Genomic DNA, 101,950 nt, shown 5'->3' with positions numbered 1-101,950 from the left:
YCACCGCATAGGGCAGCAGCTTTTCGAAATGCTGCGGCGACATGGTGGGTGCGCCGGCGGTGTTCATGCGGTCCTTTTCGGCGAGCGTCAGGTAGATGCGCAGGCCCTCGATACCGTCCATCAGCTTGCGGCCGAGCGGCGTCGGGGCGCCCATCAGGAAGAAGAAAATGACGTTGGCGAGCACGATGCCGCCGACCGAGACCATGATTGGCCAGTGCTCGTCGCCGGTCATTTCCGACATGATCCCCACCACGACCGCCGAGCCGATCGACAGGGCCACCAAGCCGATAAAACCGAGGATAACGACCGAGACGATTTTCGAAATCAACGACGAACCGCGGCGCAGGCCCTTGCCGAAGGCGGCGGCGAGCACGCCGAAGACCACGGCAAAAAAGGCCGGGATGATCAGCGTCGCGATCATATCCGGTTCGAGATTGCCGAAAACGACCAGAGAGACGATGGAAAGCACGCTCAGCACGACGCCGCCGATCACGTAACCCTTGTTGCCGTTGTAATATTTGCCGCGGTGTTCCTTCTCGATTGCCTGGCGGAAGCTTGCGCCGATCGACTGGACGGAGGTGCCGTGCGCCTCGTCGATGATCAGTTCCTGCCCCTTGGCGTCGATGGAGCCGAGGATGGAGGCCTGGCCGATCGGCACCTCCCTCGGCGCGGCCTTGCCGGTGCGCCGGATAATGATCTTTTCCGCGAGATCCTCCAGCGTCACGTAACCCTTGACCGCGAGGTCAAGCGCGCTTGCTGCAAACGCGGTCCAGCCGCCACCGGAAAAACCCTTGTTGTCTATGTAGTTGACCAAAGCCGGCGACAGCCCCTCCGGCGCATCCCAGCGGGGTACCACGACGCCGCGATCCGGGTCACGACCGACGCGGACCCAGAAAAGCGCGTAATAACCGACGACGAGGACGAGGCCAACGATCGAGATGATCGTCCCGATATTGTCGCGCCACCACCAGGCGCTTTGCTGATCTTTCGAAGGCGGAGCGACAATGCCCTTCGGAAAGCCCGCGACGATCGTCAGGCCCTCCTGCATGCCGAGCGGCCGAGTGGTCGAAAAGACCGCCTGATTGCCGTTCGCCTGCATGCGGGCATTGCGGGCGGTGGATCCGAGCGGGCCGGTATAGGCGGCGGTCTGGGTTATCCGCGCGGCGGCCGGCAGGGTCACCCGCGCCGAGGCCTGGGCGATGCGGAATTCCCAGCCATTGCCGGTCGCGTTCCAATAAAGCTCGTCATGGTCGTCGAAATAGCGGATCTGCCGGTCGGTCTTGTAGGTGAAGACGAAGGTGTGCTCGCCATTCCGAAGGAAGACATCCTCGTCGCCGGAATAGATGCGGATGCCGCCGGTAACACTTTCCGTATGGAAGGGTTCGGCCTGACCGTCCCGGGTGACGGAAACGACCTCGAAGCCGACCCGCACGGTGCGGCCGCCGGCGTCCTGCATGGTCAGCGGGAAGTCGCGAAACAGGCCGCGCTTGATCCTGTCGCCTTCGGAATTGGCGACGATCGTTTCGGTGACCGTCAGGTCGCCATTGTCGGCGACCTGGATGTCGGAATGATAGGAGCGGATATATTCTTCCGCCGCGGCGGGCAGCGCCGCCGACAGCGAGAAAAGCAGAGCCAGGCAAAAGCCGGAGAACCACCGCATCACGACATTCCTCCTCTTCGGCGGGTTTTCCGCTTAAACTATGTCCGTATATTCGACGCCGAGCGAGGCCAGCACGTCCCAATAGCTGGGGAAGGTCTTGGCGACGCAATCCGGATCGAGAATGGTGATGCCGCCGATCATCAGCCCGGCCAGCGCAAAGCTCATGGCGATACGATGGTCGGCGAAGGTGTTGATCTGCGCCGGCAGGGTCTGGCCGGCAAGCGACGGGTCGGAGGCGATGATCAGGTCGTCGCCCTCTTCCGTTGCAAGGCCTTCGCGGATGGCGTTGAGGCCGAGCGAGAGCGCCCTCACCCGGTCGCATTCCTTGACGCGCAGGTTGGCGATGCCGGTGAAACGCACGGGCGTTTCGTTGAAGGCTGCGAGCACGGCAAGCGTCGGCACCGCATCCTGCATCTGCGAGCCGTCGATTTCGGCCGGCAAATGCGGGAATTGTGCGATCACCTCATAAGCCTTGGCATCCGGCTGGGTAAAGGCGGTGGCCGCCACGCCGAGATCGATGGCACCGCCGGTCAGCACCTCGGCAGCCCAGAGATAGGTGGCGGCCGACGCGTCCGGTTCAATCACGAAATCCGCCGCGCTATATCCGGTTGGTTCGACCTTCCAGGTCGCAGCATCGATCTGCTCCACCTTGGCGCCAAAGGCCTGCATGGCGGCGAGCGTCAGGTCCACATAGCCCCTTGCACCGATTTCCGCGCCGGCCAGTGCAACCGTCAACGGGGCGTTGGCGCCCTGGCTGACAAGCGGCCCCGCCATCAGCAGCGCCGAGACGTATTGGCTGGAGAGACCGGCGTCGATCTCGACGCGGCCGGAGGCGAAATGACCGTTGCCGCGTACCGTCACCGGCGGGCAGCCGGTCGACGCCTCGGCATCGATGCCGAGCGACTTCAGGGCGGCGACCAGCGGGCCGATCGGCCGCTTGCGCATGTGTTCGTCGCCATCAACGACGACGGTGCCATCGACCGAAGCGACGGCTGCGGTCAGGAAACGGGTCGCGGTGCCGGCATTGCCGAGGAACAGCGGGGCGGACGGCGGCAGGAGCTTGCCACTGCCCGTCACAACGAAGGTGGTCTCGTCCGGCTCGTCGACCGAAACACCCATGGCCCGCAAAGCGTCGGCCATGTAGCGCGTATCGTCGCTCCGTAGCGCACCGGTCAACCGGCTGGTGCCGCTGGCAAGGCCCGCCAGAAGCAGCGCGCGGTTGGTGATCGACTTGGAACCCGGCGGCATGGCACGCCCGGAAAGCGGCTTGCCCGGCGGCAGGATGGTGAGTTTGGCTCTACCCATGATATTCGTCTCTTAACGCCAATGGAATGCCGCAACGAGCGGCCGACCGCGCTCTTAAACCGTTGCGGCGCGAAGGTCCAATGACGGATTTCAGAACTTGACGGTCGGGACCGCCCGATCGGCCGCGTTCTCGATCTCGAAATATTCGCGCTTCGAGAAACCGAACTGGCCGGCGACCAGGTTGTTGGGGAAGCTCTCGACCTTGACGTTCAGGTCGCGGGCCGCACCATTGTAATACCGCCGCGACATCTGGATCTCGCTCTCGATGGTTTCGAGCGACGCCTGCAACTCGGAGAAGTTCTGGTTTGCCTTCAGGTCCGGATAGGCTTCGGCGAGCGCGATGATCTTGCCGAGCGCCTGGCCGAGCAAGCCTTCCGCCTGGGCGCGGCCGGCGACATCGCCTGCCGGCACCGCCTGCGCCTGGTTGCGCAGCTTGACGACTTCCTCGAACGTGCCCTTTTCGTGCGCGGCGTATCCCTTCACCGTCTCGATCAGGTTCGGGATCAGGTCGGCGCGACGCTTCAACTGAACGTCGATGCCGGACCACGCCTCCTCCGCCATCTGGCGGGCTTTGACGAGGCCGTTGTAGATCATAACAACGTAGAGTGCGACGAGAACAATTATGCCGATCAAAATGTACATCTGAGTCTCCCGACTTGGCCTTGCGATGGGACAGTAGAGGCGTGGTATAAAAAAGTGGTTGAAGTCATCGATTATTTTTCGCGGTCAATTTTTTGACTTACCGCAAAGTTCCGATCGCCCGGATGCCCTAGATTCTCTTACAGAAAACGGGCGATTCCAAAGATTCGGCCCTACCTCAAAACAATCTGGATGGAATTGCCATGGCGTGCCTAGCGCGAACCGCCAATGTGCTGGCGTTTGCCCTGCTGTTTTTTCAGTACGGGGTCATGATGAAGCCCCCGGCACCGGCCGGCACACGCCGGTTTCTGCAGATCTATGCCGGGCAGCTTCCGACCGGCGCCTATCCGACCATCAAACCCGTCTGGCAGCTGGGCACGCAATGGGCTGGAACCGTTTGAACGGTTCACCGCACACGGCCAGACCCAAACTCAGGCAGCCTTGCCGAAATTCACACCACCGGCATCGGTCATCAGGAAGGCCTCGCCGCAGGCTTTCGCCAGCGTGCGGACGCGCAGGATATAGCTCTGGCGTTCGGTGACCGAGATCACCCCGCGGGCATCCAGCAAATTGAAGACGTGGGACGCCTTGATGCATTGGTCATAGGCCGGGAAGACGCATTTGTGCAGCGTCTGGTTGGCGTTCGCTCCCGGAGCGCCGGCCGCGAGCAGCGCCTGGCATTCCTTCTCGGCATCGACGAAGTGCCGGTGCAGCATGGCGGTATCGGCGAATTCGAAGTTATGGCGGGAATATTCCTGCTCGGCCTGCAGGAAGACGTCGCCATAGGAGATCGTTTCCTCGCCCTCGCGGCCGTTGAAATTGAGCTCGTAGATGCTGTCGACGCCCTGCAGATAGGTGGCGAGGCGTTCGAGACCGTAGGTCAGCTCACCCGCAACCGGCGCGCATTCGATGCCGCAGACCTGCTGGAAGTAGGTGAACTGCGAGACTTCCATGCCGTCGCACCAGCATTCCCAGCCGAGGCCCCAGGCACCGAGCGTCGGGCTTTCCCAGTCGTCCTCGACGAAACGCACATCGTGCAGCAGCGGATCAAGGCCGATTGCCGCAAGCGAGCCGAGATAGAGTTCCTGCAGGTTTGGCGGGTTCGGCTTCAGGATGACCTGGAACTGATAATAGTGCTGCAGGCGGTTGGGGTTTTCGCCGTAACGGCCGTCGGACGGGCGACGCGACGGCTGCACATAGGCGGCCTTCCACGGCTTCGGCCCGAGCGCACGCAATGTCGTTGCCGGATGGAAGGTACCGGCACCGACTTCCATGTCGTAGGGCTGCAGGATCGCGCAGCCCTTGTCGGCCCAGTAATTCTGGAGCGCGAGGATCAGCCCCTGGAAGGAGCGGGTCGGAGACATGTGGTCGGGCAGCTCGGTCATGGCCATATCTGTGTCGGTTCGAGGATGCGGACGAGTGCCACGCATCAGGGGCGCGGGTCAAGGATTTATGCGTTTGGAGCGGCTGCGCGCCGGGCTCATAGAGGCGGGCATGAACTTCAAGAACACCGTGACATGGTCAGATCGCTATCTGCGTTGTGCCGAGGGAATTGTGAAGACGGCCGGTTTCCTTCCCTTGAAAAGATGATCGAAGCTGGCATCGACAGCCGGGCGGACGGGGTTCCCGCCGGTCCGGACGATCCGCTACTTGTCACGAAGGATGAAATCCGCAGGCGGATGGGAACTCCGCTTGATCAGTTTCTTAACTGGGATGGCAAGGCTATGGCTGGCAGGATCAGGACGAAGCTCAAATCTAAAGGAATGGATTTATAACTGTCAGACTGCCATCAACCAAAAGTCCGTGCTGAAGGTCCTCCGAATAATATCGGCTACAATTGGCGTTTAAAGCAGTTGCCAGCATCAAAGCATCATAGAAAGCCAAATTATATCGTTGGACCAATTTTAAAGCGGCCATGGTCGCCTGTTTGTCCAACACAATGATGGCTGAAGCTGTTGCGGATATATCATCGATTGCTTCTTCAATGCGCTTCCAGCTCAACTTGAGTTTCTTCCGCCCGACATTTGCAAATTCGTTGAGCGCCTGCACACTGACTATAAAAGGCTCGATCATTATCGATTGGGCGACTTCAGCTTTCGGTTCTTCGCTTAAGGCATAGACCAGGATGTTAGTGTCCAGAAAATTCGCGATCGACGGCATCAACGCGAATTCGCTTCATCGCGGTCGAACTTCCAATCAGGCGGCAGCTTCAGCTTAAATGCCTTGATCCGCTCAAGCGCCTTCTGCCGAGTATCATTTCGCTCAACCTCAAATGCAGGACCTTCCGCCACACGAACAGCGATATCGTCACCCTCTTTGAGATTTAACGCATCCGCCACAGACGCGGGGATACGAATTGCCAGGCTGTTGCCCCATTTCGCGACCTGCATAAGCGCCTCCTATGATATACTTTTCCTATGTATATCACACAGTCTCCTTCGATTGAACTCCAATCCTATTCCTCATCCCGCTTCACCCTGTATTCTCCCGTCGCCGGGTCTCTTTCCAGGGTGCCGATCGCGCCGGTCTGGCGTTCCTTTTCTTCGCGGCGGGTGCGCGATGACAGTCTTTCGGCGTCCTTGATGAACTTCTTGTAGAGCATCCAGCCGCCGCCGATGACGATGATCAGAAATAAAAGCTGCGCCATTTCCCCTCTCGCGCTATCCTGACGACCTCAAAGGCCGTAGCGGCTCCACATTGCCTTTTCTTCCAGGCTTGCCGCAAGTCCCGTGACTGCACCTGCGGCGATTTCTCCGGCCTTACCCTCCCCGAAAACGACGCCGGGCACGCGTCGGCCGAACAGGGTGCGGGCGCTGCCGATCAGTTCCAGCCTGGTATCCTTGCCGTAACGGCGCTTGAGGACTTCGCGCATGTCGCCGAGGCTGTCGATCAGGCCGAGTTCGAGGCCACGCAACCCGCTCCAGAACAGGCCGGAAAAGATCGTCGCATCGTCCGCCAGCCGCTCTCCACGGCGCATCTTGACCATCTCGATGAAGACCTTGTGGATTTCGAGCTGCAGCGCCTTCAGGTATTCGATGTCGCCTTCCTTTTCCGGCTGGAAGGGATCGAGGATCACCTTGTTCTCGCCGGCGGTATAGACGCGGCGCTCGATGCCGATCTTGCGCAGCAGTTCCGGAAAGCCGAACCCGCCGGAAACGACACCGATCGAGCCGACGATGGAGGTCGGATCGGCAAAGATCTCGTCGCCCGCAAGCGCGATCATGTAGCCGCCCGAGGCCGCGACATCCTCGACGAAGACCAGCACCTTCTTGTCCTTTTCTTCCGCCAGCGAGCGGATGCGCTGGAAGATCAGGCGCGATTGCACCGGAGACCCGCCCGGCGAATTGATCGAGATCGCAACGACCGGGGCATCTTTCTTCGAGAAGGCCTTGTCGAGCATCGGCGCCACGCCGGCCAGGTTGAGGCTCTGCTTGAACTGGCCGCCGCCGGCCATGATCGCTCCGTGAAGCCGGACGACGGGAATCGTCAGCCCCTTCTTACGGAACCGTTTCGGCATCAACCTCTTCAAAAACCCGGCCATTTCTTTTCCTTCTGTCGCGTTCGGCTCTGCCAGAGCATGTATGTGACGGAATTTCAAACACAATGGCTGCGCCCCTGAAAGCAGGATTTTGATTTTCTAGTTGCGAATGACTTGCATTATCATTCCAATAAGGCATTATCTCCCCCACGAACGGAGATAGGGTGAAGATGGACGTCTTAAGTTCAAAGCAGGACAGCGGCTGGCGGAACAAACGGGGGGAAGCATCGCTTTCCGACGTCTATCGAAGCGTCAACATCTCGCGCTCCGGATCTCGGTGGCGACGGATGGCTGCCTTCGCCGGCCCGGGTTACCTGGTTGCAGTCGGCTACATGGACCCCGGCAACTGGGCGACCTCGCTCGCCGGCGGTTCGAAATTCGGTTATGCGCTGCTGGCGGTCGCGCTGCTGTCCAACGTGATGGCGATCGTGCTGCAGTCGCTCTGTGCCCGTCTTGCCATCGCTTCGGGCCGAGATCTGGCGCAAGCCTGCCGCGACGCGTTTCCGAAATGGGTTTCCATTCCGCTCTGGGCGCTGGCCGAAATCGCCATCATCGCCACCGACATCGCCGAGGTGATCGGCACCGCGATCGGTCTCAACCTGATCTTCGGTATCCCACTGGAGCTCGGCGTACTGATCACGGCGCTCGACGTCTTCATCATCCTTTATCTGCAGAAGATGGGTTTCCGCTGGGTCGAGGCCTTCATCATCACCCTGCTCGGCGTCATCGCCGTGTGCTTCGCGGTCCAGATCTTCCTCGCCGATCCGCAATGGGGCGGCGTCATCCGCGGCTTCTTCCCGACAACCGAGATCGTCACCAATCCGGAAATGCTCTATCTGGCACTCGGCATTCTCGGCGCGACCGTCATGCCGCATAACCTCTACCTGCATTCCGGCATCGTGCAGACCCGCAACTATGGCCATACCCTGCCTGAAAAGAAGGAAGCGCTGACCTTTGCGACGATCGACTCCACCGTCGCACTCTGCTTCGCCCTCTTGATCAATGCCTCGATCCTGATCCTCGCGGCAGCCGCCTTCAACAGCACCGGCCGGACGGAGGTAGCCGAGCTCGGCGAAGCCCATTCGCTGCTGGCTCCGCTGCTCGGCCTTGCCATCGCGCCGACGCTATTTGGTATCGCTCTGCTCTGCTGCGGCCTGAATTCGACGGTGACGGCGACGCTTGCCGGTCAGATCGTCATGGAAGGCTTCCTCAAGATGAAGCTGCAGCCGTGGATCCGCCGGCTGATCACCCGGGGGATAGCCATCATCCCGGCCGCGTTCGTGACCATCTGGTATGGCGATGCGGGCACGGCCGAGCTGCTGATCCTCACCCAGGTCGTGCTCAGCCTGCAGCTTTCCTTCGCGGTTTTTCCGCTCGTCATGTTCACCGCCAGCAAGGCCAAGATGGGCGAACTCGTGGCGCCGATCTGGCTCTCCGGCCTTGCCTGGCTGATCGCCGTCGTGATCGCCGTCCTCAACGTCAAGCTGCTCGTGGATTTCGTTTCGGGCTGAGGCGGGCATAGGCGGCCCGGCCATTATTCAGGTCGTCCACAAAAGCCGAGAAAGCATGGCCATCCGGGCCATGCACGAAAAGCGGCGCCCGGAATGTCAGCCGGGCGCGCGATCCCTTGACGGCGGTGACGAGGACGCGCGTGGCGCTTTCGTCCGGCCGGGGATGAAGGGCGGTGATTTCCAGCCCGCCGAAACGCCTGCCGCAGGCCGCGATGATCTCGGCGATCGATTGCGGCCGGGCGATCAGCGACAACTGCCCGCCGGGCTTCATGATCGCGCCGGCGGTGCGGATCCAGGCTTCGAACAGGTCTTCCGTCATCGCATGCGCCTCGGCCTTCAGGGCATCGGGCGTCTTGCGGTCACTGGCATCGTTGAAGGGCGGGTTCATGATGACGTGGTCATGGATCTCGTCGACGAGACCGGCGGCGAGCCGCGGCTTGCCGGTCAGCGTCACGTCGGCTTCCAGCACTTCGACGCGATCGGCAAGGAAGGCATTCTCCGGAAGCTCCAGGGTCTTGCGAGCGTAATCGGCCATCAGCGGCGATTTCTCGATCAGCAGAACATTTGCCCGTTCCAGCCGCGAGGCGACCGCAAGGCCCGCAGCGCCGGCGCCGGAGCCGAGATCGGCAACATTAACCGGCTTGTCGGCGGCGACCAGCGAGGCAAGCAGCATCGCATCGACGCCGGACCGATGCCCGCCCCCCTTCGGCTGCATGACGTGGAAACGGCCGCGATGGAAGGCGTCGATGGTATGGGTTGGCGGGGTCATCCTTCGCGACACCATTGAGCGCTGGTAGTCGGTAGCCCCCCTCTGCCCTGCCGGGCATCTCCCCCACAGGTGGGGAGATCACAAGCGGCGTGATCATCGCCCTTCCAAATACGGCGTGCCGGAAGAGAGGCCAGATAAAAATGCGCGAGAAGATACGCCGCACGTTGGTGCGCAGAATGAGACGTCAAATTTGAAGCGGCGAGCGTGCGCCCAGCCGATCTCCCCACCTGAGGGGGAGATGCCCGGCAGGGCAGAGGGGGGCGATCCGCGAGAACGCTCAATGCTAAAGCTCCGGAAAAACTGAAGACCGAGGATCCACAGGCATCAAGGCCGCAGCTCCGCTTCTAGCCCCGCATCCTTCAATATCCGCCGCGCTTCGTCGGCCCGTTCGCTATCCACCATCAGCCGGCGTGCCAAAAGCCCCAGCGAGCCTTCGAGCACGCTCATCGACTGGTCGGCGACCATGAAATGGATGCCCGCATCCTTCATCAGACTCTGGGCCAGCGACAGGATCACGATGTCGTTGGTGCGGATGATCTCCAGCATGGCTTGTTTGTTACCCCATTATATCCGGCGGGATGCGATTTGCGCTTGCCGCACTATCAGCCTCTTTCTATTGTCGTTTGAAAGATTTCGATAGGGAGGCCTGACATTGGGCGTCGTCATACCGCTTGAAGAAGGCAAAAACAAACTGGCATCCGTCAAACCGCTGGTGGATCTGACCAAGGCGGACATGGATCGGGTCAATCATTTGATCCTGTCCAAGGCCGGCTCCGACGTGCAGATGATCCCGGAAGTCGCCAATCACCTGATCTCGTCGGGCGGCAAGCGGCTGCGGCCGATGCTGACGCTCGCCTCTGCGGCGCTGTTCGGCTACCAGGGTGAAGGCCATGTGAAGCTCGCGACCAGCGTCGAGTTCATGCACACCGCAACGCTGCTCCACGACGACGTGGTGGACGAAAGCGATCTGCGCCGCGGGCGCTCGACCGCCCGGATGATCTGGGGAAACCAGGCCAGCGTGCTCGTCGGCGACTTCCTGCTCGGCCAGGCGTTCCGGATGATGGTGGATGTCGGCTCGCTCGAAGCGCTCGACGTGCTGTCTGCCGCAGCCTCTGTGATCGCCGAGGGCGAAGTGCTGCAGCTTTCCGTCGCCAAGAACATGGAGACGACCGAGGACGACTATCTTTCGGTCATCCGCGCCAAGACGGCGGCCCTGTTTGCCGCTGCCGCCGAAGTCGGCCCGATCATCGCCAATGCCGACAAGGCCGGCCGGGGCGCACTGAAATCCTACGGCATGAACCTCGGTCTTGCCTTCCAGCTCGTCGACGACGCGCTCGATTATGGCGGCAAGGCGGCCGATCTCGGCAAGAATGTCGGCGACGATTTCCGCGAGGGCAAGATCACGCTGCCCGTCATCCTCTCCTATCGCCGCGGCACCGAAGCCGAGCGCGCCTTCTGGCGCCAGGCGATCGAGAAGGGCGAAAGCAGCGACGAGAACCTCGAAAAGGCGCTCGGATTGATCAACAAATACGGTGCCCTGAACGACACGATTGGCCGCGCCCTGCATTACGGCACGATCGCCCGCGATGCGCTGGCGCCGCTTCCCGCCTCGCCGCTCAAGGCCGCTCTTCTCGAAGTCATCGACTTCTCGATCCAGCGCGTCAACTGACATACGGCGTCCGTTGACGAAGGTGTGACCGGCGCCGCCCCCGTGTGGCGCTGGGGATTTCCTTGCGGACCTGCTTCAAAAAAGCCATTCTATCGTGAATCAATAGGGCGGAATTGGCGGCGGTATCTCACCGAATCGCCATGCTCTTACGAAAGGCATCTTTATGCGGCGGAAATCCAGCCTTCTTCTGCTCTCCAGCGCGGCGCTCGCAACCGTCCTCATGTTCGGAACGGTGGCCAATGCGGCGACGGCGGAAGCGAAGCCAGCGGTGAAAGACACGGTGACGTTCGGTCCCGGCAACGTGAAGACGTTTTCCGGCGCCTTTCTGGCGGCCCGCACCGCCGACGTCGACCACGACTACGACACCGCGATCGCGCTTTACCGCAAGGCGCTGGCTTTCGATCCCGCCAACCTGGAAATCCGCGAGAGGCTGATGATCTCGCTGCTGCTCAACGGCGATTTCGACCAGGGTCTCGCCGAGGCCAATGCGTTGAAGGATGACAATGCCGTCGAGCGGATCACCAAGATCGTCCGCGGGCTCGATGCCCTGCGTGACAAGAAGTTCGACACCGCCAAGAAAGTGCTTGCCTATGAGGGGCCGAACGATCTCGACCGGCTGACCCACCAGCTCCTTTCCGCCTGGGCGGATGTCGGCGCCGGCAAGGGCAAGCAGGCGATGGCCGGCATCAACAACCTCAAGGGACCGCCCTGGTACAAGGTATTCACCGACTACCATCTCGGCGCCATGGCGCTGGTGACCGGAGATATCGGCACCGCTCGGCAGCATCTCAACACCGCCGTCACCAACAAGGAAGCCGTCGCCACCGCGCCGGACACGTTTATGCGCGCCGTCATGGCGCTTGCGCGTCTTGAAGCGGCTGCCGGTAACAAGCAGAAGGCGCTCGATGCGATCTCCGTCGGTGACGGCATGGTCTCCAATTATGCGCCGCTGAAGGCGCTGCGCCAGAGCATCGAAAAGGGCGAGAAGCCCCAGCAGCAGGTGAGCAATGCTGCCGAAGGTGCAGCCGGCGTGCTGTTTTCGATCGGCGGCGCGCTGAACCGCCAGGGCGCCGAAGACATGGTCTCGCTCTACCTGCAGATCTCCCACGCGCTCGACGCCAAGAGCGCCGACACGCTGATCCTGCTCGGTGGCATCGCCGAGAAGCTCAAGCAGCCCGATCGTGCCATCAAATTCTATGCGAGCGTTCCGGCCGATTCGCCGATGCGCCGCATTTCCGAACTGCAGCTCGGCGTGACGCTTTCCGACACCGGCAAGGTGAATGAGGCCAAGCAGCACCTGAAATCGCTGATCGAATCCGATCCGTCGGACATCCGCAGCTATATCGCCTACGGCAGCGTGCTTTCCGACGCCAAGGACTACAAGACCATGGCCGAGACGTACGACAAGGCGGCCGAGGTCATCGGGCCGGTGCCGAAGCCGGGCGACTGGACCATCTTCTTCCAGCGCGGCATCGCCTACGAGCGGCTGAAGAACTGGGAGAAGGCCGAGCCGAGCTTCCGCAAGTCGCTGGAGCTCAATCCGGAACAGCCGCAGGTGCTCAACTATCTCGGATATTCGCTGGTCGACATGAACAAGAACCTCGACGAGGGTCTCGGCATGATCAAGCGGGCCGTCGATGCGCGGCCGGATGACGGCTATATCGTCGACTCGCTCGGCTGGGCCTATTTCCGCATGGGCAAGTTCGACGATGCGGTGACCGAGCTCGAACGTGCCGTGCAGCTGCGCGCCGGCGATTCGACGATCAACGATCATCTGGGCGATTCCTACTGGCGTGTCGGGCGCAAGCTCGAAGCCGTCTACCAATGGAACCGGGCGCTGATCTCGGAAGGCGAGGATATCAACCGCGAGCAGATCAAGGAGAAGATCGAGAAGGGCCTGCCCCCGCTCGATCCGAACGCGACGACTGCCGACCGCAGCCCGTCCGAACCCGTGGCGCCCGCTCCGCCGGCGCCGGCCAATCCTGACAAGAAATCCTGACGCCCATGTTTCTGGGCAATTTGTCATCCGACAGCCGGTTCGCCGACGAGGCGAACCTTTTCGAACTCGCGCCCGCCAAGATCAATCTTGCCCTGCACGTGACCGGCCAGCGGGCCGACGGTTATCACCTGCTCGAAAGTATCGTGACCTTTGCCGACACGGGGGATCGGCTCAGCTTCAGCGATGCTGACGCAGACGGCCTTTCCTTTTCCGGCCGGTTCGCTTCGTTGCTGCCGACATCCGTCGAGGGCAAGCATGGCAATCTCGTGCTGAAAGCCCGCGATCTCTTGCGCAAGGCGCTGCAGAATAAAGGCGTTTCGGCGCCGCCGGTTGCCATTCATCTTGAAAAGAACCTGCCGGTTGCAGCCGGTATCGGTGGCGGTTCGGCGGATGCGGCGGCAACGCTGCGCGGCCTGATGCGCTTCTGGAACGCCCGGCTGCCGGCGGAGGAACTGGCAGTGCTTGGTCTTTCGCTCGGCGCCGATGTGCCGATGTGCCTGAAGGGCGAACCGCTGATGGCCAGGGGGATAGGCGAAGAGCTGACTGCCCTTCCCGACATGCCCTCGTTGTCGCTGGTGCTTGGCAATCCGCTGGTCGGGGTCTCGACGCCGGGTATCTTCCGCCGCCTGACCCAGAAGGACAATTCGCCGATCGGCGCGCTCGACGGCGACTGGATCAGCTTTCTGAAGATGCTGCGCAACGACCTTGAGCCGCCGGCGCGCTCGCTGGTGCGTGAGATCGACCAGATTTCCAGCCTGATCGGCGCGGAAGGCACCATGCTGACGCGGATGTCCGGTTCGGGCGCCACCTGTTTCGGGATATTTCCTTCCTTCGAAGCGGCGGAGAAAGCGATGGAGAACCTTAACGGCCAGAAGCCGGAATGGTATTTTCAGGCGGTGAGAACCGTTGGCCAAAGCCCTGAGAAAACCCCATGAACCGGATCGACGACAGCCGTTCCTTCATCCCCGTCGGTATCGCCGTGCTGACCGTCTCCGACACGCGCACGGCGGCCGACGACAAGTCCGGCGATACGCTGGTGGCGCGGATCGCGGAAGCCGGCCATGAACTGAAGGCGCGCGCGATCGTGCCCGACGACAAGGACCGCATTGCCGGCCAGGTGCGGGAATGGACGCTCGATCCCGATATCGACGTGGTGATCACCACAGGCGGCACGGGCTTTACCGGCCGGGACGTGACGCCGGAGGCGCTGGAGCCGCTGTTCGAAAAGCGCATGGACGGTTTTTCGGAAGTGTTCCACCGGATTTCCTACGACAAGATCGGCACGTCGACGATCCAATCGCGGGCGACCGGCGGGGTCGCGAACGCCACCTTCATCTTCGTGCTGCCGGGTTCGCCCGGCGCCTGCAAGGACGCCTGGGACGGCATTCTGAAGGCGCAGCTCGACTACCGCCACATGCCCTGCAATTTTATCGAGATCATGCCGCGGCTCGACGAGCACCTGAAGCGCGGCGGCAAATAGGCGCTACCTGACCGCAGCCGCCACCCAGGCCGGGATCATCTCGCTCGAAAGCTTCGACACCTTCTGGCCGCGCGCCAGCGTTTCCAGGTTCATTCCCGATTTTGCCAGCGCGATCGCCTRCCGCTTCGGCAGCAGCATGCCGTATTCCAGCGGCGGCGCGGCACGACCGATGCGCTTGAAGAACGGCCGCCGGTAATTGCGGGCCGGCGCGAAGCGGGCCGGCTGCTTGTTGAGCGCGATATATTCCATCACCTCATCGATCCAGCCGCCCTGCGGCCGGGAGCCGGGCTCGACCAGCAACAACCATTCTCCCCGGGCGCCGCGCAAAATATCCTTGATATCCCAATGGCCATAAAAACGGCAGCCGGCCGCATCGGCAACGCGGGAGGAACCATCCCGCGAACCGTGATCGAGCACCACGACATCGCTCACAAGCCCCTCTACCGCAGCGGGAACGAGCACCGAGAGCGTCTGCGCCAGCTCGGATTCCTGATCGCGGCATTCCATGATGACAGTCAGCATTCCTGACATGTAACGCATCGCAACACGGAACGCCAGAAACGCGGGCCGCGAATTTTGTTCTTGCAATGTTCTCATTTCAGCGCTAGGAATTTAATCATCAGGAACGGGGATTTCCCCTTCAGGAGCTAACCCATGAACGAGCTGCATCAATTGCGGCAGGACGCTTTCGCGCCTGCTCATACGGCCGATATTGCCGATGCGTTGGTCCAATCCTCCGGTCTTCGGGTGGAGATCGACCGGCGTCGCGGACGCGGCGCGGGGCTCAATCCGAGCGGCCGTTTCGAGGAGGAGCGCCGCGAGGCCTTCGACGACGGCTGGCAGACGCTGGAGGATCTCGAACCGTTCAGGACCGAGGTGCAGGTGGAAAAGCCGCGCACCGCGATCACCCGCAACGAATCGCCGGACCTTTCGTTCGACCGCTCGATCAATCCCTATCGCGGCTGCGAGCATGGCTGCATCTACTGCTTTGCCCGGCCGACGCACAGTTTCATGGGGCTTTCCCCGGGCCTTGATTTCGAATCGAAGCTGTTCGCCAAGCCTGACGTGCCAAAACTGCTCGAACGGGAGTTGAGCCGCCCGGACTACAAGGTGCGGGCGATCGCGATCGGCACCAATACCGACCCCTATCAGCCGATCGAGCGGGAATGGCGGATCATGCGGCAGATCCTCGAAGTGCTGCAGAAGGCCAATCATCCCGTCGCGATCGTCACCAAGTCGGCGCTGATCACCCGCGACATCGACATTCTTGCCGACATGGCATCCAAGGGGCTCGCGAAGGTCGGGATTTCGGTGACCACCCTCGACCGCAAGCTTGCCCGCACCATGGAGCCGCGCGCCTCGACCCCTCCCAAGCGCCTCACTGCCATCAAGGCGTTGACCGATGCCGGCATTCCGACCGCGGTCATGGTGGCACCCGTCATTCCGGCGCTCAACGATCATGAGATCGAGCGTATCCTGGACGCCGGCCATGCGGCCGGGGCGACGGAGGCAAGCTACGTGCTTTTGCGCCTGCCGCTGGAAGTGAGCCCCCTCTTCCGCGACTGGCTGCTGCAGAACTACCCGGACCGCTACCGGCATGTGATGTCTCTTGTCCGCTCGATGCGCGGCGGCAAGGATTACGACGCCGAATGGGGCAAGCGGATGAAGGGCGCCGGTCCCTATGCCTGGCAGATCGGCCGCCGTTTCGAGATGGCGACCAAACGGCTCGGCATGGTCCGGCGCGGTCTGCCGCTGCGCGACGACATCTTCCTGCGCCCAGACGGCGGCGGCATCCAGCTCTCGCTGCTCTGACCGGACCTTATTCCGGTTCGATTGCAGATTCCGATTTCCGACGCGACCCGCCCTGTCCCCGCGTCGGAAAAATACCCCGGGTTCCACCGCCGCCCCTCGGTGGATAGCGACGCCGCAATCGCTTGGCCGGGGGTTGCAGGAGGTCGGGACGACGTGCGAGGTTGCCGCCATGTTACCTCGCACGTCGCCCGATTCTCCGATGCTTTTCGAAGACATTCCGCTGGTTCCGGATTTCAGTCTGGAACTCGTGGCACGCCAGGCCGGCCACTGGCCGGTCGCTGGCACCGACGAGGCGGGACGCGGGCCGCTGGCAGGCCCGGTCGTTGCCGCCGCAGTCATCCTCGATCCCGACAATATTCCCGACGGCCTCAACGATTCCAAGCAGCTGACTCTTAATCAGCGGGAAGTTCTATTCGAGGCGATCATGGCGACCGCCGAAGTTTCGATCGCCGCCTCCAGCCCACGCCATATCGACGAACGCAACATCCTGCGCGCCAGCCTCGATGCCATGCGCCGCGCCGTGKCCGGCCTTGCCGTCACCCCAGCCTATGTGCTCGCCGATGGCCGTGACGTGCCGCAGGGCCTCTGCTGCCCCGGCAAGGCGGTCATCAAGGGTGATGCCCGCTCCGTGTCGATCGCCGCTGCCTCGATCATCGCAAAAGTCACCCGCGACCGGATGATGACCCGCGCCCACCTGGTTTTCCCGGCTTACGGGTTTGCCAATCACGTCGGTTACGGGACGGCACAGCACCGCGCCGGCATAGAGGCGCACGGCCCCTGCTCGCTGCACCGGATGAGCTTTCGGCCGCTGAAGAAGGATGAGCTGCCGGAGACTTGATGCGCGGCAGGCCCTTCGTTCATTCTCCAAACAAAAAAAGGCCGGGTTTTTCGCCCGGCCTTTTGGAAGTCTTGTGTGACTGAAATCAGTTCAATCGCGACTGCACCTTGCCAACGGCGTCCTTGAAGAGCGTGTCCTGGGTGGAGGCGTCGGCCTTGCGGGCGATAACGCTCTGGGCAGCGGCGATGGCGAGGTCGACTGCGGCAGCGCGTACGGCGCCGATCGCTTCGGCTTCCGCCTGCTTGATCTTCTGTTCGGAAAGCGCGTTGCGGCGAGTGACGAATTCGTCGGTCTTCTGGCGAGCTTCCTCGGTCAGGGCCGCTGCTTCACGCTCGGCGACAGCCACGATCTGTGCGGCTTCCGCTTCGGCTTCCTTGCGCTTGCGCTGGTATTCGGCGAGCAGGGTTTGCGCTTCCTCGCGCAGACGTTTGGCTTCGTCGAGTTCCTTGCTGATGTTGGCGGCGCGCTCGTCGAGCGACTTCGCCATCATGCCCGGCACTTTCAGGTAAACGACCAGGGCCAGGAAGAGAACGAGGCCGACCAGGGCGAAAAATGTTGCATCGAATGCCATCGAGTCAGGCCTCCGTCTTCGCGGCTGCGACTGCAGCCTTGATGTCGTCGCCGCTCGCCTTGGCGCCGATCAGCTGATCGACGATGGCGGTGGCGGTGTCTTCGGCAATCTGGCCGACTTCGGCAAAAGCTTTTGCCTTGATTTCGCCGATGCGGGTTTCGGCAGCAGCGAGCTTGCCGGCAAGTTCTGCTTCGATTGCGGTGCGATCGGCGGCTGCCTTGGTCTTGGCGGCCTCGCGAGCGGTTTCGGCAATCTTGTGTCCCTTGGAACGGGCAGCCGCCAGCTCCTTTTCATAGGTCTCGACGGCAGCGTCCGCTTCCGCCTTGAGGCGGGCGGCTTCGTCGAGGTCCTGGGCGATCCGGTCGTGGCGGTGTTCGAGAATGCCGCCGACGCGAGGAACTATGACCTTCTTCATCAGGAGATAAAAGAGGCCGAAGGTGATGACGAGCCAAAGCAGCTGCGACGAAAAATGGGTCGCGTCGAACGGCGGAAAGACGCCGCCGCCATGGGCAGCGCCAGTTTCGGTATGCGCTTCGCCAGCAGGCGCGGCATGCGGATCAGTAGCGGCCGGCGCGGTTTGCGCATATGCCGAGGTCACGAACATCATCACCTCCAGGTGTATTCCAAATGCGAAGGATCACGGCGCGCTGTTTGAGAAGCGGCCGCGATCCGAATTTTCCTGGACAGATCTTAGACTGCGTACAGGAGCAGGAGAGCGATGAGCAGCGAGAAGATGCCCAGGGCTTCCGTAACGGCGAAGCCGAATACCAGACGGCCGAACTGGCTGTCAGCGGCGGACGGGTTGCGCAGAGCGCCCGACAGGTAGCTGCCGAAGATGTTGCCAAGGCCAAGAGCCGTGCCGGCCATGCCAAAGCAAGCCAGGCCTGCACCGATGAACTTTGCTGCTTCCGCTTCCATGAGAAACTCCTTCGAAATGGTTGTTGCGGCTGATGACTGACGCCTCAGGACGCCAATGTCGGTTATCCTTAGTGCCCGCCGGGATGGATCGCATCGTTGAGGTACATGCAAGTCAGCACCGCAAAGACGTAAGCCTGGAGGAAGGCGACGAGGAATTCGAGACCGGTCAGGGCGACCGTCATGATGAGAGGCAGGACTGCGCCGCCGACGCCGAGTGCGCCCATGGTTCCGAGCGAGGCGACGAAGCCTGCGAACACTTTGAGCGTGATATGGCCGGCCAGCATGTTCGCAAACAGACGAACGGACAGCGAGATCGGACGGGACAGGAACGAAATGACTTCGATGGCGACGACCAGGGGGATCAGCAGGCCGGGAATGCCGCTCGGCACGAAGAGCTGCAGGAAGTGCAGTCCGTGCTTGTAGAAGCCGTAGACGATGACGGTGCCGATGACCAGCAGCGCCAGAGCGAAGGTGACGATGATCTGGCTGGTGATCGTATAGAAATACGGGAACATGCCGAGCAGGTTGGCGGTCAGCACGAACATGAACAGCGAGAAGACCAGCGGGAAGAACTTCATGCCGCTGCTGCCGGCGCCTTCGCGCAGCATGCCGGCGATGAATTCGTAGGACATTTCCGCGACCGACTGCGCCCGGCCGGGGATCAGGCCGCGCTGCGAGGTGGCGAAATACAGGAAGCCGGCGGCGCAGGCGACGGTGGCGACCATGAACAGAGATGCATTGGTAAAGGAGAAATCGATGCCGCCGATCTGGATCGGAACGATCTTGCTGATCTGGAACTGATGGATCGGATCGTTTGCCACCGTCTACCTCTTGTCCTTAGCCGCGCCAGGTCGGCCCAATTTTCATTCAGGAAGCAGAGCCTCAGCGGCCACCGTTTCCCTTCTCATCCTTGCCGCTTTGCCCGGTGATAAGCGGCGACGGAGCCACCTTTCCCACGGAGCGAAGCACATTCAGCACACCGGCGCAGAACCCGAGGAGAAGAAGAACAATCATCCCCCACGGCGCGGTGCCGGCAAAACGGTCGAGCAAAAAGCCCAGAATAGCCCCCACCGCGACTGCGGAGATGAACTCGGAGGAAAGCTTGAAGCCCAAGGCCATGCCTTTTCGGCTTTCCTCGGATTGCGCGTCCCTCTTCGCCTCTGCCACGTCGTCGGCCTTCCTGCCCGCAAGTTCCGCGGACAAGCGCTTCCGGCGCTCTTCCAGACCATCGTCGCGGTGATCCGTCATGTGCGTCCTCCCCTATTTCTGCTTCCGGCACAACCGGTTTTATGCTTTCCAACCGCAAAAAACTGCAGTTAGCGAGGGATTTCGCGCCATCCGGCCCGTTTTCAAGTCGCGCGCAACATAGTTTTGCCCGCCCCTATAGTCAAGGCGTCCAAGGTTCTTCGTTCTAGGTAAATTAACCAAGCAAATTCAACCGGTTAAAACCGATACAACCGAAGTCGGGTAAAACTGCCGCGGGAATCGCTGCCTGTTGCGGCGATGGGGAGCGGCTCAGCTCCAGCCGCCGCCATAGGTACGATAGAAGACGTGCAGGCCGATGCGGCCGACCTTCTTCATCGTGCGCGCCCAATCCGGGTGGACATAGACCGCATGATAATGGGTGGCGGAACCGACTTCCGGCAGCCAGATCTTGCCGGCGGTCACGGCCATCGCCACTTCACGGGCCATCGTCCAATGATATTCTGAGCGGATACGGTCCTTGATATTGTCGCAGGCAAAGGAGAACTGGCAGCGGTTGCGCCAGTCCTCGTTCTGGTAGACGACGTCGCAGATCGTCTTCGGATAGGCCGGATTGCGCACCCGGTTGAGGATGACCTGCGCGACGGCGGCCTGGCCGCGGGCGGATTCGCCGCGCGACTCGAAATAGATACCGGATGAGAGGCATTGCTGCTGCTTGGCCGAGAAGGAATCGGGCGGCAGCGGGGTTGCGGCCCAGGCATGGTCATCGGCACCGATCGGCGGGATGAACCGGCCGGGCTTTTTCTTGTCAGTCAGAATGGCGTCGAACGGTGACTGTTTGGCGAAATCGGGTTCCGCCGGCGCATAGGCGGCGGCCAGCACGTCAGCATTCGGATTGTTGATGAGGCTGGCGATCATCGGCATGAGCTCGTCTTCTGCCCGCCTCGGTTCATCCTTGCGGAAATAGAAGGACGCGAGCTCTACCGGAGCGTCATTCTTGCCGGCCTTCAAGAAGGCTGTCATCGCATCTTTCTCTTCGATGGGCGAAGTGAGCGCACTCGAACGCTGCAGCACGGAGCCAGCGGAAAAGGCCCTAGGCGGCTGCATGGGCTCGACGCTGACGATGCGGCCCTTCTTGGCGGCACCGTTGACGCGGTCTTCATCCGGGCGCGGATCGGAGGACTGTTTTTCGTCAACAAGAGCTATCTTGCGGCCATCGGGAAGTTCAAGGCCGGCATTACCGGAGACGGCATTCTTGACGCCGGGAAAAGCGAGCGAGGCCTGATGGATCGAGCCCGCCGGCGAATCGGTCAGCACCATGCGCCATTGTTCGGCGCCATCGAAACCGGTCAGAAGATCGGCGAGATCGCCGTGAGCCGGGGCGGACGGAAAGATCAGCCAGCAGGCAAGGCCGAAGACGGCCGGGGAAGTCCATCCACTCAGTCCGGATGAGGACCTGCGACGCAAAACGCTCTTCGAACGCAAAACCTTAAACTCCACAGGGCAACAAGAACCCGATGAAGATCGATCATTAACCTTGATGAGCGGTTAACGCCGGCAGCCGAAAAGCCCGGTACCCGGCCTGAATTAGCACATTCACATCAATGTCAGCGAAGGGCACGCCAAATGCCGCGCCTCAGATGATCACATGCGAGCCGAGTTCGACGACGCGGTTGGCGGGCAGATGGAAATAGTCGGACGGGTCGGTCGCGGTATTGGCCATGGCGATGAACAACCGGTCCTGCCACATGGGCATGCCGGAAGCGGCATCCGGCACCAGCTTGCGGCGGCCGAGATAGAAGGAGGTCGACATGATGTCGAACTTGAAGCCGGTCTTGCGCAGATAGGCAAGCGCCTGCGAGACATTATGGGACTGCATGAAGCCGAAGCGCAGTTCGATCAGCGTGAAGCGGTCCGACAGCTTTTCGATCTTGAACCGCTCCTCAAGCGAGACACGCGGCTTGTTGACCGTGATGATGGTGAGCACCACGTTCTTTTCATGCAGGACGTGGTTGTGCTTGATGTTGTGCAGCAGGGCGGCCGGCGCGGTTTCCGGATCGCTGGTCAGGAAGATCGCGACGCCGGGCACGGAGACCGGCGCATGATCGCTCTTCTTTTCGACCATCGGAATGAAGGTCTCGAGCGGCACGTCGATGCGGCGGGTCTTTTCGAACAGGATCGCGGTGCCGCGCTTCCAGGTCCACATGACGATCGTGAAGATGATCGCCATCATCACCGGCACCCAGCCGCCGTCGTGGATCTTCAACAGGTTGGCGCCGAGGAAGACCAGTTCCAGGGCAAGCAGCGGGGCCAGAATACAGATCGCGAAGGTCTGCGGCCATTTCCACTTTATCCGGACGAACTCGAACGCCATCAGGGTGGTGACGACCATGGCGCCGGTCACCGAGATACCGTAGGCGGTGGCGAGCGAATCCGAGCTTTCGAAACCCAGAACCAGCGCGATGACACCGACCAGAAGCAGGGTGTTGACCGACGGCAGGAAGATCTGCCCGGTATTGGTCTCTGAGGTGAACTGGATCTGCATGCGCGGCAGGTAACCGAGATGGATACCCTGGCGCACCAGCGAAAAGGCGCCGGTGATCACCGCCTGGCTGGCGATGATGGTTGCGGCGGTCGCCAAAATGACGACCGGCAGCAGCGCCCATTGCGGGAACATCAGGTAGAACGGATCGGACATCGCCTCCGGATGCTTCAGCACCAGAGCGCCCTGCCCCAGATAGTTCAAGGTCAGCGCCGGGAAGACAAGCGTGAACCAGGCCCACTGGATCGGCCGGCGGCCGAAATGGCCAAGATCGGCATAAAGCGCTTCGGCGCCCGTCACCGTCAGGAAGACGGCGCCGAGAACGACGATGCCGACAAAATTCTCGTTGAGCATGAATTCGACCGCATAGAGCGGATTGAAAGCCGCCAGAATGCTATAGTCATCCGAAATATGGGCGATGCCGCCGGCACCGATGACGATGAACCAGACGGCGGTGATCGGCCCGAAGAAACGGGAGACCAGGCCTGTCCCCTTCGACTGGATGGCGAAAAGCCCGATCAGGATGCCGACCGAGATCGGCAGCACGGCGCGGCTCATCGACGGCGCCACCAGCTTCAGGCCTTCGACGGCAGACAGAACCGACAGCGCCGGGGTGATCATCGCATCGCCGAGGAAGAGTGCTGCGCCGATCAGGCCGAGCAGCATCAGCAGCGCCCTGTGACCGTTGGCGGACTTGGTCAGAAGTGCCAGCAGCGAAAGCGTGCCGCCTTCGCCGTCGTTGTCGGCGCGCAGCAGGAAGAGCACGTATTTGAACGTGACGATGATCGTCAACGTCCAGATCATCAGCGAGATGAGGCCGATGACCTCAAGCTCGGTGACGCCGTCGTGGGCGATCGGCTTTAGGGCTTCGCGAAAGGCATAAAGCGGGCTCGTGCCGATGTCGCCGTAGACGACGCCGACGGAGCCGAGTGCGAGCGCAAAAAGGCCCTGGACCTTGGTTTTCTCGGCAGCGTGATGTTCAGCGGGGTGACCCATGGGATATCCGGCCTAAAGCCAGCCTTTCCAGCGAAAGAAGAAAAAGGGGATGATGGCGGACATGAGCATCGCGAGGATCGCGAGCGGATATCCGAGATGCCAGTCGAGTTCCGGCATGAAATGAAAGTTCATGCCGTAGATGGAGGCAACGAGTGTCGGCGGCAAGAACACCACCGACGCGATGGAGAATATCTTGATGATGGAGTTCTGCTCGACATTGATGAGGCCGAGCGAGGCATCCAGCAGAAAGGCGATGTTGCCGGCGATATAAGAGGCATGTTCCGAAAGCGAATCGACATCCCGCGCCACCGTGCGACAGAGGTTGTCGTCGCTCTTGTCCTGGCTGATCAATGGCACGTTCATCAGGAAGGTCAATAGCCTGGCAAGCGAGCCGAGGCTGTCGCGCACCTTGCTGATCAGCCGATGGTATTCGGCGATGTCGGCAAGCTTACGCTCCAGGAATTGCGGCGGCCGGCGCTTGCCGCGATCACGGAAGATATCCGTCGACAGTGCATCGACGCGATCGACGGTCTGCTCGAGAATTTCCGCGGTGCGATCGGCAATGGTTTCGAGAAGTTTTGCCAAAAGCGTGGCACCATCGCGCCCGGCCTCCGGGAGGCGGCTGAGGCCGGCGATGAACAGCTGGAAGCTTTTCGGCTCGGCATAACGCACGGTGATCAACCGATTGCCGGACAGGATGAAGGCGATGTCGGTGAGCTGCGGATCCTTGCCGTCGGCGCGCCAGACGAGCGACGCGGTCATGAACACGGAATCCTTCTCGATATAAAGGCGGCTCGAGGGTTCGATGTCCTTCAGGTCGTCGCGGGTCGGAACCTGAATTCCGAGGAGACTTTCGACATAGGCGTCTTCCTGCGGCGTCGGTTCGATCAGATCGATCCAGACGATATCGTCGGCAAGCTGTCGCAACGCCTCGGCCGGTGCAAGCGTCTTCATCGAGCCAGTGGCGCTATAGGCATTGATCAATCGTGGTCTCCGGCCGAAGTTCGTCGGCCTTGAACGAGAAGCGGGCTTGCCGGTTCCCTGGTTCCGGGACCGCCAGCCGGCCCCCGGCGGGACGGGCCTATAGAGACAGCCGTCGTCAAAATCAAGAGCCGTACAAATCCCGCAGTGGGCGCCGCAACATGACTCTCCGGCCGAATATGTTCAAGGGGCCTTCAGTAACAAGACGATTCGCGACCTACATCAAAGCCTTGACAGGAACCGCCCACGAAAGTGCCTCCCCACCAGCGGCAGGGAGGTATTCCAAAATGCCGCGGCATATTTATTCGAAAACGATTGCCGGCGCCTGTCGGGGAGTGAGGCCGCCGAGTTCGGCCCATACCCTGGCGGCGATCTCCCGGTAGATCTTGGCCGAGGCACCTTGCGGATCGGAGGCCACGACCGGAGTGCCGGCGTCGGAGCGTTCCCGGATGTCGATCGTCAGCGGAACCTCACCGAGGAATGGCACGCCGATCCGCTCTGCCTCGGCCTTGGCCCCGCCGTGACCGAAGATATCGTAACGCTTGCCGGTATCGGGAGCGAGGAAATAGCTCATGTTCTCGACGATGCCGAGCAGTGGCACCTCGACCTTGCGGAACATGGCGATGCCCTTGCGCGCGTCGAGGAGCGCCAGATCCTGCGGCGTCGAAACGATCACCGCGCCGGCCAGCGGCACCTGCTGGGCCATGGTGAGCTGCACGTCGCCGGTGCCGGGCGGCATGTCGACGACGAGGACGTCGAGGTCGCCCCAGGCGACTTCGCGCAGCATCTGCAGCAGCGCCGACTGAACCATCGGCCCGCGCCAGATCATCGCCGTCTCCTCGTCGACGAGGAAGCCCATCGACATGGCCTTCAGCCCGTAATTCTCCATGGGCTTGATGATGCGGTTTTCGATCTGCTGCGGCCGGCCGGTGATCTTCAGGAGGCGCGGCACGGAAGGCCCATAGATATCGGCATCGAGAATGCCGACGCGCAGGCCGTTCGCCTGAAGCCCGAGCGCGAGATTGACCGCTGTCGTCGACTTGCCGACGCCGCCCTTGCCCGATGCCACGGCAATGATGGCGCCGACGCCCGGCACGCCGGGCTTTTCCCGCTGCGGCGGCTGGCCCGGCTGCTGGCCCTGGGGCGGATGGGAATGCCCGTGGTCATGGCCGTGACCGTGCGAATGCGAATGGGCTGCCGGAGCGGCGGGTTGTGGACGCGGCGGCGGAGCGGAGCCGGCCTTGCGGTCTGCCGTCAGCGTCACCAGGGCGCCCTTTACGCCCGGCATCGCCTTGACCGTGCGTTCGGCTGCCATGCGCAGCGGTTCCAGCTCGTTCGCCCGCGCCGCCGGCACGGTGATCGAGAAATAAACCTTGCTGTCAGAGATAAAGACGTCCGAGACCATGCCGCGCGAGACGATATCGCCTTCGAGGTCCGGTCCGCGCACTTTCGCAAGAACCGCCAGAACTTCCTCTTTCGTCACTTCAGCCATGATGTCAAAACTCCCGAATGCCTATACGGTCCCCTCCCTCAAGACGGGATGCCGCGTTCGCAGATATATAGGAGTTGGGCATTGCCGGGAGCAAGCAAGATAAACCGCCGTTCGATCGGCAGCCATGTGGCGCACTGATCGAACGGCAGCCTTTCTTGTCACGCCTCTTGGGGCGCTTGCAGTCCCCTCTGGACCTGACGCTACAGAAGCACGAAACATGCCAGACGGGAAGATACTTCCTATTGATGAGCTTTTTCAGCCACTTCCGGCAAAAACGCCTGCTGCGTCGCAATATTCCTTGGCGGAAGCCGTGTTCGGCGCCGATCACGGCTTGAGCAGCGATGAAATTTTGTGCACCGCAGCATCCGTTTTAGTTATTTGATCAAACCGATTCTCAACGCCTTGGCGACCGCCTGGGTGCGGTTGACCGTGTCGAGCTTCTTTGCCGCGCGATTGAGGTAATGATTGACCGTATGTTCCGACAGGCCGAGAATTTCGGCGATCTCGGCGCTTGTCTTGCCGGCAGCGGTCCAGTTGAGGCAGTCGATCTCGCGGTCAGTCAGCGTATCGGTCGGGCGCACATCGAGGTTGCGGATTTCCGCCAGCCGCTCGAAGACATGGATGGAGATATACATCAGCTCCATCATCTGCTGGTGCGTGAATGTCAGGCCGTCGCCTGCGAAGGAAACGGCGCCACGGCTGCCGGACATGTCATGGACCGGAAAATAAGCCCCCCGAACGACACCGAATTTTCCAAAAATGCCGCGGATGGCCGGTCCTTGGCGCTCGGGTGGCACCGTGTCCAGATCGAAGGTGAACGGGATGGTCGAGGTGCGCAGCCGCCGGAGCACGGGGCTCGTCTGCATCATGCCTTCCCGATCGAAAAGGGACATCAGTTCCGCCGGCCAATTGGTGATCACCGTATTGTTGGACAGTTCCAGCGACGTGGCGTGGGGCAGGTTGAGAACCATGAACGTGCGGCAACCGTAGTGCTCCGTCATCCGCTTCATGAACCGGAAGACGTCGAACTGGGTCTTGAGATCGGCGATTTCTTCGACGTTTCCGTCAAGGACCCGAGGGACTTCTGCTTTCTCGGTATTGGCCATCACTTGCTTCTCTGCTCGCCCGGTGGCGTCGAACGATCCCTGGTATTTCCCATACATCCGCCCAATCGGCCTTTCGTATTCGCAGTTCCCGTCTCAGACGCTTGGAACACAAGAGGCTCTCCGGATTTGCCCGGACATATCCCGCTGAACGTGTCCGCGTGGCGGAGGACTGCCATTTCAAATTTCAATTTGCTGCTGAATTCGTGGCTATTATTAATTCCGGATAATGATGACATACGTCCTCAACTTCGGATAATGATGACATCTGCTCGCATTTGCAAACCCTTGCATGCCTCCAGATGCTTGTCAGGAGATATTTATTGGGGATCAAATCACTTATGCAGGGCGTTTGCCGACTCTCTCGCGTCGATGATACTAATTGATCACCTCGGCATGCAATTGGAGATTTCACGTGGTGACCACATACACTTTCGAAGGCCGTGTCCTTTCCTCCTCCCTCTGCGAACTTGGAGAAGGCCCGTCCTTCGAATCGGAGACGCAAACGCTCTGGTGGTTCGACATTCTCGGCAAGGGACTGCATGAATTGCATCTGCCGACCGGCCGGGAGATCGTTCATGCATTGCCGGTGATGGGCAGCGCGCTTGCGTCGATCGATGCCGCCCGACAGCTGATCGCCAGCGACAAGGGGCTTTTCATCCGCGACCGCGCCACTGGCGAGCTTTCTCCCTATCGCGAACTGGAGCCGGAAAAGCCGGGCAACCGCTCGAACGACGGAAGGGTGCACCCTTCCGGCAGCTTCTGGATCGGAACGATGGGCCGGAAGGGCGAGGACGGCGTCGGCGCGATCTATCATGTCCGACAGGGCGAGGTGACGAAACTCTTCGACCACATCAGCATCCCCAATTCGATCTGCTTTTCGCCTGACGGCGCGATCGGTTATTATGCCGATACCCGCGCCAACCGGCTGATGCGGATATCCCTCGACCCCGCGACAGGCCTGCCAAACGGCAAGACCGAAGTCCTGGTCGACGAGAACGGCAAGCCAGGCGGCATCGACGGCTCGATCTGCGCCAGCGACGGAACCCTCTGGAACGCCCGATGGGGCCAGGGGGCCCTGGATCATTATTCGGCCGACGGTCGGCATCTGTCACGTTACCTGGTGCCGGCCCGGCGCACCACCTGCCCGGTCTTCATCGGCAAGGATCGGCTGGCCGTGACGTCCGCCTGGGAGGGACTGGACGAGGCTGCCCGCGCCGCGGACCCCCTCGCCGGCTCGCTCTTCGAGATCGCGGTCTCGATCGAATGCGATCCGGAGCCCGTCTATCGACTATAAAGGCCTATCGCCTATAAAGAATGCAGAGGGCATACCAAACTAGCAAAACGCAAAAAAGTTCCCGCTTAATCGCCTAAAATTTCGGCAATCTTGCCCGGAACTAATCGCCTTTCATAACATTTTCCTCTCGAACTGGCGCGGCGGAGAACTCCGCAACCCAGCGCCGTGTGTTCGAAGAGATAAATTGAGCAGAGGAAGGTAGGTTCGTTATGAAGAAGACCCTCAGCATGATGGCAGCCGCAGTTCTTTTGGCGTCCACCGCCATTGCACCGGCGCTTGCGCAGACCCAGCCTCCGCCGCCGGCCTCCCCGGCTCCGGCAGCTCCTGCCGCTCCGACGGCTCCGGCTGCAAAACCGGCTGGCAGCGCCGCAACGCCAGCTCCGAAGACTGGCACCGACACGGCGAGCGCGTCCGGCGGCTATCTGACCGAACAGGCCGAAAACCAGATCAGCGCCAACGACTATATCGGCAAGTCGGTCTATAACGCACAAAACAAGAGCATCGGCGACGTCAACGACCTCATTCTCGAAGAAAACGGCGGCATCGTTGCAGCTGTGATCGGCGTCGGCGGCTTCCTCGGCATCGGCGAAAAGGAAGTCGGGCTGCCGATGAACAAGATCACCATGACGCGTGATGTGAACAACAACAACGAGATGCGCCTGACCACGACGGAAACGGCAGAAGCTCTTCAGGCTGCTCCGGAATTCAAGACCCTGGCAGACAAGCAGGCGGAAACCGACCGGACGACCACGTCCTCCACCGGCACCTCGATGCCTGCAGGCGGCGCCACCAACCCGTCGACGACCCCGGCTGCCCCGAGCAAGTAAGAGCTCGATCAGCTAAGGGTCCGGAACGGGTGACACGTCGTCACCGAAAAGAAAGGGCGGTACCACCGGTGCCGCCCTTTCTTGCAGGTGCCGAGCGCAAACCAAGCCTAGTCAGGCCCGTTCGATCGTCATGAAATCGCGATAGTGTTCCTGGAGATAACGTAGCGTCGCGGCGCTGTCGGCGGGCCTGCCGTAATAATAGCCCTGTCCCATCGCGCAGCCGAGCTCGTTGAGCTTGTCCGCGTCGGCCGGCTCCTCGATGCCTTCCGCCACCACCGCCAGGTTAAGGCCGTCGCAYATGGCGATGATCGCCTTGACGATATGTTCCGACGCCCGATCGGTGGTGATGCGCGAGACGAACGCGCGGTCGATCTTCACCTTATCGAAGGTGAAGTCCCGCAGCCGCCCGAGGCTCGACTGGCCCGTGCCGAAATCGTCGAGCGAGATACGTACGCCCTGCTGGCGCAGGTCGGTGATGATGCGCTGCGCCGTATCGGCGGATGTCATCACCGCTGTTTCGGTAATCTCCAGCTCCAGACGATAGGGATCAAGCCCGACGCGTGCGAGCGTCGCGAGGATGGTCTCGGTTGTGCCGGGGTCCATCAGCTGTGCTGAAGAGAGATTGAAGGAGAGGAAAAGTTCTCGCGGCCAGGAGAGTGCGGCCTCCGCTGCCTTGCGCAGTAACGTTTCAGAAAGTGCGTCAATAAAACCGCGCTCTTCGGCAAGGGGCACAAAAACCGCAGGTGATACGAAGCCGAGATCGGCGTCGATCCAGCGGGCGAGCGCCTCGAAACCGACCACACCGCCATCGCTGATGCGCACGATCGGCTGGAAGTGAACGTCCACGGCATCGGCGATGATGGCGTTGCGAAGCGCCTGCTCCAGCTGTGTCGCCCGCTTCATTTCCTGGGCGATCTCGCGTGAATAAACAGTGATCTGCCCGCGGCCGCGGCGTTTGGAGCGGTAAAGCGCGGTTTCGGCGCTTTTCAGCAGTTCCTCGAAATCCTCGCCGGCGAAAGGATAAATCGCAAAGCCGAAGGAGGCCGAAAGGCGAACGTTGCGGTCGCCGAGATCGTAAGGCGCGGACAGGACGTCCTTGATCATCTGGCCGATGCGCTCGGCGCCGATGCGCTCGAAGACCAGAGGCAGGATGAAGGCGAACTCGTCACCGTCATGGCGGGTCACGGTCGCGCCGTCCGGAATGCAGGCTTTCAGCCGATGGGCGACCTGGCAGAGGATCTCGTCGCCCGCTTCGGCGCCGAACAGATCGTTGATCGGCTTGAAACCGTCGAGATTGGCAATGCAGATGGTAAAGGGTGCGGGATCCTGGGCCCGCTCGGCGGCCAGCAGGCGCACCTTGTCGCGCAGACGATATCTATTTCCCAGCCCCGTCAGGGCGTCGCTGTAAGCCATAGCCTGAAGTTCATTCTGGCTGACCTGCGGCAATGGGTTTCCCGCCGACTTCATGAATTATCCCGTTGCGCTTCACAGACCGGCGAAGGATGCGGGAAAAAGATTAAAAAATGATGGCCCGGGCTTAACTTACATGAACGGATTGATTAATCGGTTAAGCATACGAATGCTTTGCGGGTATGCCGAGATACGTCTGGAAGACAGCTTCCAGCGCCTCGGGGCTGATCGGTTTGAGGATCACCTCGTTCATTCCCGAGGCGAAACACTGGTCGCGGTCACGTTCGAAGGCCTGGGGGAGGACGCCGATGATCGGAATGGAGTTGTCGATCGTCTCCAGATTGCGGATGCGCACGCTCGCATCGAAGCCGCTGAGCTTTGGAAGGGTGATGTCCATCAGGATCAGCCGCGGCGACCGCTCCTGCCAGAGCCTGACCGCTTCTTCGCCATCGGCTGCGATCGCATAACGATAACCCAGGCCCTCGAGTATCTGCGAAAAGACGATCTGGTTCACTCCGTTGTCTTCGGCGACCAGGACATCGATGGCTGCGTTTTCGCCGGCTCGCGAGGCAATCTGCCAGTCCTCTTCGCGCCCGGCTTCAGTTACGGCAGGTTGGCTGAACTGGCGAGCGACGCCGGCGGCCAGATCCCGCTTCACCCGGACACCGTTGATCGCCAAGGCGGGAATGCGGTGTCGCTGGACGATTTCGAGGCAAGCCTTGTCCGCCAGCGTGTCGACGACGACGAGATCGATCGCGATGCTGGCTTCCTTCGCCAGCTGCAGGAAGAGTTCCAGTTCCTCACCGTCTGAAACCGAAGAGGTATCGAACCCCAAGTCATCGAGAATTTCCAGCGCCTCGGCGCTCGTCCTCGGGTCGGAGGACGCGACCAGGACCTTGCGGTGGGAGAGAGCGGGCCTTTCGGGCTCAACCGCGGCCTGCACCGGCCGGTCACGTTCATGCCGGGTCAGCGAGGTGGCGATCAATCCGCCCCGGCTCATGCGCGGCGTGATCTGCCCGTCCTCGGTTGCGACCAGCCCGGTAATGTCTTCCATGGCGGTGACCAGGTAATAACGGCCGGGTTTTCCGATACGGTATTTGTTGGCGATGATGACGACCTGCGAACCGTCCGGCCGCGTTACCAGTTCGGACATCTGCTGAGGCTCGCCGAGATCGATGACCCCGCGATTGACGCGGTCGAGGCGTTGTTCCACCTGCGGCGGATGAATATCGGACCCTTTGCGACCGAGAATCGCTTCGGGCGGTAGATCGAGGAAACTGGAGGCCATCTTGTTGACGGCGACGAAGGTCAGGTTGCTGTCCTTGACGGTGACCGGAAACGGCAGGTTGTCGAGCACCTCTTCGGTGATCTGTACCCGCTCCATATCGGCGCGCCACTGTTCCTCGCGCTTCTTATGATCCGAGATATCCCTGACGACGCAGACGCCGTAACCGGACGACAGGCGGCGCTTGGTGAAGCTCACCCAGCGGTCGGTGCCGCGGCGCTCCTGCGACTCGGCCCGTTCCTTCCAGAGAGTGGCGATCTGTTCGGCAACCCAGTCCTCACGGCTCAGCATCCGGCGCGGACCGGAAGCGTCGGTCAAGAAGCGTCCGCCGCCATCATAGACGGCCCCGAGGAAATCCCGAAGGCGTGTGCCGGGCGTCAGAAAGCTCTTCGGAACCGGCAGGAGGGTCAGCAATTGCTGGCTCGCAAAGACGATCAGGTCATTCTTGTCATAGACAAATACGCCGCCCGAAATGCCCTCGGAAATCACTTCGAGCATGACAGCTTGAATGTTTGCGTCCGCCGACGCCAAATCATTCATAGGATGAAACTCCCCGTATGCTTTTTCGGACCGAATGAAAAATCGGACCGTAATGCCGATATTCGCCTCTCGGCGTTATTCCTTCTAGTTTTCGTCTTGTCGGCGTGGGAACATGCTGGCTCCAAGTCCTCAACGGGTAATCGGGGCTCGCATGACGGTGCCCAGCTGGCCGCCATCCCGGTCACTCGCGGGAAGCTGGCGCCTCCCCGGTTTCATCCAAGTTTAATACGGAACAAATTATCGCCTTTATCTTAAAGCCGGATTAATGAACGGCCGTGCATCAACCTTAAAGTTCATTTCAATCGGTTAGGAAAGGCGTGATCCGGGCTTTCCTTCCGGCGCCGAATCCAGGAAAATGGCGCATGTCCGTCAAACAGCTACCCGAGACCCTGATCAACCAGATCGCTGCCGGCGAGGTCATCGAAAGGCCCGCCAGCGCCGCCAAGGAACTGATCGAAAACGCCATCGATGCCGGTGCGACCCGCATCGAGATCGCCACCGCTGGCGGCGGCAAGAGCCTGATCCGCATTACCGATAACGGTTCCGGCATGGATGCGGCCGATCTCGATCTTGCGGTGCGGCGACACTGCACCTCGAAGATATCCGAGACGCTCGACGACATTCGCACGCTCGGCTTCCGCGGCGAGGCCCTGCCCTCGATCGGGTCGGTGGCGAAACTCACCATCACCAGCCGACGGGACGGTCATTCGGAAGGATCGCAGGTGGCAGTCGTCGGCGGCAAGATGTCCGGCGTGAAGCCGGCGCCCGCCAATACCGGCACGGTCGTCGAGGTGCGCGACATCTTCTTCGCGACCCCGGCGCGGCTGAAATTTTTAAAGACCGAAAAGGCCGAGGCCGGCGCGATCACCGAAGTGGTCAAGCGCATGGCGATCGCCTTCCCGCATATCCGTTTCGTGCTGTCGGGCTCCGACCGCACGACGCTGGAATTCCCGGCAACCGGCGACGACCATCTTTCCCGCATGGCGCAGATCCTCGGCGCCGATTTCCGCGACAACGCGATCGAGATCGATGCGATGCGGGAAGATGTCGGACTTTCCGGTTTCGTCGGCGTGCCGACCTTCCATCGTGGGAACTCGGCGCATCAATATGCCTTCGTCAACGGGCGGCCGGTGCAGGACAAGCTGATCCTGTCGGCCCTGCGCGGCGCCTATGCGGAAAGCGTACCCTCCGGCCGTTATCCGGTGGCGGTCCTGTCGATCAGGATCGATCCGGCGCTGGTGGACGTCAACGTGCATCCGGCGAAGTCGGACGTGCGCTTCCGCGATCCCGGCCTGGTGCGGGGCCTCATCGTCGGGGCGATCCGCGAGGCTCTGCATCGCGAGGGCGACCGGGCGGCGACGACCGGTACGTCGGGCATGATGCGTGCCTTCCGCCCCGGCTTCCAGCCGGCTMATGCCGCCCCGCGCACCCCTTGGACGGCTGCGGCCTCGCCCTTCAGGCCGCTCCATCCGCAGCCGGCCAACGGCTTTGCCGAACCGGCGCAATCCGGTTTCGACGTGCTGACCATGCCGGCTGCGCGTGCCGACACGGTGATCGCGGAACCCGCTCCAGGGACCGCTGCCGAAGACGCGCCGCGCTATCGCCTGGGTGCGGCACGGGCGCAGGTCCACGAAAACTATATCGTGGCGCAGACCGAAGACGGGCTGGTCATCGTCGACCAGCATGCCGCTCATGAACGGCTGGTGTTCGAGGCGATGCGCAAGGCGCTCGACAACAAGCGGCTGGCGAGCCAGGTGCTCTTGATTCCCGAGATCATCGACTTGCCCGAGGAAGACTGCGACCGGTTGATGGCGAATGCGACGGAACTCGACCGGCTGGGTCTGGCGATCGAGCGTTTCGGCCCCGGTGCCGTCGCGGTGCGCGAGACGCCCGCCATGCTCGGCGAAGTCGATGCGGCCTCGATGGTCCGCGACCTCGCCGACGAGATCGCCGAATGGAACACCGCCGGGGGCCTGCGCGGCAAGCTCGAATATGTCGCCGCCACGATGGCCTGCCACGGTTCGGTGCGCTCCGGCCGGCGGCTGAGGCCGGAGGAGATGAACGCGCTTTTGCGGGAGATGGAAGCGACGCCCGGCTCCGGCACCTGCAACCACGGACGTCCGACCTATATCGAACTCAAGCTTTCCGACATTGAGCGGCTCTTCGGCCGAAGCTGAAAAAGCTGGCAATTCAGCGACAATCGGGATAGAGCAGGCGCCATGTTTTTCCGCAGGAGACGACAGATGAACCGGTTCGAGGGAAGCGGATTCCGCGAAGCGAAGATCCGCTATCTCGACGGCGACTACCAGATCCTGACCGCTGGCTCCTATGTGATATGCGCCATGACCGGCGCGCAGATCCCGATCGACGAGTTGCGTTACTGGAGCGTCGCGCGGCAGGAGCCCTATGTCGATTGCGCCTCCTCGCTGGAAGCCGACAAACGCGCCGGCATGCTGCCGAACCAGAGCCGCGGCTAGGCTTTCACCGCATTTCCTTCCCGGATGCGCCGCTCTCGGAAATTGGCGATCGCCGTATCGATGATCTTGCCCGGCGCCTGCGGATCGTCGAACGCCATGTCGACTTCGACGACGCTTGCCTTTCTCGCCAGTTGCTCCATGCGTCCGTGATGGCCCTGCAGCCGCACCGCATCCTTGGCGGTGGTGACGAGCGTCAGATTGTCTTTCGCGGCATCGTCCAGCAGGTCCGAGATTTCGTCCTCGCTGAAATAATGGTGGTCCGGGAAGGCGCGTTTTTCCACGACCAATCCGCCGACTTCTCTGACGGTGCGGTAGAACTTTTCCGGATCGGCGATGCCGGCGAAGGCGAACAGCGACTTGCCGGCGATCTCGCGATTTTCGCGCGGCTTCAGCGCCGCGACATAGACCTGCTTGCCGGCGCGAGCCGCCTGGCGCACCAGCTTGTCGGCAGCCTCGCCGTTGCCGACCTTGAGGATGGCCGAGAGCTGGCGCATTTGTTCGGATATCGGCGCCCTCACCGGCCCGCCCGGCACCAGATGGCCGTTGCCGATGCCGCGCACCGTATCGATGACAACGAGCGCGAAATCCAGCGCCAGGCGGGCGCTCTGGAAACCGTCGTCCATGATGATCAGGTCGGCGCCCTCGGCGACCAGTCGATGAGCGCCCTCGACGCGGGTGCGGGAAATCACCGTCAGCGTCTCGCGGCAGAGCAGCAGCGCCTCGTCGCCCACCGCCTCGGCCCGGTGGTGTTCGGGGTCGACAACGGTCGTGACGTCAAGCGAACCGCCGTAACCGCGGCTGAGGAAACCGGGCTTCAGGCCCTTTTCTTTTGCCGCTCGGGCAAGGGTGATGGCGGTCGGGGTCTTGCCGGCGCCGCCGACCGTAAAATTGCCGACACAGATAACCGGCACGGGAATGCTGGCGCGCTTGGCTTTAGCCATGCGCCGGCCGGCGATCCGGCCATAAAGAAAAGAAACGGGGGCAAGGCCCCAGGCACGCCAATCCGCTTTCGTCCACCAGAATGGCGGTGCTTCCGATACCATACCCAAACTCCGGCTGATCCATCCTGAAACAGCCCGCGAACAAAATGGCACTTTTTGAAAAAAGGCAAGTCCTTGAAACCAAAGCCCGCTTCAGGCGTGAAGCTTTTCCGGCAGAAGGTCCATGAGCGCGGTGATGTCGGCAAGGCAGATATCCGCCGAGGCCGACAGCGTCTCGCGGGAGCCGGTGCCGGTCAGCACCGCGACCTTCAGGCCAACGCCAGCGCTCGCGCCCATATGCATGTCGTGATTGTTGTCGCCGACCATGGCCACCTCGGCGGGATCGAGCCCGGTGGCGCGGCAGAAGCCGAGCACCATGCCAGGCCCCGGTTTTACTCCATGACCGCTGTCGTAGCCGGCGATGAAATCCACATGATCGATGATGCCGAAGCGGATGGCAGTCTGGCGGATCGCCTGTTCGTTGTCGCTGGAGGCGATGCCGAGTTTGAAGCCCCGCGCCTTGAGCTTGGCAAACAGTGCCGCCAGATCGGTGACCGGCACCGAAAATTCGGCCGAACGGATGAAGAGGTCGTCGAGCAGCCGGGTGAGTTCGGCAACGTCAATCGGTGAGCCGGCGGCGACGAAGCCGGCAGCGATTTCCGCGGCATTGCCGGCGGCCAGCAGGCTGTCCGGGCGGGTGTGGCCGGATACCGGGTCCATGCCGCCGGAAAACAGAAGCTGCGGCTCGAGCTCGGTATCGCCGGCGGAAGCGATCCGGGCAGCCTCGCGGTTCACCGGTCCCCAGCTTTCGTCATAGAGCAACAACGTGCCGTCCTTGTCGAACAGGATACCGGCGATGTGTGCGAGCTTTTCCGGGGTCATCGAACGGCGGCGGCTTTTGGCTGCAGCCTTGCGCTCACCGTCAGCGGATTGACATAGGGCTCCAGCGCCTTGATCGTCTTCGACAGCGCCCCGCGCATCTCCTCCATCGCGTCATGGCCGGAATCGATCATCTTGACGCGGGCAAGGTCGTTGATCATCAGGTAATGGACGGCCTTTGCCAGCATCTCGACATCCTTGACGATGCGGGCAGCACCCTTGCGCACCAGATGCTGATAGGCGTCGCGGAAATTCTGGACGTGTGGGCCGGAAAGCACGGCGCAGCCAAGCATGGCCGGCTCGAGCGGGTTCTGCCCGCCTTCGTTGGTCAGCGACCTGCCGACGAAGGCGATTTCGGTCAAGCGCAGGTAAAGCCCCATTTCGCCGATGGAGTCGCCGAGAAACACGTCGGTCTCTGGCGTCACCACGTCGTTGCGCGAGCGGCGCGCCACCGTGAGGCCCGCTTCCTTCAGCATCTCCTCGACCGCGTCAGCGCGATCCGGGTGGCGCGGCACGAGAATGGTCAGCTGGCCGTTTTTCGGCTTCAGCGCCTTGTGCACGGTCGCCGCCGCCTTTTCCTCGCCGTCGAAGGTCGAAATCGCCGCCCAGGTCCGGCGGCTGCCGATTTGCTTGCGATAACTTGCAAGCAGCGCCTCGTCGCAGGGTGGTGGGTCCGTATCGCTCTTCAGGTTGCCGGATGTGATGACAGGCCAGGCGCCGAGATCGCGGAAGCGCTCCGCATCCAGATCCGACTGGGCGATGACCAGCGCCATCCTGCCGAAAATGGCCTCTGCGATCGAGCTGCGGTTGCGCCAGCGATCGAAGGACCGGTCGGAGATGCGGGCATTGACGCGGATCTGCGGAATGCGGCGGCGGGCGAGTTCGGCGATCGTCGTCGGCCAGATTTCCGATTCCGCCGTGATGCAGGCGTCGGGCTTCCAATAGGCGATGAAGCGCTTGATCGGGAATTTCAGGTCGAGCGGCACATATTGATGGATCACCTCGTCCGCCAGTCGTGACCGGACGAGATTTGCCGACGTCACGGTGCCCGTCGTCAGAAGGATGTGGACTTCGCGGCGCCGCAGTTCGCGGATCATCGGCATGATGGCGATGGTTTCCCCGACGCTTGCCGCGTGCACCCAGATCAGCGGCCCGCGGGGCCTGGCAAGGCTTGCATAACCGAGCCGTTCCAGCTTGCGGGTCCTGTCTTCCTTGCCCTTCATGGCCCGATAGGCAAGGTAAGGTCCGACTAACGGATAAAGCGTAATACCGGCCGCCCGGTAGCCAGCGAGAGCGAGGCGCGCAGAAATCTTGCTCACCGTGTTTGCCCCCGATGCGTGATGGCCGCCATCAATGTGATAGACCCTCCGATTGCTCATCCGTAGCCCAGTTTTTTGTGTTTTACAAATGCGTCAAAAAAGGGTCCCCGGGATCGATACCAGGCGAGGGACCAGCATTGCGAGCACATTGTAAAACGCGAGGCTTATCTCAAGCCGACTTAGTATCAGGATCGAGCAGGCGGTGCATATGGACGATGAAATAACGCATATGAGCGTTGTCGACCGTCTGCTGCGCCTTGCCCCGCCAGGCGACGAGCGCGCTTGCGTAGTCGGGATAGATGCCGACGATATCAAGCGCCGAAAGATCCTTGAATTGAAGACCTTCCAAGCTCTGCAATTCGCCGCCGAAGACCAGATGCAGAAGTTGTTTCTTTTCGCCCGTTTCCGTCATTGTCCGTATCCGTCCGTTCCAGCTCCCCCGGCTCTTCCTGTGCTGCATTCCAAAGGAAAGGTCAACCCGGAGCAAGGCCGGCAAGCTGGGGCAAAAGGCTGCGGAGCGCATGTTCGGCGCCGGCAGCCAGCATTTCGTGGACAACGCTCTCGCGGTTATAGACGAGCCGGTTGCCGGCAAGATCGATAAGGCGGCCGCCTGCCCGTTCGAGGATAAGATCGGCAGCGGCCAGATCCCAGTCGTGGGAGGCGCGCTTGACGACCGTGCCGTCGATGCTGCCGTCGGCGATCATGGCGAGCCTGTAGGCGAGCGACGGCACATGCCGCACCCGGCGGACTTCGTCGCGAAAATCCGGCTCGAATTTCTTGACGAGGTTTTCGTCGGCCGCGATAACCAGTTCGCCGTTGGCGCGCTCACCGGTGACGGTAATCGGCTGGCCGTTCTTCAGCGCCGGGCCATCCTTCACCGCACAGAATTCTTCGTCGAGCGCCGGCGCGACCAGGACGCCGGCGACCGGCTGGCCGCGATGCACGACGGCAACCGAGACGCACCAGGTCTTCTCGCCATTGATGAAGGCGCGGGTGCCGTCGATCGGATCGACGACGAAGAGGGTTTCGCAGCTAAGCCGGGCGACATCGTCGTCGGTCTCCTCGGAGAGCCAGCCGTAGTTCGGCCGGGCCGCCAGGAGCAGGTTCAGCAGCCGGTCGTTGGCGGCGAAATCGGCGGCGCTGACCGGCGACCGGCCCTCGTTCTTCCACCAGACTTCCGGCGAGCGGCCGAAAAACCCGTGGGCGATCTCGCCGGCCTGGCGCGCCGCGTCGAGAATGAGTTCGAGGTCCTGGCCCCAGTCCTGCACTTCCGCCACCGGGATCAGCGTCCCGCCAGCGTCATGCCCTCGATGGCAATGGTCGGGGACGCAACGCCGAACTTTCGGTCGATGTCGTTGGCCGGCGTCAGGCGCATGAACATGTCCTTGAGGTTGGAGGCGATCGTCACTTCCGAAACGGGATAGGCGAGTTCGCCATTCTCGATCCAGAAGCCGGTCGCGCCGCGCGAGTATTCGCCGGTGATCATGTTGACGCCCTGGCCGATCAGTTCGGTGATGTAGAAGCCGTTGCCGATCGACCTGATCAGGTCCTCGGGCGAGATGTCGCCGGGCTCCAGCGCCAGATTGGTGGAGGCGGGCGAGACAGCCGTGCCGCCGCGGACGCCGCGGCCGTTGGTGACAAGCCCGAGTTCGCGCGCCGTCGAGGTCGACAGGAACCAGTGGTTCAGGACGCCGTCCTCGATCATCACCATGCGTTCGCCGGACACACCCTCGCCATCGAAAGGACGCGAAGAGGAGCCGCGGACGATCAGTGGATCGTCGGTGATGCTGAGCCCGGCTTTCAGCACCTGCTGGCCCATCTTGTCGCGCAGGAAGCTGGTCTTGCGGGCGACCGACGCGCCGTTGATGGCGCCGGCGATATGGCCGACGAAACCGCGGGCGATGCGCGGATCGAAGACGAYGGTGACATTGCTGCCGGTATCGACCTGGCGGGGATTGACGCGCTTGACGGTGCGCTCGCCGGCGCGGCGGCCGATCAGCCTCGGATCATCGAGATCGGCGGCGTAAAGGCGGCTGTCGAAATCGTAGTCGCGCTCCATCTTGGTGCCCTCGCCGGCAATGACGCTGACGGAGCGGCCGAAACGGGAAGCCATATAGCTGCCGGAGAAGCCGTGGGAGGTGACGAGCACGAGGCCGCCCATGCCCGACGATGCGCCGGCCCCGGAGGAATTCGTGACGCCCTGAACATCGAGCGCCGCCTGTTCCATTTCGAGCGATGCTTCACGGAGCGCGTCGGTCGAGATGTCGGTCGGGTCGTAAAGCTCGAGGTCTGGATAGGATCTGGCGAGATCGGCCTCGTCCGCAAGGCAGGCGAAGGGATCTTCCGGAGACACCTTGGCCATGGCGACGGCACGCTCGGCAAGCACCTTCATGTCGAAGCCGGGATTGGCCGAGACGCTGGCGACCTGCCGGCCGACGAAGACGCGGAGCGAGAAATCGTCGCTTTCGGACGATTCCGTACCTTCGACCTTGCCGAGGCGGACGCTGACGGAGCGGGAGCGGGAGCGAACCACGACCGCATCCGCCTGATCCGCTCCCGCGGCCTTGGCTAGATCGATCAATTGGCTGGCGCGGGAAAGCAGGTCGGCGGAATCGATTTCAGAGGTCATGATTGCAAGCCTTTCATTCTCGTCCCATTTATTGTGCACTGTCAGAAGCATCAAGGGCGGCTCGCCGATTCTTGATATCCCACCTTAGACTGAAAGTATCCCGCATGACCGCTCCCGGCTCGCTATTTTCCCAAATGCTTCTCCTGCTTGCCGGCGCGGTGATCGCCGCCCCGGTGTTCAGGAAGCTGGGGCTTGGCACGGTGCTCGGTTATCTTGCCGCCGGCGTGGTCATCGGACCGATCATGCAGCAGATCGTCGAGACCGAAGAAGTGCTGCATTTCGCGGAATTCGGCGTCGTTTTCCTGCTGTTCATCATCGGGCTCGAACTGAAGCCTTCCCGTCTCTGGCAGATGCGCGGCGACGTGTTCGGCCTTGGTCCGGCACAGGTGGCAATCTCGGGGTTCGCGCTCACCGGGCTGGCGTATCTCAGCAATATGGCGGACTGGCGCGGCAGCCTGATCGTCGGCTTCGGCCTGGCACTGTCCTCGACCGCGTTTGCGCTGCAGATCCTCAACGACGACGGCGAAATGAACAGCCGGCACGGCCAGCGGTCGTTTTCGGTGCTGCTGTTCCAGGATCTCGCCATCGTGCCGCTGCTGGCACTGATCACCATTCTGGCGCCGGGAACCACGGAGACGGAAGCCTCGCCACTTCTGGATTTCGCAACCGCGGTCGGGGCCGTGGGTGCGATGGTGATTGCCGGGCGCTATCTCCTGACGCCGATGTTCCAGATCATCGCCCGCACCGGTGCACGCGAGGTGATGATCGCCGCAGCGCTGCTGGTGGTGCTGGGATCGGCGGCGGCGATGCAGGCGGTCGGCCTGTCGATGGCGATGGGCGCCTTCCTGTCGGGCGTGATGCTGGCCGAATCCTCCTACCGGCACGAGCTGGAGGCGGATATCGAACCGTTCCGCGGCCTGCTTCTGGCGCTGTTCTTCATGGCTGTCGGCCTGTCGCTGGAAGTCCATGTCATCCTCGACAACATCTTCTTCATCCTGCCGGCGGTGCCGATCTTCATGGCGCTCAAGGCGCTGATCGTCTACGGGCTTTCCCGGCTCTGGGGTTCGCCGCACAACGACGCGGTGCGGATCGCCTTCCTGCTGCCGCAGGGCGGCGAATTCGGCTTCGTGCTCTTCACCACCGCTACCGCCAGCGGCCTGTTCTCGTCGGCCACCGCCTCGCTGCTGATCGCCGGCGTGACGCTGTCGATGGCGCTCACCCCGTTCGGTGCGGCACTTTCCAAGCGGCTTCTCAATGGCGAGAGCCGCGAGGAACTGGAGGAGGATTTCGACGGTGCCGGGGCGGACGTGCTAATGATCGGGTTTTCGCGTTTCGGCCAGATCGCCGCGCAGATCCTGCTTGCCGGCGGCCGCGAGGTAACCGTCATCGACGATTCCGCCGACCGTATCCGCCAGGCCGCCTCCTTCGGTTTCCGCATCTATTTCGGCGACGGAACGCGCCGGGACGTGCTCATCGCGTCAGGCATCGAAAAGGCGAAGGTCGTTGCCGTCACCACCCAGAAGCGCGAGACGACCGACCAGATCGTCGATCTGATCCGTTCGGAATTTCCGGACGTGCGTCTCTATGTGCGCTCCTACGACCGCATCCATGCGCTGTCGCTGCGGGATCGGAACGTCGAATACGAGTTGCGCGAGACCCTGGAATCCGGCCTGCTGTTCGGAAAAAAGACGCTGGAAGCGCTCGGCATGAGCGAGAACGAGACCGACGAGATCGGCGACGATATCCGCCAGCGCGACGAGGAGCGGCTGCAGATCCAGGCCGTCCAGGGGCTCGGCGCCGGCCGCGAAATGCTGTTCAACAGCCCGGTCCGACCGGAGCCGCTGATCAAGCCGAAACGGTCGATGGTGGTCGACGACGAACTGAGCCCGGAACCGGCGACGGCGGAAAACGGCTAGGGCCGGCGGGCGCTCCCTCTTGCGACCATCGCGACGATCGTCCCGGAAAGCTCGTCCTTGGCCTCTGCAGCCGTGATGTCCCCGCTCGCGGCAGCGTTCGACAGCGCTTCGGCTGCACCGAGCATGGCCCAAAGACCGGGCAGCGCTATGTGGCGGGCTTCCGCGAACGGGACAAGCGCAAGCCGGCATTTTTCCATGAAGATAACCTCGTAGTCGCGCTTGATCCGTTCAAGCTCGGGGGAGCTCTCCAGGGCGGCGATGACGCCCGGTATCTCCCGGCCCTGCAACAGAACACAATCCACATAGGAGGAGGCGATGACCGCAGCCCGGTCAGCGAGCGTCGGGGCGCCCGATTGCAGGGCCGCGTCCATGATCGCGGTCTGGCGGCTGTCGAAATCCTCGTAAAGCGCTGCCAGGAGAACTGGCCGGGTGCTGAAATGATCGTAGACGACGGGCTTTGCGACGCCCGCCTGCTGCGCCAGCCGGGGAAGCGTCAGGGCGTCGGTGCCCTCTTCCCGGACGATGCGCCACGCAACCTCCATCAGCTGCTGGCGCCTTCCCTGCCGCGAGAGGCGCTGCCGGAGACGTACCGGCTCTTTCATTTCACTGCTTGACATCGCTATATACCAAAAGTAACTTACTAAAAGTATATAGCCATTGCCCGTCAGTTTCAATCTGCCAGCAGGAGTTACCGCCATGCACGCGCTGATCGTCGTTTCGCATCCCGAACCCGGATCGCTCACCCATAACGTCGCCGCCCATCTGGCCGAGGGCGTCACCATGTCCGGCGGTTCTTTCGAGATTGCCGACCTTGCGGCGGAGGGCTTCGATCCGAGATTTACGCAGGCGGATCTCGCCGCGCATCGCAGGGAGGCACCACCATCGGCGGATGTCGTGGCCGAACAGGCGAGGATCGATCGTGCCGATGCGCTGGTGCTCGTCTATCCCGTCTACTGGTGGTCGATGCCGGGGCTCATGAAAGGATGGATCGACCGCGTGTTCGCAAACGGCTGGGCCTATGACGACGGACAAGGCGCCAAAGTGGTGAAGAAACTTCGCCACCTTCCCATCCATCTGGTCGCGATCGGCGGCGCCGACCTGCGCACTTATGCGCGGCATGGTTATTTCGGCGCGATGAGAACGCAGATCGATCACGGGATATTCGATTATTGCGGCGCGCCGGTGATGTCCTCCGAGCTTCTCCTAGAAGAAGAGCTGGATAGACCCGATTTCCCATCGGAGATGGCACGCAGGATTGGCCGCAATGTTTTCAGCACTGCCCGGAAAACCGAGGCCGCGTAGCCAGCCCAAACGTCAGGCTTCAGCTGCCGCAGCATGAAGCGCGTCGATGGCGCGCTTCAGCTCGTCCTTGACGTGCTCGGATTCGTCGAGGATGTCGCGGGCCTTCAGGAAATCCAGCACCCGGAAGCGGTTGACCGACGGCCGAAGGAAGATGTGCGGCGGATTGAGCTTCAGCTTGAGCGCGATGCTCGCCTGCATCGTCAGCTGGCTGGCGCCGAACAGGCTGTCGATGCGGCTGGGCGCATGGGTGCCGTCGCCTTCCGGCGCACCGACCACATCGACGCCGATCACCACGTCGGCAACGTCCATCAGCTGCTCATAAGGGACGGGATTGAAGACGCCGCCATCGATCATCACCCGCCCGTTGACCCGGACCGGCATGAACAGGCCTGGAATGGCGGCCGAGGCGGCGATCGCGGTACGCAGCTCGCCCTGTTCGAGGATCACCTCGGCCTGACCGTAATAGTCGGTGGCGGAGATCTTCATCGGGATTTCGAGATCGGCGAAATCCTCCGGCACCTGCGGCGGCAGGAAGGCATCGAGGATCAGTTCGAGATTGAACTGCCCGAAACGGAAGCCGCCGAGCTTGTCGCGCATGGTCGCCGGACCGAGGCCCCAGAGCTTGTTCAAAAGGGTGCCGCGGTGGCCGACCGTCTCCAGCGCATATTGGCGGATTTCGCGGCCGGTCATGCCCGACGCCATGCCGGCGCCGATGATCGCGCCGATCGACGAGCCGGAAATCGCCACCGGCCGTATGCCGAGGTCGTCGAGCGCCTCGATGACCTGGATATGCGAGATGCCGCGCGCGCCCCCGCCGCCGAGAGCGATGGCAAACGTCAGGCCGCCCTTGGCTCCAACGGCCTCGAGATCGGGAACTGCAAGCCTCGTATTCATTCCTCTGACCTCAGGTCGGCTGGTAGCGGAAAAAATCCATGCGGGTATCGCCGAATGTGCGGCTCTCCAGGAGCTTGAACGCGGCATCGACGGCAGGATTGATGTCGGCCCGCTCCTCCAGAATGGCAAGGGCTCCGGGTGCTAACCAGCCGCCCACATGGGCCGAAAGCATGGCGCCTTCGCCGAGCCCCTGGCCATAGGGCGGATCGGCGAACAGGAAATGGAACGGCTCGATATTGTTGGCCGTGCCGAGTTTGGTGGCATCACGTCGCAGGATGCGCGCCCGGCCATGCAGGCCGAGGCTGTCGATATTCTCCCACAACAGACCCCTGCCCTCGACACCGTTCTCGACGAAGAGCGCGCTCTTGCAGCCGCGCGACACCGCCTCCAGCCCGACAGCGCCGGTGCCGGCGAAAAGGTCGATCACCCGGCCGCCGTCCAGCGCCTGCGGATAGACGTGGCCGATGATGTTGAACAGGCTTTCACGTGTCCGGTCGATGGTCGGCCGGATATCGCTCGTTTTGGGCGTGGCCAGAGACCGGCCGCGAAATTCACCACCGACGATCCGCACTACCCGTTACCCTCTCGGCGTGCGCGGCTTGCCGCCGGCCGGGCGTCCGCCCGACGCGGGCCGGCCACCAGGTTTGCCCCCGGGCTTGCCACCGGCACCCGCCGGTTTTCCGCGACCGCCGGAAGGCTTTCCGCCAAAGCTCTTGCCGCCGCCCGGCTTTGCTCCGAAGGGCTTGCCGCCAGGCTTTCCACCGCGCGGCCTGTCGCCGGCGGGACGATCACCTGCGGGACGATCTCCGCGCGGAGGCCGATCCGAGAACGGCCGGTCGCTGCGCGGACGCTCGGAGCGTCCCTCGCCTGCGGAGAAGGACCGTGCGGGACGCTCTCCATCCTCGCGCGGCTTGCGGTCGCCGAACGAACGTTCGCCTCTGGGCTTGTCACCGAAAGAGCGTTCGCCCCTCGGCTTGTCGCTGAACGGGCGGTCACCACGGGGCGGACGGTCACCGGAAGGACGATCGCCGCGCGGGCGCTCGGAGCGGCCTTCGCCGAAGGAGCGTGCTGGGCGGTCGCCGTCGGCGCGTGGCTTGCGGTCGGCAAACGGGCGGTCGCCTCTCGGCTTGTCGCCGAACGGACGGTCGCCGCGGGGCGGGCGGTCACCAAAGGCGCGCTCGCCGCGTGGACGTTCCGAGCGGGCGTCGCCCGAGAAGGATTTGGTGCGCGGACGGTCGCCGCCTTCGCGCGGCTTGCGGTCGCCACGGGGTTTGTCGCCGAAGGAACGTTCGCCCCTCGGCTTGTCACCGACGGGACGATCGCCACGATCCGGCCGATCGCCAAAGGACTTCTTGCGGCCGAAATCGGCCTTTTCCGGCTTGTCAGGCCCGTCGGCGCGGATCCAGTCGTGGTCTTCTTCAGCGCGATTGACGATGACCGGCCGGTCGTTCTGCGGCGTGGGCTTCTTGAAAAGCTGCTCGGCCTCGGCACGGGCGGAGGATTTGCGCGTCTTGCTTTCGGTGGTCGGGCGGGCACCCGGCGCCATCCAGACGTTGGCGGTGCGGCTGGTGCCCATCGGCGGACGCTTCTTCGGACGGTCGTCCTCGTCTTCAGTGCGATTGCCGAACGGCTTTGCACCGCGCGGCTTGTCGGCGAACTTGCGGTCGTCGCGTTGGGTGTCGGGGCGGCCAGGCGGCTTTTCGCGCCGGTCCTCCGGCTTGCCGGCACGCGGACGTTCCGTCCTCTCGGGCCTTGCAGTCCATTCCGAACGTTCGGCGCGGACGGGTTTCTCTTCGTCGTCGCCGGCGATCTCGGTATAGATCGGCGCGTCGAAATTCGCCTTCGATTCCTCGATCAGGCGGGGCCCAAGCTGGTCGCGCAGCATGCGGCCGCGCACTTCCACCACCTCGCCTTCCGGCAGGTCTCCGAGCTGGAAAGGTCCGTAGGAAATGCGGATCAGGCGGTTGACTTCGAGGCCGAGCGCGCCGAGCACGTTCTTGATCTCGCGGTTCTTGCCTTCGCGAAGGCCCATGGTGATCCAGACATTGCTGCCCTGGCTGCGGTCGAGCGTTGCGTCGATCGAGCCGTAGAGCACGCCTTCGACGGCGATGCCCTCCTTCAGCTTGTCCAACTCCTCCTGCTTGATCTCGCCATGGGCACGCACGCGGTAACGACGCAGCCAGCCGGTGGTCGGCAGTTCCAGCACGCGTGACAGGCCGCCATCGTTGGTCAGCAGCAGCAGGCCTTCGGTATTGATGTCGAGGCGGCCGATGGAGAGCACCCGCGGCAGGCCTTCGGGCAGGTTGTCGAAGACGGTGGCCCGGCCTTCCGGATCGGAATTGGTGGTCACCAGGCCGGCAGGCTTATGGTAGAGCCAGAGGCGGGTGCGCTCGATGCCGCGGATCGGCATGCCATCCACTTCTATTCTGTCGGCGAGCGTCACGTTGACGACCGGCGTGTCGAGAACCTTGCCGTTCAGGCTGACCCGACCTTCCATGATCATCCGCTCGATATCGCGGCGCGATGCGACGCCGACACGGGCGAGGATCTTGGAGATGCGCTCGGGCTTGCCCTCGGCCTCCATGGTTTCCGGCGCCGGCGGCAGCTTGCGAAGGGGCTTTGCCGCCTTTTCAGCGCCGCTCTTGGCCGCGGAACTCTTCCTGGGGCCGAGGCCTTCCTTGGCGGAAAAACCCGCCTTGCCGCCAGCGCCGGCCTTCGGAGCAGCTCTCGGTTTGGTTTCGCGAACGAAAGTCTTGCCTTCGCCGCGCTTCGGCTTGTCTTTGGAATTCATTTGTTGTTTGCCTGAAGCGTGATGTCTACGGAGCGATCCGGACATTCTTGTTCGTGTTGACTGAGATGGATTCGTGCCCGCAGCCGGGCGTCCAGTTGGATGCTTCCTACCAGTTCGCGCGATCCGGGTTAAGAGGGAATCGCCGAAATGCCTAATAGCGACGGGTTCATGGATGCAGCCCTTGCGGAAGCCAAAGACGCGGCCGCCCACGGCGAGGTTCCGATCGGCGCCGTTCTGGTCATCGACGGCGTCATCGTCGCTCGCTCCGGAAACCGGACCCGCGCCGAAAACGACGTTACCGCCCATGCCGAAATCGCCGTCATCCGGGATGCTTCGGCCGCGCTTGGACAGGAGCGGCTATCAGGTGCCGACCTCTATGTGACGCTCGAACCCTGCACCATGTGCGCGGCGGCGATCTCGTTTGCGCGTATCCGTCGGCTCTATTACGGCGCCGAGGATCCGAAAGGCGGAGCGGTGGACAACGGCGTGCGCTTCTTCGCCCAGCCGACCTGCCATCATGCGCCGGAGGTCTATTCCGGTCTCGGCGAAAGCGAAGCCGCGATCCTGCTCACCGGCTTCTTCAGATCGAAAAGAGAGAGCTAAAGCCGGCTTAGAAGAGCTTCCACCAATCGCTGGACTTCTTGGCGTCCGCCGCTTGCGCCTTGCGGCGCTTTTCCTTCTGGCTTTCGGGCTCGCCGACATCCGACAGAGCAGCCGCATCCGCCGAACGGAATTCCGCCGGCGGCTCTGCAAGCGAACGGCGGCGTCCGGTGACGCTGACGGTCTCGGCGTTTTCCTTGGCCTTGCGGAAGGCTTCCCACTTTTCCGTCTCGGTCATCTGGCCGGCCTGGCCATTGCYCGCCAACAGTGGTGAGCGATAGTTGGGATCATTCTCGTGCGCCGCCGCCTCGGCACGCAGACGCTTGCGGGTTTCTTCCGGAGATTCGACCCAGTTGGGGTTGCTCTCGCGGTTTGCCAGCGACTGCTGCGGCGCCGGCAGTGCCTGCTCCTGTCCCTTGGCGACAACCAGCGAAGGACGCGGGTTGTATTTCAGGCCCGCTTTCGCTTCGGTATTCTTGCCACCCAACGAGACGGACTGACCGAGATCGTCGGTCAGCTGTTCCATGGCGGTCTTGTCAGTGCCGTAGGTCGGGCCGCCGATGCAGCCCGAAAGGGTCAATGTCGAGGCGAGGATACCGGCCACGCCCATGCCGACACGAAACGCATATGTCGCTTTCATCAAAACCCTTCCAGCGGCGCCCGTCCTGACGCCTCAGACACAATCAAACGCCTGATGGCCGGAAAATCCGGCCAATTTCAGGCGGTTTTACCGGATGATTGCCCAAAGCGCAATCATCCGGTGATTTCAAGCCGTCAAAGCCGGCCAAGTGCAGCGAGTTCGCGCAATGCGGCAGCGTCGCGCGCCGATACATCCGGATAGGCCGGATCGGAGCCGACATCGGTCGTCACCCGCCACGAGCGGGCACATTTGGTGCCTTCGGCAAGTTTCGGATCGACCGCGACGCCCTGCACTTCCGGCAGACGGAAGGCGTTTTCCGGCCCCTCGCCCGCAACGATCGCGATGCCCGACGTGATGCAGGTCTCTTCGAACTCCTGGCCTTCCAGCGCCTTCATCAGCTCCGGATCGTTGACATAAACGACCGGTGCGGCCTCCAGCGAAGAACCGATCCGCTTGTCCTTGCGCTCGATTTCGAGCGCGCCTGTGACAACCGAGCGCACCTTGCGGATCTGCGCCCACTTCTCGGCGACCGCCTCGTTTTTCCACTCGGCCGGGACCGTCGGGAACTGTTCGAGATGGATCGAAACCGCATTCGGGTTGCGCGACAGCCACGATTCTTCGGTGGTGAACGGCAGCATGGGGGCAAGCCAGGTCACCGTGCATTCGAAGATCTTGCGGATGACCGCGAGAGCCGCACGGCGGCGCAGCGACGACGGGGCGTCGCAATAAAGCGCATCCTTGCGGATGTCGAAATAGAAGGCCGACAGCTCGATATTGGAAAAATCGATGAGCGCCCGGGCGATCTTCTTGAACTCGAAGGCGTCATAACCTTCGCGCACCAGCTTATCGAGCTCGGCGAGGCGATGCAGCATCAGCTTTTCGAGTTCCGGCAGATCGGCATAGGCGATCTCCTCGCCCTCGTCATGAGCGAGCGTGCCGAGCATCCAGCGGATCGTGTTGCGCAGCTTGCGATACGCGTCGACATTGGTCTGGATGATCGTCTTGCCGAGGCGCTGGTCTTCCCAATAGTCGGTCGTCATCACCCAGAGGCGCAGGATATCGGCGCCGGCATCCTTCATGACGTCCTGCGGGGCCACGACATTGCCAAGCGACTTCGACATCTTCTGGCCCTTCTCATCCATGGTGAAGCCATGGGTGACGACCGTGTCATAAGGTGCCCGGCCGCGGGTGGCGGCGGATTCCAGCAGCGAGGAATGGAACCAGCCGCGATGCTGGTCCGATCCCTCCAGATAGACGTCGGCCGGCCATTTGAGGTCCGGGCGGTCTTCCAGCGTGAACGTGTGCGTCGAGCCCGAGTCGAACCAGACATCGAGGATATCCCTGACCTGGGTCCAGCCTTCGTTGGCGCGAGACCCAAGGAAGCGCTCGCGCGCTCCTTCGGCAAACCAGGCGTCGGCACCTTCGAGATCGAAGGCTTCGAGGATGCGCTGGTTGACGGCTTCGTCCTGGAGGATTTCGCCCTGCTCGTCGACAAAGACGCAGATCGGGACGCCCCAGGCGCGCTGACGCGAAAGCACCCAGTCCGGGCGCTGTTCGATCATGGCGCGCAGGCGGTTCTGGCCGGCTGATGGCACGAAACGGGTGTCGTCGATCGCCTTCAGCGCGCGTGAGCGCAGCGTCGTGCCGTCGGCAAGGTCCTTGTCCATGTAGACGAACCACTGCGGCGTATTGCGGAAGATGATCGGCTTCTTCGACCGCCAGGAATGCGGATACTGATGCTTCATCCGGCCGCGGGCGAACAGCGCGTTGCGCTCGATCAGCGCCTTGATGACGCGGTCGTTGGCATCGCCCTTCTTGCCGTTGTCGTCCATGACGCGGGCGCCCTCGAAACCGGGGGCGTCGGCGGTGTAGAAACCGCCGTCGTCGACCGTGAAGGGGATCTTCGACGAGATGCCGCGGGCTTCGAGTTCGCGGGCAACGGATGTCCAGGCGTCAAAGTCCTCGCGGCCGTGGCCGGGGGCGGTATGGACGAAACCGGTGCCGGCATCATCAGTAACGTGATCGCCGGCGAGGAGCGGGACGGCAAAGTCGTAACCGCCGCCGAGGCCCTTGAAGGGATGGGCAGCAACGATGGCGCCAAGCTCATCGGCGGAGATATCGCGCAGGCGCTTGAACTGGAGCTTGGCCTTGGCGAAGCTCTCTTCCGCCAGCTTGTCAGCAAAGATCAGCTTTTCGCCGGGGCGCGGGCCGAAATCGTTGGCGGCTTCGGTCACCTCGTAGAGGCCATAGGAGATCTTTGGCGAATAGGAGATCGCCCGGTTGCCGGGGATGGTCCAGGGCGTGGTGGTCCAGATGACCACGTGGGCGCCTAGCAATTCATCAAACTGCTTTGCAAATTCGATTGCCGTAGCCGCGATATGTCCGGAACCTACTGCTGGATCAACTCCATGCAGTCCCGTGGTACCGTGCCTTCTCACGACCGGAAACTTCACCCAGATCGTGTCGCTCTCGTAATCGTGGTACTCGACCTCAGCTTCGGCCAGCGCGGTGCGCTCGACGACCGACCACATGATCGGCTTCGAGCCGCGATAAAGCTGGCCGCTCTGGGCGATCTTCAGCAGTTCGCCGGCGATGCGGCTCTCGGCGTGAAAGTTCATCGTCAGGTACGGGTTTTCGAAATCGCCGACGATGCCGAGGCGCTTGAATTCTTCCCCCTGGACCTTGATCCAGCCGGCGGCGAATTCGCGGCATTCCTGGCGGAATTCGTTGATCGGAACCTCGTCCTTGTTCTTGCCCTTGGCGCGATAGGCTTCCTCGATCTTCCATTCGATCGGCAGGCCGTGGCAATCCCAGCCCGGAACGTAGTTCGAGTCATAACCGCGCATCTGGAACGAGCGGGTGATGACGTCCTTCAGGATCTTGTTCAGCGCGTGGCCGATATGGATATTGCCGTTGGCGTAGGGCGGGCCGTCATGCAGCACGAATTTTGTCCGGCCCGCGGCGGAGGCGCGCAGCTGCTTGTAGAGGTCCATCTGCTGCCAGCGGGCAACCAGTTCGGGTTCCTTCTGCGGCAAGCCGGCGCGCATCGGGAAATCGGTTTCGGGCAGATAGAGGGTTTTCGAATAGTCGAGCTTTTCGGCGGTATCGGTCATGGAAGCAATTGTCCTGGCGCCGCGACGGGGCGCATCTCGATGAAAATTCGCTGGCGGAAGGCGCTCATGAAGCGCCAAAAACCCGGACCCTCCGGCCGCTCTTACAGCGCGCGGAAGGCCGGGCCTATAATTCGAATGATCTGGGCCAGCCGGAATTTTTTCATGGTGGCGGTTCTTAAGGGTTTTTGCGGCGGAAAGGAAGGGGCAAAACCAAGATGCCATCCTAGACTTTCAAACGCGCGGAGACTATATCTGACTATCTGACCAGTTGGAGGTTTTCATGCCGGGCAAGCCCACCGCTCACGACAATAGCTGGAAACTGGAGGATGCCAAGGCACGCTTCAGCGAAGTGGTGAGGCGCGCGCATAGCGAAGGCCCCCAGCGCGTGACCGTGCGGGGTCGTGACAGCGTCGTCGTGATCAGCACCGAGGAGCTGGAGAGGCTGACCAGAGCCGAACCTGAGAAATCCTTCGTGGAATTCATGGAAGGCCTGGGGCTGGACACGCTAGAGCTGGAACGGGAAGCGGATCGCGGTCGGGATATCGAGCTGTGATCGGCTGGCTGCTGGATACCAATGTCGTCGCCGCGCTGATCAATCCGAACGGAGCTCCTTCCGTCAAACGGTGGGCAGCCGGACAGGATGAAAACCGCTTCCTCATCAGCATCCTGACGTTGGCGGAATATGACAAGGGCATCGAAAACCTGCCGCCGGATGACGAAAACCGCTATCGTTATGCCGCCGCCCGTGATGCGCTCGAAGACAGGTTTGCCGGCCGGACCCTTTGCGTCAGCGACGCGATCGTCAGGCGATGGGGTGCTATATCCGGAAGAGTGAAGCAGGCGACCAGCCATGCGCCGCCGGTGATCGACACGCTGTTTGCCGCGACGGCGATCGAGCACAATCTCTATCTCGCCACCCGCAACGTGAAGGACACCCGCGCGTCGGGTGCTGCGATCTTCGATCCCTGGCAGGACGACCCCGAGCGGTTTCCGCTGAGCCGCCGCTAACGTCTCAAAACGCGATCTTGGCGTCCACCTCGCCAAGCGGCCTGACGCCGGAAAGCAACCCCCGCGCCTCTTCCTCGTCGCGCTTGATCTGGGCGACCAGGGCATCCAGCCCGTCGAACTTCAGTTCGTCGCGCAGGTGGCCGAAGAAGGAGACGGAGCAGGTTTCGCCGTAAAGGCTGCCGGAGAAATCGAAGAGGTAGGTCTCGAGCAGGGGCGCACCGTTTTCGGTCACCGTCGGGCGGCGGCCGTAGCTGGCGACGCCGTCGAAAAGCGTGCCGTCGGGGCGGCGGAAGCGCACGGCGTAGATGCCGGCCTTGAGTACGGCCTCCGGCGGCAGCTGCATGTTGGCGGTCGGAAAACCGAGCTGGCGGCCGAGCTTTTCGCCGCCGATCACTTCCGCCTCAAGTGTGTAGCGATACCCGAGCAGGCCGGCCGCGGCGGAGACATCGCCTTCCGCCAGCAGATCGCGGATGCGGCTGGACGAGATTACGTCAGCATTCTCGTCGCGAAAGGCATCGACCAGCTGCACGTTGAAACCGTGCTTGGCGCCCGATGCCATCAGGAAGGCCGGACCACCTTTCCTGTCCTTGCCGAAATGAAAGTCGAAGCCGGTGACGACGGCGCTGGCTGCCAGCCAATCCACGAGAATGGTCTGGATGAATTCCTCCGCCGAGCGGGTCGCGAACTCGCGGGTGAAGGGATATTCGATCACCGAGCGGAAACCCATGGCCTCCAGCAGCCGGGCCTTGAGCGGCGCCGGCGTCAAACGGAAGACCGGTTCCTCCGGGCGGAAAACGGTGCGCGGATGCGGCTCGAAGGTCAGCACCAGGGCTGGCACGCCGCGCTGTTCGGCAAGTGCCAGCGCGCGCTCCAATACGCTGCGATGACCGCGATGCACGCCGTCGAAATTGCCGATGGCGATGACGCCGGCCTTCAACTCCTCGGGCAGCGGTTCCTTCTTCTCGTTGCGGTGGAAGACAGTCATGCGCGGATTCCGGTTCAGGCCCAATTCAGGCCCAGGGGGCTATGCGAGGCGCGGCATCCAGTATTTCGGCGCGGCATTTTCCCGCTTCAGCCAGGCGTTGAGGATCGCTTCGTCGGTCTGGCCGTTGACGGTATATTCCGCGACATGGATGCCCCCGCTGATATAAAGCAGGTCGAGGCCGTATGCGAGCGCGCCGCGCACGTCGGTCGGCATGCCGTCGCCGATCGCCAGCACCCGGTTCATCGGGAAATCGCCGCGCACTTCGCGGGCGGCTTCGATCGTCGCCTCGTAGATCGGGCGGTGCGGCTTGCCGGCGACGCGGGTCTTGCCGCCGAACTCTTCGTAGTAGGCCGCGACCGCGCCGGCGCAGGGGATGATCTTATGGCCGCGCTCGACGACGAGATCCGGGTTGGCGCAGATGAAAGGCACGTCGCGCTTGGCAAACGCCATCAACATGTCGGTATAGTCTTCCGGTACTTCCTTCTCGTCGTCGAAGAAACCGGTGCAGACGATGCATTCGGCTTCGTCGGCGGAGACCACCTCGACGCCGAGCCCGTCAAACAGGTTGAGGTCGCGTTCGGGACCGATCAGAAAAACCTTTTTCGGGCCATCGACGATCAGGTGCTGGGTGACGTCGCCCGACGTGACGATCCGGTCATAGGTGCCGTCAGGCACGCCGAGCGTGCGCATCTGCTCGATGACGCCGGGAGCCGTGCGCGGCGAATTGGTGATCAGCACGACGGTGGCGCCGGCTTCGCGGGCCGCAGCGAGCGCCTTGCAGGAATGCTGGAAAGCCTCGACACCGTTGTGAACCACACCCCAGACGTCCGAGAGGACAACGTCGTAGTCGCCGATCACTTCGCTCAGATTGCCGATGCGCTTTGCCATGTAATATTCCCATCTCGCAAGTCCCGGGTCACATGACAAACCCGGTTGAGGATTACAAGAGATAATCGGGAGAAAAACCGCGACGAGATCGCCGACGTCGGCAGGGATAACTCTTCGCACCGGTGCCCGGATCGCCGCCGCGTCGGCGCCATTCTTCCACCAAAGTCCCGTGCAACATGCCGACCTGCCCGAAGGGGTGGCCGAAACGAGAGACCCCGATGTGGCCGCAGACAGCCGGCAATTCCGCGAGACAACAGGCGTTCAGCCAGCATCCGTATCGTTAAGCGTATTTCGTATGAAGTTCCGAGCCGTCTCGAAAATTTTACGGCCGTTCTTGACTCATCCGCCAGCCAGCCCTATTTCGACGCGGCTGGCACTCTCCAACCGGGAGTGCTAACAGCACCGAGATACGGGTTTCACCCGTCCATGTCATTTGATCGAGGGATTAGACAATGGCAAGCACCAATTTCCGCCCCCTTCATGACCGCGTCGTTGTTCGTCGCGTCGAATCCGAAGCCAAGACCAAGGGCGGCATCATCATTCCTGATACCGCCAAGGAAAAGCCGCAGGAAGGCGAAATCGTCGCCGTCGGCACCGGCACCCGCGACGACAAGGGCAACATCACTGCTCTCGACGTCAAGGCTGGCGATCGCGTCCTGTTCGGCAAGTGGTCGGGCACCGAAGTCAAGCTCGATGGCGAAGACCTTCTGATCATGAAGGAATCCGACATCATGGGCATCATCGGCTGATTTCCGGCCGGTTACTCTTCATTCTAAATCGCTGACACCCCTTTTCAGGAGTTATCAAAATGGCAGCCAAAGAAATCAAGTTCGGCCGCACCGCGCGCGAAAAGATGCTGCGCGGCGTCGACATTCTCGCTGACGCAGTCAAGGTAACGCTCGGCCCGAAGGGCCGCAACGTCATCATCGACAAGTCCTTCGGCGCTCCGCGCATCACCAAGGACGGCGTATCGGTCGCCAAGGAAATCGAACTTGACGACAAGTTCGAGAACATGGGCGCCCAGATGGTCCGCGAAGTCGCTTCGAAGACCAACGACATCGCCGGCGACGGCACCACGACTGCTACCGTTCTTGCCCAGGCGATCGTTCGCGAAGGCAACAAGGCCGTTGCAGCCGGCATGAACCCGATGGACCTGAAGCGCGGCATCGACCTCGCAGTGGCAGACGTCGTCAAGGATCTCCAGGCCAAGGCCAAGAAGATCTCGACCTCGGAAGAAGTCGCACAGGTCGGCACGATCTCGGCAAACGGCGACAAGCAGGTCGGTCTCGACATTGCTGAAGCCATGCAGAAGGTCGGCAACGAAGGCGTCATCACCGTCGAAGAAGCCAAGACCGCCGAAACCGAACTCGAAGTCGTCGAAGGCATGCAGTTCGACCGCGGCTACCTCAGCCCCTACTTCGTCACCAACCCGGAAAAGATGGTCGCCGACCTCGACGACGCTTTCATTCTCCTCCACGAGAAGAAGCTCTCGAACCTGCAGGCTATGCTCCCGGTTCTCGAAGCCGTCGTTCAGACCGGCAAGCCGCTCCTGATCATCGCTGAAGACGTCGAAGGCGAAGCTCTTGCAACGCTCGTCGTCAACAAGCTGCGTGGCGGCCTCAAGATCGCTGCCGTCAAGGCTCCGGGCTTCGGCGACCGCCGCAAGGCCATGCTCGAAGACATCGCCATCCTGACGGGCGGCACTGTCATCTCCGAAGACCTCGGCATCAAGCTCGAAAATGTCACGCTCGACATGCTCGGCCGCACCAAGAAGGTCTCGATCTCCAAGGAAAACACCACGATCGTCGACGGCGCCGGCTCCAAGGCCGACATCGAAGGCCGCGTTGGTCAGATCAAGGCTCAGATCGAAGAAACCACTTCGGACTACGACCGCGAAAAGCTGCAGGAACGTCTGGCCAAGCTGGCTGGCGGTGTTGCCGTGATCCGCGTCGGCGGCTCGACGGAAGTCGAAGTCAAGGAAAAGAAGGACCGCATCGACGACGCCCTCAACGCGACGCGCGCTGCTGTTCAGGAAGGCATCGTACCGGGCGGCGGCGTTGCCCTGCTGCGTTCCTCCGTCAAGATCACCGCAAAGGGTGCAAACGACGACCAGGAAGCCGGCATCAACATCGTTCGCCGCGCTCTTCAGTCGCTGGTTCGCCAGATCGCTGAAAACGCTGGTGACGAAGCTTCGATCGTGGTCGGCAAGATCCTCGAAAAGAACGAAGACAACTACGGCTACAACGCCCAGACGTCTGAATATGGCGACATGATCACCATGGGCATCGTCGACCCGCTCAAGGTCGTTCGCACGGCTCTGCAGAATGCAGCTTCGGTTGCTTCGCTGCTGATCACCACCGAAGCCATGATTGCCGAACTTCCGAAGAAGGAATCGGCTGGCGGCGGCATGCCTGGCGGCATGGGCGGAATGGGCGGCATGGACATGATGTGATAGGCGCAAGCCTATCGCGGAAGCCGCCCGTCACCTCACGTGGCTCAGCGCGTCAAGCGCGCTGAACAGGCGGCAAGAAGCAGCCTAGTTTGAAAACGATTTAGGGCTCCGGTTTGACCGGGGCCCTTTCTGTTTGAGGGTCCGCGACCTCACTTCGCGAAACAAACCTGGCCCCGCCGCCCCAGAACACACCCCAATGAAAATGGCCGCACTGTTTCCGGTGCGGCCATTTTTTGACTGAGCTGTTCGACGGCTCACGCTGGGCTGCGGAGCCGCCATTTTGCAGGTTATGCGGCTTCGCTGACCGCCCGCTTGACGCGGAAGAGCAATCGGTCGGAACCGGCACTCACAGCAACGGCCGATCCATCCGGGATCTGGCCGCCGAGGATCTGTTCGGCGAGCGGATCCTGCATGAACTTCTGGATCACCCGCTTCAGCGGACGCGCGCCGTAGACCGGATCGTAGCCCTTGTCGGCCAGCCATTCGCGGGCGTCCGAACCGAGATCGATGCTGATCTTGCGCTCCGCCAGAAGCGACAGCAGCCGCTTCATCTGGATATCGACGATCGCGCCCATCTCGTTGCGCTTCAGGCGATGGAACAGGATGATCTCGTCGACGCGGTTCAAAAACTCGGGCCGGAACGAGGCTTTCACGACGTCCATCACCTGCTCGCGCACGCTTTCGGAATCCTCGCCCTCGCGAAGGGCGGTCAGGTATTCCGCTCCGAGATTGGAGGTCATGATGATCATCGTGTTCTTGAAGTCGACCGTGCGGCCCTGCCCGTCCGTCAGGCGACCGTCGTCGAGCACCTGCAGGAGAACGTTGAACACGTCCGGATGCGCCTTCTCGATCTCGTCGAACAGCACGATCTGGTAGGGTTTGCGCCGCACCGCCTCGGTCAGCGCGCCGCCTTCCTCGTAACCGACATAACCCGGAGGTGCACCGATCAGCCGCGCGACCGAATGCTTCTCCATGTATTCCGACATGTCGAGACGAACCATCGCCGACTCGTCGTCGAACAGGAAGCGGGCCAGCGACTTCGTCAGCTCCGTCTTGCCGACACCGGTCGGGCCAAGGAAGATGAACGAGCCGATCGGCCGGTTCGGATCCTGCAGGCCGGCGCGCGAACGGCGAACCGCACGCGAGACAGCCTGGACCGCATCACCCTGGCCGATGACGGATTTCGCCAGCTCGTCTTCCATGCGCAGCAGCTTGTCGCGCTCGCCTTCCAGCATCTTGTCGACCGGAATGCCGGTCCAGCGCGACACCACATGGGCGATCGCATCCGGGTTCACGACTTCCTGCACCATGGCATTGGTCGAGGTATCCTGGGCTTCGGCGTCCACGAGGCGCTTTTCCAGTTCCGGGATCACGCCATAGGTCAGTTCGCCGGCACGCTGGAACTCGCCCTTGCGCTGGGCAGTCGCCAGTTCGTTGCGGGCTTCGTCGAGCTGCCGCTTCAGGTCCGCGGCAAGGCCGAGCTTCTGCTTTTCCGCCTGCCAGCGGGCCGTCAGCGCATCCGCCTGTTCTTCGAGCGAGGTCACTTCGCCTTCGAGACGCTGCAGCCGATCGGCCGAGGCGCTATCGGTTTCCTTCTTCAGGGCTTCGCGCTCGATCTTCAGCTGCATGATGCGGCGGTCGAGTTCGTCGAGTTCCTCGGGCTTGGAATCCACCTGCATGCGCAGCCGCGATGCGGCTTCGTCCATCAGGTCGATCGCCTTGTCGGGCAGGAACCGGTCGGTGATGTAGCGGTTGGAAAGCGTCGCAGCCGCAACCAGGGCCGAATCCGAAATGCGGACCTTGTGGTGCTGTTCGTATTTTTCCTTCAGGCCGCGCAGGATCGAGATCGTGTCCTCGACCGTCGGCTCCTCGACCATGACCGGCTGGAAACGACGGGCAAGCGCCGGGTCCTTTTCTACATGCTTGCGGTATTCGTCGAGCGTGGTGGCGCCGACGCAATGCAGTTCGCCGCGGGCAAGCGCCGGCTTCAGGAGGTTGGAGGCATCCATCGCGCCGTCGGACTTGCCTGCACCCACCAGCGTGTGCATCTCGTCGATGAACAGGATGATCTCGCCGTTTTCCGACTGCACCTCGTTCAAGACGCTCTTCAGCCTCTCCTCGAACTCGCCGCGGTATTTTGCGCCAGCGATCAGGGCACCCATGTCGAGCGCCATCAGCTTCTTGTCTTTCAGGCTTTCCGGCACGTCGCCATTGATGATGCGCAGCGCCAGGCCTTCGGCGATCGCCGTCTTGCCGACGCCGGGCTCACCGATCAGGACCGGATTGTTCTTGGTGCGGCGGGAGAGAACCTGGATCGTGCGGCGGATTTCGTCGTCGCGGCCGATCACCGGATCAAGCCTGCCGTCGCGGGCTTCCGCCGTGAGGTCCCGCGCATATTTCTTCAGCGCCTCGAAACCGGCCTCGGCATTGGCGCCGTCCGCCGTGCGGCCCTTGCGGATGTCGTTGATGACCTGGTTGAGCCCCTGCGCGGTCACGCCGGCCTTCTTCAAGGTCGCAGAGGTCGAAGCCGAGGTCTCGATGACAAGCGCCAGAAGCAGGCGTTCGACGGTGACGAAACTGTCGCCAGCCTTCTTGGCCGCCTCTTCCGCGGTCGAGAAAACCTTGGCGAGCGGCTGGGAGAGATAGATCTCGCCATTGCCGCCGGAAACCTTGGGAAGTTTCGCGAGCGCGGCGTCATTGGCGATGCGTGCTTCCTTGGCGCTGCCGCCGGCGCGGTCGATGAGCGAGGACGCCATGCCCTGGTCGTCGTCGAGCAGCACCTTCAGCACGTGTTCAGGCGTGAACTGCTGGTGACCCGAGGCCAAAGCCTGAGTCTGAGCCGACTGCAGGAAACCGCGGACGCGCTCGGAGTATTTTTCAATGTTCATTACGGTACCTCCAGTGATCGACCCGCCCATTATAAGGCACGGACCGATGATTGAGATTGAGCTCCCTCAAAGGCGAGCCCTGCCGAAGTCTCGGCGTTGCTGGAGATATGGTAAGCGGATTCCGGTGTTTAAAGTGTTCAGACGGTCAAAATCCGCGAGCGGAAACGTCACGAATTTTCCGCGTGACAATCCACAATCGAGCGAATAGAGAAACCGCATGTCTTTCACGTCCGCCTACGCCTCGCGATTTTATAGCTACCGCTTTCCCCAGCGGATGCGGGTCCGTGCGTAGCTGATTTCGACGCAACGACATTCCCTCAAGCCGCTAGTCTACCTGGCGGCTTTTTCAATTCCGCACGGTAGCGCCAAACAGGAGCCATACCCGTGCCGAATGCCAAACCTGCAGATGCCTCGATAGATACGATCGACGATCGCCGCATCGTCGAGATCACACCGCTGACCATCCCCGCCGACATCATCGGCGAAATCCCGCGCAACGAGGCGGTTACCGAGACCGTGACCCGGACGCGCGACGCCGTCCACCGCATCCTGCATGGCGAGGACGACCGGCTGATCGTGGTCATCGGCCCCTGCTCCATCCACGACCCGGTTGCCGCGCGGGACTATGCGGCCCGGCTGGAAGAACAGCGACGGCGTTTCAGCGGCGATCTCGAAATCATCATGCGCGTCTATTTCGAAAAGCCGCGCACCACGGTTGGATGGAAGGGCCTGATGAACGACCCGCATCTCGACGGCAGCTACCGCATCGAAGAGGGTTTGAGGATCGCCCGGCAGCTTCTTCTGGACATCAATGCGACGGGCCTTCCGGCCGGCTGCGAATTCCTCGATACGATCACCCCGCAATATATCGCCGACCTCGTCAGCTGGGGCGCGATCGGGGCGCGGACGACCGAAAGCCAGGTACACCGCCAGCTGGCATCCGGCCTCTCCTGCCCGATCGGCTTCAAGAACGGCACCGATGGCGGCGTCGCTGTCGCGCTCGATGCCATACTGGCGGCCTCGCAGACGCACCATTTTCCGGCGGTGACCAAGGACGGCCGGGCCGCGATCGCCACGACGACCGGCAACGAGGATTGCCACGTCATCCTGCGCGGCGGCAAGCAGCCGAACTACGAGGCGGCCGATGTCCAGGCCGTTTCCAGGGACGCGGCGAAACGCGGTTTGGAGCCGCGCATCCTCATCGATGCCAGCCACGCCAACAGCGGCAAGGATCCGATGAACCAGCCGCTGGTCGTCAAAAACGTCGCGACGCAGATCGCGGCCGGCAACGTGGCCATCAAGGGCATGATGATCGAGAGCAATATCGTCGGCGGCCGCCAGGACCTCGTACCCGGCAGACCTCTCGTCTACGGCCAGAGCATCACCGACGGCTGCATCGACTGGGAAACGTCCGTCTCGGTGCTCGAAGAGCTTGCCCGCTCCGCCAGCGATCGGCGCCAGGCCCGCACCTGAAGCAGAAGGGCTTTGCTCACGGAAAAAGGCCGCCCGGTTTCCCGAGCGGCCTTCTTGATTTCGTTATTCCAGCCCGTGGGGCTTATTCGGAAGCAGCGTCCGCCAGGGCCGGCTGCGAGCCGTCGCCCGAGGCTTCGCCTTCGGAACCACCCTCTTCACCGGCGCCTTCGCCACGACGCGGACGACGCGGGCGGCTGCCGGCAGCGCGACGACGGCGTGGCGTGGCTTCTGCCTGTGCCTCTTCCTCGACCGCCACTTCGGCAGGCGTGCCTTCGATCACCGGCTGCGGGCCGGAACCATCCATGACCGGGGCAACCGGCTGGGGTGGCGCGACTGCGGCCGGGACCGGAGTTGCGGCAGCTGCCTGTTCCTGACGGTTCTCGCGGCGGGGCCGTTCGCGCTGCTGGTCACGCTGTTCGCGGGGTTCCCGCTGGTCGCGAGGTTCGCGCTGTTGGTCGCGAGGTTCGCGTTGTTCACGGGGCTCGCGCGGTTCACGTTGCTCCCGGCGCGGCTGCTGTTGCTGGACGTGCGGTTGCGGCGCTTCGTCCATGGACGGCTGCTGCGAGTAACCATTGTCCTCGCCGTCGCTATTGTCCATGTCGTCCTGATCCTGAACGTTGCCGTCCCGATCCTGATACTCACCGCGATTGTCGTGCTGGAACCGATCCTGCATCTGCGCCTGTGCGGCGGCAATGATGCGGTTATAGTGTTCGGCGTGCTGGAGATAGTTCTCCGCAATCACACGATCACCTGAACTTTGGGCGTCGCGGCCGAGCTGGCTATATTTTTCGGCGATATGCTGGGCGGTCCCGCGGATCTTCACGTCCGGGCCGGAGCTATCGTAGGTACGGCTGAGAGGATTGCCGCCCTTGCGGTTGAAGTTGTTATTTCCACCACCGCCGCCGCCGCCATTATTATTATTGTTGTTACTGCCGCGACCTCGACCGCGTTTGTTCTGCTGTCCTGGCCTCATCTATCGTTCACCAATTCTCTGTCTTCGCTGATAAGGGGCCACGCGGTCTGTCGGACAGAGCCGAACAAGACTTCGCGTGCCGCGCACAGGCCGATCAAAGCGTCCTGCCGCTTGTGAAAGTCAAATTAACTGATTCACGCACCGGGAATTGTTCAACCTTCGCAACTCTTCGAAAAGAGAAGGATCAAAGGGTTGCCCTGTAACCCGAACGAATCGCTGTTCATTCCCAGCCGTCCCAGTGCGTATTTGCAAGCTATCCCGCTTCCTCCGGGAATCCAAGCCTTTTCTTTTGCCTGCAAAATCAAGGATGATTCACGGTAAATACGAGAACTCGATCATTGTCGCCGTAGTCGCGTAGCGCCTCCACCAGCGTAAAGCCGGCGACGCGGAAAATCGCGGTCACGGTTTCCTTTTGATCGAACCCGATCTCGACGCCGATAACGCCGTCCTTTTCGAGGAAATCTCCTGCACTCGCTGCAATCGCGCGATAGGCTTCGAGCCCATCCGGACCTCCATCTAGCGCTGTCAGCGGATCGAAATCCCGGACTTCCGGGTCCAATGCGGGGATAACACCGCTACATATATAAGGCGGATTTGACACGATTATGTCGAACCGGCCAGAAATTGCGTCGAACCAATCGCTGCGGATCGCTTGAAATCTTTCGGACATTCCCAGCCGCGCCGCATTCCGCGACGCCGTTTGCAGGGCGTCCTCCGAAATATCGCTGCCGATCCCTTGAGCTTGCGGGCTTTCTTTCAGCAGTGCCAAAACGATTGCGCCGGTTCCGGTTCCAAGATCGAGAATACGTGCCAAACCCTTTCCTGCGACAATCTGCCTCACATGGGCGAGCATCGAATCTACCAGGATTTCGGTGTCCGGGCGCGGCTCCAGCGTTTCCTTCGAAATCAGGAGCTCCATGCCGTGGAATTCACGTAACCCTAATATGCGGTGCACCGGCTCCCGTTTCAAGCGCCGCTCGACTGCTTTCTCGATGACGGACAATTCCTGGTCCGTCAGGATACGGTCGCCGCCGGTAAAAACTTCCGTCGACGAAAGGCCGAGCAGACCGCCAATCAGCAGCCGCGCCTCGATCGCCGCATCCGGCAGGCCGGCCGCCGAAAACCGCGATCTGGCATCCGCGACAGCCGCACCGAGCGTCGTCATCCGTGTTGCTCGCCGAGTTGCGCCAGCTGGCCGGCCTGGTAGTCGGCAATCAACGCATCGACCACTTCGTCGATATCGCCTTCCATCATCCGGTCGAGTTTGTAGAGCGTGAGGTTGATGCGGTGGTCGGTCACCCGCCCCTGGGGGAAATTGTAGGTACGGATGCGCTCGGAGCGGTCGCCCGAGCCGACCTGGCTCTTGCGGTCGGCGGAACGTTCGCTGTCCGCCTTCTGGCGCTCCATGTCGTAGAGACGGGTGCGCAGCACCTGCATCGCCTTGGCGCGGTTCTGGTGCTGCGATTTTTCCGAACTGGTCACCACGATGCCGCTCGGCATGTGGGTGATCCGCACTGCGGAGTCGGTCGTGTTGACGTGCTGGCCGCCGGCGCCCGACGAACGCATCGTATCGATGCGGATGTCTTCCGGCCGGATCTCGATGTCGATCTCCTCGGCCTCCGGCATCACCGCCACGGTCGCGGCCGAGGTGTGGATGCGGCCGCTCGCTTCCGTATCGGGCACGCGCTGCACCCGGTGCACGCCGGATTCGAACTTCAGCTTCGAAAACACGCCGCGTCCGGTCACGGTCGCGATGATTTCCTTGTAGCCGCCCGCCTCGCCTTCGCTTGCCGACAGGACCTCGACCTTCCAGCCCTTGGTGGCGGCATAACGCTCGTACATGCGGAACAGGTCGCCGGCGAAAAGTGCCGCCTCGTTACCGCCGGTGCCGGCCCGGATTTCGAGGATGGCACTCCTCTCGTCGGCCGCATCCTTGGGCAGAAGCAGGACCTGCATGTCCTTTTCCAGCGTCTCGAGCCGCTCCTCGGCCTCCGGCAGCTCCATTTCCGCAAGCTCGTGCATCTCGCGGTCGGTGCCCTTGTCGGTCAGCATCGCGCGCAGATCGGCCACCTCGGCGATCGACTTCTCGTATTCGCGGATCTTGCGCACCACCGGCTGCAGTTCGGAATATTCGGACGCCAGCTTGACATAGACGTCGGCAGCCGGACCTTCCGACATGCGCGCCTCGATCTCGCCGAACCGGCGTTCCAGCTCGCGCATCTTTTCGACAGGAAGCTTCGCCACCCACTAACTCCGTTTATTCTTTTTATCCGCTAGACGGGGATATTGTTGGCCTCGGCGAACCGCAGAAGCAGCGCGCGGATCGGCTCCGGCGACCTTATATCGTCGAGTGCCGCGTTCAATTCAGCGGACAACTTGTCGATGTCAAGCCCGAGCAGCATCGCCTTGACCGGTCCGATCGAGGTCGGGGACATGGAAACCGAGCGGAAACCGATGCCCAGCAGAGCCATGGCCGAGAGCGGCTTGCCCGCCATCTCGCCGCACAGCGTCACCACCGTCTTGTTACGCTCGCCAGCCCGCGCGATATCGCGCAGAATGCGCAGGAACGGCTTGCCGAGATTGTCGAAACGATCGGAAACCCGGGCATTGCCGCGGTCGGCTGCCATGGTGAACTGGAACAGGTCGTTGGAGCCGACCGAGACGAAGTCCACTTCCGCCATCAGTTCGTCGAGCTGCCACATCAGCGCCGGCACTTCGAGCATCGCCCCGAACTGCAGCTTGCGCGGCAGGCTGTGGCCAAACTTCGAAAGATGCTGCACTTCCTTCTGCATCAGTTCTCGCACCGCGTGGATTTCCGAGACCTCGGTCACCATCGGCAACATCATCTTGAGCTCGGCGCCGGCGGAAGCCCTGAGCAACGCCCGAAGCTGGGTGCGCAGAAGTCCGGGCCGGTCCAGCGACAGGCGGATCGCCCGCCAGCCGAGCGCCGGGTTTTCCTCTTCCTGGGCGCGGAAATAGGAGACGACCTTGTCGCCGCCGATATCGAGGGTCCGGAACGTCACCGGCCGCCCGGCCGCCTGCTTGATGACGTTGCGATAGAAACTCTCCTGCTCCTCGAGCTTCGGCATGGTCGAGGCGATCATGAACTGCAGCTCGGTGCGGAACAGGCCGATGCCGTCGGCGCCGGACTCGGCAAGCTGCGGCAGATCGACAAGCAGGCCGGCGTTCATCTGCAGGCTGATGCGCTTGCCGTCCTTGGTGACCGGCTCGACGTCCCTCAGCGCTCTGAACTGCTCCTGCCGGCGGGCCCGCAGGCGTACCTTTTCCTCATAGGCCTTCTGCAGGTCGAGAACCGGCCGCAGATGAATCTGGCCGTCGTCGCCGTCGATGATGATCGGATCGCCGTTTTCGGCAAGCGCCACGACGCCTGCCGCCTGGCCGACGACCGGAATGCCCATGGCGCGTGCGACGATCACCACATGGCTGGTCACCGCTCCGTCTTCCAGCACGAGGCCGCGCAGGCTGGCACGGGGATAGTCGAGCAGTTCGGCCGCCCCCATGGCGCGAGCGAGAATGATCGCGTCCACCGGGAAACCTTCGTCGAAGGCGCGGCCGGAAAAACCCGTCAGCTGGCGCAGAAGCCGGTTGGCCAGATCGTCGAAATCATGCATCCGCTCGCGCAGATAAGAATCGGTCAGGCGCATCATCCGCGCCTTGGTATCGCTCTGGACCTTCTCGACCGCCGCTTCCGCCGTCAGCCCGTTGTGGATCGCCTCTTCCATGCGGCGGACCCAGCCCTGGTCGTGGGCAAACATCCGGTAGGTTTCGAGCACCTCGCGATGCTCGCCTTCCTGGGAGACTTCGCGGCGCGACAGCATATCGTCGATGGAGATGCGCAAGGAGCCGAGCGCTTCCGCCAGCCGCGTGACTTCCTTCTCCGCGTCCTCGTTGAGAAGATTGGTAACGACGATGCGCGGCTCGTGCAGCACCACGTGGCCAAGGCCGATGCCTTCGTTATAGGCGTCGGCGTCGATCGTGATGGCGCGGGTGAGGTCGAGCTCGAGGCCCGGCCTGGTGATCTTCTTGAGTTCGCCGGTGGCGATCATCTCGGCGATCACCATCGCCGTGGTTTCGAGCGCCTCGACCTCGTCCTCACGATAGTTGCGGCTGGCCTTGTTCTGGACGACGAGAACGCCAAGGGTGCGGCCGGCCCGCAGGATCGGCACGCCGAGGAAGGAATGGTAGATTTCTTCGCCGGTTTCCGGAAGGTAGCGGAACGCCGGATGCGCCTGCGCGTCGGAAAGGTTGAGCGGCTGGGCGGACGCGGCGATCGTGCCGACAAGACCCTGGCCCATCTTCAGCTGCGAGGTGTGGACCGCTTCCTTGTTGAGGCCTTCGGTCGCATAAAGTTCGAGAACGCCGTCGGAGCGGAGCACATAGACCGAGCAGACCTCGGCCACCATGTTGCTGGCGATCTGGCGAACGATCCGGTCAAGGCGCTCCTGTGGCTCGAGCGGCTCCGCCATCAACTCGCGTAGCCGCCTCAACAGAACGCGCGGACCTGCCGACAGGTCTCTCATCGGCATATGCTCTCCCGAAACGAGGTCACCCCAACCGCAGGACGGCGCCCGCCACTGCCGGCGCGTCCAAACGGTTCATTCTCAACTCTTATCGAGACCGTAAGCGGAATGCAAAGTCCGAACAGCGAGTTCCGAATAAGCACCGTCGATCAGGATCGAAATCTTGATTTCCGAGGTGGTGATGGCCTTGATGTTGATGGATTTTTCGGCAAGTGCCTTGAAAGCATGCGCGGCGACGCCCGCATGGCTGCGCATGCCGATGCCGATGACCGACACTTTCGCCAGGCCTGATTCGGTCTGGACGACGTCGAAGCCAATCTTTTCCTTGTTGTCGTCGAGTACCTTCATGGCCTTCTGCACGTCGCCGGAAGGCACCGTGAAGGTCATGTCCGTGCGCGAACCGTCTTCCGACGTGTTCTGCACGATCATGTCGACATTGATATGAGCCTCGGCGAGCGGGCCGAAGATCGCCGCCGATACGCCCGGCCGGTCGGCAAGGCGCCGGAGCGAAATCTGCGCTTCATCCTTGGCATAGGCGATGCCGGTGACGACTTCCTGTTCCACGATTTCTTCCTCTGCACAAATCAGCGTTCCGGGCGGATTGTCGAAATCACCCATCCCCGGAGCATCTGGATCATCGAATGAGGAACGCACGAAGGTACGTACCTTGAATACCATGGCGAGCTCGACCGAGCGCACCTGCAGAACCTTCGAGCCGAGCGAGGCCATTTCGAGCATTTCTTCGAAGGAGACCTTCTTCATGCGCCGTGCCTGAGGCACGATACGCGGGTCGGTCGTGTAGACCCCGTCGACATCCGTATAGATGTCGCAGCGGTCGGCCTTGACCGCGGCCGCGATTGCCACTGCCGACGTGTCGGAACCGCCGCGGCCGAGCGTGGCGATCCGGTTGTCGGGGCCGAGCCCCTGGAAACCGGCGACGACGGCCACCTGGCCCTCGCCCATCCGCTTGACGATCTCGGACCCGTCGATCTCCATGATCCGCGCTGCCCCATGGGCGCTGTCGGTGCGGATCGGGATCTGCCAGCCCTGCCAGGACCGGGCGTTGATGCCCATCGACTGCAGGGCGATCGCCAGAATGCCGGATGTCACCTGCTCGCCGGATGCAACGACAGCGTCATATTCGCGCGCGTCGTAAAAAGGCGAGTTGGCACCGGAGACCTTCGGCATGTCCTGGACCCAGCCAACCAGCTCGTTGGTCTTGCCGGACATGGCGGAGACGACGACCGCGACCTCGTGCCCGGCCTCAACCTCACGTTTCACATGGCGCGCGACGTTGTGAATGCGTTCGAGATTGGCGACCGAAGTGCCGCCGAACTTCATGACGATGCGAGCCATACCGACCAAAACCACTGTTTCGCCTCAAGGATCGGGAGCCTTGGGCGCCTGCTTTCAAACCGCCTCGAAATCCCGGCGTTTATGACAGGATCATCAAGTTGCGGGGTCTCTTATCGAAAAGGCTGAAAAGGCGCAATGGTCAGAACATGGCCGAGCGGTACGCTTCCGCATGAGCTTGCCTTAATGCCGAGCGCAAAAAGGCCACCCATAGGCGGCCTCCTTGAATTTTTCGGCGGGATCAGCGGTTCGGGTTGCCGGTCATCGTCACGGCCGAACCGCAGAGGGGCCGGTTGCAGTCAATCCCTATCTCTGAAGAAACGGTCGGGATATCTCTGCCAGACTGGCGGACGAGGCGGCTGCGCGTCGCCGGGGCTCCAGCTGCGATCACGGTCCCAGCGTGGGGCTCCGTCACGATCCCAGCGCGGCGGCGGGGGCGGCGGCGGCGCAAGACGCGATTCGCGTCTCCAGTCGTAGCGGTCCCAGCGGTCGCGATCGCGGTAGAAGTCGCGGTTGCGATAGTAGCGGCCCCAATAGTTGCCGACGTCGAACGTGACCATCGGAATGCCGAGGCCCTCGTAATAGTCGGGGGCGACATAGACGCGGTTGGAACGATAGGTCGCCTGCACGTAGTTGCCCGACACCCAGCCGCGTCCGCCGACGAAGGCGACGTCGCACCAGTTGACGCTGCTCATGCAGCCGTAGATCGTTACCGCCGCACCGGCCGGAATGACGTCGACGGCCGGATAGCCGGTGCTTGGCCCTGACCGCATGTTGACATCGGCGGTGGCAACCCCGCGCACGGCCGCATCCGCAATCGACGGCGCCGCGAACAGGGCGCAAAGTGCCGCGACGGACATCAGTATTTTCTTCACGGGCTTCCTCCTGAGAAACCAAATGGCGTTCGAACCGGGCTGACATCTGCCGGAGGGATTTCGCCGACAGATCAATGTTCGAAACAGCCGCATTGTTCCAGCAAGCCGCTGAATGGCGCATGAATACGCCGTTTGGCAAGCGTTAACCTCTGGCCGGCCCGGTCGATTGCCGCTCGGCGATGTAACAGGCGAGCTCCACCCGCCGCGCCGGGTTTGCAAATCCCGTCATGCCGTCCCTCAAAAGATCGAGCGCCACGGCGCCGAGCTCGCGCATCGGTACATGCACCGTGGTCAGCGGCGGATTGAGGAAGGCCGCCTGCGGCAGGTCGTCCATGCCCATCACCGAAACGTCGCCCGGCACGGTATAACCCACCTGCTGCACGCCCATCATCGCGCCGACCGCGAGACTGTCGCCCGCCGTCAGCACTGCGGAAAAATCGAGCCCGTTTTTCCGCAGCCGGTCGCTCACCGCCTGGGCGGCAAGCTCGGGCAGCCAGTCGTCGACCGGCACGACGAGATCCGGGGGACACGGCAATCCGTGCTGCTGGAAGGCATCCTGCCAGCCTTCGCGGCGCCGGTCGATCGTCCGCCGCCCGGGACGCATCAGGAACAGGATGCGCTTGTGCCCGAGCCGGATCAGATAATCCGTCGCCAGATGCGCCGCCGAGCGATTGCAGGGCGTCACGCTCGACAGCCGCATCATCGGATCGTCGCCGTTGATCAGCACGACCGGCTTGGCGAAACTGCGGGTGGCGTCGAGCATGCCCTCGTCGTCGACGGTCAGGAACAGCAGCCCCGCGACGTCCGGATCGACCCGCGCCTCCTCCAGCACCACCTTTTCCTCCGACTGATCAGCGACGGCGCGGGTGACGATGTCGAGCCCGAGCGCCTGGGCGCGGTCCCGCAACCCTTCCAGCACATAGAGCGTGAACTGGTTGCGCACATAGTCGATCATCGCCGCGCTCGAAGCTGCCAGGATGACCTTCTTGCCGGCCACCGGCGTCGGCATCGCGTAATTGGCGTCCTTCGCCGCCTCCATGATTCGCTGGCGAATATCCGCGCGCACCCCCTTCTCGCCGGCCAATGCCCGCGAGACGGTGCTGAGCGACACGCCCACCTTTTCCGCGATATCCTCCAGCCGCACCCGCCGGCTTTTCTTGCCGCGCTTGCCCGGCACGATCGTCGCTGCCATCACATCCTCCCATCACAGATGCGCACACTGCAAAAAATTTTCAGATTGCGCAATCAATTTTCAAATGTTTTCATGAGGGCATCGCTCGGGAGAAGCGGAGTGAAATGCTGCGCGGCAAGAGCTGCAGCAAAGGGAGGAATTGAGACATGGGCCTTTCAGCCCGGGACATCCGTGAAAAGCTTGATCGCCTCGTGGCCGGCATAACCGGGCTTCGCGACGACGGTCGTTTCCACGAACCCAATCTCGACGGGACCGCCGGCGACTATATCTCTTTCGACAGCTGGGAATGGCCGCAGGGCGTCGGTCTTTACGGCCTGATCCGTCTCTGGCTGTTCACCGGCCGCGACGACCTGAAGGCGCTGATCGAGAACTGGTATGCGTCCCGCATCGAAGCGGGTCTTCCGACGCTCAACGTCAACACCACGGCACCGATGCTCGGCCTGTCCGTGCTCTGGCGCGAAACCCGCGACCCGCGCTGGCAGCCGGTTCTCGACACCTGGGCGGACCGCGTCATGAGCGAGATGGGCCGCACCGAGGAAGGCGCCTTCGAACATCACGTCTCCGACAAGGTCAATGACGACGAACTCTGGGACGACACGCTTTATATGGTCGCCCTGTTCCTCGCCTCTTATGGCGAGGCAAGCGGCCGCCGCGAACTGGTCGACGAGGCGTCAAAGCAGTTCCTCGTCCATTCCCGTTACCTCGCCGATACCAAGACCGGCCTCTGGTTCCACGGCTGGACGTTCCAGGGCCGCCATAATTTTGCGGAAGCCCGCTGGGCGCGCGGCAATGCCTGGATCACCGCCGGCATGCTCGACCTCTTCGACCTCGCCGAGGTTTCGAAGCCGGTAAAGGATTTCCTGCTCGGCGTGCTGACGGCGCAGGTCAACGCGCTGCTGCCGCTGCAGGCTGCCTCCGGTGCCTGGCGCACCCTGCTCGACGATCCGTCGTCCTACGAGGAAATTTCGGCGACCGCAGGTTTCGGTTACGGACTGCTCAAGGGTTACCGCCTTGGCCTCGGCACCCATGAATGGCGCGTGGCCGGCCTCAAGGCCGTTGAAGCCGTGCTCGCCAATATCGACGAAACCGGCACCGTGCTCAACGTCTCCTATGGGACGCGCATGGGCCATGACCTGCAATTCTATCGGGATATCCCGATCCAGCCGACCGGCTACGGACAGGCGCTTTCGATCCTCTGCCTCTCCGAAGCCATCCGGCATGTGGAACCGGGAAGCGAGGCGGCATGACGATGAAGGTTCTCTACGGGGCCGGCCCCAACGACATCAAGACCTACGACACCGCGCGTCTGCGCGCCGAGTTCCTGATGGAAGACCTGTTCCAGGCGAACAAGGTCAGCTTCACCTATACCCATGTCGACCGGCTGATCCTCGGCGGCGCGGTTCCGACATCGTCCACCCTGAGCTTCGGTTCGGGCGAAGAGATCGGCACGCCCTTCCTGCTGTCGGCCCGTGAAATGGGCATCGCCAATCTCGGCGGCACCGGCGTCGTCTCGGTCGACGGCAAGAGCTTCACCCTGGAAAACCGCGACGTGCTTTATGTCGGCCGCGGCGCCCAGGAGATTTCGGTTGCCAGCGCTTCCGCCGACAAACCGGCCCGGTTCTACATGAACTCCGTTCCCGCCGGTGCCGACATTCCGCACCGCCTGATCAAGCGGGCGGAATCGAAGATGCTGACGTTTGGCGATCCCAAACGCGCCAATCTGCGGAACCTGCGCATGTACATCCATCCGGAAGTCACGCCGTCCTGCCTGCTTCTGCTGGGCATCACCGACCTGGCCGAGGGCAGCGTCTGGAACACCATGCCGCCGCATCTGCACGAGCGCCGGATGGAAGCCTATTGCTATTTCGACCTGCCTGAAGAGGAGCGGGTCATCCACCTGATGGGCCGCCCGGAAGAGACGCGCCACCTCGTGGTCAAGAACCTCGATGCGGTGCTTTCGCCCGCCTGGTCGATCCATATGGGTGCCGGCACCGGGCCTTATGCCTTCGTCTGGGGCATGACCGGCGAGAACCAGGAATATAATGACGTGGCCCCCGTGGCTCTCAGCGAACTTAGATAAGTGCGGAACCGATGATGAATCCCGAAGCAAACTGGATGCGGAAAACCTTGAAGCCGGGCGAAGCCGTCCGGTACTGGCAGCTCGGCCGCATCACCGAGGAACGGTTCGACGTGCCCGACGCCCCGATGAAGGGCGAGATGGACCCGTTCTTCTTCCTGACCAAGGTCAAGAACTTCATTCCGCACGAATATCCCTGCCGCACCATCTTTGCCGAGACCTATCGCGGCAAGCGCCCGGATGTCCGCGGCGCCTTCGACGCCACGCGCTGGTGGCTGCCTTTCGGTTCACCGCGGCTCGATCTTTCCGGCTTCTGGTTCCGCCCGACCCGGCTCGCCAGCTGGACCCGCACCTATATCGACGCGGAAACCGCCGGCACGGCAAGGATCCGCCTCGGCACCTGCGGCGGCGCCGTCATCTGGGTCAACGGCACGGAAGCCGGCTGGATGGCGCCCTATAGCCGCAATCTCGAAGCCAAGCAGGAATTCGAGCTGCCGCTGGTCGCCGGCCTCAACGAGATCACGTTGTTCTTCGACGACCTCGCCGAACGCGACGCCCGCTATTTCTACCAGTTCGACTATCTCTCCGGCCCGGCTGCCAGCGTCGCCCTGCCCGTCCCGGTCGCAAGCGCCGTCGCCGCAAGCCTCGAACAGGCCCTCGACACCATGTATTTCGACCGCCAGCATTATTTCGGCGGCGATATCACCCTGCTTCTCTCCGAGCCCCTGCCGGTCGAGGTAAAGGTCAATGTCGCGGTCGAAGGCGACTTCATGTCGCGCGAGCGTTTCGATTTCGACTTCACCCTTCCTGCCGGCGCCACCAGCCTCAATGTCGGCCCGTCCGAAAAGGCGCCCGCCGATTTCCGCCATTTCCGCATCACGCTGAACGCCGATGGCTTTGTCGTCTCCCGTTCGCTCGGCGTCGAGATCTGCCATGCCGAAAGCCAGGGCCAGGCTCCTGCATCGCTGAGCGATCGTATCACCGAGACCCTGACGCAGATTTCGGAACATTCCGAACGGGATACGGTGCGTGCCTTCGCCCGCCTCGCGAGCGGCCGCTCCGGGCCCGATACGGACGCGATGATCGAGGAAATCCTGCCTTCGATCGAAGACTGCCACGACTGCGCCGACTTCTCGCTGGTGCCGCTCATCTGGTCGCGCACCGTCTGGGGCAAGGACATCAACGAAAAGACCCGCGCGCGCATCGACGGCGCCATCCTCAACTACCGTTACTGGATGGATGAGCCGGGCAACGACGTGCAGTGGTATTTCTCCGAAAACCACGCGCTGCTCTTCCACACTTCAGCCTATCTCGGCGGCAGTCTCCTCCCAGACGCCACCTTCGCCCGCTCCGGCCGCAAAGGTTCGGAGCAGGCGAAGGTCGGTGCCGCCCGTGTCCGCGCCTGGCTCGACCATTTCGAACATTGGGAAATGGCCGAGTTCAACTCGGCCCCCTACTTCCCGATCGACCTCAAGGGCCTGACCGCGCTGGCTGCCTTGTCGCCCGACAAGGATATCGCCGACCGCGCCAAGGCCGGCATCGTCCGCCTCTGCGAAATCATCGCCCGCTCGGCCCATCACGGCATGGTCACCGCGGCGCAGGGCCGCTCCTACGAGCACACGCTCTGCGCCGGCCGCTCGCTGGAGCTCTCCGGCGTCGCCCGTCTGCTCTGGGGCACGGGTTGGTATGGCCGCCGCGTCCACTGCCTGCCGCAGATGGCCGTCTGCCTGCGCGACCACGGTCTCGAAATCCCCGCCGAATTTGCCGCGATCGCCGATCACCGCGGCAGCCAGCACCAGGAATGGCGTTTCGCCCAAGGCGAAAACTCGTTTGCCGCGCTCTATCACTACAAGGGCGAGCATTTCGCCATGGGCTCGACGGTGCATTACCGCTGGGACGAATGGGGTTACCAGGAAACCATCCTGCACCTGCGTCTCGGCGACAAGCCGGAAGCTGCGATCTGGATCAACCATCCGGGCGAAACCATCCAGTTCGGCTACGGCCGCCCATCCTATTGGGGCGGCTGCGGTACCATCCCGCGTGCCCAGCAGTATCGTGGCCTCGCCGTCCTCGAATTCACCACCTACGAGGAGCAGCCGGATTTCACCCATGCCTGGTTCCCGAAGGCCGAGTTCGACGAAACCCATGTTTCCGGCGGCGTGGCGCTTGCCCGCTCCGGCAAGGGTGCCGTCATGCTGCGCGCGCCCTCGAAGCTGGAGGTCGTGACCGACGGTCCGTCGGCAGGGGCTGAACTGCGCCAGCACGGCCAGAAGACCCGCTGGATCGTCCGCGTCTGCGAGGCGGACAATCTGACGGCCGTCGAGTACCGCTTCAGCGGGCTCGCCCCGAGACAGGAATCCGACGGCACTATCGTTGTCGAGGACCCGGAATATGGTACCGTCCGCTTCAGGAAGGACGGCTCCGTGGAGGCCGAAGGCCGCGTGATCGCGCGGGCGGATTACACCGTAAAGGGCGAAGCGACGATGCTGCGCCCCGCATGATATAAAAAGGATTTTCAGGTTAAGGCGCACAGATGTGCGCCTTAAGGAAACCGGACGGGAGGAGGCCCCGTCCATTCAGAGGAGGAAATGAGCATGAAAACCAAATCGCTTCTGGCGGGCGCAGCGCTCGCCCTTCTCATGTCGACGGCAGCACATGCCGGCGACGTGCGGATCATGTGGTATTCGGACGGCGTCGAAGGCGACGTCATGAAGGACCTCGTCGGCCGCTTCATGAAGGAAAACCCGGGCATCAACGTCACGCTCGACAACGTTGCCTACAGCGTCATCAAGGACCAGCTGCCCGTGCAGCTCGAAGCCGGCAACGGCCCGGACATTGCCCGCGTCACGGCGATCAAGGACCTTTCCAGGCATTGGCTCGACCTGCGCCCGCTGGTCAAGGACGCCAAGTACTGGGACGATAATTTCGGCGCCCAGGCCGACTGGATGCGTCCAGACGGTTCCAAGCAGATCTCCGGCTTCATGACGCAGATCACCCTGACCGGTGGTTTTGCCAACAAGACCCTGTTCGATCAGGCCGGCGTTCCGATGCCGGGCCCGAAGGCCACCTGGGAAGAATGGGCCGCAGCTTCCAAGAAGGTCAAGGATAGCCAGAAGCTTCCGTTCGCCATGGCGATCGACCGCTCCGGCCACCGCCTCACCGCTCCGCTGCTGTCCTACGGCGCCAACTATGTCGGCCCGGACGGCAAGCCGGCCCCGCTCGACAAGGGCGCCAAGGATTTCCTGACCAAGTTCGTCGGTTGGGTCGCCGAAGGCTCCTTTGCCAAGGACGTCTGGGTCTCCGCCGGCGGCTCGACCTACCGCGCCGCGGCCGAGGACTTCATCAACGGTCAGCTCGCCTTCTATTATTCCGGTTCCTGGCAGGTGGCCAACCTCGCCACCAAGATTGGCAACAGCTTCGACTGGGTCGCCACCGGCAGCCCCTGCGGCCCGGCAGCCTGCACCGGCATGCCCGGCGGCGCGGCGCTCGTCGCCGTGAAATACACGAAGAACCCGAAGGACGTCGCAGCCGTCATGGACTGGTTCGCCCAGGAGAAGATCGTCAAGGAATTCTCCGAGCGCACCCTGTTCCTGCCCGGCCACAAGGGCGTCGTCGACAAGGGCGGCCTTGACTTCAAGACCGACAACGCCTTCGCCAAGGCGGCCCTGACCAAATATGTCGAGGCATCCAAGACCACGTCCGACACAGCCCTGAAGCTGCCCGGCTGGCGCTGGTCCGACACGGTCTATGCCGCGATCGTCACCCGCGTCGGTCAGACCCTTGCCGGCGAACTGAAGCTCGACGACGCCTTTACGCGCATCGACGCCGATATCGCCCAGAAGGTCAAGGACAGCGGCCTTTGATGCCCAATTGGCGAAATTGCTCCGCCCGTCGGGCGGGACATTCTTCTCTCCCCGCACCGGGGAGAGAAATTCGGCATGAGGATACGAGGCGGCGCGGCAAGCTCCCTCTGATCTCCCCCCTTGAGGGGGAGATGTCACCGAAGGTGACAGAGGGGGGTGGCAGCGGTGCAGCGGGTGCGAGGATCTATGAGGTGCCTATGCGACACCCCCCTCTGCCCTGCCGGGCATCTCCCCCTCAAGGGGGGAGATCGGCCAGCCGCAACGCCTTTTTTCCATATGCATTGAATCGATACAGCCGAACGAACAGAACCAGGCCAAGGGGAGGAAGTCATTGAAATGAGCACGACGTCCCTTACAGACCGCCTCGGCAGCCTCCTCATGGCGCCCGTGCATCTCTTGATGCGCATCATCGACATACCGCTGCGCGCCGTCCAGAAAGCGACCGGCATCGGCGGCATGGCGACTGTTTTCCTCGCCCCGAACATGCTGATCTTCGGCATTTTCGTGCTCCTGCCCCTCGTCATCAACTTCGTCTACTCGATGACCGGCGGCACCGCCTTCTTCCTTTCCGAGCGCAATTTCGTCGGCGCCGAGCAGTATCAGCGCCTTTTCACCTGCACGAACTACCTCGATCCGATGTCCTGCCAGGAGGATGCCTTCTGGGCCGCCGTCGGCAACACGTTCTGGTTCGTCATCCTGCAGGTGGCGCTGATGATCTGCGTGTCGCTGATCACCGCACTGATCCTCAACCGTGATCTCGCCGCCCGCTCCTTCTGGCGCGCCGTATTCTTCTTCCCGGTCCTCCTGTCGCCGGTCGTCGTCGGCCTGATCTGGAAGTGGATCCTGCAGCGCCAGGGCCTCTTGAATTTCGGCCTCTACCAGTTCGGCATCGAGCCCTATACCTGGCTCACCGACCGCAACTGGACCTTCATCGCCACGATCGGCGTATCGATCTGGGCGCATATGGGCCTCTACACGCTGATCCTGCTCGCCGGTCTGCAGGCGATCCCGAAGGATCTCTATGAAGCCGCCGAAATGGACGGCACCAAGCCGGCGCGCGTCTTCCGGCGCATCACGCTGCCGCTTCTCGCCCCGAACCTTCTGGTCGTCGTCGTCCTGGCGCTGATCAAAGCCGTGCAGATCTTCGACGAGGTCTATGTCCTGACCGGCGGCGGTCCCGGCACCAGCACACTCTATCTGACCCAGTATATCTACGAGACCGGCTTTGCCTCGGCGCTCCGCAATCCGGGCCTTGCCGCTGCCGCCTCTATCCTGATGGGCCTGGTGCTCGTCGTCCTAACACTGATCCAGCTCGGCATAGGCCAGCGTGGCGAAAAGAAGGGGAAACGCTGATGGGTGTAGCCTCTCGCTTCATTCTGCGCCGCCGCGGCGGCAAGAGCTGGCACTGGACGGACATCGTCACCTGGGTCTGGCTGATCGGCGGACTGATCATCATGTTCGGCCCGGCCGTCTGGCTCACCTTCTCATCGTTCAAGACGCCGGCGGCACTTGCCGAATTCCCGCCGTCGATCCTGCCCTATATCACCAGCCAGGCGACGGTCCAGGGTTACGACAAGCCGCTGCAGCTCTTCGACGCCAAGATGCCGGACGGCTCGACCAGGGTGCTGGCCGAGGTGCGCCGCATCGGTCTGGTCGCCCAGATGGTCGATCCGAAGGCGCCTGGAGAAATCGTCCGTGTCAATATCAACGACCGGACGCCGGTCCGCTCGGTCTCGTTCGCCACGGAAAACTATACGACGCCCTTCACCCAGTTCGACTTCCTGCGCTACCTGTGGAATTCGGTCTTCGTGACGGTGACGGCGACGCTGATCACCCTGATCGTCAATTCCATGGCCGCTTTCGCGCTGTCGAAATACGAGTTCAAAGGCCGCAGCCTGGCGATGCTGATCATCCTCGCGACGCTGATGGTGCCGCTTTCGGTGATCATGGTGCCGCTCTACTCGATCATCTCGTCGCTCGGGCTGTTCAATAGTCTCTGGGGCGTCATCCTGCCGACGGTCGCGACACCGACCGGCGTGTTCATCCTGCGCCAATACATGCTGACCATTCCGGACGAGCTGATCGACGCGGCGCGCATGGACAAGGCGTCCGAATGGCAGATCTACTGGCGCATCGTTCTGCCGCTGACGGCACCGGCGCTCGCGGTGCTGGCGATCTTTTCGGTGGTCTGGCGCTGGAACGACTTCCTGTGGCCGCTGATCGTCCTGTCGAGGCGCGAACTCTACACCCTGCAGGTGGGTTTGAGCATCTATTCCGGCGAATTGAACGTCCAGTGGCACTTCATCCTGGCGATGACGGTCGTGACCATGATCCCCGTCGTGCTGGTCTTCATCTTCCTGCAGCGTTTCATCACCACCGGCATTGCCGGCACCGGCCTGAAGTAAGGATCCCCGATGGGCGAGATCACACTCACCAAAATCAAGAAGTCCTTCGGCGCGGTCGACGTCCTGAAGGACATCGACCTCGCGATCAAGGACGGCGAGTTCATCGTTTTCGTCGGCCCGTCCGGCTGCGGAAAGTCGACCTTGCTGCGCACTATCGCCGGGCTTGAAAAGGTCACCGGCGGCGAGATCGAGATCGACGGCAAGCGCGTCAACGACGTGTCGGCCGCCGATCGCGGCCTTGCCATGGTCTTCCAATCCTATGCGCTCTATCCGCATATGAGCGTGCGCCAGAACCTCGCCTTCGGCCTCGAAAACTCCAACATGCCGAAGGCGGAGGTCGCCGAGCGCATCACCGAAGCCGCCCGCATGCTAGAGATCGAGCCCTATCTGGAACGCCGGCCCGGCCAGCTTTCCGGCGGCCAGCGCCAGCGCGTCGCGATCGGCCGCGCCATCGTGCGCCGCCCGACCGCGTTCCTGCTCGACGAGCCCCTGTCGAACCTCGACGCCGAGTTGCGCGTCTCGACGCGCGCCGAACTCGCGGCCCTGCATGCCCGCCTCGGTTCAACGATGATCTACGTCACCCACGACCAGGTGGAGGCGATGACGCTTGCCCACCGCATCGTCGTCATGCGCGCCGGCAAGATCGAACAGGTCGGCACGCCGCTCGACCTCTACAACACGCCCGCCAACCGCTTCGTCGCCGGTTTCATCGGCGCGCCGCACATGAATTTCCTGGCCGGCGAAGTCACCGAGCTGCAGACCGGCACCGCAACGCTTACGACATCCGGCGGCCACCGCCTTCTCGTGCCGTTCTCGGGCCATTCGCTTTCCGTCGGCGACAAGCTGACGATCGGCATCCGCCCGCAGCACATCACGCTTGCCGGCGATCCCGGCAGTCTCACGGTCAAGGTGCGTCTCGTCGAGGCGCTCGGCTCCGAGACGGTCATCCATGCGGATCTGAACGGCGAAAAGCTTCTCGCGGTGGTTTCCGGCCAGAAGCCGATTTCGCCGGGCGACGAAGCCTATTTCTCCGTCGCCGGCGCCCCGCTGCACCTGTTCGACAGGAATGGGTTGAGGGTGAAGGGGACATGAACCGCGCCTTGCGGCGGTTCATTAGGATAAGCTGATAACCCGATGATAGGAAGTTGAGCGCTAATATGCCCCTTGGGCAAAGCGTCATCATCGGGAAGGATCATGGGCGAGTATCAGAACAGAGCTGTCGCGCTGGTAACGGCAAGCGTGGGTGAAAACTTCGCCTCCGACCAAGAGCAACGCAGCCAGGCCTGTCTCGTGGCCGCGATAGAACTTTTTTACGTTCTTGGCGGTTCTGCCGAAGGGCTTGCAACTGCCGCGGCCACTGCTGCCGCCAGGCCTGCCCCCGCCATCGATACCGCAATTGGCGAGCTGATGAAGGAGATTGCCGCGATCGGCGCCATGAAGGATCTCGACATTATACAGGCAGCCTACAATACGCTCGACCGGCAGATGCGAACGATCAAGGCAAGTTGAGCAAGCCGCAGCCTCTACGACCGCTTTTGACCTGCACGTCCCCCTTTTACAGATAGCCCTTGAAAAAGGCCAACGTCGCCCGCCGTATCTCCGCCGTCTCGCGGTGACCGACGCCCGCTTGCGGCAGAAACACCAGCGCACCGAGCGCCTGGGCCCTCAGATAGGCGGCTTCCGTCTCGGCAAAGGCGCGCTCCACCGCATCAGGCGGTGTCAGCGGATCGTCCCAGCCGACGCAGATCAGCTGCGGCCGCGGCGCCACCAGCCCGGCAATTTCGCCGATCGAAGTTTCCTTGAGCAGCCCCGGCACGGTCAGGTAATGGCCGTGCCGATTATGAGCGCCGGTTTCGACCAGCGTCGCGAAATCCGCGTAGCAGCACAAATGCGCGTTCGCCTTCACCCTCGGATCCAGCGCCGCGAGGAAATAGGCGAGCGTCGCACCCATCGAAAGCCCCGTAGCGCCGATCCTCTGCGGATCGACCTCCGGCCGGCCGACAAGCCAGGCCAGCGCCGCGGCCTGTTCGGACAGCATCTGCCCGAACAGCGTTTTGCCATGCCAGAGTGCCGCCTTGGTCGCAGCGTCCTCGGTGATCCCCGCGCGCTCACCGAACGTCGGCATGTCGATGCAAAGCGCCACATAACCTTCGCGCGCCAGAACCGGCCCCGGGGCGTCGAGTAGAGCCGGCCGCCCGTCGATCAGTTCCGATGCGCCGATATCCCAGCGAGCGCCATGTGCATGGGCATAGAGGATCGCCGGGCCGCGGGTGAGGAACCCTTCGCTCGGCCGGGTCAGGAAGCCACGCACCTCGGTGCCGTCGTTCAACCGAAACCGCAACCTTTCGAGAATATAGCCGTCGCGGTTTTCCGCGGAACTGTCCGCCAGCGTCAGGGAGACCTCTTCGAAGGCAAGCAGTTCCTTCAATCGCTCAACCGTGATCGCCATCTTGCCCTCCTCCCGGTGCGCCATCCCTCCCCTCCAGAGAGGATAACCGCGATCTGTGCCTGCCAGATCTTCAATGACATAGACGAAATCTCATCCCCTCGCATCCCCGCCTTGTGGTCTCATGCCTACAATCTGCCCGTCCCGTTTCGGCTACACCGGCCCGCATGACCGGCGAGATGGGACCGGTGCCTTGATGATCCGCCGTCATGCAGGCGGGTTGCCAGGGGCTGCGCAGAAAATGGTCCTCCTCTCGCCTTCTGGCGGGGCGTGCGTGTGTCGCACACAACCCGGTATGGCTCCGCAAGGAGGTCCATACCGCCGCAGAGGGACCGGAGTTGTGCGGAAAAATACACCGAACGGGACACGTCGCGTGTCATTATTAAAATTTCAATTCGAGGCACACGACGTGTCCCGGCCGATCCTCGGGGAGAACCCGAAGACGAAACGCAAAAGCACCAAGGGATGAGTACGCCTTGAGATTAGGCAAGGAAGAACATGGATAAGCCAGATCTTAGCGATTACGAAAAGCTTCGCGCCGAACAGCACGAGGAATTATGTCGCGCCACGGCGTCGATCGGCTTTCTGGGCAACGGCTTCTGCCATTTGCGGGCCTGCCGCCGCCGGCGTGTCTGCAGCGGCCCGATGCTGCCATCGGCGCATCAGATCTGGAAAGTCCGTGCCCAGCAGGAAATCGGCCTGAGCGGCAAGGCCTGCGCCGACCTTCCGCTTTGCATCGCCAATCGCGAACCGCAACATTATGAACTCTTCAAACAGACCTTGCAGAAGCTTCAGCAGATAGCGATCGATGAACCGAATCTCGACGTGCTCCGCGCCTGCATCTTGGTTGCGGCAAGGCGGCGCGCCAAGAAACATCTCTTGACTTCTCATCCGCTGCATCCGACTTCAACAGCGGAACAAGGAGTAGAGCCATGACCGAAGCCGCCCGCACGACGATCGACCAGAGCGAAGTCGACCGGTTTTCCGCGATGGCCGCCGAGTGGTGGGACCCGACCGGCAAGTTCAAGCCGCTTCACAAGTTCAACCCAGTGCGCCTCGCCTATCTCCGCGACCGCATCTGTGAAAACTTCGGCCGCGACCGCAAGAGCCACCTGCCGCTTTCCGGCCTGCGCATCCTCGATATCGGCTGCGGCGGCGGCCTGCTCTCCGAGCCGATCGCCCGCATGGGCGCGACCGTCGTCGGCGCCGATCCGTCGGAAAAGAACATCGGCATCGCCTCCACCCACGCGGCTGAGACAGGCACCTCGGTCGACTACCGCGCCGTCACCGCCGAGCAGCTCGCCGAAGCCGGCGAGACGTTCGACGTCGTGCTCAACATGGAAGTGGTCGAGCACGTCGCGGACGTCAATTTCTTCATGACGACCTGCGCCAACATGGTCCGCCCCGGCGGCCTGATGTTCGTCGCCACCATCAACCGCACTTTCAAGGCGGGCGCGCTGGCGATCTTCGCCGCCGAAAACATCCTGCGCTGGCTGCCCCGCGGCACCCATCAATACGAAAAGCTGGTCCGCCCGGAGGAGCTCGAAAGGCCGATCTCCTCAGCCGGCATGGACATCATCCACCGCACCGGCGTCTTCTTCAATCCGCTGCAGGACCGCTGGAACCTGTCGCCAGAGATGGACGTCAACTACATGATGCTAGCCAAGCGGCCTGCGTGAGACAACTTCCAAGGCCTGCCGTTGCTGTGATAAGCTTTGCAAAGCTTCCTTTTGGAGAGACCGATGGGCGAGGCCGTGAAGATCACCGTGACGCTGGAGCCGGACATCCAGGATTTCGTTCGCAACGAGGTCGAGCGCGGATCGTTTGCGTCGACCAGCGAGTATATCGAGACGGTCTTGCGTCAGCGCCAAGAGCGCGAACGCGCACGCCAGCAGCTTGACGCGGAATTGCAGAAGGGGCTCGACGATGTTCGGGCCGGCCGAGTGGTGCCGATCGACGAAGCATTCGCGGAAGTCCGTAGAAGGTTGGGTATCACCAAAAGCGGGCGGTGATGAAAGTCACCCTGTCGCGGGAAGCCATCGAGGATCTCGTCAGGATCGGCGACTACATCTTTCCGTCAAATCCCGTTCGCGCCGATACCTTCGTCACGGAACTGGAGAGCAAGTGCCTCCAGTTGGCGAAAATGCCGCTCGCTTTCTCCAAGGTGCCGCATAGCAGCGCCGCCCATATCCGCCGTCGGCCGCATGGGAGTTACCTCATCTTTTACGAGATTTTGGATGCGGAATTGGTCGTCTTGAGGATTCTTCACGGCGCCCAGGACTACGAAAGCATCCTCTTTCCAGAAGATTGATCATCCCCGCCCTCTCCCGCTCGGCTACACTCCCACTGACAGCACATGCGCAAGCAGATCCGACTGCTTTTCCGCATTACGCGCGGAAAGTTCGCGTACTCGGGTTCGGTCGACCGTTGTTCTGTTGCCGTCCGGTCCGTGAGGTTCTTTGAAATGGAAACCTTTGGGCCCCGGCCCATGATCGTGGAGATGCTCGAAACGCTCGACCGCCTCGGCCCAGTCCGGCTTGCCTTCGGTCCACCAGAGCACCAGCGCCGGCCATCGCCGCTCGACGTTCCACTCGCGGGCATGCTTCAGCGCATCGGCATGGACGCCGTTATAGGTGAAGGCCATCAGGGATTCGAGGTCGGCCCATAGAGACAGCGTCGAAGGCGCGGTCACAAAGCCGCTGCCCTCGATGAAACGTGGGAAGACCTGTGGTCCCCAGCTTCGCGGACCCGGCTCGCCGGCGTAACCGGACCGGCCCAGAAAACCTTCCGCTTGCTCGGCAGCCTGAAAATTGGCCGGCTCGCGAAATCGAAACCCTTCGACTTCCGGGTTTTCATAGGGAGCGACGAACAGGCCGAAATTATAGATCGCCAGCCGCCTCGCCGTCCCGGTCATCTCAGTTCGCGTCTTCGGGAATGACCGGCAGCGGCGCGATCTCGATGCCTTCTTCAAGCAGGTCGCGCACCTCGCCAAGGCTCGCCTGGCCGATGATGCCGCGGGCATCGGCCTCGCCGTAGTGGATCTTGCGGGCTTCCTCGGGAAATTTTTCACCGACGTCCTCGGCATTGGCCTTGATCGCCGCCACCGCTTCCTTGAGCTTGGCGATCGCCTCCCGGCGTGCCAGGTCCATCACCATCGCCTGCTTCTCTTCTTGCCTGCGGGCGGTCGAAACGGAGGGCGCCATCAGCGTCTTGGAGATCGCAGCGGAATTGCAGACCGGACAGGTCAGGAAGCCGCTCGCGACCTGCCGGTCGAAATCGGCGCTTTCCGAAAACCAGCCTTCGAACGCGTGGGCATTGTCGCAGGAGAGGGAATACTTGATCAAGCGGCCACCTCTCCCGCCGCGTCGGGAACCGCATCGAGCGAGAACTCGCGGGCGTTCTTGAGGTTGGGGATCTTTCCCCGGGCTGCGGCGACTGCGGCAATATCGAGGTCGGCGAGCACGACGCCTTCGCCGGTGCCGCCGGCAGACGCCAGCACCTTGCCCCAGGGGTCGACGATCATCGAATGGCCAAATGTCTCGCGGCCGTCTTCATGCACGCCCCCTTGAGCGGCGGCGATCACGAAGGCACCGTTCTCGATCGCCCGGGCGCGCAGCAGGATTTCCCAATGGGCCTCACCGGTCTGGCGGGTGAAGGCGGCAGGCACGGTCAGGATCTCGGCGCCGGCCAAGGCTTCGGTGCGGAAAAGCTGCGGGAATCGCACGTCGTAGCAGATCGCGAAACCGAGCTTGGCGAACGGCAGACCGGCGACCCGCGCTTCGCTTCCCGGCTCATAGGCCGAGCTTTCGCGCCAGCTCTCGCCATTGTCCAGATCGACATCGAACATATGGATCTTGTCATAGGTGCAGATCTGCCGGCCGCTCGGCGCAAACAGGAAGGCGCGGTTGGCGATCTTGCCGCCGTCGACGGCGATCGCCGTCGAGCCGATATGCAGGTGAATGCCGAGTTCGCTCGCCAAGCGGCGGGCGGTCGAAACAATGATATCGCCCGCTTCGTCGCGCAGCACCGCGCGCATGGCCTTGCGGTCCCGCTGCAGGAAACCGGTCATCTCCGGGGTCTGGATATAGGTCGCCCCGTGGGCCGCCGCTTCACGCACCAGCCGCGCCATGTCGGCGGCGTTCTTTTCCGGATCGACGCCGGAGCACATCTGGATGGCGGCAGCCTTGAAAGCCATGGAAGAAACCTCTCAGTTCGCCAGAATCGGGTCCAGCTTGCCGGCCCGGTCGAGTGCGTGCAGATCGTCGCAGCCGCCGACATGTGTGCCGTCGATGAAGATCTGCGGGAAAGTCGAGCGGCCGTTCGCCTTGCCAATCATTTCCTGGCGCAGTTCCTGCGAATAGGTGGCGTCATGCTCGGTATAGGCGACGCCCTTTGTATCCAGCAAAGCTTTTGCGCGCGCGCAGTAACCGCAATATTCGCGGGTATAGATAGTGACCTCTGCCATGATCGTCTCCGGGCGCGACCAGGCGGGGAAAGGCCGCGCGCAATAGTGTTTTCTTCTGTCATATAGGCCCGCCGACAGCCATTGCAAAGGTCAAAACAGTGACCTCCGCAGCGCCGGCTTTCCGCAAGGCACGCGTGGCCGAAGAAACCGTCGCGCCGGTGGTGTAGACGTCGTCGACCAGCACCAGCCGCTTGCCGAAAACGCGGTCCTCATGGCGCGGCGCGACTGCAAAGGCCGCCCGTACATTATCCTCGCGGGCCCGCGCCGTAAGCCCCACCTGTCGGTTGGTGCGTTTGACGCGAATGAGGGTAGACGGCAGGAACGGCCGACCGGATTTCTGCGACAGATGCCGTGCGAGCTCCGCCGCCTGGTTGAATTTGCGCGAGGCGAACCGCGACCGATGCAGCGGCACCGGCAGGATGGCGTCACAGTTTTCCACGTAACCATCGGAGGCGCGCAGCATCCAGCCGGCCATCATCCCCGCAAGGTCGGTGCGGTCGCGGTATTTCAGCGAATGGACGAGGTCGCGGGCGGCGCCCTCGAAGATTGCCGCCGAGCGCAAACGGTCGAAGACGGGTGGTTCCGCAATCGCCTGCGCCGACAGAATGCCTGGCCCCGGATCATAGGAAAACGGCAGGCCGAGCTTCTCGCAATAGGGCCGTTCGATGAAACGGATTTCCCGCCAGCAGGAGGGGCAGAAGCCCTGATGCGCGCCGGTCCGCACCCCGCAGCCGGGGCAGATCGGCGGATAGACGAAATCGCCGATCCATCTCGTCCACCCCTCGGCGAACGATGTTAAAAGTCGCAGGGCATTGACGTTCGGCTCGGCGGACATGACTTGACAATAGCGGATGGAACGCGCCTTTGCGACGGCAGAATACGAGTGGACGACCATGGAAATTCTCTTCGACGAACAGCTGGTGAGTGCCCGCCGCAGACGGGCGATAACCACTCAGGACAACAACGCCGCCTTTCTTCTGGATATCGCCGGCCGCGAGCTTGCAGACCGGTTGGCGGTCGTCGAGCGCCGCTTCGAGACGGCGGTCGAACTCCATGGCGGAACCGGCATCGCCGCCCGCGAAGCGCTTGCCACCGGCAAGATCGGCACCATCCGCCGGATCGAAACCGACGAGACCTTTGCAAAGCCCGGAGATGCCTTCACGGCCGCTCCATTGGAGGACGTGCCGCTCGAACCGGATTCCGTCAACCTGGTCCTGTCGCCGCTGTCGCTGCATCTGGTCAATGATACGCCCGGCACGCTGATCCGCATTCGCCGGGCACTGAAGCCGGACGGGCTTTTCCTGGCGGCGATCCCAGGCTCGGGCACGCTGCAGGAAATGCGGGACGTCCTTCTGTCCGCCGAGGCCGAACTGACCGGCGGGGCAAGCCCGCGCGTCATTCCATTTGCCGATGTGCGCGATGTCGGTGCGCTGCTGCAGCGGGCGGGCTTCTCGCTGCCGGTCGTCGATGCCGAAACCTACACGGTACGCTACGACTCGCTGTTCCCGCTGATGCGGGATCTGCGGGCCATGGGCATGACCAATCCGCTGGCGGGACGCAGTCGCGTGCCGGTGACGAGGCGTTTCTTCGTGAGAGCTGCAGAACTTTATGCCGAGCGCTATTCCGATCCGGACGGCCGCATCCGCGCGACATTCTCGATCATCTACGCATCCGGCTGGACGCCGCACGAAAGCCAGCAAAAACCGTTGAAGCCGGGCTCCGCCAAGATGCGGCTGGCCGACGCCCTCAACAGTCGCAGCCCGCGCTGAACGGCCCCGACCCAAATTCAGGGAACAGGGTCGTCAATGCTGTTAGAGATGGTTTTGAACGTATTCGTCAATGCGTCGGTAAAGGTGGTGAACCCGGCGATCATCGACAGCGAGATGATCCCGATGATGAGGCCGTATTCCACGGCCGTCGCGCCGCTGTTATTATTCAGAAGGAACCTGAAAAGGCGCATGAACTGACCTTTGGATCAAATGGGAGTCCGGCCTCAAAGTCCCGGCGTCAGCAGTCGCTGCCGATGCCATAACCTTGTACGATGCAGACCGAACCGGGCGTTTCCTGCAATACGCTGCGCCGGATCGTATAATGTCTTGCTCCCTTTTCGCCGGGCTTGATGGAGCCCGTGCTGATCAGGTCGAAATCTTCCTGGACATGCGCCAGACGGCGCTCGTCATTGCGGCTGGCGAGCATCGGCGTCACGATCAGCGAAAGAGCGATCGCGGCCGTCCCGAACAGGAGTGCGATATTCAGCGCGCCGGTTTTGCCGGAGCCATGCGTCGTCCGCTGACGGACCCGCACAGTTTTCCAGAATTCCTCGTCCATGCCTTCTAAAGCCTCATCAACGCGTTACCGGATAAGCCTTGAAGGTGCCACAATCGGCTAAACGATCCCTTAACGCCGTATGAATTCGGCGGCTCTAATTTTATCGATCAGAGGAGATCCTGCAGGATCGGGATCAACGGCTCGTCGGCCGGCGGCATTGGGTAGTCCCGCAGCGCGTTCGGCCGGACCCATTTGATCGCCTGCCCTTCCCGCCCCGTCGGAATGCCTTCGAAGCGACGGCAGATGTAGAGCGGCATCAGCAGGTGGAAGGTCTCGTAGGTGTGGCTGGCGAAGGTGAGCGGCGCAAGGCACGGGATCTTGGTCTGGATGCCGAGCTCTTCCTCGAGCTCGCGCACCAGCGTCTCCTCCGGTGTCTCACCGGGCTCGACCTTGCCGCCTGGAAACTCCCAGAGGCCGGCCAGCGACTTGCCTTCCGGCCGCTGCGCCAGAAGGATGCGGCCGTCGGTATCGATCAGCGCGCAGGCGGCGACGAGCAGAATCTTGCGGGGGGTGTCGCTCATGCCCGGCTTTCCTGCCGCCAATAGCGGTATTCGTAGGCCTTGCGGAAGCCGAACCTCCGATAGAGCGCCAGCGCCGGTTCGTTGGTCGAGACGACCTGCAGCCAGGCCGACCGCGCGCCGCTGATGCGGGCCCAGCGCAGCGCCGAGGAGAGAATTTCGGTGCCTAGACCCTCTCGCCGATGCGCCTTGGCGACGGCAAAAGAGATGATGCCGGCCAGGTCGTTGTCCTGGACGCAGAGCGCCACGGCCGCGGCGCCTTCCTGCGGGTTTTCCTTGATGAAGAAGCCGGAGGTCGGCTTGATCGAACTCAGGATCTCGGCAAGCGCCGGCTTCAGCGCCGGATCTTCGTTATCGATCGCCAGGCTCGCGTCGCAGAACCGGCCGATATCGTGGCTCGGCAGGTGATCGAGCGTGTCCGGCAGTTCCAGTTCGGTGAGGTTTACGGTCAGGACGTCGACGGTCTCGAACGCCCGCCAGCCGGCGGCATTGAGGTGGTCGATGAGCTTCGGAGGAGCAAGCGGCGTCTCCCTGACGACCAGCTGCCGGCCATAGTCCTCGAACCGCTTGCGCGCCTTCTCGAGCCGCATCGCCATGTCGCGGTGATCGGACGGGTCGAGCGGCACGATGCAGTTCAAGCGCTTGGAAGGATGACCGCCGGTCAGCCGCACCTGCCAGCTGCCGTCATAAATGACGGACGCCGCCGGCCAGGCTCGAAAGCCAACGGCTTCGAGCCGCCGGACCAATGGCAGATCGTTCTGAGGAGATGATGCTTCGTTCAATTCCTGTCAGCTCCGGTAGTCGCCGTTGATGGCAACATATTCCTTGGTGAGGTCGCAGGTCCAGACGGTCGCACGGCCGCTGCCGAGACCGATATCGACCTTCACCGGAATGTCCTGTTCTTTCATGACGGCGGTGGTCGCTGCTTCGGAATAGGCCGGATCGCGCTCGCCGTCGACGGCGACGCGCACGTCGCCGAACCAGATCGCCAGCCGGTCGCGGTCGGCCATTTCGCCCGACTTGCCGACGGCCATGACGATACGGCCCCAATTGGCGTCTTCGCCGGCGATCGCGGTCTTGACCAGCGGCGAGTTGGCGATCGACAGCGCGATCACCTTTGCCGCGGCATCGCTTTCGGCGCCGGTGACGGTGATCTCGACCATCTTGCGCGCACCTTCGCCGTCGCGGACGACCTGCAGGGCCAGATCCTTGAGCAGGTCATTGAGCGCGGCGCGGAAGCTTGCGAGACGCGGATCGTCGGCGGTCTCGACACGGACCTGGCCATCTTCGGCGGCGGCACCAGTAGCAAACAGCATCAGCGTATCGGAGGTCGAGGTATCGCTGTCGACGGTGACCGAGTTGAAGCTTGGGCCGACGCCGGCGGACAGCAGGCTCTGCAGCGCCGGCGACGCGATGTCTGCATCGGTCGCCACGAAGGACAGCATGGTCGCCATGTCGGGGGCGATCATGCCGGCGCCCTTGGAGATGCCATTGATCGTAACCTTGACGCCGCCGATATCGGCGGTGCGGGTCGCGACCTTCGGATAGGTGTCGGTGGTCATGATCGCCTTGGCAGCTTCGAGCCAGAAGGCGCCGGTGGCGCCGCTGTTCATGTCGCCGAGCACGCCTGCGAATTTCGTTGCGTCGAGCGGTTCGCCGATCACGCCGGTCGAAGCGAGATAGACTTCGTTCTTGCCGCAGCCGACCGCCTCGGAGGCCGACTTGGCGGTGAGTTCAGTCGCAGCCTTGCCCCTGACGCCGGTAAAGGCGTTGGCATTGCCGGAATTGACGACCACGGCGCGCGCCACCCCGTGCGACAGATTGGCGCGGCAGAAATCGACCGGCGCCGAGGGGCACTTGGAGCGGGTGAAGACGCCGGCGACGGTCGCGGGCTTGTCGAACACCATCAGCAGCACGTCGGTGCGGTTCTTGTACTTGATCCCCGCGGCGGCAGTCGCCATCCGCACGCCGCGGATCGCCGGCATGTCGGGATAGGATTTCGGAGCGAGCGGCGAAACGGAATCGGACATCGGATAATTACCTGGCTCAAATAGGAAAAGGGCCCGGAAGATCCGGGCCCGTCGTCAAATGATTACTGCTGCACCGGGACGTCGCCGTCCTGCATCTTACTGACGTCTTCATATCCCTTCTTGAGGGCCGCATCCTTGATGTCGATCTTCTGCTCGCTCTTGGCCTTGGTGATCAGAGCCACATACTTGTCGCGCATCACCAGCTGCTTGACCTGGTCCTCGACCTGGTCGAAAGCCGGTGCCGGAGCATCGCGCGTGTCTTCCAGCTTGATGACGTGATAGCCGAACTGCGACTTGACCGGCGTCTTGGAATATTCGCCCTTCTTCAGCGCGAAAGCGACTTCCTCGAATTCCGGAACCATGCGGCCGCGGCCGAACCAGCCGAGATCGCCGCCTTCATCCTTGTTGGAATCCTGGGACTTTTCCTTGGCGATCGCGGCGAAATCCTTGCCCTTGTCGAGATCGGCGATGATCGCCTTGGCCTCTTCCTCGGTCTTTACGAGGATGTGGCGGGCATGCACCTCTTCCTGCTTCGGCAGGGAAGCGATTTCCTTGTCGTAACGGGCCTTGACCTCTGCCGGGGTGGTGGCGTCGATCACATGCTTGCGGAAATAGGCGTTATGCAGCTCGCGGTCGGCGATATAATCCATCCGCTTCTTGAAGTCCGGGGTGTCCTTGATGCCTTCGGCGAGAGCGCCCTTGGCGAGCAGCTTGACGTCGATGGCGCCGGAAAGGGCTGCAACCTTCTTCTGGTCGTCCGGAAGCTGGGCGAGCTGCGGGTCCAGGTTCTGGACCGCAATCTCCAGTTCCGACTGGTGAATTTCGAGGTCGCYGACCTTGGCAACGACCGGATCCTCCGCCGCAAAGGCGGGAGCCTGGCAGAGGATCGCGGCGGCCAGCGCGGCCGTCATGAGAAACTTGTGGCGCAACATCGATAAAGACCTTTCGATTAAGGATACCGGTTTCAGAACGTCTGATTCCGGCCAGAAAACCTTCACAAACACCGGATTGTGGCCATTCTGTATCGGCCGCCACCGTTGACATCATTCGACCCCCCTCTTATCTGTCACGCAACTTCGCGTCCAGCAGAGTTTCCGGGCGTGACAGGTCATTTTATCGGTATCAGAAACCGATGGTTCGACCGGTCCCGCGCCCCCATGGGACAGATTTCAGAAAGGACCATTCGTATGGTCAGCCTTGGCGGCATCGCCCGCAAATTGTTCGGTTCGGCAAACGATCGTCGCGTGCGCGGCTACCAGCCGACTGTCGACGCCATCAATGCTATCGAGGAGAAGACCAAGGCTCTCTCCGACGAACAGCTTGCGGCCCAGACGGTCGAGTTCAGGAAACTGCTCTCCGAGGGCAAGACGCTCGACGACATCCTGGTCCCGGCCTTTGCGGTCGTGCGCGAGGCTTCCCGCCGGGTGCTCGGCATGCGCCCGTTCGACGTGCAGCTGACCGGTGGCATGATCCTTCACGACGGCGCGATTGCCGAGATGAAGACCGGCGAAGGCAAGACGCTGGTGGCGACGCTGGCGGTCTACCTGAACGCGCTCGCCGGCAAGGGCGTGCACGTGGTCACCGTCAACGACTACCTCGCCCAGCGCGACGCCCACACGATGGGCAAGCTCTACGGCTTCCTGGGCTTGACCACGGGCGTCATCGTCCATGGCCTCAGCGACGAAGAGCGCCACGCCAATTATGCCTGCGACATCACCTACGCCACCAATAACGAACTGGGCTTCGATTATCTGCGCGATAACATGAAGTACGAGCGTAGCCAGATGGTCCAGCGCGGCCACAATTACGCGATCGTCGACGAAGTGGACTCGATCCTGGTCGACGAGGCGCGCACGCCGCTGATCATCTCCGGCCCGCTCGACGACCGTTCGGAACTCTACAACACCATCGACGCCTTCATCCCCGCACTGACGCCTGATGACTACGAGATCGACGAAAAGCAGCGCTCCGCCAACTTCTCCGAGGTCGGCACCGAAAAGCTCGAGAACCTGCTGCGTCAGGCGGGCCTGCTGAAGGGCGAATCCCTCTACGACGTCGAGAACGTCGCGATCGTCCACCACATCAACAACGCGCTGAAGGCCCACAAGCTCTTCACCCGCGACAAGGACTATATCGTCCGCAACGACGAGATCGTCATCATCGACGAATTCACGGGCCGCATGATGCCCGGCCGCCGTTATTCGGAAGGCCAGCACCAGGCGCTCGAAGCCAAGGAAAAGGTGCAGATCCAGCCGGAGAACCAGACGCTCTCCTCGATCACCTTCCAGAACTATTTCCGCATGTACGGAAAGCTCGCCGGGATGACCGGTACGGCCCAGACGGAAGCGGAAGAGTTCGGCAATATCTACAAGCTCGAAGTGGTCGAAGTGCCGACCAACCTGCCGATCCAGCGTATCGACGAAGACGACGAGGTCTACCGGACCTTCGATGAAAAGTTCAAGGCGATCATCGAGGAAATCAAACAAGCCCATGAACGCGGCCAGCCGGTCCTGGTCGGCACCACCTCGATCGAAAAATCCGAACTGCTGGCGACCATGCTGCGCCAGTCGGGCTTCAACAATTTCCAGGTCCTGAACGCCCGTTACCACGAGCAGGAAGCCTATATCGTRTCGCAGGCCGGTGTGCCGGGCGCCGTCACGATCGCCACCAACATGGCTGGCCGCGGTACCGACATCCAGCTCGGCGGCAATATCGACATGCGCCTCGAACGCGAACTCGAAGGCATGGAGCCGGGTCCGGAGCGCGATGCGCTGGAAGCGGCAAGCCGCGAAGAGGTCAAACAGCTCAAGGAGAAGGCGCTTGCCGCCGGCGGCCTCTACGTGATCGCCACCGAGCGCCACGAAAGCCGCCGCATCGACAACCAGCTGCGCGGCCGCTCCGGCCGTCAGGGCGACCCGGGCCGTTCGAAATTCTACCTGTCCCTCCAGGACGACCTGATGCGCATCTTCGGCTCCGACCGGATGGACAGCATGCTGCAGAAGCTCGGCCTCAAGGAAGGCGAAGCAATCGTCCATCCGTGGATCAACAAGGCGCTCGAACGCGCCCAGAAGAAGGTCGAAGCCCGCAACTTCGACATCCGCAAGAACCTTCTGAAATACGACGACGTCACCAACGACCAGCGCAAGGTGATCTTCGAACAGCGCATCGAGATGATGGATTCGGAAGACGTATCCGAGACCGTCGAGGACATGCGCAGCGAGGTGATCGAGGTTCTGGTCGCCAAGCACATTCCCGAACGCGCCTATGCCGAACAGTGGAATGCCGCGGGCCTTCGCGAAGACGTCGGCCGGATGCTGAACCTCGACCTGCCGATCGAAGACTGGGTCAAGGAAGACGGCATCGGCGAGACCGATATCCGCGAACGGATCACCGAGGCTGCCGACAAGGCCGCGGCCGAGCGCAAGGAGCGCTTCGGCGCCGATATCATGACCTATGTGGAGCGCTCCGTGCTGCTCCAGACGCTCGACCACCTGTGGCGCGAGCATATCGTCAATCTCGACCACTTGCGCTCGGTCATCGGTTTCCGCGGCTACGCCCAGCGCGATCCGCTGCAGGAATACAAGGCGGAAGCCTTCGAGCTGTTCCAGGCGCTGCTTGCCAACCTGCGCGAGGCGGTCACCGCCCAGCTGATGCGCGTCGAGCTGGTGCAGAACCCAGAGCCGCCGCAGCCGCCGGCGATCTACGACGAACAGCATGTCGATCCGACGACCGGCCTCAACCAGGTCACCGGCTTCGACAGCGAGAACTTCATCGCCGCACCGGCAGACCGCCGTCCGGAAGATCCCTCCACCTGGGGCAAGATCGGCCGCAACGAGGCCTGCCCCTGCGGATCCGGCAAGAAATACAAGCATTGCCACGGTGCCTTCGAACAGGCCTGAGGCTTCTGCGAAAACCCCATCCTTTCAACGCCGCCCCTGCCGGGCGGCGTTGTCGTTTCCGCGGTAGGGCCCGCGCAATCGTCAATCCTTTGACGCCCGGGCGAACCCTTTCTTAACCCTGCTGTGGCAACACTTTTGCCCATGTTCCCGTCGTCGTTACGAGTATTGCGTGCCCATCATGGCGGTTATCGAAACAGCGGAAAGATTGCTTCCGCCTGGTCTGAGGACCCGGCTGGCACCGCTGACCCGCAAGCTCCAATCGATCCTGACCGATGACGACGAGACGGCCCGCGCCCAGCGCCGCGCGCTCATCGCCTTCGTGATCCGCGTCTTCAGCGCCGCCATCGCCTTCGTGTCGCAGATCGTGCTCGCCCGCCTGATGGGCGAGTTCGAATACGGCATATTCGCATTCGTCTGGGTTCTGGTCGTGCTCGCCGGCAATCTTTCCTGCCTCGGTTTCCACACCTCCGTCATCCGCTTCCTGCACCAGCACAGGGCACGCGACGAGGTGGCGACGGTGCGCGGGCTCAATCTCGCCGTCCGCCTGGTGGCGCTGATCTCGGCAAGCACGGTGGCCGGCCTCGGTTTCCTGTTCCTGCATGTCTACGGCCACACGGTCGAGCCCTATTACCTTGTGCCGGTGTCGCTCGCCTTCTTCACCATACCGATGATCGCGCTCGGCGACGTGCTCGACGGCACCGCGCGTTCGAACGGCTGGACGGTGACGGCGCTGAGCCCCACCTACCTGATCCGCCCGACCCTGATCCTCGTGTTCATGCTGGCCGCACTCTGGTTCGGCGCTGACCACACGGCCGTCACCGCCATGCAGGCAGCCCTTGCGGCAACCTATGTCACGACGCTCTCGCAGCTGCTGCGCCTGACGCTGCGCCTGCGCCGGCTCTACGGGACCGGTCCGATACGGTTCGAGATGGGCGCCTGGTTCCGATATTCGCTGCCGCTCTTCCTGGTCGACGGCATCGGCTTCCTGCTGACCAATGCGGACGTCGTCGTTGTCGGCCTTTACCTGCCGCCAGACCAGGTCGGCATCTATTATGCCGCCGCGAAGACGATCGTACTGGTGCAATTCGTCTATTTCTCGATCAAGGCTGCCGCCGGCCCCCGCTTTTCCGCGATCATGGCGGAGGAGGACATGACGGCGCTGGCCGCCTTTGCCGGCCAGACCGCGCGCTGGAGTTTCTGGCCGTCGCTTGCCGTCGGGCTTATGGCGCTCGCTTCCGGCGAGCTGCTTCTGTCGCTGTTCGGCAGCGCGTTTACGGCCGGTTACTGGCTGATGGCGATCCTGTTTTGCGGTATCCTTGCCAAGTCGATGGTGGGGCCCGGCGAGGTCCTGCTCAGCATGGCCGGCCGCCAGAAACTCTGCGTGTTGCTCTACGGCGTGACGCTTTTGGCGAGCATCGGCCTCAATATCGCGCTGATCCCCCGCTTCGGCCTGACGGGTGCGGCCACGGCCACGGCGTCGGCGATGATGATCGAGGCGATCCTGTTGCATATCGCAGTCCGGCGCACGCTCGGCATCGTGCTCTTCGCCTTTGCCGATCCGACGCCCTCTGCTCCTTCAAAGGCTTCCTGATCATGGCGCAACCTCCATTCAGCAGCGAATTCGAGGGCAATGGCGGCGGCCGGATGAGCATGGTCCAGGCGTTCCGCGCCGAGCGGCCGGATGCCGATACCCATCTCCAGGTCGGCCGGCCGGGCCGCGAACTCTGCCTCTATCCCGCCGCCTTCGGTTACGACCTGCAGGAAGAACTCGAATTCCTCTCCAACCGCGCGCTGGAGCCGAACATCTTCTTTTCGGCCCGGCTGCTGGCCCCCGCCATGCCGCGGGTCGAGGACAAGCAGGTGCGCCTGGCGCTGATCCGCGACGAGATCGGTGCGCGCAGCCGCATGCGGCTGCTGATGCCGTTCACGGTCGAGAAGCCCGGCTTTTCCGTCGGCGCCTCGATCATCCGCGCCTGGGCCAACCCCTTCGGACCGATCGGCACGCCGCTCGTCGACGCGGAAGATTCAGCCGAGACGATCGACAATCTTTTCGACGCGCTCAGCATGCGCGAAGCCCGCCTCCCCTCCGTGCTGGTGATGCCGGACGTCAGGCTCGCCGGTCCGTTCGCGCAGCTCGCCAAGGCGGTCGCGATCGGCCGCAACCTGCCGGTGGCCGTCACCGATCCCCATCTCCGACCGATGCTCGAAAGCATGCTCGACGGCGAGGCCTATCTCAAGCACTCGATCTCGTCGCACCACTACCGCGAAATGCGCCGTCTCTGGCGCAATCTCGGCAACAAGGGCTCGCTCAGCTATTCGGTCGCCCGCCAGCCGGAAGAGATCCGGTTGCGGATGGAGGAATTCCTGGCGCTCGAAGCCAAGGGCTGGAAGGGCCGCAAACGCTCGGCCCTGATCAACGACCGCTACCGCGCCGCCTTCGCCCGCGAAGCGATCACCAACCTGGCGGAAATCGACGCCGTCCGCATCCACACCATCGATTTCGACGGCCGCGCAATCGCCTCGCTCATCGTCTTCATCATGGCCGGCGAGGCCTATACGTGGAAGACCGCCTACGACGAGAGTTTCTCCCATTTCTCGCCCGGCAAGCTCCTGATGGTGAAGCTGACCGAATGGCATCTCGAAGACGCCAACATCATGCGCACCGACAGTTGCGCGGTTCCGGACCATCCGATCATGAGCCGTTTCTGGGAAGAGCGCGAGGAAATGGGCACGCTGGTGATCGGCCTGCGCCAGAACGGCGACCGCGACGTGCGCCAGGTGGCAGCCCAGCTTCACCTCTACCGCAACACCCGCAACATGGCCCGCATGCTGCGCGAGAAGATCATGTCGCTCGCCGGCCGTTCGGAATAATCAACCCGTAGCGATCACTCGGCAGCCGCCTTGTCGCGCAGCAGACGGCGGATGACCTTGCCGCTGGTCGTCAGTGGGATATCGTCGACGAAGGCGACCTCGCGCGGATATTCGTGCATCGACAGCCGCGTCTTCACCCAGTCACGGATCTCCAGAGCCAGCTCGTCGCTCGGACGATAGCCGGGCGCGAGCGCGATATAGGCCTTGACGATCTCGGTGCGGATCGGGTCCGGCTTGCCGACCACGGCCGCCAGCCGCACCGCCGGATGACCAGTCAGGCAGTCCTCGATCTCGCTCGGCCCGATGCGATAACCGGACGAGGTGATGACGTCGTCGTCCCGCCCGATGAACTCCACATAACCGTCACGGTCCTTGCGGCCGAGATCACCCGTGATCAGCCAGTCGCCGACGAACTTCGCTTCCGTCGCGGCTTCGTCGTTCCAGTAGCCGAGGAACATCACCGGATCGGGTCTGCGGATGGCGATCTGCCCCATCTTGCCGGCCGGCAGCTCGATGCCCCTGCCGTCGACCACCGCTACATGATGGCCCGGCACCGCCCGCCCGATCGCTCCGCCGCGCGAAACGCCGAGATTGGCGGCCGAAGACAGCACGAAATTGCATTCGGTCTGGCCGTAGAACTCGTTGACCGTCAGCCCCAGCGCCGCCTTCGCCCAGTCATAGGTCTCGCGGCCGAGCGCCTCGCCGGCCGACGCGATCGTCCGCAGCTTGAGATCGTATTTTTCGAGCGGCTTTTCGACGGATTTCAGGAGCCGCAGCGCCGTCGGCGGAATGAAGGCGTTGCGCACATCCATCTCGGCCATGATGCGAAAAGCCATGTCGGCATCAAATTTCTGGGCCGGCGAGGAGACGACCGGAATGCCGAGCATCAGCGCCGGCATCAGCACGTTGAGCAGGCCGCCCGCCCAGGCCCAGTCCGACGGCGTCCAGATCCGGTCCCCTTGCTGCGGCGCAAATTCATGCGCCAGCTGGAAACCCGGAATATGGCCGGCCAGCACCCGATGGCCGTGCAGCGCCGCCTTCGGCGGGCCGGTCGTGCCGGAGGTGAAGATCATCAACGCCGGATCGTCCGGACCGCTGTCGACGACCTCGAACACCGGAGGATGGGCGGCGATCAGCGCGTCGAGCGCCAGCAGGCCGTCGCCGGGCGGCGTATCTCCAGTGACGATCACATGCCGCAACTCCGGCAGCTTTTCGCTTAAGGCTGCCAACCGCGACAGGCCGAAGGGATTGGTGACGATCGCCGCAGCACCTGATGCTTTCAGCCGATATTCGAGCGCCTCGGCCCCGAACAGAAGCGCCAGCGGCAGGGCAATGCCGCCCATCTTGTAGATCGCCACATGCGCGATCACCGTCTCGAAACTCTGCGGCAGAAGAAGTGCGACGCGGTCGCCGGGCTTGAGGCCGAGCGCGACAAGGCCGTTCGCAAGCGAGGCGGATCGCCCGGACAGCTCGCCATAGGTCAGAGCCCGATGAGCGCCATCCGGGCTGAAATGCTGGAGACAGATGCGATCCGGAAATTTCTCCGCCCAGGCATCGCTGACCGCCTCCCCCATGTTGAATCGCTGCGGGATCTCCCAGGCGAAATCGCGAAAAAGGTCTTCATAGGACGTTCCGGCAGGCAGTTTCATGGGCAACGCTTCTATTTTTGCTGCACCAGCTAACATCCGGGATGCTTAAAATACAAGGGGGACACGGGAGGGGACCTGAGATGGCGGCCTCCGGAGGCCCAGGCGGCACGCATGTTCCGGGAGGCGCCAAAGACGGCGATCTGCCGCCGAGGATCGGGAAAAACGACATCGAGCGGCCCTGATCCGGGACAATCTCGCAGCTGCGAGGCATACGGGATTGCAACCTCACTTCACCCTTGCATGCCGGTGCGGGCCCGTGATAGAGCGCATACCGCTACCCAAGTGCCCCGTTGGCGGAATTGGTAGACGCGCCTGACTCAAAATCAGGTTCCGAAAGGAGTGCTGGTTCGATTCCGGCACGGGGCACCACATCACTTTCCGGCTTTTGATTTCCCTATGCTATTTTAGTTTTTCCCACATTGGAATTTAGGTGTGGGGAAAGTTCGATCGCAATTTGTTCCGCAACCGGTTTCGACGCCTTGATGCCTAACCGCTTGCGATCAGATTGCTTGTGCAGGTTTCGGCCTGTCTGAACGTCACCCAACCATATTGAGCTATCGATCGGTGGGGCGGGTTCCGCCGCATGAACCATGGGTCGAGAGGCCAAGCGAACTGCTGAATTCTCGCACGGCCAAACCGGTTACCTGTAGAAGATTCCGCAGTAAAGTCGGAGACCGGATTTTTGGCGTACAAACATCGTTTGCGACACCATCTTGTAGCCCCTATCTGCGAAATACTTCTTGAACGAAGGCAGGTTGTTCCAGCCGCTGATGACCCAGCCGGTGTGCTTGACGTTCCTGCTGTAGGTAAGACGCACCAACGCGCTATCGTAGTCAAGCGACGCCTGCCCGCTGTCCTTGCATTCCATCCCGGTGACAATGTCACCGCCGGCACCCAGTTTTCTGGCAAATCTGAGGGAATCCGTGCCTTTCATCCAATCGGTCGTCTCGGCCTGAGCCGGCTGGCAGAAAATAAAAGCAACGGCAAGCGCGGCGAAAAACTGCTTATTGTGAAAATGCTTCATAAAAAGACTCCCCGGATTTCCGAGACATCTATGCCAGACGAAAAAGTAGCCGACAATATCGATTGCAACTAAAAATGGGCTTCGCAGATGGCGCGCAACGCTCCGCCGTCGCGAGCCTTGCGAACGCAACCGAAAGTTCGATCGATGCCTATTCCGTCGCGCTGAAACTACGCCACCTTGCCGAAATTCGCGCCGTGCTGGCCGACAGAGGCTCGGAAGCAAGGAAGTCGACAGAGCCAGCCCCAGACTTGATCCAGGGGCATTTGGCTCGTCAGCCTCAATGCTTTATGATCTGGGATATATCGACCTGGAGCAGAGGACATTGCAAACCATCGACAACTCGTTCGGCACGAGGTTGTCACCCCTGTCTTAGGAACGATCTGTTACCTATGTCTCCGGTATGGACACTGGGAAAATGGCGCACCCGACAGGATTCGAACCTGTGACCTTTGGAATCGGAATCCAACACTCTATCCAGCTGAGCTACGGGTGCTAACCTGAAAGACGATGACTCGTCTCCGTCCGATGGTGGTTCTTAACTCAGGATGTTGCCGGCATCAATCGCCAATTTGCGGCGGATGCAAATCATCTGGTGGCGGCGTTCTATTTGTGGCATCCGCGGCTTCCGGCGGTCCTTATCCCATGGTCCTGGTACTGGCCGTTGCCTTGTCCCCGGAAAGCCCGGCCCGCAATTCAAGATAATTTGTCTTACCGCGCCGCCGCATCTGCTCTAAGTGAGGCCATGGCACCCCCGCCGGTCGAAACCATTTTAGGAGAGGCGCATGGCGCTGACAGCTTCCACACCCCGTTTCCGCGTCGGCATAGGCTACGCCATCGTCCTGACGCTCGGCATGGCGGCGACGGTCGGCGGGGCGCTGGCTTTCCAGTATATCGGCGGCTATATTCCTTGCGCGCTCTGCCTGCTGCAGCGCAATCCCTATTATTACGGCATTCCGGTCGGCATTCTCGCGATCATCGTCTCGATGATCGGCCTGCCCGCCTGGGTCACCCGCGCGCTGCTGGTCGTCATCGGCGTGATGATGCTGGTCGGCGCCGGCATGGGTGTTTATCACTCGGGCGTCGAATGGGCCTTCTGGGAAGGTCCGGCAAGCTGCGGCGGCGGGGCCGGCGTCACCACCAATGCCGGCAGCCTGCTGTCGGACCTGAACACGGTTCACGGGCCGTCCTGCACGCAGGCAGCCCTTCGCGTGCTCGGCCTCTCGTTTGCCGGCTGGAACGTGATTGCCAGCGTCATCCTGGCGGCCATCGCATTCGTCGGTGCCAAAAAGGCTGCCTGAACCACCTGATGCGGAAAGATCCGGGGCCCGACTGAACCGGGCCCCTTCCGTTTCCGGGCTATGCGCCGATCGCTTCGATCGGCCCGAACACAGGGCCGGTGTCGCGCGGATGTCTGGAACAAATTGCGCAAGCCTGCCGCTGACAAAGGCTTCGACGGTCTCTAAGATCGCCGCATGAACTTCTTCGAGAGCCTGCTCGTCCTGCTGCTTGTCGCGATCGTGCTTCTGCAGATTTCGCGCCGGCTTTCCGTGCCCTACCCGTCGATGCTGGCGCTGGCGGGTGCCGCGGTCGCGCTGGTGCCGGGCATGCCTTATATCTCGCTGGACCCGGAAACGGCGCTCGCGCTGTTCATCGCGCCGGCGCTGCTCGATGCGGCGTTCGATTTTCCGATCGGGATTGCCCGCCGGTTCTGGCTGCCGCTGCTGGTGTTTGCGATCGGCGGCGTATGCGTGACCGCGGTTGCCGTCGCCTTCGTCGGCTGGACGGTGGCCGGATTGCCGATCGCAGCGGCGCTGGTGCTCGG

Annotated in this window: 96 protein-coding genes, 2 tRNA genes and 2 pseudogenes (1 of these 100 running past the window's edge); 39 read left to right on the top strand and 61 right to left on the bottom strand. The window is 62.5% G+C overall.

The window, feature by feature from the left end; genetic code table 11:
- The 3 genes from AC1D3C_RS18295 to AC1D3C_RS18285 all read right to left on the bottom strand — a co-directional run.
- The coding region (locus AC1D3C_RS18295) for a DUF2207 domain-containing protein (RefSeq protein ID WP_477483867.1) at positions 1-1,660 on the bottom strand (1,660 nt) is incomplete at its 3' end.
- A gap of 33 nt (positions 1,661-1,693) precedes the next feature.
- Positions 1,694-2,968, bottom strand: a complete 1,275-nt coding sequence (locus tag AC1D3C_RS18290) for a 3-phosphoshikimate 1-carboxyvinyltransferase (protein WP_477483874.1) — start codon at positions 2,966-2,968, stop codon at positions 1,694-1,696.
- A gap of 87 nt (positions 2,969-3,055) precedes the next feature.
- The gene (locus AC1D3C_RS18285; protein ID WP_038540412.1) at positions 3,056-3,607 is read right to left on the bottom strand and encodes a LemA family protein; all 552 of its coding nucleotides are present in this window, start codon (positions 3,605-3,607) and stop codon (positions 3,056-3,058) included.
- A gap of 200 nt (positions 3,608-3,807) precedes the next feature.
- Here AC1D3C_RS18285 and AC1D3C_RS18280 point away from each other — a divergent pair, with 200 nt between their 5' ends.
- Entirely contained in the window at positions 3,808-4,005 is a 198-nt protein-coding gene (locus AC1D3C_RS18280) for a hypothetical protein (RefSeq protein ID WP_247034480.1), read from the top strand.
- Between the two features lie 30 nt (positions 4,006-4,035).
- Here AC1D3C_RS18280 and AC1D3C_RS18275 read toward each other — a convergent pair whose 3' ends face one another.
- The 5 genes from AC1D3C_RS18275 to AC1D3C_RS18255 form a co-directional block, all read right to left on the bottom strand.
- Positions 4,036-4,989 carry a glycine--tRNA ligase subunit alpha gene (locus AC1D3C_RS18275; RefSeq protein WP_477483866.1) on the bottom strand — a complete coding sequence of 318 codons (954 nt, stop codon included), beginning with the start codon at positions 4,987-4,989 and terminating at the stop codon, positions 4,036-4,038.
- Positions 4,990-5,359: 370 nt separating this feature from the next.
- Positions 5,360-5,764 carry a PIN domain-containing protein gene (locus AC1D3C_RS18270; RefSeq protein WP_477483865.1) on the bottom strand — a complete coding sequence of 135 codons (405 nt, stop codon included), beginning with the start codon at positions 5,762-5,764 and terminating at the stop codon, positions 5,360-5,362.
- Positions 5,764-5,994: an AbrB/MazE/SpoVT family DNA-binding domain-containing protein gene (locus AC1D3C_RS18265; protein WP_477483864.1), complete on the bottom strand. Its 231-nt coding sequence runs from the start codon at positions 5,992-5,994 to the stop codon at positions 5,764-5,766. The genes AC1D3C_RS18270 and AC1D3C_RS18265 overlap by 1 nt, the downstream gene beginning before the upstream one ends.
- A 65-nt stretch (positions 5,995-6,059) precedes the next feature.
- Positions 6,060-6,251, bottom strand: coding sequence for a hypothetical protein (locus tag AC1D3C_RS18260; RefSeq protein WP_046611035.1), 192 nt, complete (start codon positions 6,249-6,251; stop codon positions 6,060-6,062).
- A gap of 27 nt (positions 6,252-6,278) precedes the next feature.
- Positions 6,279-7,145, bottom strand: coding sequence for a S49 family peptidase (locus AC1D3C_RS18255; RefSeq protein WP_247138129.1), 867 nt, complete (start codon positions 7,143-7,145; stop codon positions 6,279-6,281).
- A gap of 167 nt (positions 7,146-7,312) precedes the next feature.
- Here AC1D3C_RS18255 and AC1D3C_RS18250 point away from each other — a divergent pair, with 167 nt between their 5' ends.
- A complete protein-coding gene (locus AC1D3C_RS18250) occupies positions 7,313-8,653 on the top strand; it encodes an Nramp family divalent metal transporter (protein ID WP_038540396.1) in 1,341 nt (446 codons plus the stop codon).
- On the opposite strand, the gene AC1D3C_RS18245 is transcribed toward AC1D3C_RS18250, so the two are convergent.
- Positions 8,622-9,422: a tRNA1(Val) (adenine(37)-N6)-methyltransferase gene (locus AC1D3C_RS18245; protein ID WP_477483863.1), complete on the bottom strand. Its 801-nt coding sequence runs from the start codon at positions 9,420-9,422 to the stop codon at positions 8,622-8,624. The two genes, AC1D3C_RS18250 and AC1D3C_RS18245, sit on opposite strands and share 32 nt — an antisense overlap.
- 324 nt (positions 9,423-9,746) lie before the next feature.
- Positions 9,747-9,968 carry a putative signal transducing protein gene (locus AC1D3C_RS18240; protein WP_038584150.1) on the bottom strand — a complete coding sequence of 74 codons (222 nt, stop codon included), beginning with the start codon at positions 9,966-9,968 and terminating at the stop codon, positions 9,747-9,749.
- 106 nt (positions 9,969-10,074) lie between these two features.
- Here AC1D3C_RS18240 and AC1D3C_RS18235 point away from each other — a divergent pair, with 106 nt between their 5' ends.
- From AC1D3C_RS18235 to moaB, 4 genes are all read left to right on the top strand, one after another.
- On the top strand, positions 10,075-11,091 hold the full coding sequence (locus tag AC1D3C_RS18235) for a polyprenyl synthetase family protein (protein ID WP_247138132.1): 1,017 nt from the start codon (positions 10,075-10,077) through the stop codon (positions 11,089-11,091).
- Between the two features lie 163 nt (positions 11,092-11,254).
- Positions 11,255-13,090 carry a tetratricopeptide repeat protein gene (locus AC1D3C_RS18230; protein WP_477483862.1) on the top strand — a complete coding sequence of 612 codons (1,836 nt, stop codon included), beginning with the start codon at positions 11,255-11,257 and terminating at the stop codon, positions 13,088-13,090.
- Positions 13,091-13,095: 5 nt separating this feature from the next.
- Positions 13,096-14,025 (top strand): 4-(cytidine 5'-diphospho)-2-C-methyl-D-erythritol kinase, encoded by a 930-nt coding sequence (locus AC1D3C_RS18225; protein WP_477483861.1) that lies wholly within the window; start codon positions 13,096-13,098, stop codon positions 14,023-14,025.
- Positions 14,022-14,570: a molybdenum cofactor biosynthesis protein B gene (gene moaB, locus AC1D3C_RS18220; RefSeq protein WP_477483860.1), complete on the top strand. Its 549-nt coding sequence runs from the start codon at positions 14,022-14,024 to the stop codon at positions 14,568-14,570. The genes AC1D3C_RS18225 and moaB overlap by 4 nt, the downstream gene beginning before the upstream one ends.
- 3 nt (positions 14,571-14,573) lie before the next feature.
- Here the strand turns inward: moaB and AC1D3C_RS18215 are convergent, their stop codons facing one another.
- Positions 14,574-15,092: a glycosyl transferase gene (locus AC1D3C_RS18215; protein WP_477483873.1), complete on the bottom strand. Its 519-nt coding sequence runs from the start codon at positions 15,090-15,092 to the stop codon at positions 14,574-14,576.
- Positions 15,093-15,224: 132 nt separating this feature from the next.
- Here AC1D3C_RS18215 and AC1D3C_RS18210 point away from each other — a divergent pair, with 132 nt between their 5' ends.
- Positions 15,225-16,382: a PA0069 family radical SAM protein gene (locus tag AC1D3C_RS18210; RefSeq protein ID WP_477483859.1), complete on the top strand. Its 1,158-nt coding sequence runs from the start codon at positions 15,225-15,227 to the stop codon at positions 16,380-16,382.
- 169 nt (positions 16,383-16,551) lie between these two features.
- Positions 16,552-17,220: a ribonuclease HII gene (locus tag AC1D3C_RS18205; RefSeq protein WP_477483858.1), complete on the top strand. Its 669-nt coding sequence runs from the start codon at positions 16,552-16,554 to the stop codon at positions 17,218-17,220.
- An 85-nt stretch (positions 17,221-17,305) separates the two neighbouring features.
- Here AC1D3C_RS18205 and AC1D3C_RS18200 read toward each other — a convergent pair whose 3' ends face one another.
- From AC1D3C_RS18200 to apbC, 9 genes are all read right to left on the bottom strand, one after another.
- The gene (locus AC1D3C_RS18200; protein WP_038540371.1) at positions 17,306-17,791 is read right to left on the bottom strand and encodes a F0F1 ATP synthase subunit B; all 486 of its coding nucleotides are present in this window, start codon (positions 17,789-17,791) and stop codon (positions 17,306-17,308) included.
- A gap of 4 nt (positions 17,792-17,795) precedes the next feature.
- Positions 17,796-18,395 (bottom strand): F0F1 ATP synthase subunit B, encoded by a 600-nt coding sequence (locus AC1D3C_RS18195; RefSeq protein WP_080719266.1) that lies wholly within the window; start codon positions 18,393-18,395, stop codon positions 17,796-17,798.
- Positions 18,396-18,481: 86 nt separating this feature from the next.
- Entirely contained in the window at positions 18,482-18,709 is a 228-nt protein-coding gene (locus tag AC1D3C_RS18190; protein WP_007774919.1) for a F0F1 ATP synthase subunit C, read from the bottom strand.
- Between the two features lie 68 nt (positions 18,710-18,777).
- Positions 18,778-19,530 carry a F0F1 ATP synthase subunit A gene (locus AC1D3C_RS18185; RefSeq protein WP_038540360.1) on the bottom strand — a complete coding sequence of 251 codons (753 nt, stop codon included), beginning with the start codon at positions 19,528-19,530 and terminating at the stop codon, positions 18,778-18,780.
- Between the two features lie 61 nt (positions 19,531-19,591).
- Positions 19,592-19,957 carry an AtpZ/AtpI family protein gene (locus AC1D3C_RS18180; RefSeq protein WP_477483857.1) on the bottom strand — a complete coding sequence of 122 codons (366 nt, stop codon included), beginning with the start codon at positions 19,955-19,957 and terminating at the stop codon, positions 19,592-19,594.
- Positions 19,958-20,224: 267 nt separating this feature from the next.
- Positions 20,225-21,379, bottom strand: coding sequence for a cell wall hydrolase (locus tag AC1D3C_RS18175; RefSeq protein WP_477483856.1), 1,155 nt, complete (start codon positions 21,377-21,379; stop codon positions 20,225-20,227).
- A gap of 169 nt (positions 21,380-21,548) precedes the next feature.
- Positions 21,549-23,450, bottom strand: coding sequence for a potassium transporter Kup (locus AC1D3C_RS18170; protein ID WP_038584134.1), 1,902 nt, complete (start codon positions 23,448-23,450; stop codon positions 21,549-21,551).
- Between the two features lie 12 nt (positions 23,451-23,462).
- Positions 23,463-24,434: a magnesium transporter CorA family protein gene (locus AC1D3C_RS18165; protein WP_151041137.1), complete on the bottom strand. Its 972-nt coding sequence runs from the start codon at positions 24,432-24,434 to the stop codon at positions 23,463-23,465.
- Positions 24,435-24,732: 298 nt separating this feature from the next.
- Positions 24,733-25,923, bottom strand: coding sequence for an iron-sulfur cluster carrier protein ApbC (gene apbC / locus AC1D3C_RS18160; protein ID WP_477483855.1), 1,191 nt, complete (start codon positions 25,921-25,923; stop codon positions 24,733-24,735).
- Positions 25,924-26,140: 217 nt separating this feature from the next.
- Between apbC and AC1D3C_RS18155 the strand changes: the two genes are divergently transcribed.
- The gene (locus tag AC1D3C_RS18155; protein WP_247039662.1) at positions 26,141-26,305 is read left to right on the top strand and encodes a hypothetical protein; all 165 of its coding nucleotides are present in this window, start codon (positions 26,141-26,143) and stop codon (positions 26,303-26,305) included.
- Here the strand turns inward: AC1D3C_RS18155 and AC1D3C_RS18150 are convergent.
- Complete coding sequence (locus AC1D3C_RS18150; RefSeq protein WP_477483854.1) at positions 26,298-27,029, bottom strand: helix-turn-helix transcriptional regulator; 732 nt, start codon at positions 27,027-27,029, stop codon at positions 26,298-26,300. The two genes, AC1D3C_RS18155 and AC1D3C_RS18150, sit on opposite strands and share 8 nt — an antisense overlap.
- A gap of 412 nt (positions 27,030-27,441) precedes the next feature.
- Between AC1D3C_RS18150 and AC1D3C_RS18145 the strand changes: the two genes are divergently transcribed.
- Positions 27,442-28,323, top strand: a complete 882-nt coding sequence (locus tag AC1D3C_RS18145; protein ID WP_477483853.1) for an SMP-30/gluconolactonase/LRE family protein — start codon at positions 27,442-27,444, stop codon at positions 28,321-28,323.
- Between the two features lie 209 nt (positions 28,324-28,532).
- Complete coding sequence (locus tag AC1D3C_RS18140; protein WP_038540339.1) at positions 28,533-29,150, top strand: PRC-barrel domain-containing protein; 618 nt, start codon at positions 28,533-28,535, stop codon at positions 29,148-29,150.
- A gap of 111 nt (positions 29,151-29,261) precedes the next feature.
- On the opposite strand, the gene AC1D3C_RS18135 is transcribed toward AC1D3C_RS18140, so the two are convergent.
- Together AC1D3C_RS18135 and AC1D3C_RS18130 are read right to left on the bottom strand one after the other, a co-directional pair.
- Positions 29,262-30,617 carry a putative bifunctional diguanylate cyclase/phosphodiesterase gene (locus AC1D3C_RS18135; RefSeq protein ID WP_477483852.1) on the bottom strand — a complete coding sequence of 452 codons (1,356 nt, stop codon included), beginning with the start codon at positions 30,615-30,617 and terminating at the stop codon, positions 29,262-29,264.
- Positions 30,618-30,717: 100 nt separating this feature from the next.
- Entirely contained in the window at positions 30,718-32,385 is a 1,668-nt protein-coding gene (locus AC1D3C_RS18130; RefSeq protein ID WP_477483851.1) for a response regulator, read from the bottom strand.
- A 362-nt stretch (positions 32,386-32,747) separates the two neighbouring features.
- On the opposite strand from AC1D3C_RS18130, the gene mutL reads away from it, so the two are divergent.
- Positions 32,748-34,562 (top strand): DNA mismatch repair endonuclease MutL, encoded by a 1,815-nt coding sequence (gene mutL / locus AC1D3C_RS18125; protein WP_477483850.1) that lies wholly within the window; start codon positions 32,748-32,750, stop codon positions 34,560-34,562.
- A gap of 66 nt (positions 34,563-34,628) precedes the next feature.
- Entirely contained in the window at positions 34,629-34,862 is a 234-nt protein-coding gene (locus AC1D3C_RS18120; protein ID WP_038540327.1) for a DUF2093 domain-containing protein, read from the top strand.
- Here the strand turns inward: AC1D3C_RS18120 and lpxK are convergent.
- From lpxK to AC1D3C_RS18090, 6 genes are all read right to left on the bottom strand, one after another.
- A complete protein-coding gene (gene lpxK / locus AC1D3C_RS18115; protein ID WP_477483849.1) occupies positions 34,859-35,905 on the bottom strand; it encodes a tetraacyldisaccharide 4'-kinase in 1,047 nt (348 codons plus the stop codon). The two genes, AC1D3C_RS18120 and lpxK, sit on opposite strands and share 4 nt — an antisense overlap.
- 90 nt (positions 35,906-35,995) lie before the next feature.
- Positions 35,996-36,724: an HAD family hydrolase gene (locus AC1D3C_RS18110; RefSeq protein ID WP_477483848.1), complete on the bottom strand. Its 729-nt coding sequence runs from the start codon at positions 36,722-36,724 to the stop codon at positions 35,996-35,998.
- Complete coding sequence (gene waaA, locus AC1D3C_RS18105; protein WP_038584121.1) at positions 36,721-38,040, bottom strand: lipid IV(A) 3-deoxy-D-manno-octulosonic acid transferase; 1,320 nt, start codon at positions 38,038-38,040, stop codon at positions 36,721-36,723. The genes AC1D3C_RS18110 and waaA overlap by 4 nt, the downstream gene beginning before the upstream one ends.
- A gap of 169 nt (positions 38,041-38,209) precedes the next feature.
- Positions 38,210-38,452: a DUF4170 domain-containing protein gene (locus AC1D3C_RS18100; RefSeq protein WP_007756862.1), complete on the bottom strand. Its 243-nt coding sequence runs from the start codon at positions 38,450-38,452 to the stop codon at positions 38,210-38,212.
- A 61-nt stretch (positions 38,453-38,513) separates the two neighbouring features.
- Positions 38,514-39,317, bottom strand: coding sequence for a 3'(2'),5'-bisphosphate nucleotidase CysQ (locus tag AC1D3C_RS18095; protein ID WP_038540315.1), 804 nt, complete (start codon positions 39,315-39,317; stop codon positions 38,514-38,516).
- Positions 39,318-39,322: 5 nt separating this feature from the next.
- Positions 39,323-40,669 carry a TldD/PmbA family protein gene (locus AC1D3C_RS18090; RefSeq protein WP_477483847.1) on the bottom strand — a complete coding sequence of 449 codons (1,347 nt, stop codon included), beginning with the start codon at positions 40,667-40,669 and terminating at the stop codon, positions 39,323-39,325.
- A 104-nt stretch (positions 40,670-40,773) separates the two neighbouring features.
- Here AC1D3C_RS18090 and AC1D3C_RS18085 point away from each other — a divergent pair, with 104 nt between their 5' ends.
- Positions 40,774-42,585, top strand: coding sequence for a monovalent cation:proton antiporter-2 (CPA2) family protein (locus AC1D3C_RS18085; RefSeq protein WP_477483846.1), 1,812 nt, complete (start codon positions 40,774-40,776; stop codon positions 42,583-42,585).
- Here AC1D3C_RS18085 and AC1D3C_RS18080 read toward each other — a convergent pair.
- Positions 42,582-43,202 (bottom strand): TetR/AcrR family transcriptional regulator, encoded by a 621-nt coding sequence (locus AC1D3C_RS18080; RefSeq protein WP_477483845.1) that lies wholly within the window; start codon positions 43,200-43,202, stop codon positions 42,582-42,584. The two genes, AC1D3C_RS18085 and AC1D3C_RS18080, sit on opposite strands and share 4 nt — an antisense overlap.
- Positions 43,203-43,281: 79 nt before the next feature.
- Between AC1D3C_RS18080 and AC1D3C_RS18075 the strand changes: the two genes are divergently transcribed.
- Positions 43,282-43,887, top strand: coding sequence for an NAD(P)H-dependent oxidoreductase (locus AC1D3C_RS18075; protein WP_477483844.1), 606 nt, complete (start codon positions 43,282-43,284; stop codon positions 43,885-43,887).
- Between the two features lie 12 nt (positions 43,888-43,899).
- On the opposite strand, the gene AC1D3C_RS18070 is transcribed toward AC1D3C_RS18075, so the two are convergent.
- From AC1D3C_RS18070 to AC1D3C_RS18060, 3 genes are read right to left on the bottom strand one after another with little or no spacing between them, the layout of a single operon-like run.
- Positions 43,900-44,781 carry a patatin-like phospholipase family protein gene (locus AC1D3C_RS18070; RefSeq protein ID WP_477483843.1) on the bottom strand — a complete coding sequence of 294 codons (882 nt, stop codon included), beginning with the start codon at positions 44,779-44,781 and terminating at the stop codon, positions 43,900-43,902.
- Between the two features lie 10 nt (positions 44,782-44,791).
- A complete protein-coding gene (rsmD, locus tag AC1D3C_RS18065) occupies positions 44,792-45,352 on the bottom strand; it encodes a 16S rRNA (guanine(966)-N(2))-methyltransferase RsmD (protein WP_477483842.1) in 561 nt (186 codons plus the stop codon).
- A gap of 6 nt (positions 45,353-45,358) precedes the next feature.
- A complete protein-coding gene (locus AC1D3C_RS18060) occupies positions 45,359-47,572 on the bottom strand; it encodes a pseudouridine synthase (protein ID WP_477483841.1) in 2,214 nt (737 codons plus the stop codon).
- 147 nt (positions 47,573-47,719) lie between these two features.
- On the opposite strand from AC1D3C_RS18060, the gene AC1D3C_RS18055 reads away from it, so the two are divergent.
- Entirely contained in the window at positions 47,720-48,175 is a 456-nt protein-coding gene (locus tag AC1D3C_RS18055; RefSeq protein WP_477483840.1) for a nucleoside deaminase, read from the top strand.
- Between the two features lie 7 nt (positions 48,176-48,182).
- Here the strand turns inward: AC1D3C_RS18055 and AC1D3C_RS18050 are convergent, their stop codons facing one another.
- Positions 48,183-48,812: a hypothetical protein gene (locus tag AC1D3C_RS18050; protein WP_477483839.1), complete on the bottom strand. Its 630-nt coding sequence runs from the start codon at positions 48,810-48,812 to the stop codon at positions 48,183-48,185.
- A gap of 134 nt (positions 48,813-48,946) precedes the next feature.
- Complete coding sequence (ileS, locus tag AC1D3C_RS18045; protein ID WP_477483838.1) at positions 48,947-51,925, bottom strand: isoleucine--tRNA ligase; 2,979 nt, start codon at positions 51,923-51,925, stop codon at positions 48,947-48,949.
- A gap of 280 nt (positions 51,926-52,205) precedes the next feature.
- On the opposite strand from ileS, the gene AC1D3C_RS18040 reads away from it, so the two are divergent.
- Together AC1D3C_RS18040 and AC1D3C_RS18035 are read left to right on the top strand one after the other, a co-directional pair.
- Positions 52,206-52,478, top strand: a complete 273-nt coding sequence (locus AC1D3C_RS18040) for a type II toxin-antitoxin system Phd/YefM family antitoxin (protein ID WP_477483837.1) — start codon at positions 52,206-52,208, stop codon at positions 52,476-52,478.
- Positions 52,475-52,933, top strand: coding sequence for a PIN domain-containing protein (locus AC1D3C_RS18035; protein ID WP_477483836.1), 459 nt, complete (start codon positions 52,475-52,477; stop codon positions 52,931-52,933). Before AC1D3C_RS18040 ends, AC1D3C_RS18035 begins: the two co-directional genes overlap by 4 nt.
- Positions 52,934-52,937: 4 nt before the next feature.
- On the opposite strand, the gene AC1D3C_RS18030 is transcribed toward AC1D3C_RS18035, so the two are convergent.
- Positions 52,938-53,918, bottom strand: coding sequence for a bifunctional riboflavin kinase/FAD synthetase (locus AC1D3C_RS18030; RefSeq protein ID WP_477483835.1), 981 nt, complete (start codon positions 53,916-53,918; stop codon positions 52,938-52,940).
- 39 nt (positions 53,919-53,957) lie between these two features.
- Entirely contained in the window at positions 53,958-54,806 is an 849-nt protein-coding gene (locus AC1D3C_RS18025) for a TIGR01459 family HAD-type hydrolase (protein WP_477483834.1), read from the bottom strand.
- Positions 54,807-55,258: 452 nt separating this feature from the next.
- Between AC1D3C_RS18025 and groES the strand changes: the two genes are divergently transcribed.
- Positions 55,259-55,555, top strand: a complete 297-nt coding sequence (gene groES, locus AC1D3C_RS18020) for a co-chaperone GroES (protein ID WP_007752582.1) — start codon at positions 55,259-55,261, stop codon at positions 55,553-55,555.
- A 59-nt stretch (positions 55,556-55,614) separates the two neighbouring features.
- Positions 55,615-57,258 (top strand): chaperonin GroEL, encoded by a 1,644-nt coding sequence (groL, locus tag AC1D3C_RS18015; protein WP_038540272.1) that lies wholly within the window; start codon positions 55,615-55,617, stop codon positions 57,256-57,258.
- A 287-nt stretch (positions 57,259-57,545) separates the two neighbouring features.
- Here the strand turns inward: groL and clpB are convergent, their stop codons facing one another.
- Positions 57,546-60,146, bottom strand: coding sequence for an ATP-dependent chaperone ClpB (gene clpB / locus AC1D3C_RS18010; protein WP_247039152.1), 2,601 nt, complete (start codon positions 60,144-60,146; stop codon positions 57,546-57,548).
- A 384-nt stretch (positions 60,147-60,530) separates the two neighbouring features.
- Here clpB and AC1D3C_RS18005 point away from each other — a divergent pair, with 384 nt between their 5' ends.
- Positions 60,531-61,619: a 3-deoxy-7-phosphoheptulonate synthase gene (locus AC1D3C_RS18005; RefSeq protein ID WP_477483833.1), complete on the top strand. Its 1,089-nt coding sequence runs from the start codon at positions 60,531-60,533 to the stop codon at positions 61,617-61,619.
- A gap of 82 nt (positions 61,620-61,701) precedes the next feature.
- Here AC1D3C_RS18005 and AC1D3C_RS18000 read toward each other — a convergent pair whose 3' ends face one another.
- From AC1D3C_RS18000 to AC1D3C_RS17970, 7 genes and pseudogenes are all read right to left on the bottom strand, one after another.
- The gene (locus tag AC1D3C_RS18000) at positions 61,702-62,592 is read right to left on the bottom strand and encodes a DUF4167 domain-containing protein (RefSeq protein WP_477483832.1); all 891 of its coding nucleotides are present in this window, start codon (positions 62,590-62,592) and stop codon (positions 61,702-61,704) included.
- A 301-nt stretch (positions 62,593-62,893) separates the two neighbouring features.
- On the bottom strand, positions 62,894-63,757 hold the full coding sequence (gene prmC, locus AC1D3C_RS17995; protein ID WP_477483831.1) for a peptide chain release factor N(5)-glutamine methyltransferase: 864 nt from the start codon (positions 63,755-63,757) through the stop codon (positions 62,894-62,896).
- Complete coding sequence (prfA, locus tag AC1D3C_RS17990; RefSeq protein WP_038540260.1) at positions 63,754-64,836, bottom strand: peptide chain release factor 1; 1,083 nt, start codon at positions 64,834-64,836, stop codon at positions 63,754-63,756. Before prfA ends, prmC begins: the two co-directional genes overlap by 4 nt.
- 29 nt (positions 64,837-64,865) lie before the next feature.
- Positions 64,866-67,133 carry a phosphoenolpyruvate--protein phosphotransferase gene (gene ptsP / locus AC1D3C_RS17985; protein ID WP_247038969.1) on the bottom strand — a complete coding sequence of 756 codons (2,268 nt, stop codon included), beginning with the start codon at positions 67,131-67,133 and terminating at the stop codon, positions 64,866-64,868.
- A gap of 81 nt (positions 67,134-67,214) precedes the next feature.
- The gene (locus tag AC1D3C_RS17980) at positions 67,215-68,489 is read right to left on the bottom strand and encodes an aspartate kinase (protein WP_038540258.1); all 1,275 of its coding nucleotides are present in this window, start codon (positions 68,487-68,489) and stop codon (positions 67,215-67,217) included.
- Positions 68,490-68,851: 362 nt separating this feature from the next.
- A pseudogene (locus AC1D3C_RS17975) lies at positions 68,852-69,361 on the bottom strand (SH3 domain-containing protein); the annotation flags it as partial.
- A gap of 142 nt (positions 69,362-69,503) precedes the next feature.
- Positions 69,504-70,553 carry a LacI family DNA-binding transcriptional regulator gene (locus AC1D3C_RS17970; protein ID WP_247038960.1) on the bottom strand — a complete coding sequence of 350 codons (1,050 nt, stop codon included), beginning with the start codon at positions 70,551-70,553 and terminating at the stop codon, positions 69,504-69,506.
- A 146-nt stretch (positions 70,554-70,699) separates the two neighbouring features.
- Here AC1D3C_RS17970 and bglB point away from each other — a divergent pair, with 146 nt between their 5' ends.
- From bglB to AC1D3C_RS17930, 8 genes are all read left to right on the top strand, one after another.
- Positions 70,700-71,800, top strand: a complete 1,101-nt coding sequence (gene bglB / locus AC1D3C_RS17965) for a beta-galactosidase BglB (RefSeq protein WP_477483830.1) — start codon at positions 70,700-70,702, stop codon at positions 71,798-71,800.
- The gene (gene kduI, locus AC1D3C_RS17960) at positions 71,797-72,633 is read left to right on the top strand and encodes a 5-dehydro-4-deoxy-D-glucuronate isomerase (protein ID WP_080719115.1); all 837 of its coding nucleotides are present in this window, start codon (positions 71,797-71,799) and stop codon (positions 72,631-72,633) included. Before bglB ends, kduI begins: the two co-directional genes overlap by 4 nt.
- 11 nt (positions 72,634-72,644) lie before the next feature.
- Positions 72,645-75,131 (top strand): hypothetical protein, encoded by a 2,487-nt coding sequence (locus AC1D3C_RS17955; protein ID WP_477483829.1) that lies wholly within the window; start codon positions 72,645-72,647, stop codon positions 75,129-75,131.
- Positions 75,132-75,224: 93 nt separating this feature from the next.
- Positions 75,225-76,493 carry an ABC transporter substrate-binding protein gene (locus tag AC1D3C_RS17950; protein WP_038540246.1) on the top strand — a complete coding sequence of 423 codons (1,269 nt, stop codon included), beginning with the start codon at positions 75,225-75,227 and terminating at the stop codon, positions 76,491-76,493.
- 336 nt (positions 76,494-76,829) lie between these two features.
- Complete coding sequence (locus tag AC1D3C_RS17945) at positions 76,830-77,846, top strand: carbohydrate ABC transporter permease (RefSeq protein WP_038540242.1); 1,017 nt, start codon at positions 76,830-76,832, stop codon at positions 77,844-77,846.
- A complete protein-coding gene (locus AC1D3C_RS17940; RefSeq protein ID WP_477483828.1) occupies positions 77,846-78,898 on the top strand; it encodes a carbohydrate ABC transporter permease in 1,053 nt (350 codons plus the stop codon). Before AC1D3C_RS17945 ends, AC1D3C_RS17940 begins: the two co-directional genes overlap by 1 nt.
- A 9-nt stretch (positions 78,899-78,907) precedes the next feature.
- Complete coding sequence (locus AC1D3C_RS17935; RefSeq protein WP_477483827.1) at positions 78,908-79,990, top strand: ABC transporter ATP-binding protein; 1,083 nt, start codon at positions 78,908-78,910, stop codon at positions 79,988-79,990.
- A 102-nt stretch (positions 79,991-80,092) separates the two neighbouring features.
- Positions 80,093-80,407: a hypothetical protein gene (locus AC1D3C_RS17930; protein ID WP_477483826.1), complete on the top strand. Its 315-nt coding sequence runs from the start codon at positions 80,093-80,095 to the stop codon at positions 80,405-80,407.
- A 46-nt stretch (positions 80,408-80,453) separates the two neighbouring features.
- On the opposite strand, the gene AC1D3C_RS17925 is transcribed toward AC1D3C_RS17930, so the two are convergent.
- Both AC1D3C_RS17925 and AC1D3C_RS17920 read right to left on the bottom strand, forming a co-directional pair.
- Positions 80,454-81,347, bottom strand: coding sequence for an alpha/beta hydrolase family protein (locus tag AC1D3C_RS17925; RefSeq protein WP_477483825.1), 894 nt, complete (start codon positions 81,345-81,347; stop codon positions 80,454-80,456).
- Positions 81,348-81,899: 552 nt separating this feature from the next.
- Entirely contained in the window at positions 81,900-82,235 is a 336-nt protein-coding gene (locus AC1D3C_RS17920; protein WP_477483824.1) for a hypothetical protein, read from the bottom strand.
- A 41-nt stretch (positions 82,236-82,276) separates the two neighbouring features.
- On the opposite strand from AC1D3C_RS17920, the gene ubiG reads away from it, so the two are divergent.
- From ubiG to AC1D3C_RS17905, 3 genes are all read left to right on the top strand, one after another.
- Entirely contained in the window at positions 82,277-83,023 is a 747-nt protein-coding gene (ubiG, locus tag AC1D3C_RS17915; RefSeq protein WP_477483823.1) for a bifunctional 2-polyprenyl-6-hydroxyphenol methylase/3-demethylubiquinol 3-O-methyltransferase UbiG, read from the top strand.
- A 63-nt stretch (positions 83,024-83,086) separates the two neighbouring features.
- Positions 83,087-83,356, top strand: coding sequence for a type II toxin-antitoxin system ParD family antitoxin (locus AC1D3C_RS17910; protein ID WP_038540221.1), 270 nt, complete (start codon positions 83,087-83,089; stop codon positions 83,354-83,356).
- Positions 83,356-83,655 (top strand): type II toxin-antitoxin system RelE/ParE family toxin, encoded by a 300-nt coding sequence (locus AC1D3C_RS17905; RefSeq protein WP_477483872.1) that lies wholly within the window; start codon positions 83,356-83,358, stop codon positions 83,653-83,655. Before AC1D3C_RS17910 ends, AC1D3C_RS17905 begins: the two co-directional genes overlap by 1 nt.
- 24 nt (positions 83,656-83,679) lie before the next feature.
- On the opposite strand, the gene AC1D3C_RS17900 is transcribed toward AC1D3C_RS17905, so the two are convergent.
- Genes AC1D3C_RS17900 through AC1D3C_RS17880 form a run of 5 tightly spaced genes read right to left on the bottom strand, consistent with a single transcriptional unit; the run spans position 83,680 to position 86,644 of the window.
- Positions 83,680-84,258 carry a DUF3291 domain-containing protein gene (locus tag AC1D3C_RS17900; RefSeq protein ID WP_477483822.1) on the bottom strand — a complete coding sequence of 193 codons (579 nt, stop codon included), beginning with the start codon at positions 84,256-84,258 and terminating at the stop codon, positions 83,680-83,682.
- A 1-nt stretch (position 84,259) separates the two neighbouring features.
- The gene (locus tag AC1D3C_RS17895; RefSeq protein WP_477483821.1) at positions 84,260-84,688 is read right to left on the bottom strand and encodes a DUF1178 family protein; all 429 of its coding nucleotides are present in this window, start codon (positions 84,686-84,688) and stop codon (positions 84,260-84,262) included.
- Positions 84,685-85,539, bottom strand: coding sequence for a carbon-nitrogen hydrolase family protein (locus tag AC1D3C_RS17890; RefSeq protein ID WP_477483820.1), 855 nt, complete (start codon positions 85,537-85,539; stop codon positions 84,685-84,687). The genes AC1D3C_RS17895 and AC1D3C_RS17890 overlap by 4 nt, the downstream gene beginning before the upstream one ends.
- 12 nt (positions 85,540-85,551) lie before the next feature.
- Positions 85,552-85,809 carry a glutaredoxin 3 gene (gene grxC, locus AC1D3C_RS17885; RefSeq protein WP_038548767.1) on the bottom strand — a complete coding sequence of 86 codons (258 nt, stop codon included), beginning with the start codon at positions 85,807-85,809 and terminating at the stop codon, positions 85,552-85,554.
- A gap of 58 nt (positions 85,810-85,867) precedes the next feature.
- A complete protein-coding gene (locus tag AC1D3C_RS17880; protein WP_477483871.1) occupies positions 85,868-86,644 on the bottom strand; it encodes a ComF family protein in 777 nt (258 codons plus the stop codon).
- A 58-nt stretch (positions 86,645-86,702) separates the two neighbouring features.
- Between AC1D3C_RS17880 and AC1D3C_RS17875 the strand changes: the two genes are divergently transcribed.
- Complete coding sequence (locus AC1D3C_RS17875) at positions 86,703-87,578, top strand: class I SAM-dependent methyltransferase (RefSeq protein WP_477483819.1); 876 nt, start codon at positions 86,703-86,705, stop codon at positions 87,576-87,578.
- A 17-nt stretch (positions 87,579-87,595) separates the two neighbouring features.
- On the opposite strand, the gene AC1D3C_RS17870 is transcribed toward AC1D3C_RS17875, so the two are convergent.
- The 6 genes and pseudogenes from AC1D3C_RS17870 to AC1D3C_RS17845 all read right to left on the bottom strand — a co-directional run bounded on the left by AC1D3C_RS17870 (position 87,596) and on the right by AC1D3C_RS17845 (position 91,617).
- Positions 87,596-87,769: a Flp family type IVb pilin gene (locus AC1D3C_RS17870; protein WP_255761287.1), complete on the bottom strand. Its 174-nt coding sequence runs from the start codon at positions 87,767-87,769 to the stop codon at positions 87,596-87,598.
- Positions 87,770-87,816: 47 nt separating this feature from the next.
- Positions 87,817-88,137: a hypothetical protein gene (locus tag AC1D3C_RS17865; RefSeq protein ID WP_038584069.1), complete on the bottom strand. Its 321-nt coding sequence runs from the start codon at positions 88,135-88,137 to the stop codon at positions 87,817-87,819.
- Between the two features lie 107 nt (positions 88,138-88,244).
- The gene (gene mutT / locus AC1D3C_RS17860) at positions 88,245-88,658 is read right to left on the bottom strand and encodes an 8-oxo-dGTP diphosphatase MutT (protein WP_477483818.1); all 414 of its coding nucleotides are present in this window, start codon (positions 88,656-88,658) and stop codon (positions 88,245-88,247) included.
- A pseudogene (locus tag AC1D3C_RS17855) lies at positions 88,655-89,475 on the bottom strand (GNAT family N-acetyltransferase). Before AC1D3C_RS17855 ends, mutT begins: the two are co-directional and overlap by 4 nt.
- Entirely contained in the window at positions 89,444-90,685 is a 1,242-nt protein-coding gene (gene argJ, locus AC1D3C_RS17850) for a bifunctional glutamate N-acetyltransferase/amino-acid acetyltransferase ArgJ (protein WP_477483817.1), read from the bottom strand. The pseudogene AC1D3C_RS17855 and the gene argJ overlap by 32 nt, the downstream one beginning before the upstream one ends.
- A gap of 62 nt (positions 90,686-90,747) precedes the next feature.
- Positions 90,748-91,617 (bottom strand): peptidylprolyl isomerase, encoded by an 870-nt coding sequence (locus tag AC1D3C_RS17845; RefSeq protein WP_477483816.1) that lies wholly within the window; start codon positions 91,615-91,617, stop codon positions 90,748-90,750.
- A 255-nt stretch (positions 91,618-91,872) separates the two neighbouring features.
- On the opposite strand from AC1D3C_RS17845, the gene secA reads away from it, so the two are divergent.
- The 3 genes from secA (at position 91,873) to AC1D3C_RS17830 (ending at position 97,455) form a co-directional block, all read left to right on the top strand.
- Positions 91,873-94,584, top strand: a complete 2,712-nt coding sequence (gene secA, locus AC1D3C_RS17840) for a preprotein translocase subunit SecA (RefSeq protein WP_038540192.1) — start codon at positions 91,873-91,875, stop codon at positions 94,582-94,584.
- A 169-nt stretch (positions 94,585-94,753) separates the two neighbouring features.
- The gene (locus AC1D3C_RS17835; RefSeq protein WP_477483815.1) at positions 94,754-96,175 is read left to right on the top strand and encodes a lipopolysaccharide biosynthesis protein; all 1,422 of its coding nucleotides are present in this window, start codon (positions 94,754-94,756) and stop codon (positions 96,173-96,175) included.
- 53 nt (positions 96,176-96,228) lie between these two features.
- Positions 96,229-97,455 carry a GNAT family N-acetyltransferase gene (locus AC1D3C_RS17830; protein WP_477483870.1) on the top strand — a complete coding sequence of 409 codons (1,227 nt, stop codon included), beginning with the start codon at positions 96,229-96,231 and terminating at the stop codon, positions 97,453-97,455.
- A gap of 14 nt (positions 97,456-97,469) precedes the next feature.
- Here the strand turns inward: AC1D3C_RS17830 and AC1D3C_RS17825 are convergent, their stop codons facing one another.
- The gene (locus AC1D3C_RS17825) at positions 97,470-99,104 is read right to left on the bottom strand and encodes an AMP-binding protein (RefSeq protein WP_477483814.1); all 1,635 of its coding nucleotides are present in this window, start codon (positions 99,102-99,104) and stop codon (positions 97,470-97,472) included.
- Between the two features lie 284 nt (positions 99,105-99,388).
- On the opposite strand from AC1D3C_RS17825, the gene AC1D3C_RS17820 reads away from it, so the two are divergent.
- Positions 99,389-99,473, top strand: a tRNA-Leu gene (locus AC1D3C_RS17820).
- A gap of 271 nt (positions 99,474-99,744) precedes the next feature.
- Here the strand turns inward: AC1D3C_RS17820 and AC1D3C_RS17815 are convergent.
- Entirely contained in the window at positions 99,745-100,128 is a 384-nt protein-coding gene (locus AC1D3C_RS17815; protein ID WP_477483813.1) for a hypothetical protein, read from the bottom strand.
- 416 nt (positions 100,129-100,544) lie between these two features.
- Positions 100,545-100,621 (bottom strand) — tRNA-Arg (locus tag AC1D3C_RS17810).
- 289 nt (positions 100,622-100,910) lie between these two features.
- On the opposite strand from AC1D3C_RS17810, the gene AC1D3C_RS17805 reads away from it, so the two are divergent.
- Positions 100,911-101,426 carry a disulfide bond formation protein B gene (locus tag AC1D3C_RS17805; protein WP_477483812.1) on the top strand — a complete coding sequence of 172 codons (516 nt, stop codon included), beginning with the start codon at positions 100,911-100,913 and terminating at the stop codon, positions 101,424-101,426.
- Positions 101,427-101,600: 174 nt separating this feature from the next.
- Positions 101,601-101,950: the 5' end (the start) of a cation:proton antiporter gene (locus AC1D3C_RS17800; RefSeq protein ID WP_477483811.1), read on the top strand. The gene runs 1,192 nt beyond the window's last position; 350 of the gene's 1,542 nt are visible here — the first part of the coding sequence; it begins with the start codon at positions 101,601-101,603; its stop codon lies beyond the right edge, outside the window.

The organism is Neorhizobium sp. P1_A6, assembly GCF_056406795.1.
The sequence above is the reverse complement of the archived record's forward strand: the minus strand, read 5'-3'. Positions and strand labels throughout refer to the sequence as shown.

Excerpts from the sequence above, each read along its gene's own strand:
- groES (WP_007752582.1), top strand. The coding sequence starts at position 55,259 with ATGGCAAGCACCAATTTCCGCCCCCTTCATGACCGCGTCGTTGTTCGT.
- AC1D3C_RS18260 (WP_046611035.1), bottom strand. The coding sequence starts at position 6,251 with ATGGCGCAGCTTTTATTTCTGATCATCGTCATCGGCGGCGGCTGGATG.
- AC1D3C_RS18250 (WP_038540396.1), top strand. The coding sequence starts at position 7,313 with ATGGACGTCTTAAGTTCAAAGCAGGACAGCGGCTGGCGGAACAAACGG.
- AC1D3C_RS18150 (WP_477483854.1), bottom strand. The coding sequence starts at position 27,029 with ATGGCCAATACCGAGAAAGCAGAAGTCCCTCGGGTCCTTGACGGAAAC.
- AC1D3C_RS17925 (WP_477483825.1), bottom strand. The coding sequence starts at position 81,347 with ATGGCGATCACGGTTGAGCGATTGAAGGAACTGCTTGCCTTCGAAGAG.
- AC1D3C_RS18180 (WP_477483857.1), bottom strand. The coding sequence starts at position 19,957 with ATGACGGATCACCGCGACGATGGTCTGGAAGAGCGCCGGAAGCGCTTG.
- mutT (WP_477483818.1), bottom strand. The coding sequence starts at position 88,658 with ATGAGCGACACCCCCCGCAAGATTCTGCTCGTCGCCGCCTGCGCGCTG.
- AC1D3C_RS18000 (WP_477483832.1), bottom strand. The coding sequence starts at position 62,592 with ATGAGGCCAGGACAGCAGAACAAACGCGGTCGAGGTCGCGGCAGTAAC.
- AC1D3C_RS17920 (WP_477483824.1), bottom strand. The coding sequence starts at position 82,235 with ATGAGAAGTCAAGAGATGTTTCTTGGCGCGCCGCCTTGCCGCAACCAA.
- clpB (WP_247039152.1), bottom strand. The coding sequence starts at position 60,146 with ATGAACATTGAAAAATACTCCGAGCGCGTCCGCGGTTTCCTGCAGTCG.
- AC1D3C_RS18130 (WP_477483851.1), bottom strand. The coding sequence starts at position 32,385 with ATGAATGATTTGGCGTCGGCGGACGCAAACATTCAAGCTGTCATGCTC.
- AC1D3C_RS17805 (WP_477483812.1), top strand. The coding sequence starts at position 100,911 with ATGGCGCTGACAGCTTCCACACCCCGTTTCCGCGTCGGCATAGGCTAC.
- AC1D3C_RS18190 (WP_007774919.1), bottom strand. The coding sequence starts at position 18,709 with ATGGAAGCGGAAGCAGCAAAGTTCATCGGTGCAGGCCTGGCTTGCTTT.
- AC1D3C_RS18030 (WP_477483835.1), bottom strand. The coding sequence starts at position 53,918 with ATGACTGTCTTCCACCGCAACGAGAAGAAGGAACCGCTGCCCGAGGAG.
- groL (WP_038540272.1), top strand. The coding sequence starts at position 55,615 with ATGGCAGCCAAAGAAATCAAGTTCGGCCGCACCGCGCGCGAAAAGATG.
- AC1D3C_RS17955 (WP_477483829.1), top strand. The coding sequence starts at position 72,645 with ATGATGAATCCCGAAGCAAACTGGATGCGGAAAACCTTGAAGCCGGGC.
- AC1D3C_RS17930 (WP_477483826.1), top strand. The coding sequence starts at position 80,093 with ATGGGCGAGTATCAGAACAGAGCTGTCGCGCTGGTAACGGCAAGCGTG.
- AC1D3C_RS17980 (WP_038540258.1), bottom strand. The coding sequence starts at position 68,489 with ATGGCTCGCATCGTCATGAAGTTCGGCGGCACTTCGGTCGCCAATCTC.
- AC1D3C_RS17945 (WP_038540242.1), top strand. The coding sequence starts at position 76,830 with ATGAGCACGACGTCCCTTACAGACCGCCTCGGCAGCCTCCTCATGGCG.
- AC1D3C_RS18140 (WP_038540339.1), top strand. The coding sequence starts at position 28,533 with ATGAAGAAGACCCTCAGCATGATGGCAGCCGCAGTTCTTTTGGCGTCC.
- AC1D3C_RS18285 (WP_038540412.1), bottom strand. The coding sequence starts at position 3,607 with ATGTACATTTTGATCGGCATAATTGTTCTCGTCGCACTCTACGTTGTT.
- AC1D3C_RS18075 (WP_477483844.1), top strand. The coding sequence starts at position 43,282 with ATGCACGCGCTGATCGTCGTTTCGCATCCCGAACCCGGATCGCTCACC.
- AC1D3C_RS18070 (WP_477483843.1), bottom strand. The coding sequence starts at position 44,781 with ATGAATACGAGGCTTGCAGTTCCCGATCTCGAGGCCGTTGGAGCCAAG.
- AC1D3C_RS18195 (WP_080719266.1), bottom strand. The coding sequence starts at position 18,395 with ATGTTCGTGACCTCGGCATATGCGCAAACCGCGCCGGCCGCTACTGAT.
- grxC (WP_038548767.1), bottom strand. The coding sequence starts at position 85,809 with ATGGCAGAGGTCACTATCTATACCCGCGAATATTGCGGTTACTGCGCG.
- AC1D3C_RS18085 (WP_477483846.1), top strand. The coding sequence starts at position 40,774 with ATGACCGCTCCCGGCTCGCTATTTTCCCAAATGCTTCTCCTGCTTGCC.
- AC1D3C_RS18240 (WP_038584150.1), bottom strand. The coding sequence starts at position 9,968 with ATGCTGGAGATCATCCGCACCAACGACATCGTGATCCTGTCGCTGGCC.
- AC1D3C_RS18080 (WP_477483845.1), bottom strand. The coding sequence starts at position 43,202 with ATGTCAAGCAGTGAAATGAAAGAGCCGGTACGTCTCCGGCAGCGCCTC.
- AC1D3C_RS18100 (WP_007756862.1), bottom strand. The coding sequence starts at position 38,452 with ATGACGGAAACGGGCGAAAAGAAACAACTTCTGCATCTGGTCTTCGGC.
- AC1D3C_RS17970 (WP_247038960.1), bottom strand. The coding sequence starts at position 70,553 with ATGGCAGCGACGATCGTGCCGGGCAAGCGCGGCAAGAAAAGCCGGCGG.
- AC1D3C_RS17830 (WP_477483870.1), top strand. The coding sequence starts at position 96,229 with ATGAGCATGGTCCAGGCGTTCCGCGCCGAGCGGCCGGATGCCGATACC.
- AC1D3C_RS17905 (WP_477483872.1), top strand. The coding sequence starts at position 83,356 with ATGAAAGTCACCCTGTCGCGGGAAGCCATCGAGGATCTCGTCAGGATC.
- AC1D3C_RS18055 (WP_477483840.1), top strand. The coding sequence starts at position 47,720 with ATGCCTAATAGCGACGGGTTCATGGATGCAGCCCTTGCGGAAGCCAAA.
- AC1D3C_RS18170 (WP_038584134.1), bottom strand. The coding sequence starts at position 23,450 with ATGGGTCACCCCGCTGAACATCACGCTGCCGAGAAAACCAAGGTCCAG.
- AC1D3C_RS18025 (WP_477483834.1), bottom strand. The coding sequence starts at position 54,806 with ATGGCAAAGCGCATCGGCAATCTGAGCGAAGTGATCGGCGACTACGAC.
- AC1D3C_RS18060 (WP_477483841.1), bottom strand. The coding sequence starts at position 47,572 with ATGAATTCCAAAGACAAGCCGAAGCGCGGCGAAGGCAAGACTTTCGTT.
- AC1D3C_RS17825 (WP_477483814.1), bottom strand. The coding sequence starts at position 99,104 with ATGAAACTGCCTGCCGGAACGTCCTATGAAGACCTTTTTCGCGATTTC.
- AC1D3C_RS17880 (WP_477483871.1), bottom strand. The coding sequence starts at position 86,644 with ATGTCCGCCGAGCCGAACGTCAATGCCCTGCGACTTTTAACATCGTTC.
- AC1D3C_RS18110 (WP_477483848.1), bottom strand. The coding sequence starts at position 36,724 with ATGACCCCGGAAAAGCTCGCACACATCGCCGGTATCCTGTTCGACAAG.
- AC1D3C_RS18155 (WP_247039662.1), top strand. The coding sequence starts at position 26,141 with ATGCCAGACGGGAAGATACTTCCTATTGATGAGCTTTTTCAGCCACTT.
- AC1D3C_RS18225 (WP_477483861.1), top strand. The coding sequence starts at position 13,096 with ATGTTTCTGGGCAATTTGTCATCCGACAGCCGGTTCGCCGACGAGGCG.
- AC1D3C_RS18265 (WP_477483864.1), bottom strand. The coding sequence starts at position 5,994 with ATGCAGGTCGCGAAATGGGGCAACAGCCTGGCAATTCGTATCCCCGCG.
- AC1D3C_RS18210 (WP_477483859.1), top strand. The coding sequence starts at position 15,225 with ATGAACGAGCTGCATCAATTGCGGCAGGACGCTTTCGCGCCTGCTCAT.
- ubiG (WP_477483823.1), top strand. The coding sequence starts at position 82,277 with ATGACCGAAGCCGCCCGCACGACGATCGACCAGAGCGAAGTCGACCGG.
- AC1D3C_RS18280 (WP_247034480.1), top strand. The coding sequence starts at position 3,808 with ATGGCGTGCCTAGCGCGAACCGCCAATGTGCTGGCGTTTGCCCTGCTG.
- AC1D3C_RS18200 (WP_038540371.1), bottom strand. The coding sequence starts at position 17,791 with ATGGCATTCGATGCAACATTTTTCGCCCTGGTCGGCCTCGTTCTCTTC.
- AC1D3C_RS18275 (WP_477483866.1), bottom strand. The coding sequence starts at position 4,989 with ATGACCGAGCTGCCCGACCACATGTCTCCGACCCGCTCCTTCCAGGGG.
- AC1D3C_RS17935 (WP_477483827.1), top strand. The coding sequence starts at position 78,908 with ATGGGCGAGATCACACTCACCAAAATCAAGAAGTCCTTCGGCGCGGTC.
- AC1D3C_RS18270 (WP_477483865.1), bottom strand. The coding sequence starts at position 5,764 with ATGCCGTCGATCGCGAATTTTCTGGACACTAACATCCTGGTCTATGCC.
- moaB (WP_477483860.1), top strand. The coding sequence starts at position 14,022 with ATGAACCGGATCGACGACAGCCGTTCCTTCATCCCCGTCGGTATCGCC.
- AC1D3C_RS17815 (WP_477483813.1), bottom strand. The coding sequence starts at position 100,128 with ATGAAGCATTTTCACAATAAGCAGTTTTTCGCCGCGCTTGCCGTTGCT.
- lpxK (WP_477483849.1), bottom strand. The coding sequence starts at position 35,905 with ATGGTATCGGAAGCACCGCCATTCTGGTGGACGAAAGCGGATTGGCGT.
- AC1D3C_RS17910 (WP_038540221.1), top strand. The coding sequence starts at position 83,087 with ATGGGCGAGGCCGTGAAGATCACCGTGACGCTGGAGCCGGACATCCAG.
- AC1D3C_RS18245 (WP_477483863.1), bottom strand. The coding sequence starts at position 9,422 with ATGACCCCGCCAACCCATACCATCGACGCCTTCCATCGCGGCCGTTTC.
- AC1D3C_RS17900 (WP_477483822.1), bottom strand. The coding sequence starts at position 84,258 with ATGACCGGGACGGCGAGGCGGCTGGCGATCTATAATTTCGGCCTGTTC.
- argJ (WP_477483817.1), bottom strand. The coding sequence starts at position 90,685 with ATGTCCGATTCCGTTTCGCCGCTCGCTCCGAAATCCTATCCCGACATG.
- AC1D3C_RS18255 (WP_247138129.1), bottom strand. The coding sequence starts at position 7,145 with ATGGCCGGGTTTTTGAAGAGGTTGATGCCGAAACGGTTCCGTAAGAAG.
- AC1D3C_RS18230 (WP_477483862.1), top strand. The coding sequence starts at position 11,255 with ATGCGGCGGAAATCCAGCCTTCTTCTGCTCTCCAGCGCGGCGCTCGCA.
- AC1D3C_RS17865 (WP_038584069.1), bottom strand. The coding sequence starts at position 88,137 with ATGGACGAGGAATTCTGGAAAACTGTGCGGGTCCGTCAGCGGACGACG.
- ileS (WP_477483838.1), bottom strand. The coding sequence starts at position 51,925 with ATGACCGATACCGCCGAAAAGCTCGACTATTCGAAAACCCTCTATCTG.
- AC1D3C_RS17875 (WP_477483819.1), top strand. The coding sequence starts at position 86,703 with ATGGAAATTCTCTTCGACGAACAGCTGGTGAGTGCCCGCCGCAGACGG.
- kduI (WP_080719115.1), top strand. The coding sequence starts at position 71,797 with ATGACGATGAAGGTTCTCTACGGGGCCGGCCCCAACGACATCAAGACC.
- AC1D3C_RS18040 (WP_477483837.1), top strand. The coding sequence starts at position 52,206 with ATGCCGGGCAAGCCCACCGCTCACGACAATAGCTGGAAACTGGAGGAT.
- AC1D3C_RS17940 (WP_477483828.1), top strand. The coding sequence starts at position 77,846 with ATGGGTGTAGCCTCTCGCTTCATTCTGCGCCGCCGCGGCGGCAAGAGC.
- AC1D3C_RS17950 (WP_038540246.1), top strand. The coding sequence starts at position 75,225 with ATGAAAACCAAATCGCTTCTGGCGGGCGCAGCGCTCGCCCTTCTCATG.
- apbC (WP_477483855.1), bottom strand. The coding sequence starts at position 25,923 with ATGGCTGAAGTGACGAAAGAGGAAGTTCTGGCGGTTCTTGCGAAAGTG.
- prmC (WP_477483831.1), bottom strand. The coding sequence starts at position 63,757 with ATGACGACGCTCGGTGCGGCTGTCGCGGATGCCAGATCGCGGTTTTCG.
- bglB (WP_477483830.1), top strand. The coding sequence starts at position 70,700 with ATGGGCCTTTCAGCCCGGGACATCCGTGAAAAGCTTGATCGCCTCGTG.
- ptsP (WP_247038969.1), bottom strand. The coding sequence starts at position 67,133 with ATGAGAGACCTGTCGGCAGGTCCGCGCGTTCTGTTGAGGCGGCTACGC.
- AC1D3C_RS17870 (WP_255761287.1), bottom strand. The coding sequence starts at position 87,769 with ATGCGCCTTTTCAGGTTCCTTCTGAATAATAACAGCGGCGCGACGGCC.
- AC1D3C_RS18120 (WP_038540327.1), top strand. The coding sequence starts at position 34,629 with ATGAACCGGTTCGAGGGAAGCGGATTCCGCGAAGCGAAGATCCGCTAT.
- AC1D3C_RS17890 (WP_477483820.1), bottom strand. The coding sequence starts at position 85,539 with ATGGCTTTCAAGGCTGCCGCCATCCAGATGTGCTCCGGCGTCGATCCG.